The organism is Microcoleus vaginatus PCC 9802 (genome assembly GCA_022701275.1).
GTDB lineage: Bacteria > Cyanobacteriota > Cyanobacteriia > Cyanobacteriales > Microcoleaceae > Microcoleus > Microcoleus vaginatus_A.
The window spans coordinates 827056-942398 of the sequence record CP031740.1; the positions used below are offsets into that span (position 1 = coordinate 827056).

At 46.1% G+C, this 115343-nt stretch carries 103 protein-coding genes, 1 tRNA gene and 5 pseudogenes (2 of these 109 only partly in view); 52 read left to right on the top strand and 57 right to left on the bottom strand.

All coding sequences use genetic code 11. From position 1 onward, the window contains the following. Positions 1-579, bottom strand: partial view of a phosphoglycerate kinase gene (pgk, locus tag D0A34_03455; protein ID UNU18046.1) — the beginning only. It extends 621 nt beyond the left edge of the window; the window shows 579 of its 1200 coding nt (coding positions 1-579); it begins with the start codon at positions 577-579; its stop codon lies off the left edge, out of view. Between the two features lie 183 nt (positions 580-762). On the opposite strand from pgk, the gene D0A34_03460 reads away from it, so the two are divergent. Both D0A34_03460 and ylqF read left to right on the top strand, forming a co-directional pair. After that, positions 763-1176 carry a universal stress protein gene (locus D0A34_03460; protein ID UNU22150.1) on the top strand — a complete coding sequence of 138 codons (414 nt, stop codon included), beginning with the start codon at positions 763-765 and terminating at the stop codon, positions 1174-1176. 333 nt (positions 1177-1509) lie between these two features. Continuing rightward, positions 1510-2364: a ribosome biogenesis GTPase YlqF gene (ylqF, locus tag D0A34_03465; protein UNU18047.1), complete on the top strand. Its 855-nt coding sequence runs from the start codon at positions 1510-1512 to the stop codon at positions 2362-2364. A gap of 19 nt (positions 2365-2383) precedes the next feature. Here ylqF and D0A34_03470 read toward each other — a convergent pair whose 3' ends face one another. Beyond that, the gene (locus D0A34_03470; GenBank protein UNU18048.1) at positions 2384-3199 is read right to left on the bottom strand and encodes an MOSC domain-containing protein; all 816 of its coding nucleotides are present in this window, start codon (positions 3197-3199) and stop codon (positions 2384-2386) included. 234 nt (positions 3200-3433) lie between these two features. Between D0A34_03470 and D0A34_03475 the strand changes: the two genes are divergently transcribed. After that, a complete protein-coding gene (locus tag D0A34_03475) occupies positions 3434-4144 on the top strand; it encodes a carbonic anhydrase (GenBank protein UNU18049.1) in 711 nt (236 codons plus the stop codon). Positions 4145-4267: 123 nt separating this feature from the next. Here D0A34_03475 and D0A34_03480 read toward each other — a convergent pair whose 3' ends face one another. Continuing rightward, on the bottom strand, positions 4268-5455 hold the full coding sequence (locus tag D0A34_03480; GenBank protein ID UNU18050.1) for a tetratricopeptide repeat protein: 1188 nt from the start codon (positions 5453-5455) through the stop codon (positions 4268-4270). Positions 5456-5754: 299 nt separating this feature from the next. Here D0A34_03480 and D0A34_03485 point away from each other — a divergent pair, with 299 nt between their 5' ends. Then, positions 5755-6027, top strand: a complete 273-nt coding sequence (locus D0A34_03485) for a GlsB/YeaQ/YmgE family stress response membrane protein (protein UNU18051.1) — start codon at positions 5755-5757, stop codon at positions 6025-6027. A 230-nt stretch (positions 6028-6257) separates the two neighbouring features. Here the strand turns inward: D0A34_03485 and sppA are convergent, their stop codons facing one another. The 3 genes from sppA to D0A34_03500 form a co-directional block, all read right to left on the bottom strand. Beyond that, positions 6258-8078, bottom strand: coding sequence for a signal peptide peptidase SppA (sppA, locus tag D0A34_03490; protein UNU18052.1), 1821 nt, complete (start codon positions 8076-8078; stop codon positions 6258-6260). A 246-nt stretch (positions 8079-8324) separates the two neighbouring features. Then, positions 8325-9386 carry a type 2 isopentenyl-diphosphate Delta-isomerase gene (locus D0A34_03495; GenBank protein ID UNU18053.1) on the bottom strand — a complete coding sequence of 354 codons (1062 nt, stop codon included), beginning with the start codon at positions 9384-9386 and terminating at the stop codon, positions 8325-8327. 145 nt (positions 9387-9531) lie between these two features. Next, on the bottom strand, positions 9532-10215 hold the full coding sequence (locus tag D0A34_03500) for an SDR family oxidoreductase (protein ID UNU18054.1): 684 nt from the start codon (positions 10213-10215) through the stop codon (positions 9532-9534). A 79-nt stretch (positions 10216-10294) separates the two neighbouring features. On the opposite strand from D0A34_03500, the gene D0A34_03505 reads away from it, so the two are divergent. Together D0A34_03505 and fghA are read left to right on the top strand one after the other, a co-directional pair. Then, on the top strand, positions 10295-11404 hold the full coding sequence (locus D0A34_03505; protein UNU18055.1) for an S-(hydroxymethyl)glutathione dehydrogenase/class III alcohol dehydrogenase: 1110 nt from the start codon (positions 10295-10297) through the stop codon (positions 11402-11404). 193 nt (positions 11405-11597) lie between these two features. Then, a complete protein-coding gene (gene fghA / locus D0A34_03510; GenBank protein ID UNU22151.1) occupies positions 11598-12449 on the top strand; it encodes an S-formylglutathione hydrolase in 852 nt (283 codons plus the stop codon). A gap of 190 nt (positions 12450-12639) precedes the next feature. Here the strand turns inward: fghA and D0A34_03515 are convergent, their stop codons facing one another. Continuing rightward, positions 12640-13554, bottom strand: coding sequence for a branched-chain amino acid transaminase (locus D0A34_03515; protein ID UNU18056.1), 915 nt, complete (start codon positions 13552-13554; stop codon positions 12640-12642). A gap of 270 nt (positions 13555-13824) precedes the next feature. On the opposite strand from D0A34_03515, the gene D0A34_03520 reads away from it, so the two are divergent. After that, positions 13825-14193 (top strand): hypothetical protein, encoded by a 369-nt coding sequence (locus D0A34_03520; protein ID UNU18057.1) that lies wholly within the window; start codon positions 13825-13827, stop codon positions 14191-14193. A 480-nt stretch (positions 14194-14673) separates the two neighbouring features. Here D0A34_03520 and D0A34_03525 read toward each other — a convergent pair whose 3' ends face one another. Both D0A34_03525 and D0A34_03530 read right to left on the bottom strand, forming a co-directional pair. Then, positions 14674-15510, bottom strand: coding sequence for a DUF4142 domain-containing protein (locus tag D0A34_03525; GenBank protein UNU18058.1), 837 nt, complete (start codon positions 15508-15510; stop codon positions 14674-14676). A gap of 68 nt (positions 15511-15578) precedes the next feature. Continuing rightward, positions 15579-16508 carry a hypothetical protein gene (locus D0A34_03530; GenBank protein ID UNU22152.1) on the bottom strand — a complete coding sequence of 310 codons (930 nt, stop codon included), beginning with the start codon at positions 16506-16508 and terminating at the stop codon, positions 15579-15581. An 893-nt stretch (positions 16509-17401) separates the two neighbouring features. On the opposite strand from D0A34_03530, the gene D0A34_03535 reads away from it, so the two are divergent. Next, positions 17402-17692, top strand: a complete 291-nt coding sequence (locus D0A34_03535; protein UNU18059.1) for a hypothetical protein — start codon at positions 17402-17404, stop codon at positions 17690-17692. 354 nt (positions 17693-18046) lie between these two features. Further along, entirely contained in the window at positions 18047-18289 is a 243-nt protein-coding gene (locus D0A34_03540) for a cation transport regulator ChaB (GenBank protein UNU18060.1), read from the top strand. A gap of 505 nt (positions 18290-18794) precedes the next feature. Here D0A34_03540 and D0A34_03545 read toward each other — a convergent pair. After that, positions 18795-19388 carry a hypothetical protein gene (locus D0A34_03545; protein ID UNU22153.1) on the bottom strand — a complete coding sequence of 198 codons (594 nt, stop codon included), beginning with the start codon at positions 19386-19388 and terminating at the stop codon, positions 18795-18797. 302 nt (positions 19389-19690) lie between these two features. On the opposite strand from D0A34_03545, the gene D0A34_03550 reads away from it, so the two are divergent. After that, complete coding sequence (locus D0A34_03550; GenBank protein UNU22154.1) at positions 19691-20410, top strand: SAM-dependent methyltransferase; 720 nt, start codon at positions 19691-19693, stop codon at positions 20408-20410. A gap of 172 nt (positions 20411-20582) precedes the next feature. Here D0A34_03550 and D0A34_03555 read toward each other — a convergent pair whose 3' ends face one another. From D0A34_03555 to D0A34_03575, 5 genes are all read right to left on the bottom strand, one after another. Continuing rightward, positions 20583-21683: an iron-containing redox enzyme family protein gene (locus D0A34_03555; GenBank protein UNU18061.1), complete on the bottom strand. Its 1101-nt coding sequence runs from the start codon at positions 21681-21683 to the stop codon at positions 20583-20585. 172 nt (positions 21684-21855) lie between these two features. Beyond that, positions 21856-22470: a rhodanese-like domain-containing protein gene (locus tag D0A34_03560; protein UNU18062.1), complete on the bottom strand. Its 615-nt coding sequence runs from the start codon at positions 22468-22470 to the stop codon at positions 21856-21858. Then, positions 22460-23230: a sterol desaturase family protein gene (locus tag D0A34_03565; protein UNU18063.1), complete on the bottom strand. Its 771-nt coding sequence runs from the start codon at positions 23228-23230 to the stop codon at positions 22460-22462. The genes D0A34_03560 and D0A34_03565 overlap by 11 nt, the downstream gene beginning before the upstream one ends. Before the next feature lie 23 nt (positions 23231-23253). Beyond that, on the bottom strand, positions 23254-23892 hold the full coding sequence (locus tag D0A34_03570) for a general secretion pathway protein GspH (protein ID UNU18064.1): 639 nt from the start codon (positions 23890-23892) through the stop codon (positions 23254-23256). Positions 23893-24464: 572 nt separating this feature from the next. Beyond that, positions 24465-26267 (bottom strand): molecular chaperone Tir, encoded by a 1803-nt coding sequence (locus tag D0A34_03575; protein ID UNU18065.1) that lies wholly within the window; start codon positions 26265-26267, stop codon positions 24465-24467. Between the two features lie 175 nt (positions 26268-26442). Between D0A34_03575 and D0A34_03580 the strand changes: the two genes are divergently transcribed. The 6 genes and pseudogenes from D0A34_03580 (at position 26443) to D0A34_03605 (ending at position 32001) form a co-directional block, all read left to right on the top strand. Next, complete coding sequence (locus D0A34_03580; protein ID UNU18066.1) at positions 26443-26988, top strand: NfeD family protein; 546 nt, start codon at positions 26443-26445, stop codon at positions 26986-26988. A gap of 131 nt (positions 26989-27119) precedes the next feature. Beyond that, positions 27120-27680, top strand: coding sequence for a paraslipin (locus tag D0A34_03585; protein UNU18067.1), 561 nt, complete (start codon positions 27120-27122; stop codon positions 27678-27680). A gap of 115 nt (positions 27681-27795) precedes the next feature. After that, positions 27796-28203 (top strand): annotated as a pseudogene (locus D0A34_03590) (general secretion pathway protein GspH). Positions 28204-28400: 197 nt separating this feature from the next. Next, positions 28401-28526 (top strand): annotated as a pseudogene (locus D0A34_03595) (general secretion pathway protein GspH). Between the two features lie 102 nt (positions 28527-28628). Next, entirely contained in the window at positions 28629-29156 is a 528-nt protein-coding gene (locus tag D0A34_03600; protein UNU18068.1) for a general secretion pathway protein GspH, read from the top strand. A gap of 10 nt (positions 29157-29166) precedes the next feature. Then, the gene (locus D0A34_03605) at positions 29167-32001 is read left to right on the top strand and encodes a hypothetical protein (GenBank protein ID UNU18069.1); all 2835 of its coding nucleotides are present in this window, start codon (positions 29167-29169) and stop codon (positions 31999-32001) included. 3 nt (positions 32002-32004) lie between these two features. On the opposite strand, the gene D0A34_03610 is transcribed toward D0A34_03605, so the two are convergent. Continuing rightward, positions 32005-32208, bottom strand: coding sequence for a hypothetical protein (locus D0A34_03610; GenBank protein UNU18070.1), 204 nt, complete (start codon positions 32206-32208; stop codon positions 32005-32007). A 58-nt stretch (positions 32209-32266) separates the two neighbouring features. On the opposite strand from D0A34_03610, the gene D0A34_03615 reads away from it, so the two are divergent. Next, on the top strand, positions 32267-33325 hold the full coding sequence (locus tag D0A34_03615; GenBank protein ID UNU18071.1) for a potassium channel protein: 1059 nt from the start codon (positions 32267-32269) through the stop codon (positions 33323-33325). Between the two features lie 799 nt (positions 33326-34124). Further along, the gene (locus tag D0A34_03620; protein UNU18072.1) at positions 34125-34472 is read left to right on the top strand and encodes a hypothetical protein; all 348 of its coding nucleotides are present in this window, start codon (positions 34125-34127) and stop codon (positions 34470-34472) included. Positions 34473-34622: 150 nt separating this feature from the next. On the opposite strand, the gene D0A34_03625 is transcribed toward D0A34_03620, so the two are convergent. Both D0A34_03625 and D0A34_03630 read right to left on the bottom strand, forming a co-directional pair. Next, on the bottom strand, positions 34623-35180 hold the full coding sequence (locus D0A34_03625; protein ID UNU18073.1) for a single-stranded DNA-binding protein: 558 nt from the start codon (positions 35178-35180) through the stop codon (positions 34623-34625). A 207-nt stretch (positions 35181-35387) separates the two neighbouring features. Next, positions 35388-37931 carry a mannose-1-phosphate guanylyltransferase gene (locus D0A34_03630; GenBank protein ID UNU22155.1) on the bottom strand — a complete coding sequence of 848 codons (2544 nt, stop codon included), beginning with the start codon at positions 37929-37931 and terminating at the stop codon, positions 35388-35390. Between the two features lie 580 nt (positions 37932-38511). Here D0A34_03630 and D0A34_03635 point away from each other — a divergent pair. After that, positions 38512-38709 (top strand): hypothetical protein, encoded by a 198-nt coding sequence (locus D0A34_03635; GenBank protein ID UNU18074.1) that lies wholly within the window; start codon positions 38512-38514, stop codon positions 38707-38709. Positions 38710-38716: 7 nt separating this feature from the next. Further along, positions 38717-39454: a class I SAM-dependent methyltransferase gene (locus tag D0A34_03640; protein ID UNU18075.1), complete on the top strand. Its 738-nt coding sequence runs from the start codon at positions 38717-38719 to the stop codon at positions 39452-39454. Positions 39455-39715: 261 nt separating this feature from the next. Here the strand turns inward: D0A34_03640 and D0A34_03645 are convergent, their stop codons facing one another. Further along, a complete protein-coding gene (locus tag D0A34_03645) occupies positions 39716-41446 on the bottom strand; it encodes a hypothetical protein (protein ID UNU18076.1) in 1731 nt (576 codons plus the stop codon). A 346-nt stretch (positions 41447-41792) separates the two neighbouring features. Here D0A34_03645 and D0A34_03650 point away from each other — a divergent pair, with 346 nt between their 5' ends. Then, positions 41793-42038, top strand: a complete 246-nt coding sequence (locus D0A34_03650; GenBank protein UNU18077.1) for a hypothetical protein — start codon at positions 41793-41795, stop codon at positions 42036-42038. On the opposite strand, the gene D0A34_03655 is transcribed toward D0A34_03650, so the two are convergent. After that, positions 42026-42505 (bottom strand): NUDIX domain-containing protein, encoded by a 480-nt coding sequence (locus D0A34_03655; GenBank protein UNU18078.1) that lies wholly within the window; start codon positions 42503-42505, stop codon positions 42026-42028. The genes D0A34_03650 and D0A34_03655 overlap by 13 nt on opposite strands. 152 nt (positions 42506-42657) lie before the next feature. On the opposite strand from D0A34_03655, the gene D0A34_03660 reads away from it, so the two are divergent. From D0A34_03660 to D0A34_03675, 4 genes and pseudogenes are all read left to right on the top strand, one after another. Further along, a complete protein-coding gene (locus D0A34_03660; protein ID UNU18079.1) occupies positions 42658-43359 on the top strand; it encodes an alpha/beta hydrolase in 702 nt (233 codons plus the stop codon). A gap of 233 nt (positions 43360-43592) precedes the next feature. Continuing rightward, positions 43593-43715 (top strand): annotated as a pseudogene (locus D0A34_03665) (Uma2 family endonuclease). Between the two features lie 137 nt (positions 43716-43852). Then, a complete protein-coding gene (locus D0A34_03670) occupies positions 43853-44083 on the top strand; it encodes a type II toxin-antitoxin system Phd/YefM family antitoxin (GenBank protein UNU18080.1) in 231 nt (76 codons plus the stop codon). Beyond that, a complete protein-coding gene (locus tag D0A34_03675; GenBank protein UNU18081.1) occupies positions 44080-44469 on the top strand; it encodes a type II toxin-antitoxin system VapC family toxin in 390 nt (129 codons plus the stop codon). The genes D0A34_03670 and D0A34_03675 overlap by 4 nt, the downstream gene beginning before the upstream one ends. A 234-nt stretch (positions 44470-44703) precedes the next feature. On the opposite strand, the gene D0A34_03680 is transcribed toward D0A34_03675, so the two are convergent. Together D0A34_03680 and D0A34_03685 are read right to left on the bottom strand one after the other, a co-directional pair. Continuing rightward, complete coding sequence (locus tag D0A34_03680) at positions 44704-45084, bottom strand: hypothetical protein (protein ID UNU18082.1); 381 nt, start codon at positions 45082-45084, stop codon at positions 44704-44706. A gap of 365 nt (positions 45085-45449) precedes the next feature. Further along, positions 45450-46037 (bottom strand): RNA polymerase subunit sigma-24, encoded by a 588-nt coding sequence (locus D0A34_03685; GenBank protein UNU18083.1) that lies wholly within the window; start codon positions 46035-46037, stop codon positions 45450-45452. 220 nt (positions 46038-46257) lie between these two features. On the opposite strand from D0A34_03685, the gene D0A34_03690 reads away from it, so the two are divergent. Further along, positions 46258-47625: an AAA family ATPase gene (locus tag D0A34_03690; GenBank protein ID UNU22156.1), complete on the top strand. Its 1368-nt coding sequence runs from the start codon at positions 46258-46260 to the stop codon at positions 47623-47625. A 169-nt stretch (positions 47626-47794) separates the two neighbouring features. Here D0A34_03690 and fba read toward each other — a convergent pair whose 3' ends face one another. From fba to D0A34_03710, 4 genes are all read right to left on the bottom strand, one after another. Then, positions 47795-48874, bottom strand: a complete 1080-nt coding sequence (gene fba / locus D0A34_03695) for a fructose-bisphosphate aldolase class II (protein ID UNU18084.1) — start codon at positions 48872-48874, stop codon at positions 47795-47797. 193 nt (positions 48875-49067) lie between these two features. Beyond that, positions 49068-49139: transfer RNA gene (locus tag D0A34_03700), tRNA-Lys, on the bottom strand. A 67-nt stretch (positions 49140-49206) separates the two neighbouring features. Continuing rightward, positions 49207-50106, bottom strand: a complete 900-nt coding sequence (locus tag D0A34_03705; GenBank protein UNU18085.1) for an aldose epimerase — start codon at positions 50104-50106, stop codon at positions 49207-49209. A gap of 107 nt (positions 50107-50213) precedes the next feature. Continuing rightward, positions 50214-52289 (bottom strand): CapA family protein, encoded by a 2076-nt coding sequence (locus tag D0A34_03710; GenBank protein UNU18086.1) that lies wholly within the window; start codon positions 52287-52289, stop codon positions 50214-50216. A 768-nt stretch (positions 52290-53057) separates the two neighbouring features. Between D0A34_03710 and D0A34_03715 the strand changes: the two genes are divergently transcribed. After that, positions 53058-53369 (top strand): hypothetical protein, encoded by a 312-nt coding sequence (locus D0A34_03715; GenBank protein UNU18087.1) that lies wholly within the window; start codon positions 53058-53060, stop codon positions 53367-53369. Positions 53370-53690: 321 nt separating this feature from the next. On the opposite strand, the gene D0A34_03720 is transcribed toward D0A34_03715, so the two are convergent. Beyond that, complete coding sequence (locus tag D0A34_03720; GenBank protein ID UNU22157.1) at positions 53691-55328, bottom strand: MBL fold metallo-hydrolase; 1638 nt, start codon at positions 55326-55328, stop codon at positions 53691-53693. A gap of 21 nt (positions 55329-55349) precedes the next feature. Between D0A34_03720 and D0A34_03725 the strand changes: the two genes are divergently transcribed. The 8 genes from D0A34_03725 (at position 55350) to D0A34_03760 (ending at position 67016) form a co-directional block, all read left to right on the top strand. Continuing rightward, positions 55350-55586, top strand: coding sequence for a hypothetical protein (locus tag D0A34_03725; protein ID UNU18088.1), 237 nt, complete (start codon positions 55350-55352; stop codon positions 55584-55586). Positions 55587-57503: 1917 nt separating this feature from the next. Beyond that, positions 57504-58694 (top strand): glycosyltransferase, encoded by a 1191-nt coding sequence (locus D0A34_03730; GenBank protein ID UNU18089.1) that lies wholly within the window; start codon positions 57504-57506, stop codon positions 58692-58694. Positions 58695-58768: 74 nt separating this feature from the next. Beyond that, positions 58769-60079 (top strand): glycosyltransferase family 2 protein, encoded by a 1311-nt coding sequence (locus D0A34_03735; GenBank protein ID UNU18090.1) that lies wholly within the window; start codon positions 58769-58771, stop codon positions 60077-60079. Between the two features lie 25 nt (positions 60080-60104). After that, the gene (locus D0A34_03740; GenBank protein ID UNU18091.1) at positions 60105-60374 is read left to right on the top strand and encodes a hypothetical protein; all 270 of its coding nucleotides are present in this window, start codon (positions 60105-60107) and stop codon (positions 60372-60374) included. Continuing rightward, positions 60349-61599: a glycosyltransferase gene (locus tag D0A34_03745; protein UNU18092.1), complete on the top strand. Its 1251-nt coding sequence runs from the start codon at positions 60349-60351 to the stop codon at positions 61597-61599. Before D0A34_03740 ends, D0A34_03745 begins: the two co-directional genes overlap by 26 nt. Next, the gene (locus tag D0A34_03750) at positions 61596-62387 is read left to right on the top strand and encodes an ABC transporter permease (GenBank protein ID UNU18093.1); all 792 of its coding nucleotides are present in this window, start codon (positions 61596-61598) and stop codon (positions 62385-62387) included. The genes D0A34_03745 and D0A34_03750 overlap by 4 nt, the downstream gene beginning before the upstream one ends. Further along, a complete protein-coding gene (locus D0A34_03755; GenBank protein UNU18094.1) occupies positions 62388-64460 on the top strand; it encodes an ATP-binding cassette domain-containing protein in 2073 nt (690 codons plus the stop codon). It begins immediately after the preceding gene. Between the two features lie 78 nt (positions 64461-64538). Beyond that, a complete protein-coding gene (locus tag D0A34_03760; GenBank protein UNU18095.1) occupies positions 64539-67016 on the top strand; it encodes a polysaccharide deacetylase in 2478 nt (825 codons plus the stop codon). Positions 67017-67075: 59 nt separating this feature from the next. Here D0A34_03760 and D0A34_03765 read toward each other — a convergent pair whose 3' ends face one another. The 3 genes from D0A34_03765 to D0A34_03775 form a co-directional block, all read right to left on the bottom strand. Next, positions 67076-68296 carry an NAD(P)/FAD-dependent oxidoreductase gene (locus D0A34_03765; protein UNU18096.1) on the bottom strand — a complete coding sequence of 407 codons (1221 nt, stop codon included), beginning with the start codon at positions 68294-68296 and terminating at the stop codon, positions 67076-67078. A 217-nt stretch (positions 68297-68513) separates the two neighbouring features. Then, complete coding sequence (locus D0A34_03770) at positions 68514-70421, bottom strand: 1-deoxy-D-xylulose-5-phosphate synthase (GenBank protein UNU18097.1); 1908 nt, start codon at positions 70419-70421, stop codon at positions 68514-68516. A gap of 441 nt (positions 70422-70862) precedes the next feature. After that, positions 70863-71093 (bottom strand): hypothetical protein, encoded by a 231-nt coding sequence (locus D0A34_03775; protein ID UNU22158.1) that lies wholly within the window; start codon positions 71091-71093, stop codon positions 70863-70865. 138 nt (positions 71094-71231) lie between these two features. On the opposite strand from D0A34_03775, the gene D0A34_03780 reads away from it, so the two are divergent. Next, on the top strand, positions 71232-71444 hold the full coding sequence (locus tag D0A34_03780; GenBank protein UNU18098.1) for an XRE family transcriptional regulator: 213 nt from the start codon (positions 71232-71234) through the stop codon (positions 71442-71444). Positions 71445-71566: 122 nt separating this feature from the next. Here the strand turns inward: D0A34_03780 and D0A34_03785 are convergent, their stop codons facing one another. Further along, positions 71567-73654, bottom strand: a complete 2088-nt coding sequence (locus D0A34_03785; protein UNU18099.1) for a thioredoxin domain-containing protein — start codon at positions 73652-73654, stop codon at positions 71567-71569. Between the two features lie 127 nt (positions 73655-73781). On the opposite strand from D0A34_03785, the gene D0A34_03790 reads away from it, so the two are divergent. Beyond that, complete coding sequence (locus D0A34_03790; GenBank protein ID UNU18100.1) at positions 73782-75356, top strand: hypothetical protein; 1575 nt, start codon at positions 73782-73784, stop codon at positions 75354-75356. Continuing rightward, positions 75320-75754: a hypothetical protein gene (locus D0A34_03795; GenBank protein ID UNU18101.1), complete on the top strand. Its 435-nt coding sequence runs from the start codon at positions 75320-75322 to the stop codon at positions 75752-75754. The genes D0A34_03790 and D0A34_03795 overlap by 37 nt, the downstream gene beginning before the upstream one ends. A gap of 8 nt (positions 75755-75762) precedes the next feature. On the opposite strand, the pseudogene D0A34_03800 reads toward D0A34_03795, so the two are convergent. After that, positions 75763-75995, bottom strand: a pseudogene (locus D0A34_03800) (DUF255 domain-containing protein). A gap of 429 nt (positions 75996-76424) precedes the next feature. Next, the gene (locus D0A34_03805) at positions 76425-76637 is read right to left on the bottom strand and encodes a hypothetical protein (GenBank protein UNU18102.1); all 213 of its coding nucleotides are present in this window, start codon (positions 76635-76637) and stop codon (positions 76425-76427) included. A 276-nt stretch (positions 76638-76913) separates the two neighbouring features. Here D0A34_03805 and D0A34_03810 point away from each other — a divergent pair, with 276 nt between their 5' ends. The 4 genes from D0A34_03810 (at position 76914) to D0A34_03825 (ending at position 80794) form a co-directional block, all read left to right on the top strand. Further along, positions 76914-77114, top strand: coding sequence for a hypothetical protein (locus D0A34_03810; GenBank protein UNU18103.1), 201 nt, complete (start codon positions 76914-76916; stop codon positions 77112-77114). 367 nt (positions 77115-77481) lie between these two features. Beyond that, entirely contained in the window at positions 77482-78153 is a 672-nt protein-coding gene (locus D0A34_03815) for a PEP-CTERM sorting domain-containing protein (protein ID UNU18104.1), read from the top strand. 1137 nt (positions 78154-79290) lie between these two features. Further along, positions 79291-80127, top strand: coding sequence for a cyanoexosortase A (gene crtA / locus D0A34_03820; GenBank protein UNU18105.1), 837 nt, complete (start codon positions 79291-79293; stop codon positions 80125-80127). Positions 80128-80296: 169 nt separating this feature from the next. Next, the gene (locus D0A34_03825) at positions 80297-80794 is read left to right on the top strand and encodes a hypothetical protein (protein UNU18106.1); all 498 of its coding nucleotides are present in this window, start codon (positions 80297-80299) and stop codon (positions 80792-80794) included. 189 nt (positions 80795-80983) lie between these two features. On the opposite strand, the gene D0A34_03830 is transcribed toward D0A34_03825, so the two are convergent. From D0A34_03830 to D0A34_03875, 10 genes are all read right to left on the bottom strand, one after another. Then, positions 80984-82066 carry a hypothetical protein gene (locus D0A34_03830; GenBank protein ID UNU18107.1) on the bottom strand — a complete coding sequence of 361 codons (1083 nt, stop codon included), beginning with the start codon at positions 82064-82066 and terminating at the stop codon, positions 80984-80986. 221 nt (positions 82067-82287) lie between these two features. Beyond that, on the bottom strand, positions 82288-83289 hold the full coding sequence (locus D0A34_03835) for a CHAD domain-containing protein (protein ID UNU22159.1): 1002 nt from the start codon (positions 83287-83289) through the stop codon (positions 82288-82290). 388 nt (positions 83290-83677) lie between these two features. Further along, entirely contained in the window at positions 83678-84016 is a 339-nt protein-coding gene (locus D0A34_03840) for a cytochrome C6 (GenBank protein ID UNU18108.1), read from the bottom strand. Positions 84017-84141: 125 nt separating this feature from the next. After that, positions 84142-84642 carry a photosystem II cytochrome PsbV2 gene (locus D0A34_03845; protein ID UNU18109.1) on the bottom strand — a complete coding sequence of 167 codons (501 nt, stop codon included), beginning with the start codon at positions 84640-84642 and terminating at the stop codon, positions 84142-84144. Between the two features lie 147 nt (positions 84643-84789). Then, complete coding sequence (locus D0A34_03850; protein UNU18110.1) at positions 84790-85278, bottom strand: cytochrome c-550; 489 nt, start codon at positions 85276-85278, stop codon at positions 84790-84792. A gap of 145 nt (positions 85279-85423) precedes the next feature. Further along, on the bottom strand, positions 85424-85615 hold the full coding sequence (locus D0A34_03855; protein UNU18111.1) for a translation initiation factor IF-2: 192 nt from the start codon (positions 85613-85615) through the stop codon (positions 85424-85426). Positions 85616-85999: 384 nt separating this feature from the next. After that, entirely contained in the window at positions 86000-86950 is a 951-nt protein-coding gene (accD, locus tag D0A34_03860; GenBank protein UNU18112.1) for an acetyl-CoA carboxylase, carboxyltransferase subunit beta, read from the bottom strand. 115 nt (positions 86951-87065) lie between these two features. After that, positions 87066-87287 carry a hypothetical protein gene (locus D0A34_03865; protein UNU18113.1) on the bottom strand — a complete coding sequence of 74 codons (222 nt, stop codon included), beginning with the start codon at positions 87285-87287 and terminating at the stop codon, positions 87066-87068. Positions 87288-87348: 61 nt separating this feature from the next. Beyond that, a complete protein-coding gene (locus tag D0A34_03870; protein UNU18114.1) occupies positions 87349-88179 on the bottom strand; it encodes a prepilin peptidase in 831 nt (276 codons plus the stop codon). A 270-nt stretch (positions 88180-88449) separates the two neighbouring features. After that, positions 88450-88710 carry a hypothetical protein gene (locus D0A34_03875; protein UNU18115.1) on the bottom strand — a complete coding sequence of 87 codons (261 nt, stop codon included), beginning with the start codon at positions 88708-88710 and terminating at the stop codon, positions 88450-88452. Positions 88711-88798: 88 nt separating this feature from the next. On the opposite strand from D0A34_03875, the gene D0A34_03880 reads away from it, so the two are divergent. After that, entirely contained in the window at positions 88799-90376 is a 1578-nt protein-coding gene (locus D0A34_03880) for an adenylate/guanylate cyclase domain-containing protein (GenBank protein ID UNU18116.1), read from the top strand. Positions 90377-90610: 234 nt separating this feature from the next. Here the strand turns inward: D0A34_03880 and D0A34_03885 are convergent, their stop codons facing one another. The 4 genes from D0A34_03885 to D0A34_03900 all read right to left on the bottom strand — a co-directional run bounded on the left by D0A34_03885 (position 90611) and on the right by D0A34_03900 (position 93200). Next, a complete protein-coding gene (locus D0A34_03885; protein ID UNU18117.1) occupies positions 90611-91120 on the bottom strand; it encodes an N-acetyltransferase in 510 nt (169 codons plus the stop codon). A gap of 233 nt (positions 91121-91353) precedes the next feature. Further along, the gene (locus D0A34_03890) at positions 91354-92442 is read right to left on the bottom strand and encodes a tetratricopeptide repeat protein (GenBank protein ID UNU18118.1); all 1089 of its coding nucleotides are present in this window, start codon (positions 92440-92442) and stop codon (positions 91354-91356) included. A gap of 81 nt (positions 92443-92523) precedes the next feature. Further along, on the bottom strand, positions 92524-92787 hold the full coding sequence (locus D0A34_03895) for a hypothetical protein (protein ID UNU22160.1): 264 nt from the start codon (positions 92785-92787) through the stop codon (positions 92524-92526). Positions 92788-92906: 119 nt separating this feature from the next. Continuing rightward, on the bottom strand, positions 92907-93200 hold the full coding sequence (locus D0A34_03900) for a hypothetical protein (GenBank protein ID UNU18119.1): 294 nt from the start codon (positions 93198-93200) through the stop codon (positions 92907-92909). 260 nt (positions 93201-93460) lie between these two features. On the opposite strand from D0A34_03900, the gene D0A34_03905 reads away from it, so the two are divergent. Continuing rightward, positions 93461-94393, top strand: coding sequence for a LysR family transcriptional regulator (locus D0A34_03905; protein UNU18120.1), 933 nt, complete (start codon positions 93461-93463; stop codon positions 94391-94393). Between the two features lie 92 nt (positions 94394-94485). On the opposite strand, the gene D0A34_03910 is transcribed toward D0A34_03905, so the two are convergent. After that, positions 94486-94854, bottom strand: coding sequence for a hypothetical protein (locus D0A34_03910; protein ID UNU18121.1), 369 nt, complete (start codon positions 94852-94854; stop codon positions 94486-94488). A gap of 332 nt (positions 94855-95186) precedes the next feature. On the opposite strand from D0A34_03910, the gene D0A34_03915 reads away from it, so the two are divergent. Then, positions 95187-95987, top strand: coding sequence for an acyl esterase (locus D0A34_03915; protein UNU18122.1), 801 nt, complete (start codon positions 95187-95189; stop codon positions 95985-95987). A gap of 394 nt (positions 95988-96381) precedes the next feature. Here D0A34_03915 and D0A34_03920 read toward each other — a convergent pair whose 3' ends face one another. Both D0A34_03920 and D0A34_03925 read right to left on the bottom strand, forming a co-directional pair. Continuing rightward, positions 96382-96711: a hypothetical protein gene (locus tag D0A34_03920; protein ID UNU18123.1), complete on the bottom strand. Its 330-nt coding sequence runs from the start codon at positions 96709-96711 to the stop codon at positions 96382-96384. An 85-nt stretch (positions 96712-96796) separates the two neighbouring features. Then, positions 96797-97483: a 2-C-methyl-D-erythritol 4-phosphate cytidylyltransferase gene (locus D0A34_03925; GenBank protein ID UNU18124.1), complete on the bottom strand. Its 687-nt coding sequence runs from the start codon at positions 97481-97483 to the stop codon at positions 96797-96799. Positions 97484-97649: 166 nt separating this feature from the next. Between D0A34_03925 and D0A34_03930 the strand changes: the two genes are divergently transcribed. Next, a complete protein-coding gene (locus D0A34_03930; GenBank protein ID UNU18125.1) occupies positions 97650-98615 on the top strand; it encodes a lipopolysaccharide heptosyltransferase family protein in 966 nt (321 codons plus the stop codon). Between the two features lie 177 nt (positions 98616-98792). Here the strand turns inward: D0A34_03930 and D0A34_03935 are convergent. Further along, positions 98793-99080 (bottom strand): annotated as a pseudogene (locus D0A34_03935) (hypothetical protein). A gap of 489 nt (positions 99081-99569) precedes the next feature. On the opposite strand from D0A34_03935, the gene D0A34_03940 reads away from it, so the two are divergent. The 4 genes from D0A34_03940 (at position 99570) to D0A34_03955 (ending at position 104892) form a co-directional block, all read left to right on the top strand. Further along, entirely contained in the window at positions 99570-100943 is a 1374-nt protein-coding gene (locus tag D0A34_03940) for an XRE family transcriptional regulator (protein ID UNU18126.1), read from the top strand. Position 100944: 1 nt separating this feature from the next. Then, the gene (locus D0A34_03945) at positions 100945-103104 is read left to right on the top strand and encodes a WD40 repeat domain-containing protein (GenBank protein UNU18127.1); all 2160 of its coding nucleotides are present in this window, start codon (positions 100945-100947) and stop codon (positions 103102-103104) included. Then, positions 103101-104225 (top strand): ATP-binding protein, encoded by a 1125-nt coding sequence (locus D0A34_03950; protein UNU18128.1) that lies wholly within the window; start codon positions 103101-103103, stop codon positions 104223-104225. Before D0A34_03945 ends, D0A34_03950 begins: the two co-directional genes overlap by 4 nt. 85 nt (positions 104226-104310) lie before the next feature. Further along, positions 104311-104892, top strand: a complete 582-nt coding sequence (locus tag D0A34_03955) for an HAD family hydrolase (GenBank protein UNU18129.1) — start codon at positions 104311-104313, stop codon at positions 104890-104892. A gap of 15 nt (positions 104893-104907) precedes the next feature. On the opposite strand, the gene D0A34_03960 is transcribed toward D0A34_03955, so the two are convergent. From D0A34_03960 to hflB, 5 genes are all read right to left on the bottom strand, one after another. Next, on the bottom strand, positions 104908-106137 hold the full coding sequence (locus tag D0A34_03960) for a hybrid sensor histidine kinase/response regulator (GenBank protein ID UNU18130.1): 1230 nt from the start codon (positions 106135-106137) through the stop codon (positions 104908-104910). Positions 106138-106143: 6 nt separating this feature from the next. Then, positions 106144-109071, bottom strand: coding sequence for a PAS domain S-box protein (locus D0A34_03965; protein UNU18131.1), 2928 nt, complete (start codon positions 109069-109071; stop codon positions 106144-106146). A gap of 123 nt (positions 109072-109194) precedes the next feature. Next, on the bottom strand, positions 109195-110484 hold the full coding sequence (locus tag D0A34_03970; GenBank protein UNU18132.1) for a Xaa-Pro aminopeptidase: 1290 nt from the start codon (positions 110482-110484) through the stop codon (positions 109195-109197). A 138-nt stretch (positions 110485-110622) separates the two neighbouring features. Further along, positions 110623-111033 carry a hypothetical protein gene (locus D0A34_03975; protein UNU18133.1) on the bottom strand — a complete coding sequence of 137 codons (411 nt, stop codon included), beginning with the start codon at positions 111031-111033 and terminating at the stop codon, positions 110623-110625. 136 nt (positions 111034-111169) lie between these two features. Further along, positions 111170-113056 carry an ATP-dependent zinc metalloprotease FtsH gene (gene hflB, locus D0A34_03980; protein ID UNU18134.1) on the bottom strand — a complete coding sequence of 629 codons (1887 nt, stop codon included), beginning with the start codon at positions 113054-113056 and terminating at the stop codon, positions 111170-111172. Between the two features lie 322 nt (positions 113057-113378). On the opposite strand from hflB, the gene D0A34_03985 reads away from it, so the two are divergent. Both D0A34_03985 and D0A34_03990 read left to right on the top strand, forming a co-directional pair. Next, positions 113379-114464 carry a ParM/StbA family protein gene (locus D0A34_03985; GenBank protein UNU18135.1) on the top strand — a complete coding sequence of 362 codons (1086 nt, stop codon included), beginning with the start codon at positions 113379-113381 and terminating at the stop codon, positions 114462-114464. A gap of 20 nt (positions 114465-114484) precedes the next feature. Further along, complete coding sequence (locus D0A34_03990; GenBank protein UNU18136.1) at positions 114485-115003, top strand: hypothetical protein; 519 nt, start codon at positions 114485-114487, stop codon at positions 115001-115003. A 174-nt stretch (positions 115004-115177) separates the two neighbouring features. Here the strand turns inward: D0A34_03990 and D0A34_03995 are convergent, their stop codons facing one another. Beyond that, positions 115178-115343, bottom strand: partial view of a hypothetical protein gene (locus D0A34_03995; GenBank protein UNU18137.1) — the 3' end only. Its footprint extends 758 nt past the window's final position; only the last 166 of its 924 coding nucleotides appear in the window; its start codon lies beyond the right edge, outside the window; its stop codon occupies positions 115178-115180.

A 115343-nucleotide genomic window follows, 5' to 3' on the forward strand; every position in this document is an offset into this window, starting at 1 on the left:
AGCTAAAGGACGCTGAGGATTGTCGATCGCACTGCCGAGATATTGCAGTTCCTTCTCCATCAAAAACCCAGCAACCGAAGGACTCAGATACTTAGTAACGCCCTCAGTAGAAGCGTGAGCCCGGTGAGCCGTACCAAAAGCATCATTGACATACAAATCTGCCACAGAAGCTAACTTCTTAGCAAATTCTGGGTCGTTTGCCTCCTCCTCTGGGTAGAAGCGGACATTTTCTAGCAACAGCACATCGCCATCTTGCATCCCGGCGACTGTAGCAGCGACTTCATCACCGATGCAGTCGTCAGTCTTTTTAACCTCTTTGCCCAACAATTCCGACAGGCGTTTCGCAACCGGCGTCAAGCGCAACTTCTCCGTCACGCCCTTGGGACGGCCGAAGTGGCTGCACAAAATCACCTTAGCGCCCTTGGACGCTAAATCTTGAATTGTCGGCAGAGCCGCCCGGATGCGAGTATCATCGGTGATATTGCCGTTGTCGAGCGGCACGTTAAAGTCCGCCCGCACCAGTACCCGTTTGCCCGATAAGTCCGATGCCGATAAATTTGCTACAGTTTTTTTTGTCACAGGATTAACCTCCTAATATGTGTGTTTTGGTCGAATTCCGTTGAAATGACGGCACTGGTCACTTGCACTTGGGCCTCGGACGCATTCAACCGCGTCCGTACAAAAAACGGAAGATGAAACAAACGGCACTGATTGGCTCAACGTAAACATTTTATCGGAGTCCGCGTCCCGGAGATGCGCAGTATGTTCAAGACTGTCTTATTTCCTGTAGATCAAAGCCGAGAAGCCCGCGAAGCTGCCGAAAAGGTGGTCAATATCGTGAAAACCTACGCCTCTCGCTTAGTTATTCTCTCGGTAGTCGAGCCCCCAGCCGAGGAGGCCGACGCCCCCGCGCGAGAGGTGATGACTTCCCCCGAAGCAGTCGCCAAACTTCTTTCTGAGGCCCAATCGATGTTTTCCCAGCAGGGAATTGAAGCTGAAATCATCGAACGGGAAGGCAAACCTGCTTTCACGATTTGCGATGTGGCTGACGAAATTGGGGCCGATTTGATTGTGATGGGCTGTCGGGGGATGGGTTTAACCGATGAGGGGGCGTCTGACAGCGTTACCAATCGGGTGATCAATCTCTCTCCTTGTGCAGTTTTGATTGTGCCTTAAGGAAGGAAGAAGGAAGAAGGAAGACGGAAGAGGGAAGAAGGAAGAAGGAAGACGGAAGAGGGAAGAAGGAAGACGGAATAAGGAAGAAGCCAGAAAGAAAACTCTTTCTTTTTACTTAATTTCAGCAGTGTAAGTTAGATACCTAACAGCTTACTTTTTCATTTTCCCTTTTTCATTTTTTCTTTTCCCTCTTCCCTCTTGCCTCTTCCCTCTTCCCTCCTTACTTCTTGATTCCTTACTTCCTGATTGCCTCCCTAGTTCCTTCCTTTGTGATTCTCTCTTTCCTTACACTCATCCTTCTTCCTTCTTCCTTCTTCCTTCTTCCTTCATATTATGAAAATTCACTGGTATCCCGGTCACATTGCCAAAGCGGAACGGGCATTAAAAGAACAGCTAAAGCGAGTAGATGTGGTGCTCGAAGTCCGAGATGCCCGCATTCCCTTGGCTACTTTTCACCCCCAAATGCCGAGCTGGGTGGGCGGCAAGGCGCGAGTCTTGGTCATCAACCGCATGGATATGATTACGCCTCGATCGCGCGAGGCGTGGGAAACATGGTTTGAGGCCCAGGGGGAAACTGCGTATTTTACCAATGCCGAGCACGGTCACGGAGTAGACGCTGTGGCGGATGCGGTGCAGAATGCTGGGGTGCAGCTAAATCAAAGAAGGTTCGATCGAGGTATGCTGCCCCGTCCAGTCCGCGCAGTGGTAATGGGATTTCCCAATGTGGGAAAATCTGCTTTAATTAATCGGCTGTTAGGGCGGAGAGTGGTAGATAGTGCCCGCAGAGCTGGAGTAACTAAATCGCTCCGATGGATTCGCATTTCTGACGAAATTGAATTATTAGACGCCCCCGGAGTCATCCCAACCCGAATTAACAATCAAGAAAATGCCCTAAAATTAGCTATTTGCGAAGATATTGGTGAAGCAGCTTACGACAATCAGGTAGTAGCAGCAGCGATGGTAGATTTGCTCCGAGGGCTGGAAGCGGCTGATGAGACTTTGATATCAATATCTGGTTTCAAATCTAGGTATAAATTAGATCCAGCTTGTAGTAATGGTGAAGATTATTTGCACGAGGTAGCAAAAGACAGGTATAAAGGAGATGTCGAACGAACGGCGCGGCAGATGTTAAACGATTTTAGAACTGGTGTTTTGGGTCAACTTACTCTGGAGTTGCCGCCTGCTTGATCAGATTCGTACCCTACAACTAATCAGAAATGGTATTCAATAGAGAGTTGCTGACGCTGAGAATGTGAACTTCGTCTCCTATGTGTAATATTTTTTCTGCTGGGTGAGGTGCGACTCGTGTGTTAACTATCAGCCGACTAAAGTGATTTAAATGCCCTTTTTTTACCAAGTCAGGCATGATTTCCTTCTGCTTGGCTATTAGTATATTTTTAAAATTGGGATCGCCTGCTTTCGCCCCATAATTTCGCGTAGATAGGATATATGGCTGACCCGGGTTAATAGCTTCAAATATTACTGTCCCTATTTTAAACCTAACAATTTCATCGGCTTGTGAGAAAAGTTGGTCTTCCCAAAAAGCCGGGACATCTCCTATTTCAATATTAGCTCGCAAGCGATGGCGCATCTCGTTAACGCAAACTCTCGGAAACCAAGATGCAACTTCGGCAATTGTTTCGGTACTGATAATGCTTGGCCCTGGTGCAGCGGTATTGTCGGGAAAACCTGTCAGCAAGTTTTCAATTAACTGGACGGGGAAACCGAAGTAGTTGCTCAACCAAGATTCTATTCCCGGGCGTTCTCTATCTACATGAAAAAAAAATTCTTGTTCGGTGTCTTGTATTTTCAGGCCGGCAATTCTCTTTTTGATGTCAAAGGATAAGCGTAGAAAACAGACTCCGCTGTTGCGCTTAGTGTTAACAAATTCTCCTGCTGCATCGCAGATTGCAAAAGAGCGATCGCCTTCTAGAGCTCCGCTGGCTAGAATAGTTGCTTGACTGACTGCTATGCCGTCAAGGGACTTGACCGGATAGATATGAATGCTGGCGACGTAGGACATTTCGAGCCATTGATAAATAATTGTCGTTTTAGATACATTCTAGCATCCCCTGTCTGCAGAAGGATGACCGTAGTTGACTTTACTAAATAAAATATGAATGAAATAAAAATGGGTTACTTTTTTGAAGTTTACATTTTGCCGGAACACCTTGTATAGAAAAATCAAAGAAGTCTGACTGAGCTTGTGGTAGATATTATGGTATAAAATATAAAAAATTGAATCGAGTTATAAGCAATGAATGAAAGCGGAAAAAAAGGCATGATTTCGCGACGCAATTTAATGTTGAAGGCTGGTGCAGGGATGCTGGCGGCAAGCTTGGCACCTGCGTTTTTACAAGCCGAAGCAGCAAAGGCAGAGGCAATCTCTGAGCTTACTCCTAACAGTGCTCTTCAGAAATTGATGGAGGGGAATCAACGCTACATTGAGCAAAAACGGACATTTCCCGACCAAGCTCGATCGCGAATTGTAGAAGTAGCACAGGGTCAACATCCGTTTGCAACCATCCTCGCTTGTTCTGATTCGAGGGTTGCTCCCGAAATTATTTTCGACCAAGGATTGGGGGATTTATTTGATATCCGAGTAGCTGGCAATTTTCTCGACGATGTGGTTCTCGGAAATATAGAATATGCCGCCTTAGAATTAGGCGTGCCACTATTAGTAATTCTGGGTCACGAACGCTGCGGTGCTGTCAAAGCAGCTTTAGATGGCAAAGCTGTGCCGGGTCACATTAGCACTTTGGTGGCGGCGATTAAACCGGCAGTTGATTCGACCAATGGTCAAACAGGCGATGCGTGGGATAACGCAGTCAGAGCTAATGTGAAAATGAATGTAAATAACTTACAATCATCGTCGCCTATTTTAGCTGAAGCAGTCAAAGCGGGCAAACTTAAAGTTGTTGGGGGGCGCTACGATTTGGATAGCGGCAAAGTAGAGATAATTGCTTGATTTTGCTGCTTGCATCTCAGATCTTGGAATATTTTTAATAAACAGGCAAGATGACTGTTCCACAATCCGAGAATTTGATTGTGGGGTGGGCATCCTGCCCGCCCATAAAAGCCATAATTGCAGTTACATTAAACCCATTTCTTGTAGTCCCCGGCGTAGGCGTTCTGCTTCAAAAGGGCGGCGCTGTTCGTGAAGGGCGATCGCTCTTTTGAATTCTGCTAAACTCTCTGGCATTTTGCCAATTTTCAGCAAGGCTACTGCCAAGTTTTGATGAGCTTCGGCGTGTTCGGGATCGAGTTTTATCGCTTGTCGGTAATACGCGATCGCATGTGCTAAATTTCCGGCTGCCTTCAGCGTCAGCCCTAAATTGTAGTGACCTGCTGCAAAATTGGGGTCAATTTTTAAAGCTGCTTTGTAAGCTTTTTCAGCAGATTTCAAATCTCCTTCCTCTTTGAGCAAATTGCCCAAATTATTGTAAGCACCCAACTTGAGGGGCGGGAACACATTTGTATTAATTGCGGCTTGATAGTGTTCTTTTGCTTTGGCAAACTGCTGCTGCTGGCGATAAGCAATTCCCAAATGATAGTTGAGTTCGTAAACAATAGAATCATCAATGGCCGCGGCAGTCAAGCCGCTGGTTAATAAATTAATTCCGCGCGCAATTTGCCCGGTTTCTACATACAAAGCGCCTAATTTGCTACAAGCATAAGCATCGTTTGGATAATAAGCGATATAGCGTTCCATTGCTGCTTGAGCTTTTTGGAATTTACTTTTTGCGGCGATCGCATCTTTTTGATAACCAGAGTGCCACATCGCCACATCCGGGAGAGAAGCTATTCTCCATTTTGGTTCCCTCTGCAAAATCTCAGCCACGCTGTCGTCTACCATGGCGTGGTAAGGGCGAGAAAAGCGGATATCGAGGCGATTGCGAAACAAGCGCGACACTAGGGAATAGGGAGATTGAGAGGCACCGATTTCTTGGCGGATGAGATTGATTAGCAGCAGCCGATCGCTCGCAATTGCCTGCTTAATTTGAGGTACAATCTCCGGTACCAAAACCTCATCCGCATCTAATACCAAAATCCAGTTGCCCTGGGCGTGCTTCAGACACTCATTGCGCGCCACTGCAAAGTCGTCGCACCATTCAAAGTCATAAACCCTCGCCCCGAATTCTCGGGCAATTTCACGGGTGCGATCGCCCGATCCCGTATCCACCACCACTATTTCGTCCACAACACCTTTAACGCTGTCCAAAGTCCGCGACAGTGTTGCCTCTTCATTCTTCACAATCATGCACAGAGTCAGATTCATCGGGCGCAAACTTTCCTCGTTTCACAGAAATATTGTAATTTTTTTAACCACCAAAACACAAAAAGTCCCAGAATAGATTCTCCTATTTCCTTTTGGTTTGAGCATAAGTACCTTTCTTCCCTAGAAAAAGTGGGTTAACTCTTTTGAGATATTAAAAAGCCTCAAACTCGGACAATTGATTAGAAATCCTACCACTTTCGGTTCCTCCCTACGGTAGAGGTAAAGGCTCGATAGCGGTTGTTATTCTAAGAACATAAGACAAGGCACGAGAAAAGTTTAAGTATTCAGGAGAAAAAGACATGGGCGGTATTATTGCTTGGATCGTTTTAGGACTGATTGCCGGTGCGATCGCCAAAGCCATTTATCCGGGAACTCAAGGCGGCGGTTTTCTGGCAACAACAGGTTTAGGAATTTTGGGCGCCCTAGTGGGAGGTTATCTAGGTCAAATGTTCTTTGGGACTAGCGGGGGAGCTTCTTTCGGAGCATTGAGTGTACCCAGCATAGCTTTTGCAGTCATAGGTGCGATCGTTCTACTATTCATCTGGGGATTGTTAACTCAGCGTGCTGCATAACAAATATTGCCAATTCCCAGGTGATCGACTTTTAGGGTATTCAGAGACCCGGTTTCTTCAAGAAACCGGGTTTATCATTTGTTGGTAGGCTGCGTCAGCTTACTTTTACCAAATCCGCGTTAAAAACCGCCATCAGACTCGGCATTTGAAACCGCTGCATAGAGTCAAACTTCCTCCCAGCAAAGTGGGACTGAAGAATAAAGGGGTAAAAATCCCGGATTTGGTATTAATTAATCAATCCGCAAATTGAAAGGCAAGCGAACGTAAATCCCCTGCGGGTCGTTCATCGACTTGATCACAGCCAATTCATCTTGCATTTTCTTAAATTCGGCCGTTAGCGGGTCGAGTTTGGCGGCTGGTTTCAAAACGTGAACGCCTGAAATTCTTTCCAAAATTCGCTCCTCCAAACTGCGGCGTTTGGGATATTCTTCTAACTTCCAATCGTCGCCGAGTTTAGCTTGCTTCGCCGCCTCTCTGACAGCATCTTCAAGACCGCCAATTTCATCGACTAAACCCAACTGTTTCGCAGCCGTACCAGACCACACCCTGCCTTGAGCAATTTCTTGTACCTTGTTTTTCGGCAGTTTGCGGGAGGTGGCGACTTTAGTAATAAATCGATCGTAAATGCGATCGACTATCCTCTGAATATTCGCCAATTCTTGAGGATTTTTCGGACGGGAAACCGTGTTAGTATCCGCAAAGCGGGCGGTTTTCACAACGTCCCAAGTCAGGCCGTTGTTAGCAGCCAACTTTTCGGCGTTAAACAGCATTCCAAAAACGCCGATCGAACCAGTAATCGTATTGGGTTCGGCAAAAATGCGGCTGGAACCCATCGAAATCCAATAGCCGCCGGAAGCTGCTAAATTGCCCATCGAAACGATAACGGGTTTCTTTTTGCCCGTCAGCATAACTTCGCGTCCAATGACTTCGGCCGCCGTCGCACTGCCTCCGGGACTGTTGACGCGCAAAACCACTGCTTTTACGTCGTCATCTTCTCGGATTTTCCGCATTTCTTTAGCGATGCGATCGCCTCCTACTTGAGTCGGGCCCCCTTCGCCGTCTACAATCTCTCCCTCGGCGTAAAGTATAGCAATTTGGTTTTTCTTGTTACCGCGAGTTAAGTTTTTATCCTCAGCAACTCTGGCGTAATTTTTCAAACTAATTTGTTTGAAAGATTTGTTTTCGTCATCGGTTCCTGTGAGTTTTTTAAGTTCCGTCGATATTTCGTCAAAGTATACAACTTTATCAACTAACTTGCTTTTTAGAGCTTCGTCAGCCATCAAAGTTCCGCCCTTATCTGCAAGCGCTTGTAATTGCGGAACGGTCACTTTACGGCTCGGGGCGACAGTTTTCAAGTATTCTCCCCATATATCTCCGAGCAACTTTTGAGTTTGCTGGCGATTTTCGAGGCTCATTTTTGTGAGCAAAAACGGCTCAACGGCTGACTTGTATTTGCCGACGCGAGTCACTTGCACTCCCACGCCGTATTTCTCCAAAGCGCCGGTGAAAAACATTGCCTGACTGCTAAAACCGTTGAGTTCCAAAGCACCGTAAGGATTGACTGCTATTGTATTAGCAACGGAACCGAGGTAATAATCTCGCTCATTCCAGTCCATCTGGTAAGCAAAAATGGGTTTTTTGGCATCGCGGAAACGCTGCAAGGCCGATCGAACTTCTTTGAGATTGGCAAACCCGCTGCTGCTCGCATCCGAGCTACCTTGGAGATAAAGGCCAACTATTTTCGGGTCTTTTTTAGCATATTCGATCGTGTCTAAAACAGTCCGCAGCGTCACTGTATCGCCGGAATCTTCCGAAAGCACTTCTTCAATCGCCGCGCCAGTGCTACGGCTCGGTTTGCTGTCGGTGATATTTAAAGAAAGGTCTAATACCAATACCGACTTATCTTTAACTTGCGGGCCCGAATCTTTGGACGAGGATGCCGCCATAGCAATTAGCACTACCAGTCCTCCCAATCCGATGCTGCCCAGCAGCAGCAGTCCTAGGAAGGTTCCCAGTAAACTTGCACAGGTATATTTTAGGAAATCTTTCATTAGATAATTGGTAATTAGTGATTAGTTATTAGTCATTAGTGAGAGCAAATCCGGTTAAAGCGGAATGATACCGAGCGTGTGAGCGGGATGCTCGCACTGCACTCGGAAAAATATTATTCCGATGAAGCGCGAAAACGATTTTATTGGTAATTCCTGCAACTAGGATTTAGCAATTATCCGCTGTCGTTAGTTATTAGCTAATGACTTTTGACTGCTAACTAATGACTTTTGACTGCTGACTCACTTTTATCTTAACCTTTCCAAAACCCCAGAATGTTTTAGCTCCTCCAAGCTAGCGCAGCCCGTACAGAACATCACGGTGGCGATTTCTGCAATTAAAGCCTCAGCTAGGAGGGCTGCGGCTGATTCCGATTCCGCTGCAGCTTGCAGAAACGGCCGCGCCAGTCCCGCAATATCCGCGCCAAGAGCGAGAGCCTTCGCTACATCCAATCCATTCTGCAAGCCTCCAGAGGCAATCAGAGGAACATCCGGCGCTACGGCGCGGGTGCTGACAATGCACTCGGCTGTCGGTATTCCCCAGTCGGCAAAGGTTGCGCCCAACCTGCGCTGCTTGCCATCTTTAGCTCGCTCTCCTTCTATTTTCGCCCAAGAAGTGCCTCCGGCCCCGGCAATGTCGATCGCACCTACCCCAGCGGCGAGCAATTTCTTTGCCATCTTTCCTGAAATACCGTTGCCGACTTCTTTAGCAATAACTGGTACTGGTAATTTAGCGCACAATTTGGCAATTTTATCTAGCAGTCCTTTAAAGTTAGTATCACCTTCGGTTTGGACGCACTCTTGCAGCGGATTGAGGTGCAAAATTAGTGCGTCTGCTTCTAAAATATCAACTATTTTTTGGCACTCTTCCAAACCGTAATTGTAGTTTAATTGAACCGCTCCGATATTGGCGAACAATAGAATATCGGGAGCGCGGCGACGGACGGCAAATGTAGCCGCTAGTTGAGGATTTTCTACAACGATTCGTTGGGAACCGACTCCCATTGCTAGTTTGTATTCTTGAGCGACATCGGCGAGGCGATAATTGATTGTCTGGGCTAATTGTGTGCCGCCAGTCATCGAGGAAATTAGCAGGGGAACGGCTAGTTTTTTGCCGAGAAATGTGGAGGTTAAATCAATTTCAGTGCGATCGAGTTCTGGCAAACAGCAGTGTTCAAAACGGTAGCGTTCGAGGCCGCTGGTAGTTTCCCGAAATTGTACGTCTTCTTCGAGGCAAATCCGCAGGTGGTCTGCTTTGCGGGTTTCGGTTTGCGAGGGCGGGGTTAACGGTAAGTTGACAGGCGAGTTCACAGTGGCTATTTGGGGAAAGAGTTTTGAGTTGGGAATATAGCAATTTTATTTCATTTTTGATTTTTTTTTATGAACTGCAGAGAGCGCAGAGGGCGCAGAGAAGAATGAAAGAGAGATGTTCGCAAATCCTGTAAGGGTTGCTGTATTATTCAGGAACAGTAAGGGGCATTCCGTTATCTGAAGGTTTTAATTTTAGTAAAAAAGGAACTGCTTTTTGCACCCATGCTTTGACTGATGTGTAACTTGCCGCATCTTCTGCGAAACAAATTTCGAGCATATCCGTGTGAATTATCCCCGGATTCAAAGGAACTGCTGCCATACCTGCGGGCAATTCTTGAGCGAGCGATCGCGTAAGTCCTTCTATTGCCCACTTGGAAGCGCAATAGGGCGCGACTTCCGGCGAAGTTGACCTTCCCCAACCCGAACTAAAGTTGACAATTATGCCACTTTTTCGAGCTATCATTGCCGGGACAAAGTGACGAATTACATTAGCCGTACCTTTAATATTAACATCAATTACCTGGGAAAATTCTTCGTTACTGACATTCCAAAGAGGGGCGAGATGATTAACTACACCTGCATTATTAATTAGCAAATCTGGTGGCTCATTTTTTGCCAGAATTTCTGTTGCCCAAGCTTTTACTTGCTCGTCGTTCGTGACATCCAAACAAGTAAAATGATGGGGCGCACTATGTTTTTGGTTGAGTTTTTCCACCGATTCTGAAGAACGGGCGCATCCCACAACTGTATGTCCCAATTCAATAAACTTTTCGGTCATGGCAAGACCGAGACCGCGACTAGCTCCGGTAATTACAATTAATTTTGTCATAGAGTTGCTCCAAGTTTGACATTAAGTAATAGAATACATATTGACTGGTGAATTGACAAATCGATCGCAGGGGAAAAGCATGAAAGTTAAAGCAGCCGTTGCTCGCAGTGCCGGCAAACCTTTGAGCATTGAAACGGTTGATCTAGATGGGCCCAGGGCTGGAGAGGTGTTGGTGGAAATTAAAGCCACGGGTGTTTGTCACACTGACGCTTACACTCTTTCCGGTGCCGATCCTGAAGGCTTGTTTCCTGCTATCTTAGGCCACGAGGGAGCCGGGATTGTCGCAGAAGTTGGGGCGGGAGTCACGAGCGTCAAAGTGGGCGATCGGGTAATTCCTCTCTACATTCCTGAATGCCGCAACTGCGAATATTGTTTGAGCCGCAAAACAAATCTCTGTCAAGCAATTCGTGTAACTCAAGGTCAGGGAGTGATGCCCGACGGCACGAGCAGGTTTTCCATAGACGGGCAGAAACTTTACCATTACATGGGAACTTCTACGTTCGCTAATTATACAGTATTGCCGGAAATTGCAGTAGCAAAAATTCGCGAAGATGCTCCTTTTGATAAAGTTTGTTTGATCGGCTGCGGCGTAACAACTGGCATCGGCGCTGTCATAAATACTGCGAAAGTAGAGCCTGGTTCTAATGTGGTAGTTTTCGGTTTGGGCGGCGTGGGTTTGAATGTAATTCAAGCGGCTCGCATGGTGGGGGCTAACATGATTGTCGGCGTAGACTTGAATCCCGACAAGCGAGAGATGGCGGAGAAATTCGGCATGACTCACTTTGTCAATCCCCGCGAAGTGGAAGGTGATTTAGTCCCTTATTTGGTAGATTTAACCAAAGGTGGAGCTGATTACAGTTTTGAATGTATCGGCAACATTAATGTGATGCGCCAAGCTTTAGAATGCTGCCATAAAGGTTGGGGCGTGAGCGTAATTGTCGGGGTAGCGGGAGCCGGTCAAGAAATTAGTACCCGCCCGTTTCAGCTAGTAACTGGTAGGGTTTGGAAAGGGACGGCTTTTGGCGGCGCAAAAGGCAGAACTGATGTTCCTAAGATTGTTGATTGGTACATGGACGGTAAAATTGATATTGATAGTCTGGTAACTCAGGTAAGGCCGATCGACAAAATCAATGAAGCCTTTGATTTAATGCACAAAGGCGAAGTAATTCGCACAGTGTTGACCTTTTGAGTTTTTGAAGGAAGAAGGAAGAGGGAAGAAGGAAGACAGGACTTACGGAAAAAGTGGTTTTACGCGCTATCTCTAGCCGTAAGGTACATGGCTGCACCCTACATAGCTTCTCTTTTCTCTCTACCTCTGCGTCCTCTGCGCCCTTTGCGGTTAATAAAAAAATCTCATTCACAAATGAAATAGAATTAATATGATATCAGAATCCCTAAAACTGCACAAAGAACAGAAAAGTTTCGGTGGCCAACTCGGCTTTTATAGCCATCAATCCTCTGCTTGCAACAGCGAGATGAAATTCGCTGTTTACCAGCCCCCGCAAGCTTTATCTCAACCCGTACCAGTTTTGTATTTTCTATCAGGTTTAACCTCCACGGAAGAAAACTTTATGGCAAAAGCGGGGGCGCAACAATTTGCGGCAAAATACGGGTTAATGTTGGTTGCGCCCGACACTAGCCCGCGCAATACTGGAATTCCTGGTGAAGATGACGATTGGGATTTAGGAAGTGGTGCGGGTTTTTATGTTGATGCGACAGCCACACCTTGGAATTTTCACTATCGGATGTATAGTTATGTGGTTGATGAATTGCCCAATTTAATCGCCGAAAATTTTCCAGCGATACCCGAAAAACAGGGAATTTTCGGTCATTCGATGGGCGGACACGGGGCTTTAATTTGCGCTTTGAAAAATGGATCTCGCTATCTTTCAGTTTCCGCTTTTGCGCCTATTTCCGCGCCAATGCGCTGCCCTTGGGGACAAAAAGCTTTTGCAAACTACCTCGGCAGCGACCAACAGATTTGGAGGGCTTGGGATGCTAGCGAATTGGTGCTTGAGGCGCAATACAACCGCCCGATTCTGATTGACTGCGGCACGGCTGATTCGTATCTGGCTGACGGGCAGTTGTTGCCGGAAGTGTTCGCCGAGGCTTGTGCAAAAGCGGGACAGCCACTAACTTTAAGGATGCAGGAAGGTTACGATCACAGTTATTATTTTATTGCGAGTTTTATGGAGGAGCACATTCGGCATCACGCGGCTGTTTTGTGCGGGTAGTTCCTAGCAGGAAGCAGGCAAGATGCCTGCTCCACAACAACTGGTTCTTAGGCTCTGCCTGGGAACCGATATCCAGAGGCTCTGCCTCGCATGGCTGGCATCAAATGTGGAGGCAGAGCCTCCTGATCTGCGTTACCAGGCTCTGCCTGGTAACGAGTGAACTCGCTTCTAGGATCACAGGTATTTTCGGTTAATTAAGATTAATCGGAAATACCCAGTCTTTGTACTTGCTGTCGCGATTTTCGATAATCGCGGTTAGTTTGTCCAAAATCTTTTCGGTGATGGGTCTATTTTGGGGCAATTGATAGTTTTCTACTCGGTTAATTGGCGTAATTTTGGCGGCGGTTCCGCAGAGGAAAATCTCGTCTGCAATCAACAATTCTGATTTATCAACTGGTCTTTCTGTGACTTCAATTCCTAAGTCTCTAGCGATTGTAATTACGCTGTCTCTAGTAATTCCTTCGAGAATATCTTGCTCGAAACCGGGAGTAACTAATTTACCGTTTCTGGCGACAAATATGTTCATTCCTGAAGCTTCGCTGACTTTTCCTTGAGAATTCATCATGATCGCTTCGTCGAAGCCGGATTCTACTGCTTCTGTTTTAGCTAAAGCTGAGGTGATGTAAGCGCCACTAATTTTACCTCTTAAGGGCAAACTGCGGTCTTCTTGGCGGTACCAAGAGCTAATTCTACAGTTGACTCCTTCTTTGGGCAAATAGTCTGAAAGTTCTAATCCGTAGACAAAAAAGTCGGTTTCTACGTTGTGCAGTCGCGGGGCAATTCCTAAACTGGATGTGTAGATAAAAGGGCGGATATAAAATGATTTTGTTGGTTGGTTTTTCTGGACAAAATCAATAATTATTTGTTGGATTTTGCTGGCTGGTAAATCGCAGTGAAGGAAGCTGGCACTTTGACTTAATCTTTGACAGTGGCGGTCTAATCTAAATAGCAATATTTGATCGGCATTTTGGGGGTCGGGAATTCCCCGCAACCCGCCTAAGACTCCGGTTCCGTAGTGCAGTGCGTGGGTGGCTATGGAAATTTTGGCGTCGGTAAAGGGGAGAAATTGGTTTTGAAAGTAGGCAATTGGTAGAAAACTATCCATGATTCAAGCTGGCGATGAGTTTTGCAGTCCGCTAGGAAAGCTGAATTTGGTTATATTACCATAAGTTATACCATTTGACATTTGAGATTGAGAATGGCTGATTTGATAAGGGTTTGAAGCTTGCCTACAGTTGGATTGTTTTTAGACTGGTATTATTCTTTTGTTGTTAAATCGATTGATAAAATAATATCAAAAGCCGTCTATTAGGTTGATAATTGTTTGGGGAAAGAGTGCGATCGACTACAAATAAAAATCAACCAAGGGGCAACTATGGCACGTAAATGTTTCATCATTGAAATGGGGATGGGTATAGACCAGCACGGGCAGGAACCGACTGTAGCCTGTGCAAGGGCTGTACGGAATGCGATCGCCCATAATGCTCTCCTAGGCGTCTGGGAAGTGGCGGGTTTGACTGACCCCAATCAGATGATTGTGGAGGTTAAGGTGGCGGTTCCTTACCCGGAACAAGTGCGGGAACAGGAGGTGTTGGCGGTGCTGCCTTTTGGCAGCAAAACTCTGATTGTGGAGCAAGGAGGCATGATTGTGGCAGGAAGGGCGATCGCCTCTCTGAATGATAAAAATGATGAAATGCTAATCGCTGTGGCGGCTGTGAGTGTTTTTGTGGAAACTGACGACTAATTAATTTTGTGTTGTTTGAATAAATCTGCGGTGAAATACGATCGCCCGATCGCACTTGCTTGTTTCCGCGAGCGGGCGATCGTACTTGCTTGTCTGTTAAAAAATGATTAATTTAGGGTAAGTTGTAGGGTGCGTCAGAGATATGGCATGAAATATCGTAGAAAATCTCAGGCTCTGAGGCACGCTATAACTTAGTCTTTTCAACGGTAAGGTTTATTTGCGCCTACCTAGTTAATTGTGAAGTTTTAATGGATAATTTTTAATTTCTCAGGCGACCGGGTATGTAAGCAATCCAGCAAAACCCTACGATTAATAACAGCCACGTCGCTGTAATATTGCTGCCCAACAAGTTGCGGAGAAAATCTTCCATTGTTCTCAAAAAGAATAGGGTCTAAAAGAATCTATTGCTGTTCCCTGTCGGATCAGCAAAGGTAGAGTGCGATTGGCTTTTAGGCAATCGCACTCTACCTCCTCTACCTCCTATTTGGGCTGGCTGGTATCTGCCAACATTTGGTTAACCATTTGCAAGTGCGCCTGAAGGTTCGGCAACTTCTGGGTGGCCCACGCCTTCAAGTCGGGATCTTGTCCCTGTTGAGATTGAGCCTGAAACAGAGCAATAGCCTGAGTGTGGCTGTCGATCATAGCCTGCTTGTAAGCGCTGTCAAAACTTGTACCGGAGAGTCCCGAAAGTCGAGCCATCAAAGCTTTATTCTGGGTACTCATCTCGGTTGGCAATTCAACCTGCTTTTGCATTACTAACTGCATCAGCTCTTGATTGGCCCGAGTGTGTTCCTCTACCATTTCTTGGCCGTATTGTTTCACACCAGCACTAGAACCGCGCTGCACTGCCAATCTGCCGAGCTCCACTTCCAGCATACCAACTTGACCTGCTTGCATGACAAAGTTTTTGTCTTTGCTGCTGAGAGAATTAGGCGAAGTTTCGCCACCTGCTGGACTGTTGGGAGAACGGCCGGGAGTGTTGTTGCTGGGGGTATTTGGAGAACGGCCGGGAGTGTTGTTGGTGGGGGTATTTGGACTGTCGGGAGAACGGCCGGGAGTGTTGTTGCTGGGGGTATTTGGACTGTCGGGAGAACGGCCGGGAGTGTTGTTGGCGGGCGTATTTGGAGAGGCAGGAAGAGTCTTATCGTCGGCTTGGTTATCAGCAAGCTCGAGAACGCGATCGCCCGACTGGTTGAAGCCGTTAGTGTGGCGGTTTAATTCTGCGAATCCCGGCACAGCTATCAAGGAACTAACGCCGGCAATTCCGGCAACTGTTACCAATTTTTTGAACAAACTTTTGCGATTGAGTGAAGTCATGAATTTCTAAGCCTCTAAGTTTTCAAAATTACGTGAAGCGAAGCTATCCCGTAGGGAATCGCCCGAAACTACCGATGGGACGGTGTATTGCCTTTCCGAAACAAGTTGATCAAACCAAACGCGCCCAAGGCACCCAGCCACCCCAAATTGTTGGGGCTATCGCGCCGAGCACTCAAAACTCCAGAATTAGTATCAGTCGGCGTTGATGTGGTACCAGTTGTACCAGTTGTACCCGTTGTACCCGTTGTGCCCGTGCCAGTCGTACCGCTTGTACCGCTTGTGCCCGTGCCAGTCGTACCGCTTGTACCCGTTGTACCCGTTGTACCCGTTGTACCCGTGCCACTCGTACCGCTTGTACCCGTTGTACCGCTTGTACCCGTTGTACCCGTTGTACCCGTTGTACCGCTTGTGCCCGTGCCAGTCGTACCGCTTGTACCCGTTGTACCGCTTGTACCCGTTGTACCGCTTGTACCCGTTGTACCGCTTGTACCCGTTGTACCGGTGCCACTGGTACCGCTTGTACCCGTTGTATCGGTGCCACTGGTACCGCTTGTACCCGTTGTATCGGTGCCACTGGTACCGCTTGTACCCGTTGTATCGGTGCCACTGGTACCGGTTGTACCCGTTGTGCCCGTTGTACCGCTTGTACCGGTGCCAGTCGTACCGCTTGTACCGCTTGTACCCGTTGTGCCCGTGCCACTGGTACCGCTTGTACCCGTTGTATCCGTGCCTGTCGTACCGGTTGTACCCGTGCCAGTTGTACCCGTGCCAGTACCGCTTGTGCCTGTCGTACCGGTTGTACCCGTGCCAGTTGTACCCGTACCGCTTATACCGCTTGTACCGCTTGTGCCTGTGCCGGCGCTACCGCCAGCACCGCCGCCAGCACCGCCGGCTCCCGACTGGGCTGAAGCAGGCACTGCTAAGGAAACCGTTGCTAAACCTAAAGTACAAGCGCTTGCTAAAACAACTTTCAACAATTTAGAAGATTTCATGGTAATTCTTGATTTTACGTAGAGTCCTGCGATCGCTTGTGATGCCAAAACCGCAGGGTCAAATTGACAGCGTAACGTGCAACTTTTCTAACCTTTGCTGCGGGATAATGAAGGTAAGGGAGCCAATTTAGTCCCGTTCCCTCGATTATTCTCCCCTGATCAATTACACCGCAGCCTTAATAGTTTATAAGCTATTACGTATCGTTCAAGTTCGCCATTCGTCTTTAGGAATATTTGGCAAAATGGCGTTTTATTTCAGGTGGTGGATGATATTTGATCGGGCGGCCTACTAGCTACATCAAAACTTGCGCCCGGGGAAGAGAAACCGGGTTGAGCTGAAAAATTTTGGGTTGAGTAACGAGACAGATACGAATCAACCGGGTTTCTGAGACAAGCGCGCCGATCTTCCCATAAATCTTCCCCGGCTGCTGGTGCTTTGAGGCAGAAATCCTTGATTTTCTCACCGTCAATTTTGGGTTAGCGCTCCGCCAGATGAGTTGGTTTCAAATTTTTTTGATCGCTATTTTTCCTTAACTTGCTGCTGGCAATTTGGGCACTCGCAGAATACCGCTCAAACTTTCCCAGGAAACTAAATTATCTCAAAACGCGCGATCGACCATCATAGTCCCCGAGCGCCTACAACCCAGCAACAGCAAGGCTTTTTACTGGGCTTTGACTTGCGTTAAACAGGAAGGCGAACTGAGGGCTATCTGAGTCTGGCCCGCGCGACATTCAATTAACCAGCGGCGGCGCACTCGCCAGAATTGCTTGTGAGTGCGATCGGGCACACCCTGATATAGTAAAGCCAAAGGTATGCCACAGAGCACTTATTCCCTAACACATTTCCCAAGCCGACATAAACTATCCTGCCTCTAATTCTTGCCCGAAGTCGCTATCTAATGCTAATCGCTGCTGTATTCGGTTCTTTTGTATCCTCTGTGACGCTTTTGATCTACGGTGCCCTGGAAACCATCATTACCATCAGCCACACAGCTACAGTACCGGTTGCCCGCGAAAACTTGAAACAACTGATTCTGTCCTTTATCGAACTTGTAAATTTGTTTCTCTTAGCCACAGTATTTTACATTACTGCACTTGGATTTTACGAGCTGTTTATTGACGATCGCATTGTATCCATCTGGCCGGAAATTCACAACATCGAAACCTCTAAACAATATTCACCAGCGTGAACCTCCTCGTATTGAGCGTATTGTTTTTCGCCGAGGTACCGCCGGTGGAAGGGCGGGACGAACCTCCTTCCCTTTGGAGCCGGGATCGCTGTAGTAATCGCTGCGCTGACGTATTTTCTAAGTTCGCAGGTGAAAAAGCCGAAATCAGATTAATGGCTGTTTAAGCTGGGAAATTAGCCAAATCCGGCTGAACCAGCAACGGCAATCAACTTTCATTATCTCTTCACAATAAATTTAATATTACATCTGTCTTCGGACTGATAAGAATGCAATCTTAAACTTGCTTTTAGAGAGAGGAAGGTAGTGGCATCGAGTATATAAGATAGGACTGATGCTTGATAATAGGACACCATTATGCCAGAACAACAATTTGACACCTTACCTTCAGAAGCGCAAGAACTGCCCCAGGGAGCGCAGAACATTTTTAAGGCTGCTTTTAAGAGCGCTAGCGAAGATGGAATGAGCGCAGATGGTGCTACTAGCGTGGCTTGGAACAGCGTAAAGGCTGAATATACTAAAGACGAAAGCGGCACTTGGGTTCACAAGGGCGACGATACTAACCAAACTCGCAAATCAACACAAAATGCCGGCAATTAAGTAGGTGGTTACAAATAAACAGTACATGGGCAGAGCGGGCGAGAGCAGTCATATACTGGCTTCAATAAAAGTGATTTTTAGCTAAACCCGCTCGTACAAAATACTCTGTTTATTTTTTGGGCGCTTACCTACTTAGTCATCAGTCATATCATGTCCGCTAAAGAAACGGTTATCAGGTTATTAGTAAGGACTGAAATCCTCACTAATAACCAATTGGATAGAGGGTGTTCGAGCGGACATAATATCATCAGTCATTCGCCATGTAATGATTACCCAGCCCAAAAACAAATACTTGCAAATGGCAGGAGTCGCCAGCAGCCCAAAATTTTAAACTCTTGTTCGCGCTCCCAGATTCATCTGTGCAGCCAATCTAAAATCCTTCCACTGAGCGCTCACGCCGAAGTATAAAATCTAAAATCTAAAATCTAAAATCTAAAATCGACTGATGGGTAATGATTTAGGTTGATAGCTGTCGGATTCCGTGCTGTCCCTGATTTAAATGTGGCTATTCAGGAGTTAATGCAGCGTAGTTAATCGGGTGTCGCATATCCCATTGCAATTCGGCTAAAACGAGCAAGCTCAATACCATTACGGCTCCCGTAAATAGGAAAGACCAACCGCCGGTATAAGGTAAAATTAAAATCCCCGACAGGTGAAAGAAACTTGCCGCTAAAAGCGCGCGCGATCGCACTGCGAATCCAGTCCCAAAATACCCAATTACCCTCATTCCCAACCACAGGGGACAGAGATTCGCCAACACTTTTTCCCAACCTAAAAAAATGCCCAAGTCGGTCAGCAGCAATCCTAATAACATTAGTATTACCCCACCGTAAAGCACCCAAGTCAAGCGTTCTATTTTGACCCAAGAGTATGTCATGCTTACCATTGCTCCTGTACCTACGAGGCTGAGCACTGACCACAAACCTGCTTGCAATATCCAACTCACAGGAAAAAATTGTGCTGTGCCGAACATGGGTATTAACAGCAAGCTCCACAGCAGGCAAGCTCGATCGAGACAAGTATAAAATTTTGAATAAAATCGATCTTTGCCAAGGGGAAACTGAACCTGCCAAAGCCCTTCTAACTCCTGAACCTCCATGTTAAGCTGTTTGCGGCGCAGAGGCGGAACTGAATAATTAAAAAAGATCCTATCTGACACTATTAAAATTTACAATTAGTTGCTTAGGTACTATCTCAACAGCTATCGCTCTAATTGCAATCTGTCAATCGGATTAATCTAGTTAAATCTATTATTATAGGCCGGCAGTAATAGTTACTAGATCCTAGCAGGTCAGACAGGAAGAGATAGATTTCACAAGTGGATAAAATAGCTCTTGCGACAGATGGCTGCGATATTAGTTCTTGGGTACTTTTAAAATAGTCAACTTTGTTACCGAATTTATGCTCACTTCATCCCATCCTCTGAAACAGGTATTCCACTGCCCGGAAGAATCGGATTTTTACGCGCACTGCTTGGAAAGTTTAGTGTTAAATGCTAGTGACAATTCTCAACTTATCGTAGAGTTTGGTTCAGGAGAGGGAAGTCCAGTTATTAAGTCTTTGCTGAGAAGTGATTTTGACGGGACCATACAGGGATTTGAGCTAAATAATGTAGCTTGGAAAATTGCTCAGTCTCAAATTAAGGAATATGAACTGAGCGAAAAATACACCGTCAACAATTGCTCTTTTTTTGATTCGCCTTTATACGAGTCGGCGGATTGTGTCATCTCAAATCCGCCTTACTTGCCGGCGGTGGATGATAAGATTTACCAGCCGCTGTTGCACGGCGGGAGTGATGGTTGTACAATTGCTAAGAAACTTTTATCTTTGGGCTGCGATGAAGTTTTGTTGATGGTTTCTAGCTATTCTAATCCTGTGGGTTTGATCGATTATGCCTTGGATCGAGGCTACTCGGTTGCGAATTTTGAAATTGCACCTTTAAATTTTGGCTATTATAGTTCGGAACCCAAAGTGAAAAGCGCGATCGCCACTCTCAGAGAACAGGGAATGGCTTTTTATTCGGAAAACATCTATCTGCTGGCCGGAGTTTTGTTTAAGAAGCACCAAAAAGCGCAAAGAGATTTGTCGATCGAGCTAATTAAGTTAATGACAGCATTTTAAAATACAGCGGTGCCTCTGAGATGTTGCACCATTGTCAGCAACAGGCAAGATGCCTGTTCCACAAAGAAGGTATTTCTTGTGGAACAGGCATCTTGCCTGTTGCTCAAAGGCTTATTGAGAACGTACAAGATCTAGGGTGCATCAATCTCTGACGCACCCTACTATATAGCCGTTAATTCCGTTCTGCGGCTTGGATCGATCGCACTACAGCCGCGCCAGCCCGATCGCCGATCGACTTCTCCTGATCGTACCCCAACACCAGCTCCCAAGCCTCCTGCGGGTATCTATCAACCAGCGGGATCGCCACTTCATCCAACATCCAGCGGCCGTGACGCTCGTCTTCTTTGATGTGGAGTTCCCAATAACCCATCGCAGCCTGCGAGAGGCCCAAACGCTGGGCGGCGGCTAGATAATTGCGGTAAGCCACGGGCCCCGCCACCTCAAAATAAGTGAGTCCGCCGTTGTAGCGCAGAAAATGGCGCTTGCGTTCCGTCAGCAGAAAGTTGTGATTAATGCTTGCGAGCACTTCCCAAGGCACTAAATCGAAGTACGCTTCTGGTTCTGTACTCATATCGAATTCAGCCAGCATCTGAGCAAAAAAGGTCGAGTGCTTGCGGGGGAGGCGACCGCCGCCGTATTCTTCCATCAGCACTCGCGTAAGGGTACACTGAATTTCGTTGCCGGCACCGCCGAGGATGCGAGAAAGGCGGCTGGCTTCAACTAAACCGTCGAAAGAGGCGATCGCCAGCAGGTGTTTGTATCCCTCTTCAGTCATCTGTTCCCGCTGGTAGCGATCGAGCTCAGTTAACGGAGGATCGACATCGGCGGCGGCGCGATCGCGCAGGGCTTGCTTGACATCCGGCAATTTTTGCAGCGCTGCAACGTCGATTTGCGCCAGTTCCCACTGCTGCCAAGGTTCCTCAATGCGATCGCGCACAGAACGCAAATAGTGCGAGCGCTCGTTGTTGTAGCGGCGCAAATCGTCGTACCAAAACAAGTTGAGGCGGTTGATACGGTAAAGCACGCGCTGCAAGAAGCGGTGAGCGGCCTCATCGCCCGGTTCCTGTTGGTAAGCTGCTTGAATTGCATAGGCGATCGCGCTTTCAAAATCGCTGACAAGTAACGGTTTTGCCGCCACCGTCTTGTCTAAATCCTCGACTTCTAGCAAATTGACAAATTGCCGATCGGCTGCTTCGTAATTTGGGGGTGCGGGTTGCTTTTTGGGAAGACTCGGCGAGTCGGAAGAAGGAAGTATCTCTAGGGTGTTTTGCATGGAATAAAGTTATGCTAACTCTAATTATTGTGCTGCCTGCCCAAACAGCCAACCGTTGCAGATTGCTGAGGATAATGGCTACTTTTCTTGAAGATAGCTAATCTGTCCGCACGATACACCTTTCTATTGATAGAGATTTGACAGAAATCAATTTGGTCACAACTGCCCCGATTCATTCCGAAAGCAGGGTGACTGAGGGAGACTTTATCAAGCTGTGCAAAGTAATTGGGGCTAATATCTGGGCATCTTTTGCAGCCGGCACTGCTTGCCGCCACGCTTTGATACCGCCTGAAAGGACAACAACATTCACGCTAATATCCTTAATCTTATTAGTCTCATTTCCTCCAGATTCTTGGGAATACCGAGCGATTTTTTCCAACTGTTTGTATGCTTTAACCGATCGCCCTCCTCTGGCACAATAAAGTACAATTACGGGCTGATTTCGCTCGGATTTAACCCTAGCTTTTACAATGGATTGAATCTGCGTGACACCGAACCCCATCTCAATATCAATTATGGGAACAAGGGGACTTTCACCGATGCGATCTTCCGCGTATTCTTCGGGCGATCGCACATCAATCAAAATCACTGGTTTCAACTCACCCTGCTGCAATTGCTCAACCGTTACTTGTTTCGTATTTAAACTGGCGATAAAAGTTAGGATATCCATGTGATGAAATAGGGCAACTGCACCCACAGAAGCAACACTCATCAAGCCGAAACCCATAATTACTTGCAAAAGGCGAGAATAGCGATTAATACCTGGTTTTGCATTTTCATCTAGCATTTTTCATCATCCTTAAAAATGGAAAGAATATTTGTCCGACATATCCAGCAGGTAGAGAATCAGAGATTCCATATTTATGAGGCATTTTTTTCGCTGGCATATACATAGTGCCAAATAGCAAATCTAACAGTGGCAACTGAACAGCAAAGTTTTTGGTGTTGATTTGGGGAATTTTACTGTGATGCCAGTGATGAAATTGTGGGGTTGCTACGAACCATTTTAGGATGCCAAATTTTAATTTAATATTAGAATGAATCAAGAAAGCGAGCGCCGCCGAATAAAGAGCATAAACTACCAAACTCTCCTGAGTAAATCCCAACCAGTAAAGAGGCATAATTTTGCAAATCTGAGTAAAAATTTGCTCGCAGGGATGCACCCGCACTGCTGCTAACCAATCCATGTGTTCAATGCTGTGATGGACTGCATGAAATTGCCAAAGCCAGGGTACTTCATGCAGCAGCCGGTGAGCGAAATAATATGCCATATCGGAAACGATAACTGCTTCTGCCAACTGCAACCAGACAGGTTGAGAGGCTACTTTGCTTTGCAATTCCGGGTTGACTAAATTAGTTATCAGCGACAAAATTACAGTCACAACAATAGCGCCTGATCTGCCAATAAAGTGACCTGTAAAAAAATAAGTAGCATCGGTTGCCCATCCGAGACGGAATATCTTTTGCTTGTGCAAGGATAAGATTCTTTCGAGGGGAATGAAGATGCCCGCTAAGACGATGAAGCCTTTGACAATTTCAGGTAACATGAGATTCTGATTAATGTCGATATTTACTTAAGCACGTCCCTACTACCAGCACCGCAGACAGGATTACCATTCTTAAGGATAGGAGCAGACGGTTGGGTATTTCCAGGAGAATTTGCTTCACACAGAATGGATACAGTAGTCTTCTCTTTGTTAGCTGCTTTGGAAACAGGTACTAAAAATACAGCCCCGACATAGCTAGTAATATCCTTAGTTTCCCTGATGGATACTCCATAACTAAACGCAGCATTTTTTGTAGCGATGATTGAATATTTATAGTTTGTTGTCTGAGTTTTAATGCCGAGACCCAGGCCATCCATGGACTTAGAAAATGTACCATCCTCGGCGTATATTGCTTGTTGAGCTCTGTTCATTGCGTTAACATATTGTTTAGCTTCTGATCGCTTCGCCTTGCCACCACAACCGCTAGAAAGAAGGAGGGTGTTCGCAGCAAATATCAGGACCACAGGAACATAAATAAAAGTGATCCTCAGTAAAGTTCCTACACAAGATTTACTTTTTTTGTTAGGGGGAATGTTTTTTTCTGAAGATGGCGCTTGTTTGTTAAGTGCATCGAGTTGAGGGTTTGTCTTAAGCTGCTTGGTTGTTCTCGATACTGCTTGTTTGTTGAGTGCATCGAGTTGAGGATTTTTTTTAAGCTGCATGGTAGTTGTCCGAATGTGTTAGCAGAGTAGTTTTCAAGTGATTGACATACTCCCCGGCGTAAACACATGGGGATTCTAGAGTCAAACAGCGAGTGTACGCGTAGCTTGTCTAACATCGCCTAATCTAACAGTCGAGATTAAGAAAAACAAGCAAGTTATTGTTAGCGTCGTTTTCACCCAGTCCATTGAGTGCGGTGGGGTTTGCAAACCTCGCCTACTGCGCCTTGCTTCTACTCTATTTTTATTAAATCACGTGGCTATTTGAGAACTTGAGTGAGTTCTCATCGACTTCTCATCAACTTTTCATTACTCCCTTCCCCCCAGAACACGATCTACTTCTTCTCTCCCCCACTCCCTCCAAGGGGGCAGGGCGGTTTCATTTTTCGTAGGGGCGGTGCTTCCGTGTCCGTGCCCTATCGCTGCAATGCCAATGGATCGCGTCGCTGGGGAGGGGTAGGCACGGGGGTACTACCCCTACAAAATCCTGATTTTTCTGATAATGAAACTCCCCTGGGGGGGTGGGGGGTTCTTGCTTCGTGTCCTTAGCATCTTCGCGGTTCAATAATTCGATATTATTTGCCATTTAGCCGATCGCGAAAATATTCCTCGTATAATCGACATCTCGGAATGTAATTATTTCCCTCTAATTTAACCAATCCCATACTATTTAACTTAAACCCCCATTCTGACCTCAATCTAACTGGCTGGGAAACACTCACAACCTCTCTCATCGCCTCCATTAATTCGGAATATTTCTCTAAATTCCATAAATGTCGGCGCAAATGGTCGCTGTAAATTGCCGCTTCAGTTCCTGCCGATTTTACCAACTGATTTAAACTCACATCTTGACGCGAAATGTGATAAATTGCCAGCCGTACCAAATAGGGATGACCTTCCACTAAGCCCATCAATTCTACAACTTCGCCATCATTCCAATTCAATCCGTGTCGCGCTGCTAAGTCTTGCACTTGCTGGGAATTAAACTCAGGCAAATCAATGGGCAACCCCACATTAAACGGCGATTTATTCACGTCCAGCGGGATATAAACTTCCGTCGAATGCACCACAATCAAGCGAAATTTTTTCCAAATATCTCGCCGTTTTGCTTCTTCATGCAAAGCGCGCAATAACCCAAAGAAGTCGTCGGCAATTTCCGGCGATTCAAACAGGCGATCGCTCTCATCCAACCCTAACGTCAGAGGTCTTGAGGATTCTGAAAGCAAATACTGTTCAAAATAAGCCTTGCAGCACTGATTGCTGCCAATCAAATCGGCTAATTCCCAACACTTGGGCAACTGCTCCAGCATTCCTAACTCTTGACCGATGCTAGCACAAAACCACTGCAAAAATGTATCTGAATTAGCGAATATTTTCCTATTGGCTAGCTGAAAACTCAGCGCTACTGTGCGAGAACCTTGCTGTTCTGCATGATGCAAAATCCTCGCCATCAAGGAAGTTTTGCCCATTTGTCTGGGCGCTTTTATGCGGATCAGCGCTCCCGGTTGGGCGATCGTCTCGTAACAGCGGGATTCGATCGGAGGGCGATCGATATAAAAACGAGAAGCTATTTCAACTTGTCCTCCCGGCAATTCTGGCGGCGCTGCTGGCAGGGGTTGAACTATTGACTGTTTAGTGCTAGTAATTACTTTCCATTCTACAGCCAATTCATGGTCGGCAGTTAACGATGTGCGACCTTCTTTGATAAGCGTTAAAATTTTTGATAATAACTTAAATGAGTCGCCAACACCGCGCCACAGCCAGGGCTGAATTCCTGCTAAATAGCTCAGTAAATCAAAAGAAAGCGGTGTATTTAATTCAAGTAAAATCGGTAAGATTGCGGGTTTATGAACAGTTAAATTGTGCAATTCTTTGGCTAGCTGCACTTGTTCCAATATCATTTCGCTAGCGGCCGATTCTTGGGAAATCAGCAACAGCAAATAATCGCAACGCTTTAAATATGAGGCTGAGTCGCTGCTGTTGTTAATAAAAAAGACTTCGTGGCCTCCCGCACTCAAAGCTTGGTGTAACTGCTGAGAAAGGGTGGTGTTTGAGGTCGATCGGGCGTTGGCGTTAGCGAAGCGATCCGAAGGAAAGCCCTCGAAGACGATCGCCACTTTTGCCCTCACCAGCACTACCTCCTCTGGCTCTGAATTAGCCTCAAAATCGGCTATATCGCGCCATTCCTGCCCCAATCCGCGACAAATTTCGATGAAATTGGCATAATCCACAGGTTTGCCATTCAGAAAATGGCTGACAGTAGATTGCGCCATCCCTAAATCCTCAGCCAAGATTTTCTGACTGGGAAAGCCATTTCTCAAGAGACAGGATTTAACTGCGCGAATGCACTCTTCGCGCACCCTTAGCGATCGTGGCATTGCTTATCACAATCGAGACACTGAAACCATCATAAATGCCAACTGCCCCTAAAGTCGATGAAAAGTCGATGAAAAGTCGATGATTTTTCAAATAACTCAGTCGCCAACTCAAATAGCCGCCTGATTAGATTAGAAATAACAAGGTTGAATCCCATCAAAACGAGGTAAAAGCATTGTGTATTCTATCCTAATTTGGTCGCTGGCCTCAACCACTAATCAACCAGCTTTCGCCTTCACCCCGCCCCTATTCTGGCTGCTGCTCGGAGTTGTGCTTAGTGCGATGGAGCTATTAATCATCAAAACTCAGCCCCAAAAATACAGATTTTACCTGCTAATGATGGGAGCTTCGGCTTTAATTGAATCCTTTATTTTGTGGAGAGGATCTGTAGCATTTCAGTTTAGTTGGGCGAACATAATGTATGAAGATTTTGACTGGCAGATTTTCTACTGGATGGGGATAGCCCTCGCGCTGAGCATCTGGATTCGACCAATTTTTATTGTTCGCAAAAAGTTTGTCATTCCCGAAGCAACGGAAGCGACAACAATCTCCGAAATTTTCCCCGGAGAAACCGGAATGGTGATTTATGAAGGAGCTTCGTGGAAAGCTCGCAATGAAGATTCCCAAGGGGCGATCGCACCCAGACAAAAAGTTTACGTTTTGCGCCGCGAAGGAAACACGCTGATTGTTGTACCTCACAGATTAATTCACATCAACGGCTAAATCTGAGTTGGCTCTTTTATGACTCGGCGATTGAAATCGCTTCTTGCCAAACAAAGTCCCTCTCTAAGAGACTAAAAAATCACTATCAACTGTCAACTGTCAACTGTCAACTATTTACCAGGAGATTCATTATGTATCAGTATTTTTTGATGGTGTTGTTTGCAATCACCGGAGTATCCTTAGCCAGCAGCGTAAAAATTGTCCGTCAAGGAGATGAGGCTTTAGTTGAAATTTTCGGAAAGTACGATCGCAAGAAACTCGAACCTGGTTTGACATTTCTGATTCCCTTTGTCGAAACAGTCGCCTATAAACAAACTCTGCGCGAGCAAATTTTAAACTTGCCACCGCAACCCTGCATGACGCGCGATCGCCTTGCCATCACCGTTGAATTTATTGTGTACTGGCGAATAATTGACTTAGAAAAAGCTTCCTACAAGGTGCAGAATCTCAAGGAAGCGATGTTAAATATGCTGATTCTTTCAATTCGGACTCACATTGCGACATTATCTATGGAGGAACTTTACACGGCTCGCCATGAAATCAATAATGCTTTAGTAGAGGAGTTGGATACAGCGACAGATCCTTGGGGTGTGAAGTTTACAAGAGTGGAATTGCGCGATTTTGCGATCGGCAGTAAAGTGGTTCAGCCAACATCCATTGACCGGAAAGAAGTACAAAAGCTGCGAGCTTAGAGATTAGTATTCCCTCCTTTTCCTCGTTACCAGGCTCTTCCTGGTAACGCAGATCCAAAGGCTCGGCCTGACTGAATTTAATTCGCATTGTATATACCATTTAAGGAGACAAAACATGACTAAAGATCAAGAATCAAGTATTAGCAAGGCAGCTTATGGCGGTTGCGGATGCTTATTGCTTTTAATGGGCATTGGAGTCATTAGCGCGATCGCTCTGCCATCATTTCTTAATACTACCCATAGACCCAGGATTTCCGAAGCAAAACAGTATGTTAGCTCGATGAACAAAGCACAGCAAGCCCTATTTATAGAAAAAAGTGCTTTTGGTACTTCTGTTGATGCTTTAGGAATTGGAATTAAAACCGAGACAACAAATTAGAAGTATGCCATTCGTGCAACTAAGAAAGCAGCATTTAATTATGGAGTATCCAAGGAAAAAGACTTAAAAAGTTATGTCGGCGGTGTCTTTCTAGTTCCTGCTAAAAACTTTGATCCAAATGCTGCTAAAGAGGAAATAACGTAAGGATTCAGGTATCTGAAACGTAGTCACAGAAGGACTTCTAGAATTAAAGCCTTCGCTAAATCAACAGCTTGATTCTCAATAGGTACGAAAATAAAAGCTTTCAGGGTTTCTTAATAAGAATGGATATTTGATGATTATTCGTTCAAATGGTTACACCGTATAGGTTTTACTGCTTTTCACATGACCTGAATCCTTACGAAATAACTACAACGGACATATTGTGCGTAGCTGATTTTCCCGGTTCAATTAAACCAGCGGAACCTACCTATGAAAATGGTGAAAGTGCTTGTGGTAAAGGCACAACACAAGTGACCCGATTCTAACTCTACGCAATATAATGGCAGTCGATTACCCATATCAAATCGGCATTCAATTGAGATTTACCGGACTAAAGTCTTTACTACAAACAGGGAGGATAAAAAACTATGAGTCAACAAAATTCTAAATCAGCTAGCATTGAATATAATGGTTGTGGATGGTTAGTGCTTTTAATCGTGATTGGAGGATTTTTTTCGGTAGCTGTGCCATCCTTTCAGGTTAAGCTTAGGAACAACAAGCAATGGGAACCCAGAGATTATATTAGCTTAATCAACAAACGTCAGCAAGCCTATTTTGCCGAAAAAAGTGTTTTTAGCACTTCTGTTAAGGCTTTAGGAATTCGCATTATTAAAACCGAGACAGAAAATTACAAATATTCCCACCATACAACAAAAAAAGCAACATTTAATTATGGAGTCTCAAAGCATAAAAATCTTAAAAGCTGTGTCGGTGGAGTTTTTGTAATTCCTGCTACAAAAGGTGAGTCAAATGCTTCTAAAAACAAAAAAACGACCACATCTATATTGTGCGGAGCTGATTCTGCTGGTACAATTAAACCACCAGAACCAACTTATCAAAATGGTAAAATTGCTTGTGCTACAGGCACCAGAGAACTGAGACCAAGTTATGACTAGAGGCAATATAATGACAGTCGATTACCAATATCAAATCGGCGGCAGTCTCCCGCAAAATGCACCTACTTATGTAGTGCGACAAGCTGACTCAGAACTTTATAAAGCCCTCAAAGCCGGAGAGTTTTGTTACGTGCTCAATTCCCGACAAATGGGCAAATCCAGTTTGCTAGTGCGAACTGTACAAAAGCTCTCGGCTGATGGCATTGCCTGTGCTACGATCGACCTTTCGGACATTGGCAACCAGCAAGTCTCTCTAGATAAGTGGTATGGCGGCGTCGCTTACAAGCTATTGTGCAGTTTCAACCTGTTTAACCCAGTCGAGTTTATGACTTGGTGGCGGGAGAGAGAGTTGATGCCGCCGGTGCAGCGCTTAGGAGAGTTAATTGAAGAGTTGCTGCTGGTCAAAATTTCTCAAAACCTGGTCATTTTTATTGATGAAATTGATAGCGTTCTGAGTTTCCAAGAACCGCTAGACGATTTTTTTGCATTAATTAGATGTTGCTACAATAAACGCGCTCACAATTCAGAATACCAGCGCATTACATTTGCTTTGCTGGGAGTAGCTACGCCATCGGATTTAATTAGCGATGCAACTCGCACGCCCTTTAATATCGGTTTAGCTATTGAATTGCAGGGTTTTAAGTTACAGGAAGCTCTGCCTTTAGCAAAAGGGTTTGAGGGAAAAGTAGACAATCCTCAAGAGGTTTTAAAAGAGATTTTGGACTGGACTGGAGGGCAGCCCTTTCTGACTCAAAAGCTTTGCAAGCTGATTCTGCACCATGTAAAAAGCTTAGCTTCGGCGTCTATTATATCAGACTCAACGGATGAAACCACAACTAAAAATTTTACTACTAATCAATTATTAATTAGCGAGATAGTGCAATCTCATATTATTGATAATTGGGAATCGTCCGATGAACCAGTACACATCAAAACAATTCGCGATCGCCTTCTCAGAAGTCAGCACCACGCCAGTAGGTTATTAGGACTATATCAAAAAATATTGCCACCCTGCGATTCCCCCCAACCCCCCTTAATCTGGGGCGAGAAAATGTCAGAATTACCCTTGTTAAAGGGGGGTGGAGGAATCTGGGCGGATGATACTCCCGAACAAACAGAATTGCGGCTCAGCGGATTAGTAGTAAAACGAGCCGGAAAATTAACCGTATCCAACCGCATTTACGCAGCTATATTCAGCCATAGCTGGGTAGAAAAAGCACTCGGCGACTTGCGCCCCTATGCTGAATCCCTAACAGCATGGATAGCTACAAATTGTCAAGACGAATCTCGCTTGTTGCGCGGTCAAGCACTCGAAGATGCCCGACAGTGGGCGGCAAATAAAAGCTTGAGTACCCAAGATTATCAATTTTTAGGTGCGAGTCAAGAAGCGGAATTTGCAAAATTGCGCGATCGCGAAAAACAAACTCAAACTGAAATTGAACAACTGCGCCGCGAAAAAAAGTTACTAGAGGAACTAAGCGAAGCACAAAAGCAGAAAAAAGCGATTGCAGTTAAACTTTGGCGCGAGCAACAACTGAGAGTGCAAACAGTTACAGGAGCCGCAGCCATATTAATATCAATCCTGATAGTAGCTTTTTGGGTTAAACCGTCAATCGAAGAAAGAAACAACAAAATTCTCACTCTCAGTTTGCTATCAGAAACGCTATTTGCTGCCGATAAAAAAGAGGAAGCTCTGCTAGAAAGCATTAGAGCTGTTACAGAAATGAAACGATCGCTCGGAGTGAGTTCAGATATTCAGATGCGAGTGGCGATCGCCCTCGAACAGGCAGTTTACAACTTTCGGGAACGCCGCCGCTTGCAGACTCAAGCCAGTACCCTTGCTTTCGCGAGTTTCAGTCCCGACAGTCAAACAATTGTGACTGCTACCGATGATAATTATATCAAACTTTGGCAAAATAATGGAACTTTGCAAGCAACATTGACAGGCCATACTGATAAAATTAGGATGGCTATTTTCAGTCCTAGCGGTCAGATACTTGTCTCGGCAAGCGACGACCAAACTGTCAAAATTTGGCAAAGAGATGGCAAATTGATTCAGGATTTAAAAGGACACCGCAGTCAAATAACAAGCGTTTCTTTGAGTCCAAATGGTAAAATTATTGCTTCAGCCAGTGCCGAGGGAACAGTTAAAATATGGAAAATCAACGGTGAAGAATTGTCAAGCTTTAAAGTGGAGCGAGGTTGGATAACCAGCACGAGTTTTAGCCCAGACGGTCAGATAATTGCTGCGGCTGGCACTGATGGCACTGTTAAACTTTGGAGTTTGAGAAAGGTTGCGGAAAAAATGCAAAAACAGCAGTCAATCGAAGCCAGCACCGATATCAAATTGCTCCGAACTTTACAGATTGAAAGTGATAAAATTATGAGTGTAACTTTCAGTCCCGACGGAGCAAAGCTGGCCACTGCAAGTGCTGGGGGAACTGCGAGAATTTGGAGCAAAGACGGCACACCGCTAAGTATTTTAAAGCATACAAGTGGATTGACAAATATCAGCTTTAGTCCCGACAGTCAAATGTTGCTATCTGCAAGCACAGACAAAATGGTGAGGCTGTGGAATATTGACGGTACGTTGCTCCAAACTTTAAAAGGTAACAAGGATGCTGTTTGGAGTGCGAGTTTTAGTCCAGACGGCAAGGCGATCGCTAGTGCTAGTGCTGATGGTACGGTGATGCTGTGGAATTTTAATCTTGACGATTTGTTGCTGCAGGGTTGCGATGGAGCCCGCAATTATTTGCAGACAAATCCGATCGCAAATCACAACAATCGCCACCTCTGCGACGGGATTGGAACTAAGTCGGAACTCACGCAAAAAAAACCGGGTTAAGAGTCAAAATGTTGAGTTTGGCAGCAAACTATCTAGGCAGAAACTGGCTTTTTGACCAAGAATTTCTTGATGGTACAAGCCCCCGGATTTATCCGTGGAATCAATCCAAAATCGAAAATCGAAAATCCTCAAGCCCCCGCATTTATCCGTGGGGTCGCCTCTAAAATCGAAAATCGAAAATCTAAAATCGATTGACCGCCCCTGCATCTAGGGCTGATATGGTTAAAATTGGTAGCAGCTAATAGGTAATAGGTCAGCCCGATCGGTGTATTCAACTCTAGAACAAAAGTACCAGCGCCTGCAAAAAGACTTAAGAAACGGAGTCATCGCCCTTGGCGGCATTGTATGCACGGGTACTCTCTGGTATCGGCTGGTGGAAAAATGGTCTTTGCTCGATGCCGCTTACATGACAGTCTTTACCCTAGCAACTGTGGGCTACGGTGAACTTCACCCCCTCGGCAAACGCGGGCGAATGTTTACCATAGGCCTGATTTTGATGGGCGTGATTGTGATTGGTTTCATCGTCAACCGCTTTACAGAAGCGCTGATTGAAGGATATTTTCAAGAAGGAGCAAGAATTAGGCAGCAGCGACGATTGGTAGATTCTTTGATCGGGCATTACATTCTCTGCGGTTTTGGGCGCACAGGCCGCCAAATTGCCTTGGAATTTCAGGCCGAATGTATCTCTTTTGTGGTGATAGATTCGGCGGTACAGTCGGTTGAGGCAGCTTTGACGCTCGGATACACCGCTGTCCAAGGAGACGCGACTCTGGACGAAACTTTGGTGAATGTGGGGATCGATCGCGCAATTTGCATAGTAGCAGCTTTGCCTTCGGACGCCGAGAATTTATACACTGTCATGTCAGCGAAAACTCTGAATCCGAAGGTACGGGCGATCGCCCGCGCCACCACAGAAGAAGCTGTAAAGAAGTTGCAGCGGGGCGGCGCCGATGCCGTCGTATCCCCCTACATTACCGGGGGAAAACGCATGGCGGCGGCGGCTTTGCGGCCTCAAGTTATGGATTTTTTAGACGGTGTTTTGACCGGGACTGATAGTTCTTTTTACATGGAAGAATTTCTGGTCGATCCCAATAGTTGTGTCTACGTCGGGCAAACTTTGAGAAATGCCAAGTTGCGATCGCAATCGGGGGCCTTGGTTTTAGCGGTGCGGCGCGCTGGCGGGAATTTGATTGTGGGGCCTACTGGAGAAACTGCGATCGAAGGAGGAGATATGCTGATTTGTTTGGGTACTGCGGAACAACTGCGAACTCTCAATCAAATCCTCAGTCCCCTGAGTTTTCGCCTCCCCCGGCCCCCGAACTAATACGATGTCAAGTTTGTAGCCAGGAATGCAAGTCCTCTCTCGATCAATGGTTTCCATAACAATTGACACTCGATGGGGTAAACGCACGGGGATTCTTTAACCTGGACTTCCCCCCTACAAATGTACTAACAGTCCTCAAACTCTTACTCCACAAAAAATACAAGTGTTGATCTGAAAATTTGTACCCATTTATAAGCAATAGCTGACGCAGGCGATCGCGATCCTCTGTTGTAGATTCAATAGACATCTCCCAAATAGTGACATTATGTGGTCAAAGAACATAAGAGACATTTTTTTACACAGAAACATGAGCGACATCCTGAATCATATTGAAGAGAACCAGAAAGAAACACAGCGATTAATTGGTCGGGAATAGGAACAGTTACAACAATTGCTCCCAGAAGTAAGGCGGATTTTGACCCGTTACTGGAAAGAATAATTTTTAAGGGCGACCGCCCTTTATTGGCCCCAGTGCGATTGCTCTTAAATTATCAAAAATATTAGGCTTAATTCTCCACCCAATCACTTAAAAACTCCAGACTAAGGGTGCTAAATATCGAATCGAATTAACGCGGCGGTGTTTGCGAGACTTGGGGGTATTATAGAGAGAATTATAACGGTCTGTACTTACTTACTCAAGAATTGAGAGAATTGGTGGTATAATTCGCGCTCGCGGGCTTCTCTAACCTCAGACAGAAGCAAGACCGATGCAGAAATACGTCCTAAGAGTTTTGCGATCGCCCCTAGCGTCAGGTACGATTCTTGTTAATTATTGCGCTCAGTTCAGGAGAAAAAATTTATGCCAGATATGTCCGGTCAAGACCCCTCGGAAATTAAAATGGCGACGGTTCATGAAGAAGAAAAAGGCGCAACGTTTAGCGGTACGGTCATCCTTGCTATCGATGTTGAGGGTAGTGGGGAAGTCGTTTTCTTCAGAGACTTTTTGATTGAACATTATAAAGGCGAACTTACCGCTTATCTGGCAACAGATGGCAATATAACGAAAAGCATTGATTTAGGCGAACTTAAGCATAAGAGCGGCAGCTTTAAGCTGCCAATTCCGCTGGGGACGGATACATCACCCTACAATACCGTCGTGCTGCGCGACGAAAAAAGCAAGAAAAAAGTTGTGACGATCGAGCTGTAAAATTTGCAATTTAGCTCGTAGTTCAGCCAAATTCGTTAGCGCAGCCCTCGAAGAGGATCGCCCTTTTTTTCCTGAAGTGCGATCGCTCTTAAATTAAGGTGCGTCACTTTCGATCGAACAGTTCAGTTGTAAAGTGATGCACCCTAATTTTTAAAATGGAATCGGATCGTAATCGGGATTTTCCGGCTCGTTAGGCGAACTCGACTGGCGATCGGACTCAGAATTTGAAGACTGATGCGAGTTCCAATCCGAACTAGACGTGCGGTTAGCGCCACCTGGGGCGCTGTTAGAACTGCGGCCTCGCGAACTCATGGGAACCACATTGCTTGGCACATTAGCCGGCGCGCTGTCGCGAATTTGAGCCGGTTCCGGGGCGGTTCTAGTTGGGGGCTCCGAACTCATTGCATCAGCCCCGACACTGTAAATCCTTTGAGCTGTCAGTTCAGCGCGCTTTTCTTTAATACCATCTCTTTCGATCGTATTCATGCTCAGCCGTCCCTCAATAATCACGCGATCGCCCTCATGATATTTCTCGTGAATTTCTTGAGCAAAATTTCCCCATCCTATCACTTTCAAATGTTCGGGCGGATCTTCTGGTTTTGGGCCGGGAAACTGCACCAACATCTCAGCGATTTGAAGTTGATTGTCAGGAGTATAACGGAGTTGCGGTTGTTGAATTATTTCCGCCATCAAAATGCAGCTATTCATCTGTTATCTGTGCGTAATTGGGAATTGGATGTTGAAGGAAGAAGGAAGAAGGAAGAAGGAAGAAGGAAGAAGGAAGAAGGAAGAAATAGCTATCCGTGTACCGATGACTTGTTCGTCTTGCTTTGGGGAATTGGCAATTGCCAATTGGTAATTGGTAATTACTGATTTTTCTGCGCCCGATCCCTATTAGTTGTCGCCGATGACGGATTACACGTTACCAAATTTATCTTGGAGAACCGCCGCCTCGGCTTGACTGACAAAATCGTGAACGAGGGTGCGGTACTCCTTCAACGTTTCAGATACCCAATCTCGATCCTCACTGTTGGCGAAGATATGAACGGTCGGTTCACTAGCATCGGGTAAAACTAATACCCAAGTGTCGTCGCTGTAGTTAAAAATCTTCACTCCATCTAATAATTCTAAACGATCGGGCGAATGAGTTTCTACTAAATGTCGCATCAGCGAACCCTTGATAGTCCAAGGACAGCGGACGCTGTAACTGCGGTGGGTGATGCGGGGAAGTTCCGCCTTGATCTGTCCGAGCGATCGCTCCTGAATCGTCATCATTTCTATCACTTTAGCAATGCAGAACATTCCGTCAAATCCGGGATGCAACTGCGGGAAAATAAAACCCATAAGACCGCTGCCGCCCAAAACCACATTAGGGTTCCTGTTAGCCGCTTCCATCAAAGCAGTTGGGTTCGCCTTCGTGCGGATTACCTTGCTTTGATAGCGTCGGGCGATCGCCTCCACCGCAGAAGACGCATGCACCGGCACTACTACTGTACCTTTGGGATGAGAAGTCAGCATCAAATTTACCATCAACGCCGTCAGCATTTCCCCACGAATCGCTATCCCAGACTCATCTACCAAAATGAGCTGTTCGCCGTTAGCCGATACCTGCACTCCAAAATTAGCACTGAGTGCTTTCACCACTCGGCCGAGTTGGTCGAGCAAATATTCCCGTTCGCCATTGCTTAGAGAAGTCTGCTTGAGACTAGCATTGAGCACCACCGCATCGCAGCCGAACTTGGCAAGCATTTGGGGCAAAATTGCTCCAGAAACCGCGTAAACGTAATCGATTACCACCTTAGTATTGCTGTAGCGTATTGCCTCAACATTCATCTGCCGCTCAAAAATGCGGTTGTAAACGTCGAGAGCTTGGTTAAAGTACGACATCTCTCCAATTTCCGGAATTAGAGCCCGCCGCAAATCTTCCTTAAAATAAGCCCCCTCAATTTTTTTCTCAGCTCCTTTAGTAATATTGATGCCTTTGATATCGAAGAATTCAATTAAAATGTGGTCGGAGCGATCAGGCGAAATGCGAACATGAATGCCGCCGGCAATTGATATCGTAGACGAAACCGTGCGCGCGATCGGAATTGCCGTCGATTCCAAATTGATCACATTAATTCCCACCGACATCAAACCCGCAATCAAAGACCTCGAAACCATCCGCGAAATGCTCCGCTGATCACGAGAAACTGATACCGAAGTCCCAGGTTTCAAAGTCGAGCCGTAAGCCGCGCCCAATTTCACCGCAAATTCCGGGGTAATATCCACATTTGCCAGTCCTTGAACGCCACGTTGACCGAACAAATTCCGCCTAGCTTGTTCTCCCCAAATTAAATTTTGATTTAACAGAGCGCCGGATTCAATATTTTTGCTCGGCCAGACGCGCACGCTTGGCCCCACTTGCGCTTCTTCTCCCACGATGGACATCGAACCGACGATCGCACCTTCCAATACATGAGCGCGCCTGTCTACGCGGGTGCTCCGGCAAATCACGCAGGCCCTAAGGTGAGCGTCTTCGCCGACAATTGCTCCGTTCCAGACGATGGGACGTTTGAGGTTGGCATCGGCCCCGACTGTCACGTTATCTCCGATCACTGTACCGGCATCGATTTTAACTCGGGCTCCAATCCGGCAATTGTTGCCGACCATGGCCGGTACTTCGACGATCGCGCTATCGTCAATAAAAGTATTCTGACCTACCCAAAGTCCCGATCGAACTTCGTTGTAGTAGCTCAAATCTAGTTTGACCTTTCCCCGCAGCGCGTCGTACTGAGCTTCCCGGTAAACATCCAACTGGCCGACATCGCACCAGTAACCCTCGGCGATGTAACCGTACATCGGCTCGTTTTTTTCCAGCAGCAAGGGAAACAAGTCTTTCGAGAAGTCGCACTCTTTATTTGCAGGCAGGTAATCCAAGACCTCGGGTTCTAAAATGTAGGTGCCGGTATTGACGGTATCGGAGAAAATTTCGCTGCTAGAAGGCTTTTCCAGAAAGCGACTGATGCGGTAATTTTCCTCGGTAATCACCACCCCGAATTCCATCGGGTTGGGAACGCGAGTTAAAATTAACGTTGCTTTGGATTGCTTGCTGCGGTGAAATTTCATTGCCGCCGTTAAGTCGAAATCTGTGATGCTGTCGCCACTGATGACCAGAAAAGTTTGATCGAGCAGTTCAGCAATATTTTTGACGCAACCAGCCGTACCCAGCGGTTGGTCTTCCTCCACAGCGTAAGTCATTTGAACGCCAAACTCTGCCCCGTCAGTAAAATATTCGCGCATGACATCGGGAAGGTAGTGCAGCGTCGCAATAATTTCCGTGATCTGATGCCTTTTTAGCAAATTAATAATGTGTTCTGCGATCGGGCGATTGAGAATCGGCACCATCGGTTTGGGCAAATCGCACGTCAGGGGTCTGAGCCTCGTTCCCGACCCCCCAGCCATTAGCACTGCACGCATAAAATCCTCCTTGCTTAGAAAGCTCTCTACCGCCATTGTCCGCTAGAAAAAGTTTGCCTGCTGTAATTGGTTGGCCGCCAACTCTCAGTTCTTACTTAAATTTCTTCGAGTAGTGACACGTCTGGGCAATCCCGTTCGGCTAGGCTGTCCCCCAACAGCAACCGATTTCAACCGAATTAGAACTTGGGGCGCCGTACCAATCCCCCGGTCGAGCTCGGATTTGTAGGGGAGGTTGGGTCATACCTGTTGAAAAAAAAAGAATGCAACTGTAGGCCCGTACTCGAAACCCTTCTATCATCAGTCATTCCCAATTCTTTAATTCTTCAATTCTTCAATTCTTCAATGGTATAAGTCCTCAGAATCATCGACTTTTGGCATAAGTCCCTTCTTGCTTGCTCGGTGAAAGCTATTTCGGGGGTGTTATTTTTAAGTTTGTAGCCAACGGGGATTTTTAAGTCTCTTTCTGAAGGTGGAATTGCTACGGCTATCGGTGCGCCTTGGCGTCTGATAAATGATAGATTAAGGGTAGCGCTTTGACTAGCTGACCCAAAATCCTATCCATTGCTTAGGGGTTTTTTAAATGAGTACGTTAATTAGCTTGGCATTGCTGATCGCTTACGGCGGCGGTATTTGGAAATTTTGGAATGGTTTCGATCGCACTAACTTCGACAGAAGTTTTACAAATCGCCTGAAGCTCTCGCTGCTCTGGCCCGCGTTAATTTTTAATAAGCCTTACCGCCAAAACTTTACAAAAGCTCTCAAAGCCTCTAAAAGGTAATTCAAGAATGTCTAAAAAGTCCGATCGCCCAGTAGCTGGTCAGGAGCAGACTTGGTTTGCTAAAGGAAAATCAGATAGCTGGCAAGTTTTACTGTCGCAAGTCGCTTCTCGATTCGATCGCGAATACCGGGGAGAAGCTTTTGCTTTACCCGAAGAAGTCGAAGCAATGCCGATTTTCCTAGAATCAGTTGCAGGAACTCTCCAAGCAAAAACAGTTTCTCCCTTCTGGAAAATTGCCAAACCTCAAAAAAATCAGCGCTGTTTAGACATTGGCTGCGGAGTCAGCTTTCTCATCTACCCTTGGCGGGATTGGGAGGCATATTTTTACGGTCAAGAAATCAGCAGCGCAGCGCGAGACGCCTTAAACGCTCGCGGCCCTCAGCTCAATTCTAAGCTGTTCAAAGGCGTAGAATGGGCCCCTGCTCACCAGTTAAATTACGAGGAGGCTCAGTTCGATTTATGCCTCGCTACAGGCTTTAGCTGTTACTATCCCATAGACTATTGGAGTATTGTCATGGGAGAAGTAAAGCGGGTACTAAAACCGGGCGGTCATTTTGTTTTTGATGTCCTCAACCCCGATGCTCCTTTAGCAGAAGATTGGGCAATTTTGGAAACTTATCGGGCCGGCGAAGTATTTTTAGAGACAATAGAAGATTGGGAAAAAATGATTAAAGCTGCGGGCGCTAAGGTAGTAAAAAAGCAAAGCGGCGACTTATTTCAAATGTATAAAGTTCAATACAATTGAGAGGTTAAGGGGAATAGGTTCATTAGCTTTGTAGTCAAAACTTCAATCCTCCAAAGCCTGGTCGGGCGGACGAAAAACAACTTTATTCTTAGTGGATAAAGTAGGGTGCGTCAGCAAGTAGAAATTAGTTTGAGAAGCAACAAATATTCAAGCTGACGCACCCTACTAACTACTAACTCACCATAGTCAAGCAAGCAGATTGGATATTACCCATTCCCATACCGGATTGCCAATTATCGATGCCCAATTACGGATGCCCAATTAATTTTCGGTAGCTGCAGGAGATGGCCCAGCTTCAGGCGACGGCGACACTTCCGGGGCAGGAGATGGCGACACTTCCGGGGCAGGAGAGGGCGCTGCTTCCGGTGAGGGCGACACTTCCGGGGCAGGAGATGGTGCAGCTTCGGGCTGCGGGGACTCTTCGGCGGCAGGAGATGGCGCTGCTTCCGGCTGCGGAGACTCTTCGGCGGCAGGAGATGGCGCTGCTTCCGGCTGCGGGGATTCTTGGGCGGGTTGCGGTTGAGGAGAAGGCGACTGTTCCGCGGCTGGTTTCGGTTCAGGCGAGGGTGACGGTTGAGCCGCCGGCTTGGGTGCGGGCGACGACGGTTTGGCCCCTGGCTGCGGTTTGGTGGCAGGGGCCGGCGGCTTCTCAAACTGCGGCTTCACTTCTGTAGGCGCTGGGGAGGGCGGCTGGCCTGTTGGTCTGGGCACTGTCGGGGTGGGCGCTGGCTGCTGGCCTGGTGGGTTGGGCCTGGTTGGGGTGAGAGGAATGCCACTACAAACTTTTTCGTCGTACTTAAACTCGACCGCCAGTTGGTAAAGCTTGTGCGTGCTGGCTGCTTCAAATGTTAGAGAAGGGCTAATAATCGCAATTTTAGCCGCATTATCGAGAATACCGTAACCCGTGGGGACGATCGGCTGAGGCTCGGCCTTGAGCAAGCCTTGAGGGCTGACAACTGCTCCAAAAACAGCTCTTCCTTGGAGTTTTTGCGAGCAAGCTGTTACGGGATAAGGGACAGGCACAGGAGTCGGGCCCGTCATTTCCAAGTCAGGATAAGCCTTTTTGAATTTCTCAAACAAAGCAACATAGGTATTTGCAGCCGCAAGCAGTGTCTCTCGGTCGGTGGGTAAGTTTGCACCGGGAACTCCCTGCTGTTCTAGCTGTTGCTGTCCCTGGTCAAATTGTGCCCTCCTGATTCTTTCTTCGGGAGTTTCTGCGATGAGATTCCTTTTATTGGGATCTTTTTGAGTCAATTTTGGTACTCCATCGGGTCCCACATTCCTGCTAATGGGGAATTCCGGGGTAAAGACTGGAGCTCCGTCTGGAAATAGTGGGAGTCCGCCTCTACTGGCTATGATCTTTTTGAGCGCCTCTGCTTCATCTTCGGAGCCGCCGCCGGGAAGCTGGGGTGCTTCTGGCAGCGATGGCGGCGGCGGGATATTGCGATCGAAATTACCCGGTAAGGGCGGGAAAAGAAAACCGCTGGGAGGTACGGGTGGGACGAAAGTGGGTGTTGGCTGGGAGGGGGCTCTGACTGTTGGGGATGGAGTTTTGGGAGGTGGCGGGGCTGTTGGGGCCGTTAAGGGCGGGAGAGGGGAATAAGGCTGAGGGGAAAAGAATCCAGGAGGGGGCATTCCCGGCGGCATGGCGGGCAAGTTGATGGTATCAGGTGGGGGGGGCAAGGGCGGGGCTAACTTTGGCGCGGGTCGAAGGGGAACTGGTGCGATCGAAAACGGCGTAAATCGCGTATTATTAGACGCGCGCGGTGGTATGGTTTGTGGCAGGCGACCGGCTTCTGCGGGAGTTAGTTCTACCAAGCCGACAGAACCGGGAATATTTTTTGAGGAATTTCCACCATAAAGTATGCTTGAGAGCGTCGGGGCACTTACTCCGAGCACTCCGTGAAGGCTGACAGAAGCTAGGGCTGCCCACCAATAAGGCTGGCGCAGCGGTTCGGAAAGGGTGTTGGCTAGGGAGGAAGAGTCAGTCATGACTATGGGGAATGGGGAATTGGTAATTGAGAATTGATAATTGGGAATTGGAAGTTAATAGTTATTAATTGATATTTTTTTTGAGTGATTTTAAAAGAGGCTGTTGGAGAATTCAAAGGTATAATTTTAGCACGGTCGGTATCGAAATTGCCCGATCAACTTTTATTGAGATTTCGCGACCCTCACATCAAGCACTCAAGCGTAGAAACCCGGTTTTTTGCCTGCTTCCAAGCTTGTATAGCAACCGCCAATAGGGTGAGGACGTGGTTAATTGCTCAAACCATTGTTTTTCTTGCCTAATGCCTTTGGCCGAATCCTATACGCGGTTTATCAGATATTGTTGAGAATGGTGAGCAGGGCCTCAGACGGGCCGGACTGGGGCGAGCAAAAAACAGACTGTGCCACTGCTATACCGTCTTTTTTCGGGTTCTGGGGCCGAATTTATTCATTACACACGATCGAGCGCACGGATCGATCGGCGTTTCCAATTCTGGTACGAGATCAAAAAAACTCAAAACTCCTCGAGTTGCTGCGCGTTGTACGCGGAGGCTGTGGCGGCAATCTCAAAACCCCCTTGATTCACCAGCGATAGCGGTAATTTTTAAAAGGAGCTCCCTCGATGGTGAGCAAGTCGATGGGATAAATTGGAGCGCCGCTTGCCATATATTGAAACATTTCTCGAACTTCCTCTCCCCGCAACGACAACTGGTCTAATTCCTTGAGAGAATACCAGCCCGCGCACAAAGTATGCTCATCCGGCTTACTCTTGGGCGGCGTCTTATCTTGTGGACGAGCCACAAAAATGACTCGGAGGCGCACATTGCCCCTAGGCATCACTGTGTGCTCTACCCGGAGAATTCCCTCAACGATGATGGAAATGCCCGCTTCCTCAAGGGTATTACGCATAGCAGCTTCGAGCAAAGTCTCCCCTTTTTCCACTCGCCCTGCTGGGAGATACCACTGCTGCTCGTACTTGCGCTCTTGTACCAGTAGAAAACGGTCTTCTAAGTGAACGACAACTAGGGTAAAATACCATGTTTGAATCGGCTCGCGAGCCATAGAAGTAGATATTCCCTAAGCAAAAGGTTTAACGAGCGGCAGATGTTAGCAATCCAAAGGATGCTTCGGCAAGCGTCTTTGAACTTGAAAAACAGATCGTAGCACTCCGGCCGCAAAATCTAAAATCTAAAATCTAAAATCTAAAATTGACAATGCCATTACCAACCGTGATTTTACCAGGATATTTTGCTGCTGCTTCCGACTACCGCGAATTAGAAAAATCTCTGGTCGATCGAGGTTTCCCAACAGTAACAGTTCCTCTGGGCAAGGGAGATTGGTTGCCGACTTTTGGTGGGCGGTCGATGGTGCCAATTTTGCGACAGCTCGATCGCACTGTCAAACAAATGTTACAGCAATACGGCGTTCCCCAGATCAATCTCGTCGGTCATTCCGCCGGCGGCTGGATTTCTCGCATCTATTTGGGCGAAAAGCCTTACACGATTCACGGCGACGTGCTTGAGGACGCCGGTTTATGGGAAGCTCACCCTTATGTGAATACTTTAATCACTTTAGGCACGCCACACGTCTCTCAAGAGCGCTGGACTCGCAAAAATCTAGATTTTGTCAAAATTCACTATCCGGGGGCTTTTCACCCGCAGGTGCGCTACGTGTGCGCTGCTGGGAAGGCTGTTTTTGGCAAGCGCGGTTTAGGGACTTGGCTGGCTTATAAAAGTTACGAGTTGACTGTGGGGAAGGGCGAAACTTGGGGAGATGGAATTACGCCGGTGGAAGCTGCTATTTTGGACGGGGCCGAAAATTTGGTATTGGAGGGGGTTTGGCATTCGCCTCGTTCTCCGGGGAAGTGGTACGGTTCGCCGGAGGTTTTGCCGGCTTGGATTGGGTATTTGTGTTAGAAATGAACCGCGAAGACGCGAAGGATGTGAAGGAAGAAGCAGAAGGTTTAAGGGAAGGATTTAGTTAGATATTTATATTAGGAGCGAGTTTAGTGCCGCAAAACTCGCCCCCGCGATTCTATGTTTACTTGAATTTTTATCGCTAACTGAATAGAGTGAAAAATATTTTATGTGGCATTATCGGTAAGATTTAGAAGTCGCGGCGAACAACACAATCAAATTAGAGGTTGGCTGGGGTGGAATTGGGCGACAATGCTACTGTGGGCTTGGACGCAGATAACGAATCTCAGCCGGATGCTTTGTTGACAATTGATGCGGGAGGTCGATCGCAAATTAGGGATGATGATGATGTGCGATCGCACTCTGTACAATCATCGCAGTGTTTGGTATTTGGTGGGAGGGACGAGCGCTTTTTTTTCACTCAAGCATCGCTTTCCGTTTAATCCTCGCATTATCATAGTAGAAATAGAATAAGATTGTGAAAGGTCAACAAATGGCACAAATTACCACGACTGAATTACCCCAAACCCTCCAGACTCTACTTATAGAGGTCGAACGTACCAAAACCCCTCTAACCGTCATCCATGAAGGAAAAGCATTAGTCATTATTTATCCTGCGACAACCCAAGCTCAACGCCCCAGCTTTGGTGCAATGAAAGGAAGCGGTGAAATATTAGGAGATTTAATTGCTCCTGTTGCCGAACAGTGGGAAGTTTTGGAATGAAACTTTTACTTGATACCCACATTTGGCTTTGGTATTTACTCGGCGATCAACGCCTATCGCTTCAACTTCAAACCGCGATCGCCGATCCTAATACTGAACTTTGGCTGAGTCCAATTAGCATTTGGGAGACGCTCATTCTTGCAGAAAAAGGAAGGATATCTTTACAGCCTGATCCGGTTACATGGGTTAACTTAGCTTTAAAAACTCTGGAAACTCGTGAAGCCCAAATGAATCACGCCATTGCCATTTTAAGTCGCGAGATTGCACTACCCCATCAAGACCCCGGAGACCGATTTATTGCCGCCACAGCCATTTACTATGGGTTAAAATTAGCTACAGTTGATGCCAACCTTACAAATAATTCGGTGCTACAAACACTCAGTTAAGCAATATTCTATATTTCTGTAGGCGATCGCCCTTTTTTTGCTGGGACGATTCCCTATTGGATAGCTACGCTTCAGGCCTGGAGTGCAACCATAGCCCTTTGAAATGGTGGAAATGGATCAGATTGTAAGTGGAAAAAGAAGTTGGGTAACACGAGTGTCAACGGAATAGGCAAGATGGGCGATCGCACTAAGGTATACTGCGACTACTTCGACAGACCTGAATATTATATCCATTCAACCTTTGATGCCAAATCTCTCATAAAGCATCTCTCTTAACCTATTGCTACCGCGTTTCACGAAGTCATCTTCAGATTCCTGCTCCAAAGGTTCACCAATTTGATTGCTGAAGTCAGATAAAAAAGATTGATTCTGGATTAAGCTCGACACCTCTTCTGAGAATTTTTGCTTTTCATTATTTGAAAATGAGAAGGGCGTCAACATAAGGAAAGTTCCTGCTGTTAAAGCCATTTGAAGGGATGGAAGAGTTAAATCAGATTCTGGCAGTGATTGAGTAGGTGATTGCTTAATCTCATCCATAAATTCCTTAAAATTACTCATCACTGATTGAGTAGGTGATTGCTCAATCTCATCCATAAGTTCCTTAAAATTACTCATCACTTAGTCTCACTTGGTAGGCCGATTTTTCCACGAACCATAAAAAGCACGAAGCAGCTTTTCAAATGACTTGACAACTTCCTCTATAATTTTACCTTTCGTTTTATCATCCAACCGATTCCATAGTCTGAAAAACCAATTAAATAGTTCAGATAGCCAACCAAACATCCGTATACTCCAAAGCTACGAAACAGAACCTCTAACCCAACCCTGTAATATTTGCTGCATATAAATAGCCAAGCTTACCTTTTCAATCGCTCGCAGTTTTCTGATATTGGCTGCGAGGAAATACTAAAGCCAGACTAAACGCTGATGAAGGTTGGGTTGCAACAGGAAACCCAACCTACAAATTCAAACTGAACTAACTATTTTTTTCCTTTACCTCCAAAAAGTTTATATATTCCGTATCCAACAGCAGCCGCCGCAGCAACAGGTGCAGCAGCAACTATGGCAGTACCAGCGATCGCACCTCCCCCGACAACGCCACCAATACCAGCAAGGGTGCCCATAATTGCAGCACCAGAAGCACCGCCAGCTACCGTTACAGCACCAGCACCAACTAGACCAGCAGCAGCCCCAATGTTTGTAGCTGTTCTTGCCGCTGCACGAGCATCATTCTCTTCCTCAGACAAGTTCGATTGCTCTTTGAACAAAGTTTCATTCATTATTTTTGCCCCAAGATAAGCTGGGCCTGCTGCTAATACCGCAGGAGCCGCCGCCATGCCACCACCAACCACACCACCTGCCGCAGCTAGACCAGAAGTAATTCCTGCTCCTGAAGTTGCTGCAACAGTCAACCCTGTCGCAGCACTGGCAGCCGCACCTACCGCAGCACCAGTTTCTGCAACCGCTTTGACTGTTTTGACTGTATTTCCATTAATTCCAATAGTTTTTTCTACAACATTTTCTACAACTTCGTCACCTGCTTTCCTGGCAAAATCTTCCCAATTCATAAATCAATTTATCCTTTTAATACTTGTTCCATTATCCTTAATAAATTAAAGGTTTGTCTAGCCAAAAAATGTTCTATTTTGCGGCCAATTTTCCCTCGCTTTTACTTTAATTTTAATCTAAGTTTGTACAACAATGTACGAAAATGTACGAAAATGTTGGCAGTTGTGAGCTACAATACACAAAACTCTCGCATCTCCCTGCCAGATGAATCTTAAAGAAATGTTAAATGTCGCCGATCGCATAGTTTTGGAGAAAACAGGTCACCACCTTGACGATTTACAGGAAGCGGTACTGCGGGGAACTCTACAACGCGAGACATACAAAGAAATAGCTAAAGATTTTAACTGTTCTGAAAGTCGCATCAGGGAAATTGGATCGGAATTATGGCAGATACTTTCAGAGAAGTTAGGAGAAGATGTCAGTAAATCGAATTTTCGCTCCACAATGGAGAGGTTGCAAAACTCTAATATTTTAAACTTTGCACAAGACATTGTAGTGAAAGGTAGTTTTAACACCTGTGGAGAAGGTAGACACCCGCCAAATATACCAAACTCACACCCACCAAATGAGGAAACATCTAACTCAAAACAAACTAAAACTTCGCATCAAGATTTAAGCGAAATGCCGGAGTTGGGCGATTTCTTCGATCGCCCCCTCGAACTCCACACCCTCACCACCTGGATTTTACAACAACGCTGTCGCCTCATCACCCTCACCGGCATCAGTGGAATCGGCAAAACCACCTTAGCAGTGCAACTCGTAAAACAAATTAAAGACGAGTTTGAGTACGCAGTTTGGTACACACTAGACGAATTCCCCAGTATAGATAAATTTCAATCTAACCTAATACAGCTTTTTTCAAATTCAGAAAAACAAGATTCATCCCCAACCAACCAGAAACGCTTACCGCTGATTAAGTATTTACAAAACCATCGCTGTTTAATAGTCTTAGATGACGTTCACAACCTTTTCTGTAGCGGCGAATTGGCAGGAAAGTATAAACCAGAATCCGAAGAATATCGCTCTTTATTTAAACAAATAGAAAAATTATCCCATCAAAGCTGCTTTCTGTTGATCGGTTGGGAACAACCGAGAGAAGTGACTCAAGCTAAAAGCCAAAATACTGCCCTTCGTACCTTACAACTCAAAGGTTTAGACATCGCAGCCGGACGGGGAATACTCAGAGATTATGGGTTAGAAGAAAGCGACAACAGTGAAACACTCATTCATCGCTACCAAGGCAACCCCCTATGGTTAAAAAGCGTGGCGAATCTGATTCAAGACTTGGGAGGAGGCGTGACAGAGCTATTACCAAATGATACTATATTGTTGCCAGAAGATTTGAAAGATGTTTTACAGCAGCAGTTCGATCGCCTATCCGAGCTGGAAAAACAAGTAATCTCATTGTTAGCGAAAGAAAGCCAGCCAATCAACCGGGCCAAATTGCTAGAAAATGACCAAATTCCGGCTTCAGATTTGCTAAATGCGCTGCAATCTCTATCGCGACGCTGCTTGATTGAACAACAAGCAAATTTTTACACGATTTCACCTGTACTGAGGCAATATGCGATCGCCTATGCGGTGTAATTGATATCTTTTAGTCTGCAGAGGCCGACTTAGTTTGTATAGTAGCCATTTCAATCGCCTAGTAACTAAATACATAAACTCGCACAAACAAAAACCGGGCAACTCCACAGTTACCCGGCAATCCTAACTTTAGACTTCAGACACATCTAAAATCTAAAACCTAAAATTCTTAAACAGCGACAGTCTTCTTAGCAGAAGAGCTCAATTCGCCCTTAGCATACTTAGCTGCAAAATCGTCCAAAGACACTTGCTTAATCTTTGTACCGTGACCAGCGCAACCGAAAGAGTTATAACGATCGCTACAAACCTTCTGCATATACTTGATCGACGGCTTCAAGAAGTGGCGGGGGTCAAACTCATCCGGCTTGGCAAACAAAGCTTCGCGCACTGCAGCAGTAATCGCCAAACGGTTGTCAGTATCGATATTGATCTTACGAACGCCGCACTTGATGCCCTTTTGGATTTCTTCCACAGGTACGCCGTAGGTTTCGCGGATTTTGCCGCCGTTGCTGTTGATAATTTCCAGCAATTCTTGGGGTACAGAAGAAGAACCGTGCATCACCAAGTGAGTATTCGGCAAGCGGCGGTGAATTTCTTCAATGCGGCTGATTGCCAAAATTTCGCCAGTCGGCTTGCGAGTGAACTTGTAAGCGCCGTGAGAAGTGCCGATCGCAACTGCTAGAGCATCAACGCCGGTTTGCTCGACGAAATCCACAGCTTGTTCAGGATCTGTCAGCAACTGATCGTGAGAAAGCGCACCTTCAAAGCCGTGGCCGTCTTCTGCTTCGCCCATTCCTGTTTCCAGAGAACCCAAGCAACCGAGTTCGCCTTCAACGCTAACGCCGATCGAATGAGCAACATTCACCACATCGCGAGTAACTTGAACGTTGTACTCGTAGCTGGCGGGAGTCTTAGCATCTGCTTCCAGAGAACCGTCCATCATCACGCTGGTGAAACCTTGGCGCATGGCAGAATAGCAAGTGCCGGGGGCATTGCCGTGGTCTTGGTGCATGGAAATGGGAATGTGAGGATAGGTTTCAACTGCTGCCAAAATCAAGTGGCGCAGGAAATTTTCGCCAGCGTAGGAGCGAGCGCCGCGAGAAGCTTGCAGAATCACGGGGCTGTTGGTTTCGTCAGCAGCGCGCATGATCGCTTGGATTTGCTCCATGTTGTTGACGTTGTAAGCCGGTAGGCCGTAACCATTTTCAGCCGCGTGGTCGAGCAGCAATCGCATAGGTACAAGCGCCATAGATATTCCTCCTAATTATTTGTGATTTTTGGGCAGTGAATTTTGGACAAGCTCAATTCTTACGATAATATTAAGACAATTTGCCACCGATCGCGCACTATCTTTCCAGATTTACTTAAAAGTTCAAAAAACAAAATTTTGAGTTCCGAGCATTCAACTCAAAACTCAAAATTCTCAACTTACAAATTTTTTATGGGTCGCCCGGGATTTGAACCCGAGACCAATCGGTTAAAAGCCGAATGCTCTACCGCTGAGCTAGCGACCCGCGAAAACATTGTTACCGCACACAATTTCTAATAGTAGCACCCCTCATTTGAAATAGCAAGTCTTTTTTAAATAAAATTTGCACTCATGCGAACCAGCATCTGGCAAGTCGCTCCCGGCTGCAAATAAATCATGTGTTCGCCAGTGTTGAGAGCATTTCGAGGAGCAGTCCAAGGTTCCAAACAGTAAAAATCCTTCCCCTTCAACATCCAGAAAACCAACTTCCCATAGCTGGAGTTGTAACTGAGGGTGAGCCGCAAGCCTTGGGCCGCGTCAGTGACAGTAGCAGCAAGACCAGTGAGTTCGTCAAAGGAAACATCAATTTCATCCAACGTCGGGTCAAAAACCCCAGTGAAGTAACCCTTTTGATTGGTGTTCTGATCTCTGTACTGCATCCCCGGAATCTCAAAGCGCAGCTTTGATTTGTCCGTCGCCAAAAAGTAGGGGTGCAAACCACTAGAAAACGGCATGGGTTCGGCAGACAGATTGGTGTATCGCTGAAAAATTTCCAAAGAATTGCCTTTAATCTGATAAGTAAAGGCTAGTTGGAAATCAAAGGGATAAACAGCCAGCGTCTTGTCACAGCTATTGAGAATTAGCGTAAGAGCGGCGCAACCCTCCGTAACTTGTTCGCCTACTGTCCAAGGCAAGTCTCGAGCAAAGCCGTGCTGTTTGAGCTGACGCTCCACTCCCTTGTGCGTGTAAGTACTGTCGGGGAGATTGCTGCAGATGGGAAACAGGATGGGAATCCCGCCACGTACAGTCAGATCGGGATTGGCGAACCGTTCCGCGTCCAAGTACAAGATTTCTTTGCCTTCAACCAGCCAGCTAGTGGCAATACCGCCCCGTTCCGGCACAACTTCTAGAGTAGAGTTAGCGGTTTCGTCGGAGAGGATATAGGTTTTGTACTGCTTTTGCTTGAGCGCGATCGCAAACACATTTGTCATCGGTAGTAGGTCATTGATCATTGGTTGTCAGTAAATCGGTCGTTAATAATTGGTCGCTAGTATCTTGATGTTCACCCATTACCGCCCCTATCCTCCCCCGGGTTCCTCGTTGTTCCGACCCCCATCGACTAACCAATGCTCCCAGCTATAGGAGGCAGGGCGATCCGGTGCTTGGAGCGTTTGCTGCTGCTACCTGGAACGATCGCTGAGGTGGGCTGCTGTTTGAGTGCGACTTCAAAAGATACACCCCTGGGAGGAAGATAGCTTTGGGGACTCGGCACTGCTCCTTGACTAGGAGATGGGGGCGCAATAAACGGTTCTTTGATGAATGGCTCTTTGGTAAATGGCTCTGGTTCCCGGCTAGGATTTTGAGGTTGAGTGGGGTAGATGCGCGGCGGCAAATTTTGATTCGCAGGCGGGTTTGACTCAATTGCAGGCCCTGTCCCGTTCGGGAAAAATGAGGAGTTGTCCGGCTGTTGGGGCGCAGCCGGCAAAGTCGGCAAAATCAAAGTAGGTTTGGGTTGTCCGGGGCTTTGCAGATTGCTTTCACCCGAGGTTCCCCCGGAACTTCGCCCTGGCTGGTATGTACCGCTCTTTGCCGATCCTGGCAATGGAGAATTTGGAGTTTTTGGTGTGGCTCCTGGCGGGACTAGGGCATCGAGAACTACAGAAGAGGGCATCGGTCGATCGAAAATACTAGAAATTTGCTCGACGCGTTTGAGGATGCGATCGGCAGCAGCTCCCTTCACCACCTTCGGCTGAAACTTTTTCACCTCCACAGGCAGAAACTCTACCTTCATATTCCTGTCTTTGAGCGATACTTTCAGGACTGCGGTATCGTAATCCCTGCGAGCATTCCCGCCGAATATAAAATTACCCAGCGAGTAAACTATCGGGCGGCCCTTGTAAATTTCTGCACCTTGCAATACCTGGGGATGGTGTCCCACTACCAAATCAGCTCCTTGGTCGATCGTGAACCGAGCCAAATCAATCTGCCAGTCCCCCGGATAATCGGCCAATTCGACTCCCCAGTGGTAATTAACAATAATCCAGTCTACCTGACCCCTAAGAGCTCGAATATCCTCGGCCACGCGATTGTTGCGGCGGGGGTTAGTGCCCGCTTTCCCTTGGTCGGCGACGTGAAGCTCGGCATCGTAATAGCCAAGGTAGGCAATCCGCTGACCCTTAACTTCAATAATATCTGGACGCCTCGCTTCTTTAATATCTCTGCCGACTCCCAGGTGTTGAATCCCACTATTATCTAGAGTATTCATAGTCTCCACCAGGCCCGGTTCCTCGTAATCCATAGCGTGGCTATTTGCCAGATTGACAATATCCACTCCTCCGGCTGTTAATACTTTCACCGATTCTGGATCGGCTTTAAAATTTAATTGTTTTTTCCCAGAGTCTAAGGTAGAGCGAGTCAGGGAGTTTTCTAGGTTAACCATCGCCACATCTGCTTGCCGGTACTCGTCCATATTGGCGAAAGCCCATTGGTGATCGTTGGCAGCAGATGCTCCGAGCGCATCCGATACATTTACATTTCCTCCGAACATCAGCGTTACTGTTGGGTCGTAAGGATTAGCAACTTGCTTTTGCTGTACTACTGGTACCACTTCTAAGGCGGCTTGCACGGTATCCGCACGTTTTGGAGGCGGCCCCGACATTACCGCAGTTTGCTGGTACCCGGATACTGGGGATACTGACCGTAGGGTCAGAGCTTCGTGGTAGCTGACCCAACACCCTAAAATAAATGAGGCAAGTGCCGAGCCCACTAGCAGCAGAGAACGATACGTTTTAAATTTAACCCAATCGACGACCGGTAGGGAACGGTAACGCCGCCGCTGGCGGTTTGCCGGAGTCACAATTCGCACTGACTGTTTCCACAGAATGTCTGCATCCCCAGCCAAGCGCGCGTGAATTCGCACTCCTTCTACTGCTGGCGAGTTGAGTCTCCAGAGTTGGTGGCAAATAAATTTGACTAAGCCTTCCCGGAGTGTGCTCCCGAGTAATGTAGTATCTGGCGCAAATTCGCGCTGGAATTCTACGAGGATTTGGACGCAGCCGGCATGAGCCTGTTCGACGCGGGCATAAATCCCTTCGGGGCGCAGCAAGCTGTCAATCCAATAATTTAGGGCTTGAAAGTTGCCCGATCGCGCTAGCTCCAAGATAGACGGCTGCGACCAATTTTCTGCGTACACCATCAATTAGCCTCCTTAATACGCACGAGCGATGACTCCAATTTGTTTTGAACGGAACCGCAATTCTTTTAGCTTAACCGCCACAGGTTCCGCTGCCCGTTTTGAAGCTAGTTGTTGGCCGCCACCATTTTCTACATTTAGGGGCTGCCTGCTGTCAGTGATTTTTATCACACTCCGGTCAATCGATTTTAGATTTTAGATTTTAGATTTTATATTGAGTTCACAGAGGGTACTCGGGGCCAGAACAAAAGTCGAAACAAAAGGTTTCTGGGGGAGTTGAGGTAGAAAAGAGCGAGATTTATGAGGCAGAGCCTGTTTTTATTGTCGCTGTTTGAGTGTCGCTTTAAAGCTTTCGCTTTGAGATTTGAGATTTGAGATTGAGCCAAGAGGCGTTAGTGGACGATCGAACAAACGTCCAAACAAGAGGTTTCTGGGGGACTTGAGGCAAAAGAAAGCGAGATTTTTGAGGCAGAGTCTGTTGTTGTCGCTGTTAATCGCGATCGCCCGAGTCAAGTCCTAATGCTCCGATCTATGCTGGCAAATGCCTCTCACGAGGGATGCCACTGGCTGCACAACCTGTATTTGGATAAATGGCGTACTAGATAGATTTGGTGGTAAAATCAAATTTGGTAACTCCCATCGGTACCAAAGTTGCGGAAAACGTGAAACTGGCCAGTCCACACGGCTGTGCCTTCCGATGTAAAACCCAAAGTACGTTACGGTAAACAGACCATATTTTAAGCAAGTTACACTGCGCAGGAGAACTGACAAATGCTACAGCGCAAAATCTATCAACTCTGTTGTGATGGTCGTGAGGTTTCTATTTTTCTTCGAGATCAGCAACGTTGGATAGAGCGCGCTCGTATCCTAGATATTGAAGGGGATCTAGTCACGCTGCGCTACGAAACCGACGAAGAAGACGAAATCAGCTCCTGGGAAGAAATGGTGCGTCTCGAAAGTATTGGAGCTGTGTCCCAGAAGTTGGCTTCGGTATCCCGAACTAACTGCGAACCCCTAGTTTCTGACGATTGTCCCGAAGCCGAACAAATTCGCAATCACTACCCCGACTCGAATTTGGAATAGTTTTGAGCTCGCGCTTGAGGCACAAGGAAAACTTGGGGGAAAAGAAAACGACTTTTCTCCCTTTTTTGTGGAGAAATTATGCAAAAAACCCGGTTTAGGCCAAACATATTCTGGGTTGTGACCACATAAGCTATTTTGCCTTTAAATTTAAGCTTGATGGCGGAATCTCCTGCCCACCCCACAAGAGCGTAAGTACACAGTAGTTTAAAAATTCAATACGCGACAGCTTACGCTGCTGAAACCGGGTTTTTTGTCTGGGTGCGTCCAGGACTGTTCTTTTGTTTTCTTTGCCTGCGGGCTGGTTTCGAGGTGCGCGACAGCTTATTCGCCGTCTGTTTCGCCATCTTCTAGGAAAAATTCGGACTCCGGTATCGCTTTAAACACCGGACAGAAACCGTCGGGGGTAACTTTAAAGCCAAACAAAGCACTGGACTGGTTCCAACAGCGCTGGCTGCGGTAGTGCTGGCAATTGCCACAGCATTCGAGGTTGGCCTGAACGGCGCTGCCTTGAAAAAGGAGTTCCCGCTGGGAGATGCCGCGCAGTACCAGTTCTTCGCCTTGCCAGCGCGCTTCTACCAAACCGGTATCGGCAAAATTGGCCCACCGAGGATCGCCTGTAATCGGACTCGGCAAGCTAATTGCTACCTCTGTCCCCAATTCGCTGAGTTCTCCCTCATAGTTAGTTTCTGGGATAGCGGGCTGCAAAAACATTTCCCCGATCGGCAATTCGACCAGTGTTCCGGCCGCCGGAGTGTGCAACTGGTAGCGGTTTCGCAGCTCGTCCAAGTTAGCCAAGTCAGCCAAATATGCAGGGGAACCGTGGAGTAAAATTACGTGCTGGGGACGCAAATTGTGGATGAGTTGGGTCGTCCCCGGCCCGTCGCAGTGTTCGGCTAGCAGATAAGTTTCGACACTTCTGACTGCTGATTCGGGCCTGTTGCCCAGCCAGTCGCTGACGGGATATCCTGGTTTTTGAGGCGCGAGCAAAATCCAAGGATTTGTGCCATCGGCAACATACAATGCCAAATCAGCTATTTGGTCAGTAATCACAATACAGGGCGTGGCTCCCAATTCGGGGCGTTGTTCGGCAGATAGTCGGCGGACACGGGGTTTCACCCTTTCGTCCCAAAACAAAGGTTGGTGCAGAGCAAAATTTTGGACGGCGGTGGGAAATTGGGGTAACAGCTCCAGATAAGCGTCGCACCCGTCGGCGACAGTGCCGTCCACCCAAATATCCAAGTCGCGGCCAGTAAAGTAGTGGTGACTGCGGAGCAGCATCAGCATTTCTTGGCCCAAACCCAGGGCCGGCGCGGGCAGCAGTACCGAGTACCCGTCGGCGATGGCGCGGTGGATGCGATCGGCTAACTGATTTTCCAGTTGTCGGCGGTGAGGGTGGCGCGCCGTGCCGTAACTGCCTTCCAAAATTAACACATCCGGCTTCATGCCCCTGAGTTCTCCGAGGGGCAAACCTTCCACCAAACGAGAATTGGACAGGAAAAAGTCGCCGGTGTAAACCACGGTGTAGGTGCGGTGCGGGGCGGCATAAGTCAGCAGCACAGTCGCCGCTCCGGGCAAATGGCCCGACGGGAACAACTGCACGCTCAGTCCTGGGCGCACTTCGAGCGGCGACTGCCAGGGGAGTCCCTGACAGAACCTGGACTCTGGCTGCTGAGCCAGTTCTGGCCAGTTGAGCGGTAGCAGTCGCGCTGTCACTTCGCTGGCGTAAATTGGCAAGTGGGGGAAAGATTGATGGAGTGCTAGCAAACCTCTGGCATGGTCAGAGTGGGCGTGGGTACACACCACAAAATCTGCTGGCAGCGATCGATTTAGTGTCGCTGACAGCGGTGCAATATCCTCTACACCGCAGTCGAGTAAAATGCGGTGCGGCCCCATTCGCACTAGGAGACAGACACCTTCTTGGGCGTGGCCTGCGCCGTAAGGTAAACAATCGAGATCCATCACTGCGGTTAGCTCCCTGCTTTGCACGCAACTTGCAGTATCGCCACATTTAAAGATTGGTTGCGACTGCATTCATTCGATGAAGTTCAGTCTCGGACGCTGAAACCGGGTTTGATGAACGAAAACACTTTGTTGCCGCCCTCGCTCCCGGTAAAAAAACCCGGTTTATCAAAGTTCTGGTGCGTAAGCCCTGGAGCTAAATGTTTGCTCGAAGGCTCCGGCTCCCGTCAAAGGGAAGTAATTGCACTTAAGATTTGATGCAGCGCCAAGAAGGCGATTTTCCGAAGGCATTTGCCTGACGGGCATTCGGTCTTCCACAAAGTTCATGCTACTGGTTCTGGCATCAAAAGTTACATTTTATTGCACCATGTAAGAGTAGCGAACTCGATCTCATATTCTGAGTTTTAAACTTTTTTCCACAATTTGCGCCTGCTAAAAGCTAGTCTTTTTTATGAGAAGATTTTAATTCAGATGTGCAAAGATCTTGATAAAACTTTACAATTCTTCATTTTTTGGGTGTTGAGGGCCGTGTATTGTCCAATCTGAAAAACGGAGAACCAGCATGGGGCTAGCTAACTGCTTTTGTCCGGCCAGACAGAGACTTTATGAGTTTGCTCGGTTTCTTTGTAAAAGTTTGATACATTCTTCTAAGCAAACCTTCTGGCTATCCCGGAGAGAGTTTAAATGGCTTTTTGACCCCGCCCAAAAACGGATATAAGTTTCCGCCAGGAATCGCCAGCAGCGCAAAGTTTTAGGCTCGTGTTCAAGCTCCAGATTCATCTGTGAAGTAAATCTCAAATCGTTTGACTGAGCCAGACTCGACAGCTCGCCCAACGTCTGAGCGCGGCTCGACTGAGCTGGACTCGATGGCTCGCCCAACGTCTCGCCGAAGTCTCAAAACTCAAATCTCAAATCGGCTGACTGGCCGATAATAGGTTTGTTTACTCCCCTCCTTGACTAGGGCACAAAACGATGTCTTTTTTTGTTTTACCCCAAACATAGCCAGATAAATCCCCCGACAATGGAGGATATTTATCCTGTACAAATCCCACTAACTTGCCAGAAATAATGTCAGGTCTATGAGTCTCCAACCCGTCTATAATCTTCGGTTTTTTATCATTTGGGTATTCTTTCGGGTGGGGTTTTTGAGTTGTTTGTCAGCTAACCTGTGGCGGCTTAAACAGAGTGTAATAGCTTGGTTTTAAGTCAAACATCACATCGTAGTTCTCGAATAGTATCGTTGGAGTTGTGCTAGATTCCTGTTTTTTGACTGCCCTCAGCAAATGACTCCTGCGCTTTGCACAGATTCTAGATAACTGACTGAGCCTCGTCGTTCTGCCAATTTTAACCTAGAGATACGAGTAGTTTATAGAGTTGAGATTATTAACAAATGAAGCCGGAACTGACTTATTTAACCGGCTGGATATCGGTATTTATAGCCTTTATTAAATATTTTAAGGGAATAATAGTGCTTTAATTCATGTGGTATGGATTGGACTCCATTCACTCATTTATATCGGTCAAATAAGTAGGTAAAAATATAGCTAATGTGGGTCGAGTGTTGAACTCATAAAGTGTTTTGTATAAGATGGAGTCTTAGGTTCCACCACCAATACAAGACATAGAAGGTATTTGTTTTAGCGCAAGTCTACCTACTATTTTAGTTTTTTTAAAATAGTTTTTAAGGGGCTGCCTCTATATTCTAAAAACGGGTTTGGGATTGTTATAGAATAATTACTACTTGCGAAAGTTTTAATTGCGAGAGTGTTTAATTGTTTGGTATGTTTTAGAGAATAGTACCCGCTCGCAATTCAAGCTGGAATGAGGGGCGATCGCACAAACCGGGTTTTATCAAAAAACCTGGTTTTTAGAGATGGCATTAATGGCAAGACTTGGGAGAGTGCCGACGGCCCATAACACCTGCAATTGACACCCGCCTCAACGAGCTAAGGTGTTCGACGACAAATATTCTGTTGGAAAAAAACTTGACATCAGCGGGTAATAGAAAGTAAAAATAAATAAAAGCAATAATAAAAATAAGGCTTTATGTTGGATTCGCGATCGAGGCTAGGCAAGTATGGCATTGAGAAGTTGCTAGCCCTAAAACAATTTTCGCTAAAATACATCCGGTAATATACGGAGTTTATATGATTTTTTCACAATTTAACATCTCAAATGGCAACAGCTATTCTTGACCTGGAAATGTCCAAACTTCCGCCAGAAATTAGGGTTGAGGAGCGTTACAGCAAAGCCTTGGTTTTAATTCGACTGCACGGAAAACCGATCGGCCAAGCTCTATTGTCGCTCGTCGGAGGTCACGCCGACGGCTCCCAATTGCGGGAAACACTGATGAACGCTGCGGGGGAGAACCTTTGGAAAAATTGGCTCTACGATACCCTCGCATGGGACGAACGCGGGCCTGTGCAGGCAATGCCGCTCGCCACAGTAGCGGTTTGCACGCGCGATCGCCCGGAAGATTTGCGGCGCTGTCTAGACGCGCTGATGCAGAACCCAGACGAGGGTCAGGAATACTTAGTAATTGACAATTGTCCCAGCACGGACGCTACCAAGGAAGTGGTCAAAAATTACCCACAAGTCCGCTATGTGCGCGAAGACGTACCAGGCTCCAGCGCTGCCCGTAACCGAGCTTTACGCGAAGCTAAACATGAATTCGTAGCCTTTACAGATGACGATGCTGCCCCCGATCCGAACTGGCTGCGATCGCTCTTGTTGAATTTTAGCGATCCGCGAGTTATGTGCGTCACGGGGCTGGTGATGCCCTTGGAACTGGAAACCGAAGCGCAAGAATGGTTTGAGTGGTACAGCCCGCACGGGCGGGGATTTGAGCGCCGAGTTTTTGATGGGGCACAGTGCAATCCTCTGATTGTGCATCTTGTGGGAGTTTCGGCGAGTATGGCTGTGCGGAAAAGTTTGATCGACTACATTGGCCTGTTTGACGAAGCTTTGGGGGCGGGAACACCCACGGTGGGTGGCGAAGACTGTGAACTCTTTGCCCGCATTTTGCGCGCGGGTTATTGCATTGTCTACGAGCCGAGAGCATTGAGCTGGCACCGCCATCGCCGCACTTGGGAAGAATTGCGAAAAACGCTCCAAGGCTACGGCATCGGAGTCTATGCTTTCTGGACGCGGCTGTTTGTAATCAACAGAGAATTTAGTGTGCCTCTATTAGCTTGGGGATGGCTGCGGTATAAGCAAATTCCCGAATTAATTGCTTCTTTGCGAAAGCAACCGGATGCGGTTCCGAGGGATTTGCTATGGGCTCAATTTCGCGGCTGCTTTAGCGGGCCGATGGCTTATTTTGCTTCTCGGAAGTTGTTACAAAAAATTAAGGGGAGCAATGAATAGGGATTTTTAGATTATTTTTAACGCCAGATGAAGGGAGATGAAATGCAGATGAAGTTAATTGTTGTAATGTAAATATGGAAAATCTAACAGTTAGCATAATTATTCCTAGCCACAACCGAAGTTCTTCGCTGCGGCGGGCTTTGGATGCTTTGCACTTGCAGACTTATCCGCTCGACCTGATCGAGGTTATTGTAGTGGCAGATAGCTGCATTGACGATACTTTGGCAATGCTACAAGACTACAAAGCTCCCTTTAAACTGCAGGCGATCGAGGTAAATTGCCGAAGTGCTTCCATCGCCCGCAATACTGGAGCGGCTTCGGCTACCGGGAAATTGCTGCTGTTTCTCGACGACGATATCGAAGCGCTGCCACCTTTGGTGGAAAGCCATGCGCGGGTTCACCGAGAGCGTCCGGGAGCGGCTGTCATGGGCCCCTATCCGCCTAAGTTGCACGGAGGAACTAGGTTTTTTGACGTGGAAGTGCGCTCGTGGTGGGAAGAGAAGTTTTATCAGATGAGCCAACCTGGTCACCGATTTACTTATCAAGATTTGCTCAGCGGCAACCTTTCTTTGGATGCAGAACTGTTTGGTCGTCTCGATGGGTTTGATTCGGCTTTTGGGAACTGCGGCGGAGAAGATTACGAGTTTGGGGTGCGTTTGCTGAAAGCTGGTGTACCTTTTGCTGTAGCGGGGGATGCTGTGGGCTATCATTACGAACACGAAACTAATAATCTCGATCGCTCTTTTCGCCGCTCTCGTCAGGAAGGGCGCTCGGATGTTTTGATAGGCCGCCGACACCCGGAACTTAGACCGATACTGCAGGTAGCAGCCTACGAAACTGCTTACTCGCTGGTAGATAAAATTGTGGTGGCGGTCACGTTTTTCTGGCCGGCTGCGGTAGATTGGCTAGCCCAGGGACTGAGGGAATCTCTTGATTTACTCGAAAGCTTGCGGATGCGGGGAACTTGGCGGTGGTTGCGGTCAAAATTGCGCGGTTATTGGTATTTGCGGGGTGTCATTGATGAGTTGAAAAGTCGCTCTGCTATTTCTAGTTTTATGCAAGGAGGCCCGGCCCGTGCTCATTTGGGCGGATATGAAATTAACATTGATTTGCAGCAAGGTTGGGAAGCTGCAGAAAGTCTGCTGGATGCGGAACGACCGGCTGGGGTTTACCTGTATTATGACCAACTGACAGTCGGTCATATTATTCCGCAAGCGGGCGCGGAACCGCTGCGGGGCGCTCACTTGCGATCTATTCTGGCGCTTCACTTTGCTCAACCGCTGGCTGGGGCGATCGCGGTTAACGGTTTGCCCCGCACTGCTGAAACGCTTGAAGACAAACCTTTAGTTGCTTTTGAAACTTACGAGTTAGCAATTAAGAGCTAAGTAAATAGGTACAAATAAAGATTACATGATTCGGGCAGGTGAGTGCCTTCATCTTCTCGCTTATATCTGGTTATGCTTAGCTAAACTAGCCCCTAGAAGATTTTTTTTTTCGTTCTTTTTTTCGTTCATATCTACTGAATTCGGGGAAGTTAAACCAAAAACTCAAACCTCCAACGTTGGGAAATTGGAAAGTTGCAACCCCAAAGTTAAAAGTCCCAAGTCAAAACTTTTCTATCTAGTGCCCGCTGCAAAATTTTCAGGAGCAAGTTATGGCAATAAAAGTGATGGAGATTGAGTTTACCGAACAGATTAATCCGATTAGGCAACTCGAACAATACGAAGGAGTTCGCATTTTAGTTCGCTACCGGGGACGCCTTCTGGGCTGGGCTTATGTTAGCAACAATCCCTGGGAACAAACAATTTCCGCTGAGCGAGTGCGACAAACAATTGTGGATCAGTTAGGAAAAGAGTTGGTGCGATCGACTTTAGGAGAGCAGTTCGGCGCTGTTTCTGAAGCAGTGGCGGATCGCCACCTGCCGTCAATTAGCGTTGTCATCTGCACGCGCGATCGCACAGATTTGCTCAAAGGCGCTCTGGAAGCTCTGCTCGCACTAGACTATCCCCACCGCGAAATTATCGTTATAGACAACGCTCCTGCAAACAGCAGCACCGCTGAATTAGTTGCGCGATTGCCGGTACGCTACGTCAAGGAAGAACGGCCAGGATTGGACTGGGCGCGCAATCGCGGGATCGCCGAAGCGCGGCATGAGATTATTGCTTTTACTGACGACGACGTGCGGCCCGATCGCGGTTGGCTGCGGGCGATCGCTTCGGCTTTTGCTGACCCGGACATTATGGCAGTTAGCGGTTTAGTGGCGGCAGCCGAACTGGAAACCTTGTCACAACAGCAATTTGAACTGATATATGGCGGAATGCTGCAACACCTCGACCGCCACAAAACCGACGGTAGCAAGCTTTCTGTGTGGGAGTTGCTGTGGGCGAGCAAATACGGCGTGGGGGCGAATATGGCTTTCCGGCGGCAAGTTTTCGAGGCTGTGGGCAATTTTGACGTTGCTCTCGATGTGGGGACTGCGACTCGCGGTGGTGGGGATATTGAGATGTTTCATCGGATTTTGGCTAAGGGATACTCGACTTTTTATGAGCCGAGAGCTTTTGTGTGGCACTTGCACCGGCGCAGCGCCGATGCTTTGAGCCGGCAGTTGCAGGATAACGGGCGCAGTTTTGGGGCTTATTTACTGACGTGCGCTCGCAACCGCACTGTGCCGCGCTGGGAAATTTTGAAATTTGCTATGTTTAATTGGTTCGGTTGGTGGCTGGTGCGCCGCTTGGGGGCTCCGGGTTTGCTGCCGCGCAAGTTGGTAGTCAGCGAGTTGCTAGGAGCTCTCGACAGTCCTTTTGCTTACAGAAAAGCGCAGTTGCAGGCGCAGCAGTTAGGTGAGATTGAGCCGGAAGAGCAGCTACAGTCTGAACCGCAGGAAGTTGCTGGAGGTGTGCGATGAGAAGTGTTCCAAAACTGATTGACAGGCGCAAAATCGCTCATTTCTTCGATTTGCTGCAGGTGTTGGTCGATCGCGATATGAAATTACTTTACAAGCGATCGGCTTTGGGAATTGCTTGGACTTTAATCAATCCGCTGTTGCAGTTAGCTGTATTTTCCTTTGTGTTTCGGTCTGTTGTACCGATTAACGTTCCGAAATTTTCTTCCTTTGCTTTCAGCGGTTTGTTAATCTGGAGTTGGTCTCAAACCGCATTATTTCAAGCAACTGGATTAATTACCAACAATAAAGCGCTAATCAGACAGCCTAATTTTCCCACGGCAATTTTGCCGGTAGTTACGACTATGACGGGACTAATTCACTTTCTGTTAGCTTTGCCGGTGTTAATTATCTTTCTGGCAATTGATGGCGTTCAGCCGAGTGCAGTGCTGTTTGTGTTGCCGCTGCTGATGGCTATTCAGTTTATTTTGACAGTCAGTTTGGCTTATCCCCTCGCCGCTTTGAATGTCACTTTTCGCGATACTCAGCACACTTTGGGCGTAGTTTTGCAGATGCTGTTTTACCTGACTCCGATTTTCTACGACCTCAACAGCGTCCCCAAAGAATTTCAGCCTCTTTATCAATTAAATCCAATGGTGCCACTGCTTGGAGCCTACCGCGCCATACTGCTCAAGGGTACGCAGCCGGATTGGGTGGCACTGTTAATTGTTAGCTTGGTTGTGGCTGCTCTTTTGCCGATCGGACTGGGAATTTTTAGACGGCAAAGCAATACTTTTGTGGAGGAATTGTAAATGCGTCAAGCTATTGTTGTCAAGGGTTTGGGGAAACGTTTCAACCGCTACTCTGCCGATCGACCTTATACGATTATGCAGGCCGCTTTGGCGGGTTTTCGGCAGATGAAACCGCAGGCGCGTTTTTGGGCACTGCGGGATATCAATTTCAGTGTTGCTCCCGGGGAAATGCTGGGAATTCTCGGCAAGAATGGCGCGGGAAAATCGACGCTGCTGCAACTTGTTGGCGGTATCGGCCACGCTCAAGAAGGAACTATTGAAGTTAATGGCAGAATTGGCGGTTTGTTGGATTTGGGTGCGGGTTTTCACTCGGATTTAACGGGCAGAGAAAATGTGTTTGTGGGTGCGGTGGTGGCCGGTTTGACTCGTCGGGAAGCGGCGCGCCGGTTTGATGATATTGTTGAATTTGCAGAATTGCAACAGTTTATTGATAGTCCGATGCGGACTTACAGTACGGGGATGCAAATGCGGCTGGCTTTTTCGGTGGCGGTGCACACTGATCCAGAAGTCCTGTTAGTTGATGAACATTTGTCAGTTGGTGATGTGGCTTTTCAAACTAAATGTTTGAACAGAATATCGGAGTTTAAGGCTCAAGGATGTGCGATTGTTTTGATTTCTCACAACGCGACGCAAATTCATAAACTGTGCGATCGGGCTTTGTGGCTGAAATCAGGTGAAATCGTGGCTTACGGGGAACCAGAAGTGGTAGTCGGTCAGTATTTGTCGGAAATGCGCCCACCAACCGAAAAACGCACTCCCATGCTTCCCCCTGAAGTGACGAGTACGGGTTCGCAACTGCGAATCAATGACAATCGTTTCGGTTCTTTGGAAGTAGAAATTACAGATGTTAAAGTGTTGCCGGATGATGAGATAAACAGTGGTGAGCCTATTACTGTGGAAATTCATTATTCTGTACCGAAGCCAATTTCGGCTGCTATTTTTGGCGTGACAATCAGCCGGGAAGACGGTCAAATTTGTTTTGAGACTAATACTAATCAAATGGGCAGATTGCTGCCGCTGGCGGAAGGTAAAGGCACAATCCGCCTGCACGTAGACAGGCTGGATTTAGGCAACGGTCAGTATTACGTGAATGCTGGGGTTTACGAGAAGAGTTTGGCTTACGCCTACGATTATCATTGGCACACTTATCCGCTGTACGTGCGATCGACTGTAAACCAAAAAACGATTCTTTGTCCGCCCTACCGCTGGGAATTTGATGGCAAAATGCAGGTTGCGGATTTACCAGAACCAGCCTATAAAGTTCACGCCTTGAATAAGGATAATCCTGCCTATGCCCAGATTTCGACTCAGTTAAAAAATAAGCAGGAACCTGACTTTTTAATTATTGGCGCTCAAAAGTGCGGCACGGAACCTCTATCCGCCTATCTGGCAAATCACTTGCAAATTATCAAAGATGGTTCCCGCAACATTCACTTTTTTGATTTGAATTTTGAGCGGGGCGTTGATTGGTACAGCAAGCAGTTGACGCGCAGTGTGGCGGATGAGAAGGTGTTGCTGTGGGAAATGACTCCTTACTATATTTATCATCCGTTGGTGGCAGAGCGGGTTTACAAGTGTTTTCCGGATGTTAAGCTAATTGTAATGCTGCGAAACCCGGTCAAACGAGCTTGGCTGCACTATCATTTAGAAGTGGCGAGCGGCTGCGAAAAGCTGGATTTTGAAAAGGCGATCGCTTCCGAACCAGATCGCCTAAAAGGTGAAATTGAAAAGATCAAAGCTGATCAAAGTTATTACAGTTTCAACCACCAACATTATTCTTATTTGTCACGAGGAATTTATGTTGAACAAATCAGGAATTGGCTCGATTATTTTCCGAGGGAACAGTTGCTAATTCTCAAAAGCGAAGATTCTGAGGCAAATGCCGACAAAGTTTTTTCTGAAGTGTTAGATTTCTTGGGTATTAGTGCGATCGCAAGTAAAGAATATGAGATGAATACGGTCGAGGAGTATAGCAAAATACCAGCAGCAATTGAACAACAATTGACAGAGTATTTTCAACCTTATAATCAGGAACTTTCTAATTTGTTAAAACAGGATTTTACTTGGAGTTAGAATGGGCAGGTTGGGTTAAGAAAACGAAACCCAACCCCCCCCCTCAAAATATACCGTTAATTATAAGGGCAAAATGTTATGAAACGCATATTTCTCGTAGGAGCGCCTCGCAGTGGCACAACAATTCTTCAAAGCTTGTTAGCGGCTCATCCAGAAGTTATTTCTTTTCCGGAATCTAAGTTTTTTCACTATTTGCTGTACGATCAGTTTGCGGGAAAGTTGCCAGGTAGAATGGAAGCTTTTTTTAAGGATGAGATTAAACGTCCTGAACTTTTGAAAGATTTTGATGACACCCAAACTGTGGAAGCTAAAGCTAGTTGGTTTGTGAGAGTTTTGGATGGTTTGGCGGCTGAACAAAAAAAAAGCATTTGGTTGGAAAAAACGCCGGAACACATATATTTTATTGATGACATACAGCGCTTTTTGCCCGATGCGAAATTCATACATATTTTACGAAACGGTATGGATACAATAGCTTCTATGTATGAGGCTACTAGGAATTTTAACGAATTGTGGGGCGCTGGTTGGGATTTAAACCACTGTATCGATCGGTGGGAACACGCGATGTTAACTAGCCACAAATATATTAATAAATTAAATCATATATTAGTTAAATATGAGGATCTTTTAGATAACAAAACACAAGTTCTAGGAAAAATTTGTAATTTTATGGGCATTGAATATGACGATAGAATGCTCGTTAACTATCAAGAAAAAGCAGCGAACCTCAGTTTAAATTTACCTTGGCACAAAGGAATTGAGAGAGATGTCAAAAGTAGTAACGTTCACAAATATCATAAAATTTTCACTCGCAAAGAAATCAGATATATTTTAGATAAAATTCAGCGAGTCAACGAGGAAATGGCCTGGAAAGTGACGGTGGAAGTGACGGAACGAATTTCGGATATTTACGCTTGGCAAATATGCGATCGCCTGTGCTGTACGATCACACTAGAAGGAATTAAACTCGGTATTATTGAATTGCCTATTTGCGATTGCATGGTTGCGGCTGGGATTTTGGCGGATGCGATCGCAGCCCAGTTTGCTTGGCCCATTCTCGATCGCTTCTTTCAACGAAATCGCTGCGAAAAAGGCAATAAATTGTGGGAAACTTTGCTGGAACCATTGCACCCTAAACATGACTGGACGCTATTTATGCAAGAATTATGGGGGCGTCCGCATTGGCATTTGGAGGATTTCTACAAGCCTGAAATAGCTGAGGAAGTCTCAACAATTACCATCGAAAAAAAATTGATTGTCTTAGAAATTAGCGAAAAATTTGCTAATATAAAAGTTGAGCTTTCTGAAATAGACGTGCTGGTGAAAGTAGGCGGCGTGGCTGTCGGTGTTGTCACTGTTGCGGTGGAAAATAATTTTGTTTCGGCTCAAAAATTGCGATCGACAATTACTCGAAATATGGGTTTTGAGTTGTGCATCGCCGCCGTGCGAGAAGCTTTGCTGGGAAAACCACTCAACGGCAAGCAATGGCTACGATCGCGCTTAGCCTCTTGTGCTCAACAAAGGTCTAATTTGCCCGACTGCTGGAATGCACCGGGTGCTGGGGGCATTTATCCCCCAAATGCGGTGATGTTCGGCAGGCGATCGGGTGCGATCGGGACGAGTGTCAGCCGTCGCGCCTCACTCCCGGCGGCGGCGCTGCAGGAAATCGAGTCAGCGGCGGCAATCGCTGGGGAACCGACAAGGCAAATTCCCCCAGAAAACGAGTTTCCAAAGCAAGTATTTTACGTTGGGGAACCGACAAGGCAAATTCCCCCAGAAAACGAGTTTCCAAAGCAAGTATTTTACGCACCGGAAATCATTTGCTCAAAATCTTCTTATCGGGAAGTTTCTCACTCGGTGAAACCTCAAGTTTTTGACAATCATAGCGTTACACAAAAACTCCCGATTCTCTCCTACCGCCGCATTTCTGCTGACGGTTTAGACGCAGTTACTCCCCAGATTTTTGAACAACAGTTACACAATCTCAAAAATCTGGGTTATTACAGTGCGAGTTTGGAAAATTGGCGAAGCGCGAAACAGGCTAAAACTCCTTTACCCGGTAAAGCTGTATTGATGACATTTGACGGCGGCTATCTCGACTTTTTCCAATATGCTTGGCCTCTGCTAAAACGCTTTGATTTTACAGCAACTGTTTTTTTGGTAGCGGAGTCAATAGGAAAGACAAATAGTTGGGAAAAAGCCGAATTTGAAGAAGTGCCGTTAATGGGATGGCCGGAAATTTTGCAACTGCGGGATGCAGGGATTGAATTCGGTTCTATGTCTGCTACTCATCAACCTTTGACTGCATTGTCGCCCACAGAAATTGTGCGGGAGGCGGCCAAATCCCGTGCTATCTTGGAACGGGGATTAGAGAAACCTGTTAAATGTTTTGCCTATCCTTACGGGGATGTCGATCCAATTGTAGCGCATTTAATTGGAGCGACTGGATATACTTTTGGTGTATCATATACATTAAATTTTAGCAGTTTTGACGATGCTTTATTGTCGCTGCCGCGCATTCAAGTCACCGCCGAAAATGCCTTAAAATTAGCTTAGTAAGGTGCGTCAATCAGCGAAATTTTTCCCTCAATTAACAGTCTCTCAACGGACGCACCTTACAAGTGAAACTTATTAATCAATTCCTTGATTTTTCGCTGCAAATAACCGCCTAATCCTCGGGAAATTTTCTCGAATTTATAATGAAATAAAATCTCCATAACATCTTCAGTTTTCATATACTTTAAATAAGAAATCATTTTATCTGTCAGTTTATCATTAACATCATCGATATACTTTCTCACCGCCAACCTTTCCGAAATATTCCATTTCTGATCAAACTTGCGGTGCATTTCCCTCTCATAATCTCGAAAATCTGAGATTTTCCCCTCCAAATACCTTTGAATATATTTCCCCGCGATTTGGGCACCATCCATCCCGTGTCTAATCCCTTCGCCACCCAAAAAATTTACTGTCGAGACACTATCGCCGATCGCAATTATATTATCCTTGCAATAAATATCCTTCAAACCACGACTGTACTTCAGCATGGAACCGTGTTTGTCAATAATTTTATAATTTTTAGACTTCAGATATTCATCAATCAATAAATCAATATATTTTTTCAGCGGTGACAAATGCCTCAGCGTTTTCTGCTCTAAAAAAATTCGGGCAGCACCAACTTTTAGCCTGTTTGGTTCCATTGGAAATATCCAAGAATAACCTTTAGGCATCCATTTATCACCCACAAATAAGATTAAATCGCCGCTGTGTTTATTGTAAATTTCTGGCTCTACTTCAATTAAATATTCGATTCCGGTTCCCGACAAAAAATCTGGCTTATCCTTCTCTTTTTCGTACATAATCGCCCTAGCAAAGCCAGTAGCATCAACCAATACTTTAGTGCTGACTTGGATAAGTTGACCGTCGGATAACTGTTTAAATTCGACTGTTGTTTCGCCCTTGCTTTGTAAATGTCCGGTGTAGCGATAACCAAGCCAAACTTCACCGCCAAATCGCTCAACTTCGCTGGCCAAAAATGCTCTAAATTTAGCAAAGTTGAGAACAACTCCCAAGCTTTCGGGAGACTCCCAAGTTTGACTGACTTTGCTAGTTTCAATAGTAAGTTTGTGCCAAAAACTGCCGATAACGGATTCTGGTAAATCGAATTGATAGAGGGTTTCTAGAGGTGTAGCGGCGCTAGAAAAGTCATTTTTATTAAAAGTGTCGTTTTGCTCGGCCAGCAAGACTTTGTGGCCGGATTTGGCTAGGATTCTCGCGCAGTGTCCGCCTGCGGGGCCGGCTCCTACTATTACTATGTCAAAACTTTTTAAATTCATTTTGCTTTTAACTCGCTGGCAATGTCAAAACACCCGCAGACATATCAACTACTAAGCGCCGATTTTTGAGCTACTGGCCGCTGATTAAAATTTAAGGTAGGATTTGGTTTCACGTTAGTCATGGTTTTTTCTCCCTTATCCTCAAGTCCTCCTTCAATCATGCTGCTCGGAGATCGAAGGGTAAGGTGCGCGAGGCGCACCCTACAATTCTAGCTATTTACACGCTAACGGGTGACTGTTTGCGGCTGAATGTTGCTAAGATGCGATCGGCCATTTGCGGTGGAGTTAACCCTAAACTTGCAAATGATTGCTCTGGCGTTGCATGATCTACTAATGTATCCGGTACGCCCAGCCGCATCAGCGGCACGAGGACATTATTGTCCAGCAACGATTCGGCTACTGCTGAACCGAAGCCGCCCATCAAAGAGCCTTCTTCTAAAGTGACAACTCGCCCGATTCGCTGTGCTAAAGGCAAGATTAATTCGGTGTCCAAAGGCTTGACAAAACGCGCATTGATGACAGTTGCTTCAATACCGTGTTCGCTCAGAATCTCGGCGGTTTGCATTGCCGGATAAACCATTGAACCGTAACCCAAGATCAGCAAATCGTCGCCGTTGCGGAGAATTTCGCCTTTGCCGATCGGCAACTCTTCCCAACCTTCTTCCATCAGAGGCACCCCGTAACCGTTGCCGCGCGGGTAACGCATGGTGATCGGGCCGCTGGTGTGGTTGATTCCTGTGACTATCATCCGCTGCAATTCTGCTTCATCTTTTGGCGCCATAATTGTCATATTTGGCAGGCACCGCAAGAAGGAAATGTCGTACATTCCTTGGTGAGTTGGGCCGTCAGCACCGACAATTCCAGCCCGATCCAAACAGAAGAAAACTGGCAAGTTTTGGATGCAAACATCGTGAATTATTTGGTCATATCCTCGCTGCACAAATGTCGAGTAAATTGCCACAACCGGGCGCATTCCTTCGCAGGCTAAACCAGCGGATAACGTCACGGCGTGCTGTTCGGCAATCCCGACATCAATGTACTGTTTCGGCAGTTTTTCATGAAGTTTATCCAGACCTGTTCCGGTTGCCATTGCAGCGGTAATGCCGACAATTTTGGGATTATCTTCTGCTAGCTTGACTAGGGCGTGGGCAAATACTTTCGAGTAAGCTGGAGGCTTGGGTTTAGTGGAGGGAAGGCCTTTGCCCGTGGCTAAGTTAAAGGGATTTTGGGCGTGATATCCTACTTGGTCTTTTTCGGCGATCGCATATCCTTTGCCCTTCACCGTCACCACGTGAACCAACACCGGCCCTTGAATGGTATGAGCTTGTTTGAAAGTGGCAATTAACTCTTCCAAATTGTGCCCATCTACCGGGCCCATGTAAGTAAAGCCTAATTCTTCAATTACTGCTCCAACTTTCGAGACTGCCAAGCGTTTCATCCCTTCTTTGAGGCGTTCCATTTCAGGAGTAAAAGTTTCGCCGACAAAGGGAATGTGTTTGAATTGTTCCTCTAAGTTATCTTTGAGAAACTGCACCGGTGGCGACAATCGCATCTTGTTCAAATAGCGGGTAATTGCGCCGACGTTTGGCGAGATTGACATCTCGTTGTCGTTGAGCACAACTAATAAATTGGTTTTCGGCATATGGCCCGCGTGGTTGATCGCTTCGAGTGCCATGCCGCCCGTCAATGCGCCGTCGCCGATGACTGCTACAGTTTTAAAGTTTTCCCCTTTGAGGTCGCGCGCCATTGCCATTCCTAGTGCTGCGGAAATGCTTGTGGAAGCGTGACCTGCGCCGAAGTGGTCAAATTTGCTCTCGCAGCGCTTGAGATAGCCTGCAACGCCGTCTTTTTGGCGTAGGGTGTGGAATTGGTTGTAGCGGCCGGTGATTAATTTGTGAGGATAAGCTTGGTGGCCCACATCCCAGGTAACTTTGTCGCGATCGAGGTCGAGTGTTTGGTAGAGTGCTAAGGTCAGTTCGACTACACCCAATCCTGGGCCGAGGTGGCCGCCGCTAGCGGCTACAGTTTCTAAATGCTTTTCTCGAATTTGTCGGGCAATTTGTTCGAGTTGATGAATCGAGAGGCCGTGTAATTGGTTTGGGTGAGTCAGTTCGCTGAGATGCATATTTTAAAATCTTGCTCCTGTGAATCAGGACGAATCCTTAACAGATATAGGTTGTGCCTGCGACGTTGGGTACGCGCAAACGTTAGAATAGTTTAACGGTTATTTGAGAAAAACTGTTAGCCGTAAGATTTTTGTTATTTTTGGCATTGTAATTATAGTTAATAAATTGCGCCCAGTCAATATAAAAGAAGCTTATGTTCTTAGTTGCTAATCGCTAATTGTTAGCTGCATGGAGATTCTTAAGCATTTAAAGCTAAATAAGCCCACCTAAAAAAATAGAATACTCACATACCCGACTCCTTTAAGAAGTCGGGTATCTAACAGAAGAACGTTTTACGTTTAATTAGAGCGACCTACTTACTTTTTGTCAGAAAAGGACGAGTTCCCTTTTCTATTTATCGGTTTTTCAGTTAAAACAAAAAAGGATCTCGCCCCCATCGATTACAACATTTGCTCTAATTCAGCCGATCGAACTTCTGGCAATTTCTCAGCCCCAGTCGTATCAAATACGATCGCCTGTTTAGCCACCAGCAACAACCGCCGTAAAATTTGCATATATCCCTCAGCATCGCCTCGGCGGTGGAACCGAGCCACAACCAATCGCTGCATATTTGGCAATTGCCGCACGATACACCAGGGATGAGTGTTTAATTTGGGCTTTGATGTTGGTATCCTAGGGTAATACTTCCCCACGTTCGTGGGGTGTGGTAGAAAAAGCGATCGCCCTTAAGTTTTCGAGGCTAGGAGGGCGATCGTTTTCAGTGTACAGAGCTATTGTATGTTGCATACGCATCAATGTCAATCTAAAGCATGGGATACGTTAGACTGCGGATTCGAGAACTAGCTGAGCAAAAGGGTTGGACTCTAAAGCAAGTTGCCGATCAATCAGGAGTGAATTACAACACTGTTAGAAGCTACGTTCAGCGCGATGCTTTGAACACGGCCGATATTTCTGCTGTCTACAAAATCGCCCGCGCCTTCGATGTGACGATGGAAGATTTGGTTGAGATTTTGGAAGATTAAGGGGCAGACTGAAGATGCGATTCCTTCCCGGTAAAAGATAATCTACTTCTTCCTTCTGCTTCCTCCTTCTTCCTTCGCGTCCTTGGTGTCTTCGCGGTTCAATAATATAGACAGTATTGGTGCTAGACTCGCGTTTGACTCTGCAAAATTTCTGCCAACAACCGCTCTTGAGTTTTCGCCGGTTCTTTGCAAGTCAAACACTCGCAAACTAACCCGATAACACCTTCAGGCAAATCAGCCTCAATCTGACAGACCGCAGTCGGATAATACTGCGAAATCAACCCAGAAATTTGATCGGGAGTCGTGCGAATCAGGGTAGAATGCTGATACCAGTCGATCGCCGAAAGTAGACTCGGACAAGCTTGCGGAGCGTCTTGTACAATACTGCTGAAAGCTTGCAAACCTTGTTGGGCGCGATCGAGATATTCTAAATTCGGGCCCAACAGCGCGAGGCGAACCAAAGAGGCGATCGCAATTCCATTCGCCGCCGGAGTTGCATTGTCTATATAGCTGCGTTCCCGCACCAACAAATCTCCGCTAGCATCCTTAGCAGTATTGTAATATCCTCCCAATTCCACGCTCCACAAAAACTCATCAAATTCTTCTTGCACCTGCACAGCTTTATTCAACCAAAACTGAGAATTCGGCAACTGTTTTGCCTCTTCCCCGTTTCCTAGAGTCAAACTCGCTTGGTGCAAATCCAACAAAGCTTTCACAAACAAAGCATAATCTTCCGACTGCGCGGTCACAGCAGAGTGTCCGTCATAATTTAACCGCTGAAACCGCCCATCCGTCCACTGATTATCTAAAATAAAATTAGCAGCTTTCACCGCTAATTCCAGATATTCCCAATTCCCAAAAACCGCTGCCGCGCGGGCTAAACCAGAAATCACTAAGCTATTCCAAGCAGCAATCATTTTCGTGTCAGTAACGGCGGGAATTCTACCCGGCCAACTTTCGTTTTTAGCTTCTTGATTGTTGCGGGCTGGCGGAAAGGTTTTTACACTATCGGGATTGCCACCGTAGCGAACTTGAAAGAGTTTAGCTAAAGCCGTTTTTACCGTGTCGCTCAGTTTTCCTGGATGGCGGCGCTGTAATACATTCTTGCCTTCAAAATTGCCGCTGCGACTAACAGTAAAGTGTGCTTTAATTTCCGCCAATTCCTCAGGAGTTAATAGTTGTTCCAGTTCGGCATAAGTCCAGACATAAAATGCTCCTTCTTCCGGTTCAACTTCCTCTGAAGTGTTAAAACTATCAGCATCCTGTGCAGCATAAAAATAGCCTGTTGGCGCGGTCATTTCTCGCTTCAACCATTCTACTGTCCCCGCGATCGCAGTTTCAAAAGCGGGTTCTTGTATTCCCGCGCCCCACAAGTTTGCTAAATACTCAACAATTTGACCGTTGTCGTAGAGCATTTTTTCAAAGTGTGGCACAGTCCAAGTCGGATCAACCGTATAGCGGTGAAATCCGCCTCCTACCTGGTCATAAATGCCGCCCAATGCTAAGTCTAATCCGCGCTGAGTGCAGACTTGTTTGCTGTCGTATTTTGATTCAAAATTAAATCGCGTTCCCCGCAGGGCTAGCTCAGCATAAGGTATCATCGGAAAACTGGGCCCGGGGTTGTGGCCGGCAACAATTCCGGTGTTGAGTTCTAAGCCTTTTTGAAAGATTTCGCGATTTAATTCGGCGGTTACTCCTGACAGCGCTGCCGTCTGTTGGAGGTTGCCTAAAATCTCTGCTTTGAAGGCTTCTACTTTGCCTTTTTCTGTGTCGTAAAAGCGGCGAATTGCTTGCAAAACTTCTAAAAATCCCGGCCGTCCGTAGCGCGGTTCTACGGGGAAATAAGTGCCTCCGTAGAAGGGTACTCGCTCGTCGGGAGTGAGAAAAACGTTGAGCGGCCAACCGCCTTGACCGGTCATCATTTGCAAGGTTTGCATATAAATGCTGTCGATATCCGGTCGTTCTTCGCGATCGACTTTTACGGGTATAAAGTGCGAATTCATGTATTCGGCGATCGCGCGATCGGAAAATGCTTCCCCTTCCATCACCGTACACCAGTGGCAGCTAGAGTAGCCAATTGACAGGAAAATCGGTTTATTTTCGCTCCGGGCCGCTTCCAAAGCTTCGTCGCACCAAGGCCACCAGTCGATCGGATTTTCGGCGTGTTTCCGCAGGTAAAGGCTTTGGGATTGAGCAAGACGGTTGACCATAATCAAATATACTTTAACTCGTACTCAGTAAGCTTGTTATTTCTCTCGTAGTGTAGCGTGAGATGTTTTAGTTGAGTTGTTGCCGATAATCATGTTTTAATATTATGGCTGAGTATCTCGATCTAACATGAGTTTATCATCTCGGAGAACCTTCAATCAACGGCTCGGACAATTTTTGCTGAGCGCGGCAGTTCCTCCTACTGTTTCCCAACTGTACCAAACTGAATATTCGGACCAAGCTTTATTAGAAACGAATCTTAACAATTTTCTGGCGAAAGCAGACCCAGAAATAGAATTATTAGTCCCGACCTTTTTAGGTAACGACAAGCGCCGCTTCTACGGTCGAGGTGTTCCGAAAAGCTTGAAGTTAATCGACAAATTTCAACTCGGCAGTGGCAGGACTTTTTTGGGAAGGCGGTCTGTAGTTTGGAGCGGTGCCGGCTGGACTGGACAGCCGACAATTACCAGAGACGGGGGAAAAACTTATTTAATTATAGGTGCTTATGACCACAATTTGCGAAAAATAGATATTGCTACCAATAAAGAAGTTTGGCGCTATAAATTTGATGATATGATCAAAGGATCATCAACGATTTATATCGATGAAAAAGCGAGTGCTGAAAACAGAATTGTGGTTTTGCAAGGCAGCCGCAGTGGCGGGGCTGGCAAAAAAGTAGTGCCGAGTTTTAGGGCAATATCTTTTAGAACTGGCAAGGAACTTTGGAAATTGGACATCAGGAGAACGCCCAGCTACAGCCGCGATAATGACAGCAGCGCTTTGGATCTCGGCGGTGGCGTTTTGTTCAATGCGGGGGAAAATGGGATCGGCTATTTTCTCGATAGTTCCACAAGCCAAGCCAAAATTAAACAAGGAATCAAGCAGCCAAATATCTTGTCGGAAGTACAGCTTTATGCAGCAGGAGATATCAGCAAGCACAGGGGAAACCTGGTCGCGGAATCATCGCCGTCCCGGCTCAAAGATAGAATATTTATAGCTGCTGGTTCCGGTCATATTTACGGTATTAGCATTGAAACTAAAAAGATAGTTTGGGATTTCTATACGGGCTCAGATTTGGATGGAAGTGCTGTAATTTCTAAATCAGGAAAACTGTTTTGTGCCCTTGAAAAACAATACATTCAGGGCAACGGCGGAGTGCTGAAGCTGAATCCCAACAAGGAACCGAATGCCAGCGTCGAATGGTTTTTGCCTACCGGAAATCGCCGACTTTCTAGCTGGGAAGGCGGGATAATTGGCTCGGTGGCGTTGAATGATGAGTACAATTCAGGGGAGTTTCCGGCGCTGTTTGCCACAAATGCGATCGACGGCAATTTGTACATCGGTTCCCAAGATATGATTACAGGTAAAAAAATTGCTGTCCCTTGGCGAAATCAGTCTTACGATACTCCTGTAATAGTGTTTAAAAAAGCGATTGGTTCTTCAATTTCGACTCCGATTTTTACCGATGGTAATAAACTGATCAGTGCCGGATACAACGGTGTCTATTTGTTCAATTTGAATTGGGAACGAGCGAAGTCTGGGGATGAGAATGCTTTGAGAAATGCTAAAGGCGAGTTTTACCGTTTGAAAGTAATAGAATCGGGGAGATTTAAGCCGGGTTTGTCCTTTGAGGCGACGCCTGTAGTTTGGGACGGAATTGTGAGGATTTGCGCGAGGGATGGCTGGATGTATACTTTGGGGTGAACTACCTACAGTCTTGGCGACTGTCGGAAGTGCGATCGCATCCTCATTTTCTAGATGTTGAAATCCGCCAATGCCACTACCTGCCGTTTAACTGCGCTTATATCTTTCATATAAAGGATGTCACGAATTATCGGAAACCTGTTATAACAATCCTCGCATCATTTGTGAATTTCTTACTTTCTCAGAGCGAGTTCGGGGAGGGTTGGGGTGAGGTAAAAATTTACGACTTATTTACGATTGCTATAGCAGCAGTGCACGAGCTTGATTGGTCGCTGTTGATTTTACTAATCTGGGGATTGGGATTGTCGCTGAATGCTTGGAATGTTTATCAAAGTGAAGGGGAAGAGTACGAACAAGCGTGTGGGCGGGGGCGGTTGAAGAAATCGGTGGGACAGTGAAAAGCGCTTTTTATGGGTATAAAGTGCGAATTCATGTATTGGACGATCGCGCGATGATCGCAAAATGCTTCACCTTCCATCACCCTACACCAGTGGCAGCTAGAGTAATTGACAGAAAAATCGGTTTATTTTCCCTCCAGGCCCTTGATCAGGCTTCGTCGCACCAGGCCCACCAGCCGATCGGAGTTTCAGGGTGTTTTCGCAGAAAAAGGCTTTGGGATTGAGCAAGACGGTTGACCATAATCAAATCCACTTGAACTTTTGCTGGGTAAGCCTGTCAGTTCTCTAGCAGTTTAGCGCGAGATGTTTTAGCTGAGTTGCTGCTGATCATCCTGTTTTCATACGATCGCTGATAATTTAGATGTCAAATGAGTCGATCGTCTCGGAGAATCTTCAATCAACGGCTGGGAAAATTTTTGCTGACTGCGACGGTTCCTCCTGCTGTCCTCAAACAGTGCCAAACTGCATCTGGGAATTGACGGAGTGAGAAAGCCGCTGAAACCTTGACATTTAGAGAGTTTAGGCTCTTGAACCTCCCTCAAGAGAGTAGTAATTATCACAAGTTTATTGACCATTTTGATGGTAGCGAACCCGAACAATCGTGATTAGACCCTGCAGAAAGTCTAAAAATTAGCGATCGCACGCACACATTTTTTTGAAGACAAGCAGCTCAAACCCTTACTGCGTCAAGTCTTTCAACTTGCTTGTCACCGTCAAATATAGGAATTGACTTTTTTCCAAAAAATAATATTAACAAATTTTTAGCGCAAGCAGACCCAGAAATAGAATTGTTAGTCCCGACATTTTGGCGTTGCCTAATTGCCGAATGATTTTGGTTTTTTTGTGGGATGGGCTCTCCTAGCCCGAAGGCGTGTATTTTCACCGCAGGCGGGACACCCCACAAGAATCATCCTCAAATTGTGCAACGCCGACATTTTTAGGTAACTACCAGCGCCGCTTCTACCGCAGAGGCGTTCCGAAAACAATGTCCCAGAAAGTCGAGTCGTCCTTTTAGTCGGTCAAAGTTCCGGTGTCACAGATAATAACGACCACCGAAACCATCGGTCTCTAAACTGAGATGTTGCACCATGACCGATAAGCCTGTTTTGGGCGGGCTCTCCTGCCCACCCCCTACTGCCCACAAGAAAACTCATTCTTTGTGGAACGGGCCCCAGAGCCGGTTCTTGGTAATGGTGCAACATATAAGTCTAAATGGCGCTGGTTGCTGAATCGGAAAGCGAGAATCGACGCACCCAATATGAGCCCAGATTTTGTCCTGAGTTATAGCCCACATTCGGCAGCTTCAACTGTCACCATCGGTTTTTACCTATTTTTAGCCAGCAATCAAGCTCTCACTTAAACTTTGATACCGTACATTAACGGATAACAAAATTTTTAAAAGCATAATTTAGAGCTTTAAAATAGTTTTATCAGTAATTATGCTGTGTCGCACCCCAGTTTAGGAATCTGAGTTATAGCTTTTTGAAAGATAGAAAAGTCAGGACTAAAATCCGGATGGCAGCACCCCTATTTTGTTATGTAAGCCATAGCAAATAGCTAGCTAGAAGTCATGAATTTAGGCACTTTGGCTAAATTCAATAAGCGTATTCTGAATCTTCATCGAATCTTTATCAAAACCACTTGCATTAACCTGTGCTTGGGTTTAGATTGAATATGTGAAGGAAAAAAACCTGCTTCCAGCAAACTTAAAAATAACGGTGTCAACCATGAAATTCCAATTAAACTTAGTCAAATCTATTTTAGCTGTTGCCGGTGTCGCCGCTGTTAGTGCAGTATCCGCAGCACCTGCCTCTGCCTTCAGCTTTGGTAATATCGTTGGTGGCGATACGCCTGGAGATGCTTATCAAAACAGCTTTACATTTGACGTAATTGACCAGGGTGCATCAGTTCTTTTTAACATCTCCAACTCGGGAAATAATGCCGCCTCTGAGATGTTTATCAGTCAAGTTCTCTTTGATGATAATGGCTATCTGTCTAATGCCGTGGCTAACGTTGGTAATATTGGTACGGTAGCCTTTAGTGGTGGTGCTAGCGACGCTCAGCTACCTCAAGGTGGTAATGGTTTCACCACAGACTATTCCTTCTGGAGTGACAATGCTGGTGGTAATAAATGGGGTATCCAAGGTGGCGAAACTTTGGGATTGAGCTTTACTGGAAATTATGCTAACGTAGTTTCCGCTTTGAATACCGGTGCCTTAAAATTAGGTTTGCACGTTCAAGCCTTACCCAAGGGTGCAAGCGATTCTTACATCAGCACCATCAGTGCTGCCAACACTGAAGCTACTCCTGAACCTTTAACAATGCTTGCTGCTGGAGCCGCTGTTGGGTTTGGTACTATGTTCAAAAAGCAACGCGCTCGGGCTCAAAAAGCTGAATAGGCTATCATTTGAACTGGTTTTCGATCCTGGCTTGATGCCACACTGATTATTTGATGATAGAAATAAAAACCTGGTTTCACCAAGAAACCAGGTTTCTTATTATCTAATAGCGCGCCCCCGTGAAAACCCCGGATTTGAAAGCCGATCTCAAACACATTTGCAGCGCTACGGCTGTTATTAAGATCTCTAATTGAGTCCAGGGAATCAAGTGTATCAACTAGGCATTGAAACATCTTAGAGGGCTAGCAATCTCCGCAACGGACTAATCCGAATTGATGCGGCCCAGTTAAAGGGCCAATCATCGCTCGATGGATGGCGTAATTACAGCACCGCAGAGTAGTTGTACTGAATGTCAAGTCGGAAGCATCTCATATTTGTAAAAACACTTTTTCTGGCTCCTTCCTTCTTCCTCTTTCCTCTTAGCTCCTGGCTCCCTACTCCAATTTCTAGCTTGGCTACTTTCATTGAGATGCTCCCGTCAAATCGCCCCTACACAGGGCATTTAAGAACTACCGTAAGGCTGCTTCTTAATAATTTCTCTAAAGACACTGAGATTCTTTAAAAGGAGATAATCACCATTCATTGCTCGAACTCTAACTCGCTCAGCCGTATTTACTCGAACCTCAGTGTCACACCGTGCGCGGTGCCAATTGCGTCTACTCTCAAGAAATCCAAGCCTCATTAAGGCTACTTATTTTTAATTATTGTTGATTCACTCCATTTTTAGTCTTTGCTTACAGCGGCTGAGTAAGCAAGTGCTAGGCACCCAACCAATCATTTCGAGTAGTAGTCTTTTTACTAGGTGTCCTAATGCTGAGCTATGCGTTGCATCTGAGTTTCACCACCCATCAAATTCCAGAGTGTTTACTAACCTCCTCTCAAAGATTTACGACCATTAAAATCCTCCGAGTCCTTTGCGTAGCAGGGTTTCAAGCTAATGAGTTGTCCACATCCCCTACTATTTTTATGATATGATCTAACAATAGTCTGGACTGTTTTTAGTTCGTAGTCTGAAACCCTGGATTTTTCGTTGGTACTGTGATTGCCGCATCGACTGGAAACCCTTATTCTACGGTTGACAATCAAAAACTGTCCGAAGTATGGCTCTCATCAATCAACTCATAACTAATATCTAAAATGTTCAAGAGAAAACTTTTTTGGCTCATCATTATCGCCACAGCTTTAGTAACTCTGAATATGACACTCCTTTGGAAACTGGACGATATTGCTCATTTTTGGATGAGTATAGTTTTTTGGTTCGCTGTGGGTTCCCTGCTTTGGGACAACCAGGATATTCTCAAACAGAGTGAGATAAAAAGTGACCTATTATCGAGAGTAGCAGGGACGCTATTAATAGCTTTTATTTTATTTAAAAGTGCTGTGGTTTCGAGTAAATTCGATCCTTTTTTAAGACTTGCACCTTTTTTGTCTGGTTTAGGTTTGAGCCTACTTGCGGTAGGTTTTCAGAACTTAAAACTCTATTGGCGTGAATTGGTAATACTATTTTTTCATGGCACCCCCAGTGTCATTACGTTACCTTTAGTGGATTTTATTACCTCGCTTACTGCTAAATTTGCTTATTATTCTTTGTGGTATGTCGGTTTTGATGTAACACGTGACGGTAATTATGTTGCTTTGCCGACAGGAAGGGTGTTGGTAAATGGGGGTTGTTCGGGTATAGAGGCAATGAATTACTTATTAGGTTTAGCTGTAGTTTGTTTGGTAATGTTTCCTACTAAACAAAATAAGGCTTTGGTAATAGGTGTCGCTGTCATTTGTGGTTTTATTATTAATGTTTTTCGAGTGGCGGGAATGGCATTGTTAGTTGCATCTAATCGCCTAGATTTGTTTAAATATTGGCATGAGGGTGAAGGTTCTTTAGTCGTGGGAATGATTGCGGTGATTTTGTTTGGGATATTTTATCAATTTATGTTGAAACGAGATAGCAAACTTAGTCACAGTTCGGGAAATTAATTAATGGAAATTTGAGGAAATATATCGGTTCTTCGATTTCCCCTCCCATAGTCAGGAGTCTCGCTCACTCAAATGTCCGGGTGTTGAAATCCGCCAATGTCACTACCTGTCGTTTAACTGCGTCTATATCTATCATAGAAAGGATGTCAGGAATTATAGGAAACCTGTTATGGCCACAAATGAAAGTCAAATAAATCACATTTACGGTTCAGAGGATGCTCAGGGTATTTTACAGCTTGCGATCGCGCGGCGACAGGATGAAGGGGAATTATCCAGAGTCCAGCTTTTCGAGATTGCAGCGGAATTGGGCATTTCCGAACAGGATATTGTAGCGGCGGAACAGCAATGGTTAGCAACTAGAGGAGAATTTCAAGAAAAGCTGGTTTTTAACTCTTACCGTCGCCGCACACTCCATAAAAATGTGACCAAGTACGGCATTATCAATACTTTTTTAGTTTTGTTTAATCTAGCAGCATCGCACGAGCTTTCTTGGTCGCTTTTCATTTTACTAACTTGGGGATTGGGATTGTCGCTGAATGCTTGGAATGTTTATCAAACTGAAGGGGAAGATTACGAAAAAGCGTTTCAGCGGTGGCGGTTGAAGAAACAAGTCGGAGAGTCTATTGGTAGTGCGACGAATAAGTTTATGAAGTGGTTGCAGTCGTGATTTTCTATTAAGAAAAAAGCGAGCGCTTTTTCTTCTAATCAACTACCGCTAATACAAATAACTAGCAAACTCTAACAATTAGGGCGGAGAGAAATCGGACAAATGATTAATAACTGCTGTATTTTTCTCCGATATTTAAATTAACTCCTATATTCTTAGCCACCATTCTCTCGCCATTTTTCTATCTCATTAGTTGGTACTTTTGGCAATTATTTCCAAAATCCTGACAACAAAATTGTGAGGGAGTAGCTGATCAAAAGCAGCGCGAGATTTCCGGCAGACCTCAGCAAAATCGTCATCCGAAAGTTGATCGTGAAAAGCTTGGACATAATCTCCAATCCGATGCACTTCCGAAAAAGGAACGATAACGCAAAAATCTTCCCATTTCATCCCTCTCAACTCCGGTAACGATTTATTGGTATCAATGAAAACCGGAATTCTCCCTGCTGACATCACCTCCCCGAGATGGTAACAGCCATTATCGTCTCCCCTCATCGCCAAGATATAAGCATTCTTCTCGATATTTTCGATATACTCGGCTCTTTGGCGGTTTCTTTCTGCCAATGGAAGACTAAAAAAATCTCCCTTTCTCTCAATCAAAGATGTTTGTAGATTTTCCGCTTTTCGCACTTCATTAATTATTTTTTTTCTGACTAATCGTGCAATCAACCTTCGCAATCCCAAATTCAAATTACGATTAAGAAAAAGGTTGCATGCCATCCAGTTAACCATAGAATCAGAAAATTTAATATAACGTAATATCAGCGAATTTAGTCGGGATGGATATTCAACATTTCCCACAAAACCGACAGTAGGAATTGATGGTTTTGGTATATTTACCTTCTCTCCCAGGTCATAAATCCATGGGGGAGCGGGTATTGATTTTTCTTTTTTATCACGGTAAGTTGCCGATGCAAACAATATTTCTCCTTGATAAGGCTGGCACTCCAAACAGTTTAAAAAGGTGACGAGGGTCCGTTTTGAGCCTAATACTTGGCGCCGAAATTTATGTAATTGACGTTCCTTCTTAAGGCCATAATAACTTGAAATATAATTTGGAGTTACCACAATCTTGCCTGCGTCTGCCAAGTTGGTAAATCGGTGAATTTTGACTAGATCCGGCAATTTATCCCTGAGCAAATTCCAAAACTGTAACTCTGGATGAGTGTCCGGCGGGCTGAGGTGCATTAGCAGTGGGGCTGGGCGTACACCAGGAAGTAGTAAATATTCATTGATCCATATTTCCAGAGGTTTGTTAACTTGGCTACTCATTTTATTTTTTGTGAATAAAGTTTTTGTTTACTTTCAACTAAAATCTTGACAGGCGGGGGACTCTCCCTGTCGCAAATAATTTTAACCTAGGCAATCAAAATTTTAAGGGCAGGAGGTAGCGAGACGCTAATTTAGAGCGTCTTAACGTTTTAATTAGAACGAGCTACTTCTCTGTTGCTTGCAGTTGCGCCCAAGTTTAACTGCAAACCCACTAAAATTAATTACTGCGAGGAATCTTCCCTGGCAGCATCTTCAACCACAGGATGAATTAAAGCAGATCGAAAACCTTGCCGAATTTCCGAACTCAAATACCTGCGCTGCAAAATCTGCCATTTTTGCCAAGCTGCATAGCGATTTTCTGCCAACAAACCAGCCAACTTCGGCAACTCTTTTTTCCGATCGCGAGCGACAAAATCTGTCAGAAACTCGCCTAAAACTTCACTGTCTTGAATATCGCCCAAACATTCCTGAATAGCTTTCACATCTTCGACATAAACTTCGTAAGTCTCGCTGTAAAAATCCCCAAACAGATTCATCAAATAGCGAACTCGCTTAGCTTGCTTCCGCAAATCGTGCAGAATAGTTCCCTCGGCTGCTAACTTCTCTTCGACAGCCTCAGCATTCAAATCATCAGCAACTTTAACTTGGCCATCCTCATATTCTGTGCCCAACAGCCAAGCCGGATGCAGGAAAAACTCACTGACTTGAGGTAACAGTAAATCTGGCAAAACCTCAGTAATTGGCAAATGTTCGATCGCCTGAAACTTCGGTTTTTCCAGCCAATCCTCGATCGACTGCTTCAGCGATTCGTAGCTTTTGTGCTCTAAAATCGCCCTCACCCCTTTCAAAGCTCGGTGGCGCTGTTTGAGCAAATTCAACAAAGCCTTATCCAAAACTTCCTGTTCGTCAGCCGGCAAATTCGGGTAATAGCGGTTTTGGAGACTTTCGAGCATCACATCCAAATCCCTGAGCGTTCCCAGAACCCGCCCCACCTTACCAATTTTGCCTTCAGAAGCCTCTTTTGGCAAGTCTAAAACCGGAGCAAAACCAGTCACAGCTGATCGCAAACGTCTCAATCCCACGCGCATTTGATGAAGTTCTTCCGCGTCTTTGTCTTTGATAACTTCAGCCTCGTGCGCTACACTTTTGCGGAAATATTTCTCAATCGCCCCAGATGCAGCGTCTCCGAGAGTCTTAACTTTTGCTGATGTTTTTACGTTCATGGCAGGTGTAGATTCCCGATCCCCGATCGACTTTAATTTGGATTTCAAGGCTTTGCTAGTAAAGGGTTTATATCCTAGCACACCACCCCTATTTATGACCCGCTTCCATACATAAATCTTCATATAAGGTGCTTAACAATTTATACGAAGTCAGCATTTAGCAATCTAAAATCTTCAATCTAAAATCTTCAATCTTCAATCTAAAATAAAATTACCCTCCCTCGCCCTTGAGCTAATAAAAATCGGATTTCTGGCGCGCTTTCCCAAATAGGTTAAGATCGCTGCAAACCGATATTTATTCGCCAAAGGGTGAGAGAGGGTGCGATCGGGAGGACAAGTTTTAAATTAAATCAAACCCGCCCAGGTTGCCCGACTTCAAAGAGGCAGTTTAGCCTTTCCAGTCTTTCTCAGATTGCGAGAGCACGTAGGTTGCTACATCCTCAATTTGTTGGGGCTTCAACTTGGCGCCGAAAGCAGGCATAGCATTTTTGCCCTTAGCTACCTGAGTGGTAATAGCTTCGAGAGAATTCATACCGTACTTCTCAAGAGCTTCCTTTTTCAAGGTTTTCATGGCCATAACCACGTTGCCGCCACCGATGTGACAAGCAGCACAGTTCGAGCTAAAGATTTTAGCTCCGTTAGCGGCATCTCCTGCCAAAGCAGGGCGGCCAAAGCCGACGGTAAAAATTGCGAACGCTAATAGGGCGATCGATAAGAGTCTTTTCAACGCAGTTCTCCTCTAATGGACACGCAAAGGGTGATTCTTTAGATATTTTACCTGTTAAAACAGGCGCGATCGCGCATTCGTATCGCCTTCTTCCGAGTAATTTACCACTTTTTGGCAGTGGCAGTTCAACTCTCAAAATTCTCCACGCCCCAGCCCGGAGCTTTCTGAGCAGCCCGGATCACAAAAGCCGCTAAATTTTCAATCTCAGCCTGTGGCATCCAGCTTTCCGGCACTTGGCGGCACCAAAAAGTCTCCTCAGTACCGTCATAAGTCATCGGTTCTCTCAGATACGCCACCAGACTATTGATGTTGTTGCGGGGAGGCGTTGCCCCTTTGAGGTCAGCCAAAGACAGAGATATCATCGGATCGGGCAAATTAGCTCCTCCGACGTGACAATTAAGGCAACTTTGCTCGAACAATACCTTGCCTGCAGACAAATCCTGAGCCGAAAACAAGCGAGTATGTCCCTCAGAGTCCAACTCCAGAGCCACAGGTTCGCTGGCTTGTAAATACCTATTCACGTAAGAATCGGCAGCAGCCAAAACAGGTTGAGGAGCCAACAGCACGAGCGGCAAAATAATTAACATCCCCAACAGAAAGCAGACAAAAGCACCACGACGCAGCATGAGGGACTACAACCTTTTGCGATAATCAATGAGCAGGAGGTAAATTTTAGATTTCAGATTTTAGAGCGAAAAACGACCAGCCAGCAATTTTTGCGGAACCTTAGCCCTCTCCCAATCCAAAATCCAAAATCTAAAATCTAAAATCGATTAGCGAGCGCCTTTGCCACCAGCCCACTGCTTGGAGACAATTTTCGGCTGCAACAGAATATGACCGGCAATGGCGTACAAATCGTCATCCGAGAGATTTCTCATCTCAGCGAAAATATCCGCGCTCTTCATACTCGGATGCACTTCGGAAATTTCCTCAAACCCGTCATAAGTGGTGGGATTTTTCATAAAGTCCACCAGCGACTCAATATTATTCCGGGGCGGGTTGGCCAAAGCCAGAGTTTCCGGGCTCAAATTCACGTTCGGGTCAGTTTTTGTCATGCCTGCAGCGTGACATTGAGCGCAAGCCGAATTGAACAGGCGTTTGCCTTGCTGAACTTGTTTGAGGCTCAGCACTACCGGAGCACCCTTGTCATTCAAAGTCACAGTGCGAAGTTCAGGACTCAGTTCGACAGCCATCGCACTGCTGACAAATAACTGAAAGCTCAAGAATACAGCGGTCAGAGCAATGAAATATCTTTTAAGCATGGTTCTCCTTAAAAAAATCCGGCAAATTATTGAACGCTAAGAGATCGTACCTGGCAAACAGATGTGTGTTCAAAATTCCCTGATTCTGCAAAAACTAGCGAAAGTTTGTGCAGTTATACCTTTAAAGGTAGAGGAATTTGGCGAGCTAATCTGCAAGAAGTTTTGAGTCGCGCCTTTTTTCGAGAGTGGACATAATTGCCTTAACATCCTCCAAAGCCAAACGGGTTTGAGGGTGCTTGTAGGCAATTTCCAACTCATCGCACAAGCGGATCACGTCTTCAACAGGGACGTTGAAGTCCTCTGCTATTTCTGCAATGGACAGGTCTGCAAAACCCATAATTTTTAGGTCGCTGACAGGTCAAAATTGAGTTGACGGCTATTAACTGAAAGCCGGACAATTTTAGAAAGCGCTGTTAGCTTGTTCTGTTAGTTTGTTCTGAGATTTTGTTTGATCTATCGCAAGCTAACTAACCGCTAACTGCTACTAGGCATTTTTGCCCAGCCAAACTCCAGGGCCAATCAACTTCCGATCAATATCATCCCACTGCTGCGTCGTTATTACCAATAGGACTTGCGCGGGCGGGGCTCAAAACCCGGTGTCTGCGTGAACGTCTCGTTACCAAACTCAATATTGTTGGTAGAAGCCGGGTTTTTCGCAATTCCTCAGCAATTTCCCTCTGTGCCCCGCACTCACCAACAGACCATCATCCGGCGCAGCAGCTTAGGGAGAAAGTTTGAAAGCGTGAGTCTGCGTGGGCAAAGCCTGGTTATCGCTGGCTTCTAGGGCGGGGAATTCCGAGCCGGCCAAGAAAGGCTGGGGCTGGTGGAGGCTGATGAGCTGACCAAGAGTTTTCTTTAATTGAGTCCGGGGTACAATCAAGTCTACAAAACCGTGCGCGAAGGAGTATTCGGAAGTTTGATAATTTTCCGGGAGCTTTTCGCGCAGAGTTTGCTCGATTACCCGGCCGCCCGTAAAGGCCACAGTAGCTTTTGGCTCTGCAATTATAATGTCTCCCAGCATGGCAAAACTGGCGGTGACGCCGCCGGTGGTCGGGTGGGTCAAAATCGGGATGTAAAGCAGTCTCGCTTCCCGGTGGCGTTCCAGAGCCCCGGAAATTTTAGCCATTTGCATCAAGCTGAGCATTCCTTCTTGCATTCTTGCACCACCGGAAGCGCAAACAATGATCACGGACAAGCGTTCCCGCGTGGCGTGTTCGATGAGGCGAGTTAGCTTTTCTCCGACAACTGAGCCCATGCTGCCGCCGATGAACTGAAATTCCATGACTCCGAGGGCGACTGGCAAATTTTCTAGTTTGCCGATGCCTGTTTCTACGGCGTCTAGGTGGCCTGTTTTTTCTTGAAATTCTCGGAGTCGATCGCTATATTTTTTTCGATCGCGAAATTTCAGGGGATCGGTGGCGTGCAGTCCTTCGTTAATGGGTACCCAGGTATTGGGATCGATCAACTGCTCGATGCGATCGTCACTGTAAACTCTGATATGATGCCCGCATTCCAAGCAAACCATTTGATTTGCTCGCAGGTCTTTGGTATAACTGAGGGCACCGCAAGCTTCGCATTTATTCCAAAGTCCGTCCGCAATTTCTCGTTCCGGCCGTTCTTGGGAGTTCGGTACTGATTTTCGTCGATTTGCAAACCAATCAAATAGAGACATTAAAAGTTGGTAATTGGTAATTGGTAATTGGTAATTGGTAATTAGTAATTGTTAGTTGTTAGTTGCTAGTTGTCAATTGTTAGTTGTTCAGTGACTAATGACTAATGACTAATGACTAATCACCAGATTCGGGCTCATCTTCAACTGGACTGATGAGGAGCGATGCTGTTCGCTGGTGTTCTGGAAGAACTTGCAGGGCTGTAGCACTTCCAGCCCCCAAATAAGATGCTATGCCCAAGTCTACAATCCGGGCCGGGATTTCATGAGCAGCTAGGAGCTGCTGCATTAATTCCGCTTCCCAACGAAAGCTAGTAGTTGTAAGTGTAATCCAAGACACGGAACAATTTTACCAATTTTTGAGACAATATTATGTTCGATCGCGCCTGACTACCTGCCGATCAGAAACTAAAATTCGGGAAAAACAACTGCAAGTAAGTAGATAAGATCGCTTCCCCCCACAGAGCAGTAATTGCTGCACCGAGAGCCAGAAACGGGCCGAAAGGCATCGGTTGACGCCGATCGAGCAAGCCGATCGCGATCGCCCCGCCACCGGCAAAAGCCCCGGCTAAACAGGCGATGAATCCCGCTAGCAGCAAGTATTTCCAGCCCAGCCAAGCTCCCATCAAGGCGGCCAATTTGGTATCTCCGGCCCCCATAGCATTCTGCCCCAGTCCGATCGTCCCGGCGAGTCCAATCGCGTCAAACAGCCACAACCCGACAACTGCTCCCGCGATCCCATCGAGTACCAGATAGTGTACCGAGTCGATCAAACTAAAAGTCGGCCACCAACCTTTTGCCACCTGGAAAACCAATCCGAGCACCAAACCCGATCGAGTTAAAGAATTAGGCAAAGTCATTGTATCGCAATCAATCAAAGACAAAGCCAACAGCCAGCTAAACAAAGCCCAAAAACCAAGAGTTTGCACTGTTACGCCAAACCGCCAGAAGATTAACAAAAACAGCAAACCCGTAGCTGCTTCCACCAGCGGATAGCGGGCCGAAATCCGACTGCGGCAGTGATTGCAGCGTCCCCGCAGCCACAGCCAACCGAAAACGGGTATATTTTCGTAAGTTCTGAGCTGATTTAAACATTTGGGACAGCGAGAAGGAGGGTGGATCACCGACAAACCCGCAGGCAACCGATAGACTACCACATTTAGAAAACTGCCAATAGCAGATCCGACAATAAAGACGATCGCCGTGACAAGGCAATTAAAGATAATTTCCATTAATTTGTCTGTTGTCTGTTGAAAGTTGACTGTTGTCTGTTGACTGGGGTTATTTATTAATTGTTAGATTGTGTTCGGTCAATTACCCATAAGGTTTGTAGTAGGGAATTTAGTAAAGAGTCAAATTCTGAGGACTTTATTCCTCACTACAAACCTATTTTTTGACAATCCTTCGAGCCAACATAAATATTAGTTGTCAATTTCCCACTCGCAATTCGCAATGCCCAATGCCCAATGCCCAATGCCCAATGCCCAATGCCCAATTACCAATTAATACATTTGAGATTCAATTTCATCAAAAGTAACAAAACGTTCACCGGGCAACAAAACGGGCTGCGAAGCAAAAATTACCTGGCCTCGATCGCTTCCTTGACTGACAACTACACCCGCCGGACGCTGCATCTGCTCGGAATGCACTTTTAGATACATACCATAGGCCGAGCGAGCAGCTCGGATCAAATCGGGAGCTAGCAAACTGTGACTTTCGGAAGTTTCTATCGTGGGTTCTGGGTTTGGTTGGTATGGGTTCACTGGAAACTTATCATAATGGTATTAAGTCGAGCTATTGGTGTTGCCTCTAGAGCGATCAAACTTACCTTATTTTTTAAGAATAGACTAGGTGGAAATTATTAATAGATTAACCTACAATCCTCCCTTAGCTGCGCTCGAACTGCGGCTGCGATCGCTCCTTTCCGCCCAACTCTACGCTGCTGCGTGGGTAGATCCGTCCCCCGCAACGCTAATGGGGGTTTTTGATCACCTGCGAACTCTGCGCTACATCCTCCACGACTACGTGCCCCGGCCGGTGTCCGAATCTCCGCCCAACCCGGGCGAGGTGCGCTACCAGTGGCAAACAGGCACCTTGCTGTTCACGGATTTGGCAGGGTTTACGTCGCTGTTGGAAGCGAATGCAGCCGAGGGGCGCAAGGGAGCTGAAACGCTGCTGGGGGTGATTAACGACTATTTTGCCTCGATGATTGAAATTGTCAGCAAATCGGGCGGGGATTTGCTGGAGTTTACCGGAGATGCGATGCTGGTGCAGTTTCTGGCAGGGGTTCATCAAGAGGATACAGCTAGGGCTGTGCGGGCGGGTTTGCGGATGCAGCGGGCGATGGCTGAATTTGCGAGTATTGAAACGGCGCGGGGTGTTTTGTCTTTGAGGATGCGGGTGGGCATCCACTGCGGCCGCTATATTAGTGCTGACATCGGTACGCCGCTGCGGATGGCCCACGTACTGCTGGGGCATTCAGTCCAGCAAGCCAAGCAAGCTGAGGGTTCTGGAACTGTGGGGCGGGTGTGTGTGACTGAAGCTGCTAGAGAGTGTTTGGGAGAGCAATTTCGTTTTGAACCCGGGAAACAGGGTTATTTTTTGGTGGCGGACGATTTCACGGACGATCAACTCGGAGAGTATGATATCACTTTGACTGGCCGACGGATGCCGAGTTCGGTATTGCTCGATCGCAGCGTTTCGGGCTTGGTAAGCGAAATCGGGGAATCTGTGAAGCGGCTTGAACCCCTTGCTAGTTATATTCCCAAAGCTATCCTGAGACTGCTGGTTGAAAATGCTGATCAACGCAAAATCCCGCCGGATTTTCCTGAACCGACGGTGATGTTTGTCAACTTGATTGGTTTACCGGAGTCTGTGGAGAAAGCTTCGCCCCAGGAAGAAGTTAATCTGGTAGTGGGTTATTCTCGGGTGTTTGCGTCGATCGATGCTGTAGTGTCAGCTAAAGGGGGCGTGTTGCAAAAAGTAACGGCGCACTTAGACGGTTCGGATATGCTGATTTATTTTGGCGTGCCCGACGCTCACACGGATGACGCCAGCCGCGCGGCTAGTGCGGCGATTGCGATCCGAGATATCATTGCAGGTTTGCCTCTGGTAATTATCGCGGGTGAAGAAGTAAAAGTAAGCTGTCAAATTGGGCTGTCCCGGGGGCCGGTGTTTGCTGCTGAGGTTGGGGAACCGCGAGGGCGCAGGGAGTTTAATATCCTCGGCGATACGGTGAATACGGCGGCTCGGTTGATGAGCAAGGCGGGGGAAAACCAAATTTTGATTGGTGAAAGGGTGTGTGAGTCGATCGAGCTAAACTTCATTTGCGAGGCTTTGGGATCTGTTGCTCTGAAGGGGAAATCTGCTCAAACTCCGATTTTTGCTTTGCACAGTGCAAAAGGGGAGAAGGGAAAAGGGGGCGTTTAAATAACTTTGCTGGGCAATAGTTGTACAGGTTTTATGGTTCACAAAGGCAAGTACAGCACAACCGCTTTCCAGTGTGACTACTAAATGTTAGTTTTATTATTTTTTACGATACATCACAATAAAAACCGCCACTTCGTCAGATCAGTTCCGGTTGCATCGGAATGATTTAACCGCAGAGAACGCAGAGGGAGATCACAGAGAGATGAATAATTCCCATGAAGGGCGGAATTAATATCACTCGCATAGACTAAACTCCGATCGATACTTCACCGTTCCGCTGCAATCCTGCAAGGCTCCACTTTCTAACTCCAACACCATAAAAGCCTCATCGGGCACATCATATTCACATTTTAAGCTCTTTCTACTAGCAGGAATGAACCCAAAACGCGAATAGAAATCTGGATGACCAAGCACAACCACTGCCTGAAATCCCGATCGCGCGCACTCTTTTAAACCTTCCCGAATCAGCAGCGTTCCTATACCTTGCCGCTGATAGTTGGGTAGAACGGCGACTGGGGCCAACCCCTGAATCGACAAATTCCTAGAACATTTTCCTTCAACCGCAACCAAACTGAAGAAAATGTGTCCGACAACGCGATCGGATTGTACCGCAACGAAGGAAAATGTAGATGCAATTCCCCGCAATTTCTCGACTAAGTTAGCCTCATTTTCTCGCCCGAATGCCGCAATATTAATGTTGCGAACAGCTTCTACATCTTCTGGATTTTCGGTACGGATATCCATAGCTTACATTAATGGTTGTGCGGCCGCTATGGCAGACGAATTACTACAGAAAGTGTTTCTATCTTTCGACCCCGATATTAATCAAATTCTAGCGCCCCTGAAGCCTTTTTCCTCTTTTTGAGTTATATATTTTTGGCAACCAATTATACAACGACTTGCAGATGAATGCCCAATCGTCGCCCAAGTCGATCGCTTCCAATCTTCACGCCCGATGCGGAACCGCTTAACTGTCATTATTGCGGTACAAGCTGACCGGAAGACAATCGCTTAATGCCCTCCATTGCTGTAGTTTCTCCGGCTTTGTCACCGCCCTCACGAGCAATTTTTAAAGCTCCCTCGTAGGATTCGAGAGCTTTAGCAGATTGACCGAGACTTTCATGAATTGCGCCCATGTTGTTGAGCAAGCGTCCGATACTTGTCTTGTCGCCGATTGCTTCTAACATCGGTATTGCTTGCTGAAAATAGATCAGCGCTTGAGTATCTTTGCCGAGTTTGCGAGAGGTAAGTGCCATGTTGTTGAGGAGGCGACCGACGCCAGCCCTGTCTCCGATTTCCCGACGAATTGCTAAAGCTTGGTGGTAAAATTCCATCGCTCTATTAAAGTCGCCGATGTTGTAGTAGACGCCGCCCATGTTATTGAGGGTACGGCCCAAATCGCGGCGATCACCCTCAACAGTGCGAATCGTGCGCGCTTGCTGGTAAAATTCGATCGCCTTGGCGTAATTGACCTGTTCTGCGTACACGGCCGCAATGTTGTGAAAAGACTCTGCTATTTCAATTTTGTCGTTGGCTGTTTTGGCAAGTTCCAAAGCTTCTTGGTGCAGTTTCATCGCTTCGGAAAAATTGTCCGCAACCCTGTTGACGAAACCGATGAGATTGAGAGTGCGCGCGATACGAGACCCTTCGCCGATTTCTCGGTGAATGGCTAAAGCTTGCCGCAAAACTTCCAAAGCTTTGGGCTGCGAACCCATTTCGCCATAGACTTCCCCCATATTGTTGAGGGTTTCTCCGATTCCGGCTTGGTCGCCGAGTTGCTTGCGAATTGCCAAAACTTGCTCAAATGTCTCGATTGCTTCTCGAAACAAACCCTCGCGGTGCTGTTTTACTCCTGTTTCAAAGAGTTCGTCTGCTTGCGTTTTGGGGTCTGTTGCCTGAGTGAGTGAAGCGAAGCTATCCCGTAGGGAATCGCTCGCTTGGGTGCGCCTCGCATTGATCATTGGGGCATAAGCTAGAGCGTCTGAAATTGCCAGCAAGCTGAGTGCGGGCGATAAGACAATACTTATAGCTGCGAGATAGCTGAAGTGATAAGAGCGGCTGTGCACCGATCGAGTCCTCCAATAGCTAAGTGATAACTATTAAGATAGAGCTTTTTGGGGTGTTCCTGCCGAGTTTTTTCTCAATCCCTAGGTTCTGGCTGGGTTTTTGTCTTCCCAGACGGCCATAATCAGTGGCATATTATTGAGAGGGGAGATGAGAGCAAAGTTTTTGCTGGGTGGAAGCGATGCTTTTTCAGGGCTTTCCAAGATGATGTCCTGTTGGTCAAGCGTGATCCAAGCAATTCCTGACACAACTTTAATTTCTCGATGAGTTTGAGGCAATCTATATACCTCGTTTTCCATCAGAATAATGCGATCTGGCGCTGCACATTCGGAAGATATTTGAAGCATAGCATCTCCTACTGGGTAATTGGTAATTGCTAAGGGGTAATTGCTAATTGGTAATGGGTAATTGCTAATTGCTAATCGAGAACTGTATTTCACCTCATTTCCACGCAACCCACACACTACTATTGGCAATAACGCCGATCGCTCCAAGCGCGCATTTCATCATCCGTCGCCACGCAGGTAGAACGACCAGTCGCCCGATCGCAACTGTGCCACCAAGTGTTACCATAGCGATCGCACGCCTGCCAAATTCTCAGTTCGTCCTCACCAGAAATGAGGTAGAGCAAAAACTGCCTAATTTGATTTATAGCTGAAAAGAGAGATTGCCCTTTCGGTTTTTCGGATGGTTTAGCTCTCTGGCTACTCGAAAAAAACCTCCTTATTTGGGGATATATCCGATTTTTGTAAGTAGACATAGCCAACACCTTAAAGTGAGTTATCCTACAAAAATTGCACCAATAAATTTACAAAAACTAGCTTTTGATTGCAATAATTTTATCGCAATTACAGCACAATATTGTTGTCGTGCAAGTCCTGTAAAAGTCTATCTTTACCTGATAAATTAACCTTAACTCTGCGGCAAGTGACAATCAAAGCATTGCTTGCATAGGTTATATGAATAAAATCGATATATCGAAGCCCTTGTGACAATTTGGGTACTACTGGCACAAACGCTATGAACGAAATCAATACGCGGCGGATGAAACTCTCTCAGATTCAAGCTTTGATAGCTGTAGCAGACTGTGAAAACTTTAGCGAGGCGGCTTTGCAATTGGAACTGTCCCAATCCGCCGTCAGCCACGCCATCGCCTCTTTAGAAACAGAATTGGGAGTGCAATTGTTCCACCGGGGGCGACACGGTGCTCAACTGACGCCAGTGGGGGAAAGGGTAGTGAGTTACGGGCGTCAAATAGCCTGCGCCTTAGAAATGATGGTCAAAGAAGCGGATTTAGAAAAAGGTTTGCAGGGAGGCCAGGTACGGATAGTTACTTTTCGGAGTGTCGCAACTCATATCCTACCGGGTATTATTGCTAAATTTCGCAGTTGCTTTCCCAAAATTACAGTTAGCATTACCGAAGTTTATTATACCCAAGCTGTGGAAGAGGCTTTGCGATCGGGCAAAGCAGACATCGGCTTTGTGTCTCTTCCCATCTCCGATGAATTTGAAACTAGAGAAATTTTGCGGGATAAATATGTTGTGTTGCTGCCGCCAACTGCCAAATTGTCAAGCGCTAAGATTACCTGGAAAGAATTAGCGGCTTATCCGTTGATTTTGCAGCCGGCCGAAAATTCTTGTTCTGTACCGTTGCGAAAATATTTGACAACTTCGGGGTTTCCCTTAAATATCGCTTACGAACTCAGCGAAGATTCAACTATTGTCAGTATGGTGATGCAAGGTTTGGGTACAGCAATTCTTCCCCGTTTGGCTGCGGAACCGATACCTACTTCGGTGAAAGTTTGCAGTTTGCCTGCCGATTTTGAAAGGGTAATTGGGGTGGCTGTTTTGAGGGATGGGTTGTTGATTCCGGCCGTGTTTGCCTTCTTGGATTTAGTTAAAAGTGCCGCAGAGGTTGATAGTGAGGGCGATTTTCCGATTAATCCTTCTTAAGTGGTTAATTGGTTATTGGTTATTGTTATTTGTTCTTTAACTGGTTCCCAGGCAGAGCCCACTGGTGACAACTTCCTAATTTGTCACCAATGTCAAGTGGGATAGGCAGACCGATTTAACTGCTGTCTGATCCTGGATTTATGCTCATATTTGACACTCCTCAAATCCTGGTTCTCCCTGGCAGTAAGATAGGCAATATGATCGGACGCCTTGCCACAAGAATAGGCATGGTTAAAGTGATAGAATCCGCGAAACAACATTTTTAAAGAAATCTGCTCAGTAGAGAGTTCTAATTCATCAGCAACCGCATCAGCTACATCCCGTAATATCACTTCAGTTGAGGCGAGCTGGTAAATTCCGATCGGGAATATGATCTGGATTGATTGTACGTCGTTTTCCCATGTTGCTTCTCTTTCACACCTTCCAGACCAGATTACCTTACACCATCGAGCTGGAGGCAAGCCTGAAGTTCTCCGCTTCGGGGAACTTCAGCTTAAGTTGTCACCAATGGGCAGAGCCTGGGAACGAGTAAAAATTGCTGACTTGAGCTTGATGACTTGCTTTTGGACTCAGCTATTTGGGTAGCTGAGCAATTTCATTTGTCCAAAGTCCAATCTAATACCGATTTTTTATGATATAATATAAGCTAGGCTTCCCTAAAATCTCCTGCTTAAAGGGAGCTAGTCTGGGATCTTCTCTCAACAAGGTGAGGGAGCATCTACTCTTTGGCAAATAGTCTCTTGCGGTGCATATCTGAATTTTGCTGTTTTCAACTACAAGGTGTCTTGTAAAAATGCATCATCATATTAAGGCAACGGATCTTAGAACCGTGGTAAAGGAAACGGTTTTGCCAAGGTATTCAATTTGCACCTTATTAACTGATAAAGATCTATATCAGCAAATGTTAGAGTCCTTTGCCAAAGGGGGTTTTGATCCCGATATTACTGAGTATTTGTATATCGATAATAGCATCACAAATGCAGCCGATGCCTATTCTGGAATTAACGAGTTTCTGAGCATGGCAAAAGGTCGGTATATCATCATTTGCCATCAGGATATTGTATTGGTCAATCACAACCTTGCCCACTTGGAAAAGTGTATTGCTGAATTGAATAAACTTGATCCGAAGTGGGCACTGTTAGGAAATGCAGGGGGAAAATCCCTCGGATGTCTCTCACTCAGGCTTAAAGACCCCCATGGCGATAATAACACTGGGGGGTTTCCCGTAAAGGTTCAATCACTGGATGAGAACTTTATCCTAGTACGCAAAGATGCTAATTTGGGGGCATCTAGGGATCTGGATGGATTTCATTTATATGGGTTTGATTTATGTTTTATGGCTGCAATGCGTGGATATTCTGCATATGTGGTGGATTTCCATATTCATCACTTGTCACCAGGAAAAATAAGTCAAGATTTTATCAACTCTAGAAGTCGCATTATTGGGAAATATCAACAGTTGTTTTCGGGAAGGTTTTTCCGAACAACCTGCACATCGTTCTATCTTTCGGGTAATGCCATGCTCAATAGTATTTTCAATCATCCACGTATCCTCAAATGGTTTGAGGATGTCTACGAGAGGTTTGGATGGTGACAAGTTTCTCCTGTTCACTACACCGCTGAAGCATTTGGAGTTTGGACAAAACCTAAAATCACGCTATAGGTAGTGGCTAAATCCTCATCTTTGATGGAAAAAGGTCTACCTATAACATTTGTCCACACTCGAATAAGCATGGTTCAGCTCGGTTTCTAGTAGGATTCAGACTTGATCAGCAACACCTTGCCAGAGGGTCTGAGGATATAAGGAGATTTCTAACAAAGAAATTTTAACTGGTTCCCAGGAATAGCCTGAGAACCCATGTCTAGAGCCTCTGCCTCGCGAGAGGAAAATTGGAGGCAGAGCCTTCGGATCTGCGTTACCAGGATCTTCCTGGGAACAAGTAAGTAAATCGCTCAAAAAGTCACTTTTAAAGCATTAAGTGCGTCGCTTATTTACTACTAATGCGCTTAGCCACAAGACTAGAACTATCGCCTTGGTGGAATTTGACTCGACCATCTACCGAATTTTTATCCCTTAATTTGAGCCAACCGCTACCAGATGCAGGATCGTTCTCATCATTACCGTCCCCTGTAAACTCAAATCGCTGATCCTTTCCCTCTTTTACGACTTCGCCGTCAATTTGACCTGATACTAAACCGAATTGAAATTCTCCTGAACCCGTAGGCTCAATCTCGATATACGCTTCAACCTCCATGTCCAAGTAATCACTATCCCACAGTTCCATCTCTGTCATCCGCCATTTACCCATATATTGCATTCCTTTCCTGCTCCACTTGTATTACAGACTTTATCCTAATGACGACAACATAGCTGAGTCGCATTCCCCTTTACACAATTCAAAATTATTCCCCGTATCTTTGCCGCAAAATAAATTCCGCTAGCGCTAAATCTACGGGCGTTGTGACTTTCAAATTCGTCTCTTCTCCCTCCACAATTTGCACTGGTAAACCGCATTTTTCAAACAAAGCCGCATCGTCTGTAACTTCCCAACCTTTTTGTCGCCCTTCTTCGTGACACTGCTTTAACAATTTCACTTCAAATCCTTGGGGAGTCTGGGCCGCCCACAAATTGCTTCTGTCTGGGGTGTCTCGCACGATCCGACGCTCATCTACGACCTTAATCGTATCCTTGACCGGAACGGCGACAATCAAGCCCGGACAGCTCAAGAGAGCCTCGGCAGATCGATCGAACAATTCAGCAGTTGCCAAACACCTCGCGCCGTCGTGAATCAACACTCGATCGGCATTCGGCGGCAAAGCCTGCAAACCGTTGTAAACTGACTCTTGCCTGGTGGCGCCACCTTGAATCAGTTCCACGGGTTTAACCAAAGATAAATCGCTCAGAATTGCTTTAAAATCAGGAAAATCGTCTGGCTGGCCCATGATGCCAATCCAGCTAATGTGCTGCGAAGCTTCAGCCGCAGCCAAAGTCCAACTCAGCAAAGGTTTTCCCAGCAAAGTCAGCAGCAGTTTGTTCCGCTGACTCCCCATCCGTCGCCCCGAACCCGCCGCAGGAATTAATAAGTGCATTAACTAACCCTTCTTCACCCAACTAGGTATATATTAAGAGCGTCCTGTACTTTTGGGTCAGTTGTTTAGCTGTCAGCCAGTAGCTTTTAAACTCTAAAAATACTATAAGCTGATATCTGAAAACCGATCGCTGAGAGCTACCTCGATAGATAATAGCCGATCGTTTATGATGCGAATACTAGCACTTGTCCCAGGCGGGATTGGCGACCAAATTTTATTTTTCCCCACCCTCGATGACCTCAAGCAGTCTTATCCAGAGGCGCAAATTGATGTCATCGTGGAACCGAGGGCAAAGGGCGCTTACCGAGTCTGCAAATCCGTCAAAGAAGTCTTGACGTACAATTTCAAAGACCGCAACGCTATGGCAGATTTGGGCAATTTACTGGGCGTAATTCGCGATCGCGAATACGAAGCAGTTATTTCCCTCGGCCAGCGGTGGACTGTGGGGCTGCTGCTGTGGCTGACCGGCATTCCGCAGAGAGTTGGCTATTCGGGAACCAACGGCGCTCGATTTCTCACCGCTGCGATACCCCTGAAAACTGAACAGTACGCGGCTTCAATGTACCACGATTTGCTGCAAGGATTCAACATTACAAATCCTTGTCCGCCACTGGCAATTAATGTACCTAAACAGGACATTCAGTGGGCGGAAGCCGAACAGCAGCGGTTGGGCGTAAAAGAAAGCGGTTACATTCTAATTCACGGCGGTTCGAGTCAATTAGCTGTGTCTAAAGGTATTGACAAAATTTACCCTACAGACAACTGGAAGCAAATAATTGAAGATTGTCAGCAGCGGCAGCCGAATTTGCCCGTTGTTGTTGTGAAAGGCCCAGAAGATGCAGAATTCGTAACAAAGTTAGTCGAGTTATGTCCAAATGTAAAAGTTATCTCGCCGGATGATGTCGGTAAGTTGGCTGCCACTATTGCTGCTGCTAATTTGATGATATGTACTGACAGTGCGCCGATGCACTTAGCTGTGGCGGTTCAAACTTATACAATAGCTTTGTTTGGCCCGACTGAACCGGCGAAATTGTTGCCAAAGAGCGATCGATTTTTGGGCATTAAATCTCCTACTGGCAAAATGGCAGACATCTCTCCTCAAGAGGTTTTAAAGAAGGTTTGGGGCGGCTAAGAGCTAGGATATCTAAGTCAGGACACGGCACTGCCGTGTCCCTACAATTTAGCTGGTTCCCAGGCTCTGCCTGGGAACCCATATCTAGAGGCTCTGCCTCGCTTATCGGGGCTTCACAGGAGGCATAGCCTGGGGACGAGGAATCATTTTCCGTAATTCCTCTTTCGCTCTTCGTTTTTCAACAAGCTCCATCATCTGCTGTAATTCCTTCTTCTTTTGGTTGGCAAACCGAGTGGCCGCAACAGTTGTTACTCCTCCGGCGGCAGTAGTGACAGCACCTTCCTGAACTTTATTAGCATAAACAAGTCCCACACCTACGAAAGCAAGAATTGCCGATGTACCGATGACGGTAAGGGCGACATTGTAGCTTTGGCGAACTTGTCGCAGCAATTCTTCCAGTATTTCTTCTGCAATGTCGCTATAATCTTCATCAGGTTGCGAGTTTCCGAATAAGTTAAAATTCATAACTGTTTCCTTTCCTAAATACTGATAAGTTTTTGTTTCTACAATTACTCTACCGAAGCAAACAGCGAGAGTCTAGGGCAGATAGGGCGAGTTTTAATTTGCGATATGCCCTAATTTTTGGGGCAGATAGGGCAGGAGATTAAAACCTATCTGCCCTAGACAGACAGAAGTAATTAAATATAGAATGTGAGTGCGATCGGAGTTACGGATGAATAATCATGAAATCTCGCTCCCGCTAGCCCCAATGCTGTTTCATTCCCCTGAAACCCGCCAGGGAATGAATTCCCTGGCTAATAGCAAAAGTCGGTTAAAACCGACTAAAATACTAATTTTTAGTCCTCTTAAGAGGACTTTCGCTATGAGACAGGGAATTCATTCCCTGTCGGACTGTCGGACTGTCGGACTGTCGGACTGTGAGACTGTCGGACTGTCGGATTATCGAATTATCGAATTAACTGAAAAACTAACAACCATACCTAAAAACCTACTATGCGCGAATGCGATAAAGTTCAATCGAGTGCAACTGGAAAAAGTAAGCTCAGAGAATCATACCAAGAAGCTGGATTGACGATAAAAAAACTAGCTGATAAAACTAATATTTCCGAGGACACAATTAAGCGCTTACTCGGTACAAAACCATGTCCTAATGGTGTAGAAAGATGGCAAGTTACCAACATAGCTAAAGCATTAGGAATAGAAGCCACAGATATTGTTGACCCAAAAGATTGGAATGCCGACAATTCGCTGCCGCCAGAGTTTGAATCACTTATAGCAGAAAAAATTAAAACCTTTTGCGGCCGCCAATTTGTTTTTAAGGCTTTTCAGGACTTTATCAAGGAAAATCTTTGCGGTTATTTTACAATTATCGGGGATGCGGGAATGGGCAAAAGTTCCATTGTTGCCAAATACGTCTCCGAACATAAATATCCCTGCTATTTCAATATTCTCGTCGAAGGCCGCAACAGACCAGAATTGTTTTTGAAGAGCATTCGCCAGCAATTAATTCACCGCTATGAATTGCAAAATTCAGCAGATGCGGATTTACCGACGTTACTGGCAAAGGTGGCGGGAAAACTCCCTGCTGGCGAACGTTTGGTAATTGCAGTTGATGCACTGGATGAAGTCGAACAAGAACCGGGAGAAAATCTTTTACATTTACCGACAACTCTGCCAGATAACGTTTATTTCCTGCTGACTAGGCGACCTTATCACCTCGGTAAAAAGCGACTGTCTGTATCTCCGGGAGTTGCGGTCAAAGAATTAGATTTGAGAGATGACCAGTATGTCAATTTTAATCAAGATGATATCAAAGAGTATATTCTATTTGTTCTAAATGCCGAGTCTGACTATAAGGATGGACTGAGAAAGTGGATTCAAGAGCGGGGCATTTTCGATGCAAGTTTTGTAGAACAATTGGCAAATAAAAGCGAAAATAATTTTATGTATTTGCGCTATGTTTTGCCAGCAATTGCTAAGGGCGATTACAATGACTTAAGTTTAAAGCAATTGCCAGACGGCCTGCAAGAGTATTATCAAAACCACTGGGTGCGGATGGGGCTGGAAGATAAGCCTGGGCAATTGATGGAGATTGTCTTGTATATTTTGTTAGAGATTGGCACGCCGATTGACTGCGAGATGATTGCTGGAATTGCTAAGGAAGATAAATGCGACGTAGAAGCGGTTTTAGATGAGTGGGTGGAGTATTTGAAACAGCCGAATGTAGATGGAGAAATCTGCTACAGCATCTATCATGCTAGTTTCCTTGACTTTCTGAAAGCTAAACGGAAGATGGATTCAAAACGGAAGCTATTTCAAGACGTGAATCAGCGGATTTTTGAATACTTTGAAAGGGAGATGGCGTGACATGGAGGAATCTGCCGACAAATTAGTCTCGAAAACTCCTGCATTTCAAACTGCTTATCTGGGCTACTCACTGCAAAATTTGGTAAAGCTAGGAAAGTTAGAAAAGTATTATCAAAGGCTGACTGATTTTAACTTTCTGATGGCAAAGATTCAGCATCCTGAGTTTGGGGTGCAGGCACTTATTGATGATTTCGATTTGGTTGACGATTCAGAAGCATTAACTCACCCAGAGTACGATCCACAAAAAGCGAAAGCCCTGAACTTGATTCAAGCTTTACTGTGGATGTCAGCCGATATTTTGGAGCGAGATAAAACCCAACTGGCGGAGCAATTGTGGGGGCGCTTGGTACACTCGACAACACCACAAATTCAGGCAATGTTGGAGGTAGCAAAGCAGTGCAAAGCAACACCTTGGTTTCGTCCTTTGACACCCTGTTTCACTCCCCCTGGCAGGGGACTGATTCGCACACTTAAAGGTCACACCAACTCGGTAAATGCAGTAGCCGTCACTGCTGATGGCAAGCGGGCGATTTCTTGTTCAGATGACAACACCCTCAAAGTTTGGGATTTAACAACTGGAGAGGAACAGTTTACTCTTACTGGTCACAGCAACTCGGTAAATGCAGTAGCCGTCACTGCTGATGGCAAAATCGTAATTTCCGGTTCAGATGACAACACCCTCAAAGTTTGGGATTTAACAACTGGAGAGGAACAGTTTACTCTTACTGGTCACAGCAACTCGGTAAATGCAGTAGCCGTCACTGCTGATGGCAAAATCGTAATTTCCGGTTCAGATGACGAAACCCTCAAAGTTTGGGATTTAACAACTCGAAAGGAAAAGTTTACTCTTACTGGTCACAGGCGATCGGTAAATGTAGTAGCCGTCACTGCTGATGGAAAGCAGGCGATTTCTCGTTCATCTGACGAAATAGTTTTGGTCAAACTCAAAAATGACATCTACCTCAATGGTGACTTTGAAGTGGTAACTTCTGATGTGGTAACTTATGATCAGGATTATAACCCCCCTAAATTCTGGGATTTAACAACTGGAAAAGAACTGTTTTCTCTCAAAGGTCACGGCGGTTTGGTAAGAAATAGAGTAGCTGTCACTGCTGATGGCAAGCGGGCGATTTTTGTTGCGGATGATAATACCCTTAAAATCTGGGATTTCACAACTGAACAAGAACTGTTTTCTCTCGAAGGTCACAGCCGTTATGTAAAAGCAGTAGTCGTCACTGCTGATGGCAAGCGAGCAATTTCTGCTTCGGATGACAACACCCTTAAAGTCTGGGATTTAACCACTAGAGAAGAAGTGTTTCTTCACAAAGATCACAGCAAATCGGTAAACGCAGTAGCCGTCACTGCTGATGGCAAGCGAGCAATTTCTGCTGCGGATGATAATACCCTTAAAATCTGGGATTTAACAACTGGAAAAGAACTGTTTTCTCTCGAAGGTCACAGCCGTTGTGTAAAAGCAGTAGCCATCACTTCTGAGGGCAACCGGGCCATTTCTGCTTCGGATGACAACACCATCAAAGTTTGGAATTTAACAACTCAAAAGGAACTATTTACTATTCAATATCTTCACTTTTACAGAAATTGGGTAGAGGGATTATGCCATAGATTTAAATTTTATGTATCCTCCTTCATAGTTTCAGAGTCCTTGGCCTTATGGTCGGGATATAATACAGTATTCGGCACTGCTAATGGTAAGCAGGCGATTTTTTACTCACGAGACAAGACCATCAAAGTCTTGGATTTAACAACTCGAAAGGAACAGTTTACTTTCACAGGTCACAGCAGCTTGCCATCAGCAGTAGTCGCCACTGCGGATGGCAAGCGGGTGATTTTTAGTTCATTGGACAACACAATCAAAGTCTGGGATTTAACAATTGGAGAGGAACAGTTTACTTTCAAAGAGCACAGCGACTCGGTACGTAGAGTAGCCGTCACTGCTGATGGCAAGAGGGTAATTTATGGTTCAGATGACAATACTCTCAAAGTCTGGGATTTGTCGAGTGGAAATGTCATTGCTAGTTTCACGGGTGAAAGCCCGATAGCCTGTTGCGATGTGGCAGCCGATGGAGTGACAATTGTGGCCGGCGACAAATCCGGGCGCGTATATTTCCTGCAGCTAGAAGGGATGGAGGAACTAACATGAATTCATCACCTCTCTCAACTCCCATCTCTACCGATTCTTACCCAAAAGAATTTCAGCAACTCCTGCGAGAAAAAACCGAGAATTTTGCAGGGCGCAAGTTTGTTTTTTCTGCCATGTCCAACTTTCTGGACTCCCACAGCCGCGGTTATTTCACAATAGTCGGCACACCCGGCTGCGGCAAAAGTTCCATCCTCGCCCAATATGTCAGGGCCCATCCTCGCAGTATCTATTACAACGCTGCAGTTGAGGGCAAAAATCGAGCTGAAGATTTTCTCGCTTCTGTCTGCACTCAACTGATTGACAAATACCTTGCCGCCAATGGGGAAACATCCGAAATCCTCAAGCTAAAATCTCAACTTCAAAATCTCGAATCCGATGATGGGAGTTGGTTTCTGTCTTTGTTGCTTCAGCAAATTAGCGATAAATTAAACGATCGCCAAAAGTTGATAATAGTCATTGATTCTGTAGACGCGATCGCCCGCACGAGTCAGCCTCCCAGCTCAAATCTGTTTTATCTGCCGAGATATTTGGGCGATCGTACTTATTTTATCCTCGCCCGCCGCCCGTTTTTGAGAGAGAAATCCGGTTTGTTAATTGAAACGCCCTCTCAAACCCTCGATTTAAGAGATTATCCCGCCCAAAATCGGGAGGATGCCCTGAACTACATTCAGCAATACCTATCAACCGCACCAGATTTAACTGCACCCGAATTCGCCCAACAACTCGCAACTCTCAGCGAAAACAATTTTATGTATCTGAGTCAGATGTTACCTGCCATTAACGAGAATTCACACCCCGATGCTAATCTGGGGGAGTCCTCACTTGTCTCTGAACTTCCTCCCGGTTTAGCAGCGTATTATCAAAACCACTGGCTGCGGATGAGAGGTGATGCTTTATTAGCGATCGAGTTGTCTGTGCTGAATGTTTTGGTACAATCAACAGCAAGTTTATCTGTAAGTGCGATATCCAATATAATTGATGAGGATGAATACGATGTTGAAAAAGTGTTAGACAATTGGATCGAGTTCTTAAATAAACAAGAAATTGGAGGAGAAATTTGCTATAGTTTGTATCATAATAGTTTCCGCGAATGGCTGGGAAAACAATCTATTTTAGAATAAGGATGAGGACACGCAAGTGCCGTGTCCCTACCCCCAAATAATCGTATGCCACCGAGTTTTATATTATATAAAAAACAATACAACAATGAAACGAGCAGTATTTCTTGACAGAGATGGCGTTCTCAATATCGAAGCGGGCTACATCCACAAAGTAGAAGATTTGCATTTAATCCCCGGCGTAGCCCAAGCTGTACGCCGTTTAAATGACAAACAAATATTTTGCTGTTTGGTTTCCAATCAATCCGGCCCGGCGAGGGGTTATTATCCGGTTAGCCACGTAGAAGCTTTGCACAAACGCCTGTGTCAGTTATTAGAAAAGGAAGCAGGAGCCAAGTTAGATGCTCTTTATTACTGTCCTTATTTAAGCGCAGCCGAAGGCGGAACCAACCCAGAATTCACGCGATATACAACGTGGCGAAAACCAAATACAGGGATGTTGGTAGCGGCGGCTTGGGAACAGGATTTAGATTTGCGAAATAGTTTTATGGTCGGGGATAAAGCGACTGATGTTGATATGGCTCACAATGCAGGCTGTACTGGTATTTTGGTGCAGACTGGTTACGGAGAAAGTGTGTTGAGTGGGGAGTATCAGCACCATACTAAACCGGATTTTATTGCAGCAAATTTAGCCGCAGCGGTGGAGTGGATTTTGCAACACTTTGATTAGTGTTTGTAGTGGTATTTAAGTTGTTTGCCGTTGAGTCTTACAGGAAAGTGCTACGTAAGGAAGCGCGACTGTGAAGGTTGTACCGATGCCCATTTTGCTTTCGCAGGCGATCGCCCCTCCTTGCAATTCCACAGCTTTTTTAACAATTGTTAATCCCAAACCGTTACCTTTAATCTTTACCGTATTTTTGCAGCGGTAAAACATTTCAAATATTTTCCCTACTTCAGTTTCTGGGATACCCATACCTTCGTCTCGGATACGCAGAATTAGTAAAGGGGAGTTAATATTTGTAAATTGGGAATTGGGAAACAAACACTGAGGACACAAGCCGAAAATAGCTTCTTTGTCTCCTTCGCTTGCTCGACGGCATTCCAATTCCAAGGTGACTTGCCCGCCGTTGGGAGAATATTTGATGGCGTTGACGATTAAGTTAGAAATGATGCCGTGCAGCAATTGTTGATCTAACATCGCGCTGGTAACATCTGACGGGATTAATGTTAGTTTGTGCTTGGCTTCATTTCCTAACTGCAATTGAGCGAGCAAGTCTTGACAAAATTCGACTAAATTTATCGGTAATGGATTGCATTTGAGTTGGCCTGATTCTGCTCGACCCATGAACAGCATATCGTCGATTAGCTGGTTCATCTTCTGGGTAGCTGAGTGCACCAGCCGCAGGGTTCTAACTTGGGATTCGTCACTGCTGCGAGTTCGATCGAGATCCAGAAGTTCCGCAGAAATTAAAATCGCGTTGAGCGGGTTCCGCAATTCGTGAGCGGCCATTGAAATATACTGGTTTTGGCGGTGCGATTTTTCTTCCACCGACTCTCTGGCTGCTTCCGCGGCTTTGAGAGATTCTCGCATCTTGGTTTCGATTTCGTGTCTGTGCATGGCAATCTCGATCGCCACCCGCAAATCATTTTGTTGAAAGGGTTTGATAATATAACCGAATGGATCTGTAAGTTTCGCTCTTTGCAGCGTTTTATCATCGGCATAAGCTGTTAGAAATACAGTCGGCACATTCCTATGGGTTCTGATTTTTTCTGCCGCTGTTACGCCGTCCATGTCACCTTTAAGCACGATGTCCATCAATACTAAATCTGGCGGCTTTTCTATAGCTTTTTGAATTGCTTCTTCTCCTGAAGAAACTGTAGCTGTTACTACATATCCCAGTTTTTTTAATCGACCTGCTATGTCTTGGGCTACAATAACTTCGTCTTCTACAACTAAAATTTGTATAGGGTTCATTTTTCGTTAAATACGCTGCCGATAATTTAACTCTTGGAAAATCAGATTGTAGCAGGTTCCACGCTGACTGTCAATGGCAATACTCGCCTCTAATTGGTAAGCCAACATTCTCACTAATCGCAATCCTAATGTTTCAGTATTTTCCACGTCAAAATCCGCCGGAAATCCGCGACCGTTATCTTGAATAGTTAAATGAAATTGGTGGAAATTTATTTCATGGAAATTAATTGCTATTTCACCCTCTAAACTTGAGACAAAGGCATATTTTAAAGAGTTAGAAACCAGTTCGTTAATAATTAAGCCACACGGAATTGCTGTTTCTATGTTTAAATAAATGGGGTCAACTTTGAGGTTAAATTGGATGGAAGTGTTGCCACAACCAAAAGATTGATACAGATTAGCCACCAAATTTTCGACGTAGGGGGACAGGGCGATCTGATCGAGATTTTCGGATTGATAAAGTTGCTCGTGAATCAGAGCCATTGAATGGATGCGGGTCTGGCTTTCTTCAAATAAAGCTAGCGTCGGTTCGTCTTCAATGTATTGAGCTTGAAGTTGCAGCAGGCTAGAAATTATCTGCATATTATTTTTGACTCGGTGGTGAATTTCTTTGAGCAATACTTCTTTTTCGCGGAGTGCTGCTTGGATGCGGGCCTCGGTAAATTTGCGATCGCTGATATTTTCGCAAATACCCGCGATGCGGTAAATTTGGCCCGATTCGTCGTAAATGGGAAAAGCTCGATCGCACACCCAGCGAATTGTGCCGTCTGGCAGAAAAATCCGATATTCGGTATTGGTAAACTCGCCCTGCAACACTCGCCCCATTCCCTCTTCCAACAGGAGTTTATCTTCTGGATGCACCCACTCCATCATTTTTAAGGGATCAGCATAGAGTTCTTCGCGACTGCGCCCCCAGATTTGTTCGTAAGCGGGACTCAGATACAATAAATCGGTGAGATCCGCAGACATTAGCCAGACGGAATCTTGGATATTTTCTGCTAGTTGGCGGAAGCGTTCTTCACTTTCGCGGATGTTTTTTTCTGCCTGTTTGCGTGCGGTAATATCTACTGCAAGGCCCACGATCCGGTAAACTTTACCAGATTGATTTTTAATCGGAAAAGCCCGATCACGAATCCAGCAGGTTTTGCCGTCTGGCCTGACAATTCGATATTCTATCTCACCTTCATACTCAATTTTTCTAGTTAAATTAGCAATAACCCGCTCGCGATCTTCTGGATGGAGGGAATCTGCAAAAAAGCGCCCGTTAGCATACAAATCAGCGCAGCTTCTGCCCCAAATTTTTTCGTAACCCGGACTGATATAAATAATTTCCTGGGGTTGAACGTTTACCATCCAAAACACGCTTTCAATGTTTTCTGCTAGCTGTCGGAACCTTTCTTCGCTTTCTTTCAGCGCTGCTTCGGTTTTTTTGCGATCGCTAATATCTTCTGTCACTACTACATTATAAATTGCCCCACTCAGCGGTTCTTTGATTAGCGATACTGTAATATTTACCCAAACTACATGGCCGTCTTTGTGCAGCAAGCGTTTTTCCATTTTAAAACTGTCAATTTCCCCGGCAAATAATTTCTTGTTTTGTTTTAAATCTGCATCTATATCTTCTGGGTAAGTAACGTCCATCCAAGTTCGCAACAGCAGTTCGCTCGCAGTATATCCCACTATCTCGCAGAATTTTTGATTGACTCGCAAATAGCGGCCTGTTTCGTCAGGGTGGGTAATGCCGACTGCCGCTTGTTCAACGGTTGCCCGAAAGCGTTCTTCGCTATCTCTGAGGGTTGCTTCTGCTTTTTTGCGATCGCTAATATCGCGCTGCACGCCAAAATACCCGAGGATTCTGCCGTGGGAATCGTAAATGCAAATATAGTCGCCTTCCACCCAAACTGGAACCCCGTCAAACTTGCGATTCTCATTTTCGATGTGAATTCTGCCAGCCTCAAAAAATTGCCTGATTATCTCTCTGCTACCAGTCAAGTCGTGCGACAAGAAAGAGTAAAGCGTCCGACCAATAAACTCTTCCCTAGTACCTGCATATTGAGCTATCAAAGCATCATTTGCTTTCGTTACCCGCCCGTTAGCAAATATGTAATCCAAGACTTTTTCTTTGTCAACTGTATCGTCCCAGTGCACTGGTTCGTCCAGCATCATAAAGAAAAAACCATCTAAAGATTGAGAGAAAAACAATTCTAGCTGTTCCTGGCTTTCCCGCAGAGCTTTTTCGGCGCGCCAGCGAGAGAGAATTTCTTTCTGCAATTGATCGTTTGCTGTTTTCAAGTCTTCAGTGCGCTTTTGATATTTAATTTCTAGCTGATTTTTGATTTCTTCCAGCGCTATTTCTGCCTGTTTTTTTTCGGTAATATCTTGAGTAACGAGCATTCCTGCAAAAATTTCTTCCCGGTCATTTTCGACGGGAGCAACTGTTATTGAATAAACGCGATTTCCGTATTTATATTCAAAAGTATTCTCTTTTCCCGCCAAAGCGGCACGATATTTAGTCTCAAAAAGTTGCCAATCTTCAGGTGGGGATACTTCCCACAAGGTTTTGCCTTCCAACAGTTCTTTAGACAAACCAACTGCTGCCAAACCTTGACCGTCAACCAGAGTATAGCGCAAATCGCGATCGAACAACAACACCGAGCCATTTGGATAATGTTTGATGAGAATTCGGTACATTTCCTGGCTTTTTTCCAGAGATGCGATTAACCGAAGGCGATCGTCCTCGGTGCTATCCAATTCAGTTACGGAACCCGAAAAACCAGCATTCTCGACTGCTTTGAGTTGTGCTTCTAATTTCTGGCACAATTCTCTCTGCTGCTGCAAATCCTCTTCAAGTTGCCGAATTTTTGTTTTTTGCTCTGCTACTAATGCTTCGCAGGTTTCGAGAGGTCGATCGATCCCTGTAAGATCAATACACATAATTGCTCTAGGTTTTGCAGTTGCGGACTTGAGCTGTTTCAACTCAATACTAACAAAGCTCAAGCCTACACTGCCAACTTAATTAGTCCATCTTTCTAGACTTGGGCCGAAAGCCTCCTTCCTTCATTTAGGAACTCCCGCCGTCAAGACTTCATGGCTGTCAAATGTCACCAAAACATCATCTTCAATTCTCACGCCAATACCGCGCCATTTTTCAGGAACCTCCGGCTGTCCTTCAACCGGTTTAATATAAGGAGAAATATAAATCCCCGGTTCCACCGTCAGCACTTGTCCGGCCTGCAAAACTTGCGGATTTTCGCCGTACTGATAAACGCCGACATCGTGCACATCCAGTCCCAGCCAATGACCAGTGCGGTGCATATAAAATGGCTTGTATTTCTCTTCTTTAATTATCTCTTCAATGTCCCCCACCAAAAGTTTTAAATCCATTAAACCTTCCACCAAAACGCACACTGCCGTTTCGTGAATTTTGCTGTAAGGATTTCCTGGATATATTTGACTAATTGCCTGCAATTGTGCTTGCAACACTAAGTCATAAATTATCTGTTGTTCGGCTGTAAATTTGCCGCTAACAGGAAAGGTGCGAGTAATATCGGCGTTGTAGTACCCGCAAGCACAACCGGCATCTATTAGCAATAAATCGTTTTCCTGCATTTGCCGGTTGTTTTCGATGTAGTGGAGGACGCAGGAATTGTAACCGGATGCAACAATTGAAGGGTAAGCCGGAGTGCAGCCATTTAAGCCAAAAGTATGTTCTATTTCAGCTTGAATTTCATATTCGTACCTGCCCGGTTTGGCGAATTCTTGGGCGCGGTTGTGCGCTGCAACTGAAATATTAGCCGCTTTTCGCATTAATGCTAATTCAGTTTCGCTTTTCACCAGCCGCATCGGGTGTAAAATGATGTTGGAATCTTCGATTGCTGTGGGGCCTGTACCGCGTTTCGGGTAGGTTGCCATCAAGCGCTGCCAGTGATTGAGGACTGTTTGGTCGAAACTACGATCGCGCCCGAAGTGATAGTATATGCGATCGGCTTTTTCTAAATATTTCGGCAGTTTTTCCGCAAGTTCCGCAATGGGGAAAGCTTCATCGGCACCGTAAAGTTCTTTAGCCCCTTCTACTCCGGCGCGATAACCATGCCAAGTTTCTTTTTCTAAGTCTTTTGGCTGCACAAACAAAACAAATTTGTGTTCTTCGTGGTGTGGCGCGAGCACTGCTACCGCCGCAGCTTCGTTGAAACCGGTCAAGTAGAAAAAATCGCTATCTTGTCTGTATGCGTATTCTACATCGTTGTGCATGACGGCAGCGGGGGCGCTGCGAAATATCGCCGTCCCGCTGCCAATTTTTGCCATTAACTGTTCGCGTCTTTGCCGATATTCGGTGGGGTTTGTCATCCGATTTTAGATTTTAGATTTTAGATTTTAGATTGAATTTAATATTAACATTCGGCGGTTTCAAGCGCTGCTTGTCAGACTTGCACCCGCAAGCCCAGGGTTGAAGATATAGGTGATCTGTTTTTTTTCTTGGTCTACTTATTTATTCTCTTGTTCTGCGATCGCCAATTTACAAGTATAGTCAACCAGCCGAGACAAAGATGAGTTGTGATCGACTAAAGTCCATCTCGGATCGAAATTCGACCAATTTTCGCCATCTTCGCTAACTCTGACAGTTCTAAACTGTCGCTGCTGGCAGTTAACTTCCATTTGCGCCAACAATTTCTCGTTACTAAACTGTTGAGTTCCTAGAATAATTCTGACGGGATAAGAGGGAGCACCGGGAATATCGGATTTACTTAATTCAACGCTGCTGGGGTCGATGCAAATATCTACAAAACATCTTAATTTTTCAGCGCGGGCGCTCAAAGTATTGATGGAAACAAAAATCAAAGTTGCTATAAAAAAAAATGACGAATTCTTAGTATCTAGGGCCAATGTAGTATTCATCTGCGTTAATTGGCGTTTAGGGGCGGTTTAATATTATTGACAGTTTAATAATAAAAAAGTAGGGACGTGGAAATAGTGTTGCGTCCCTACTTTTTAAAGACACAGCAAGGCCGTGTCCCTAATTTTTAAACAAGTCTTAAAGCTGAGGAACGTATTGTTCTTTTTCAGGAACAAAAGTGTATTCAGAGACGATGAGGCGCAACTCTTCGCCGTCGATGGTTTCTTTTTCGATCAACAAATCGACTAAGCGATCAATCACGGTGCGATTTTCGCGAATAATTCGGCGGGCGTCGTCGTAGCAATGATCGACAATCGATCGAACTTGTCCGTCAATCCGAGAGGCTATTTCTTCGGAATATTCCGATCGCGCTGTGTAGTCGCGGCCGAGGAAAATTTCGCTTTGTTGAGCTTCCAGGGCGATCGGGCCCAAGGTAGACATCCCATAGCGAGTCACCATTTGCCGCGCCATGCCGCTGACTTGCTGCAAGTCGTTGCCGGCACCGGTGGTTACTTCGGCATCGCCGAAAACTACTTCTTCGGCTGCGCGGCCACCTAAAGCACCGCTAATCCGGGCTAAAATTTGCGATCGAGAAATCAAACCTTGGTCTTCGCTGGGCATGAACCAAGTCAAGCCGCGGGCCTGTCCGCGAGGAACTAAGGTAACTTTTTGAACTGGATCGTGGGCTTGAATGATTGTACCGACGATCGCGTGGCCGATTTCGTGGTAAGCAATCAAGCGCTTGCTCTTGCTGTCCACCAAAGGAGTGCCTTCCATACCTGCTACCACGCGATCGACTGCATCGTCAACTTCGAGCATCGTAATCGCTTCTTTGCGGCGGCGGGCGGTTAAAATAGCCGCTTCGTTGAGCAAGTTAGCCAAATCAGCGCCGGTAAAACCAGGAGTGCGGCGGGCGATGGCGTCCAAAGAAATCTCCGCAGACAGCTTCTTGTTGCGCGCGTGAACTTCCAAAATTTCCAAGCGGCCTTTGATATCCGGCGTATCTACGCTAACTTGGCGGTCAAAACGTCCTGGACGCAGCAGCGCTGAATCGAGCACGTCGGGGCGGTTGGTGGCAGCAATGATGATAATGCCAGTATTGCCCTCAAAACCGTCCATTTCGGTCAGCAACTGGTTCAGGGTTTGTTCCCGTTCGTCGTTACCGCCGCCGATACCGGCGCCGCGCTGGCGACCGACTGCATCGATTTCATCGATGAAGATGATGCAAGGAGCATTTTCTTTAGCTTTCTTGAACAAGTCCCGAACGCGGGAAGCGCCGACACCGACGAACATTTCGACAAATTCCGAACCGGAGATGCTGAAGAAAGGCACGCCGGCTTCGCCTGCGATCGCTTTTGCCAGCAAGGTTTTACCGGTTCCGGGAGGGCCAACTAGCAGCACGCCTTTGGGAATCTTCGCCCCGACTGCGGTGAAGCGTTCGGGTTTTTTGAGGAATGTCACTACTTCTTGTAGTTCTTCTTTGGCTTCCTCAACGCCTGCTACGTCGTCGAACAGTACGCCTGTTTTAGCTTCCATTTGAAAGCGAGCTTTGGATTTGCCAAAATTCATGGCTTGGCCCGGGCCGCCGGGAACGTTGCCACCGCGGCGGAAGAGGAAAAACAGGCCTCCTACTAACAAGAGGGGAAATACTAGATTGCCTAAAAGTCCCCAGACAGCACCGTCATTGCGTAGTGGGTGAGTGTCGAAGCTGATTTTGGAGTCTCTGAGCCTAGAAACCAGTTCCGGGGCATTTGAGGGCAAGTCAACCCGCCACCGCTGCTCGTGATTGTCCAGTTCGGGATCGACTGCTAGGACAATAGCCGTCCGACCTCCGTCGTAAAGGTCAACGCTGGTCACTCGACCGGCGTTTAAGTAATCTAAGAATCGACCGTAGCTCAGGCGGGTGCTGGCGGTGTTCTTGCTCATTTCTGCGGGGGATGGGGCAAAGGCCCCCTGCCACAAGAAAAAGCCGATGACTAAGGCGGGTAAAGTCCAAAGTAGTATAGTTCGCCAAGAAATTTTCATAAATGCGGATGCCTTGAATTGGGGACAGATCGGGTAAGATCGCGATGTCGGAGAAGTGCGACAAATGTTTACACTCAGAATCTTAACTAAATTTAACTTAACAATGCACTCTCAGGCAACAGAGCTTCGATCACGATCGCTCCAGAAAAAGTTAGGTTAGTTAGGGTAAGGGCGATCGTCCCGAATATAATGTTTGGTGCTGATTTCGATACCGATCTAGGTAGAGTTAGAAGAATCGCCGCAAAACCCACTGTCTTTAAGCGTGGCAGTGTCAAGGGATAAGGCATGATAATGGTGAGGCTCAGTGAGGTAACACATTTCAATGACAACTAGACAGCTTGTTCCTAATTCGGCTATGCTGACCCAGCAGACTAAAGTCGCTTCTAACAACAAATCGATTATTAGTGCTGATTTGGGTCGGACGGCAACTAAAGCTTGCGTGAGTCGCAACCCGAGTAGCGTTGTTTTCATCCCTGCCAACGTGGCTACTATGCCCGTGGAAAAGGTGCGGGGTGGCAGCTTTGAGTCGAAAGCAACAGACCCTCTGTTGGATATGTGGCTGGAGTACCAGGGCAAGGGGTACGCGATCGGTCAACTGGCGGCAGATTTTGGCGCTAATCTCGGTGGCGCCGACCAGTCGAAAGTAGTAGATGCTTTGGTTAAGGTCTTTTCCTGTGCTGGATATTTCCAGATGAAGGGCGAAGTAGCAGTTGTGCTGGGTTTGCCGTTTTATTCGCAGGATCAGTTTGAGAAGGAAAAGGAAGAGATTATCAGCCAACTGCGCTCTCCCCACGTTGTGGTGTACCGGGGCGAGCGTGTGGATATTAACATCAGTCACGTTTGGGTGATGCCGGAAGGGTTCGGCAGCCTAATTTGGTGTGAGGCTCAAGATAACAAGGAGTTTACGCCGGAGTTGCCCGAACTGTCGGTGGCTGTTGTTGATATCGGACACCAAACTACCGATTTGTTAATGGTCGATCGTTTCCGGTTCGCCCGGGCGGCTTCTAAGAGCGATTCCTTCGCAATGAACAAGTTCTACGAACAAGTTGCCTCAAAGATTCCGGGAGCAGACCCTCAATCGCTGTCTTTACTGGAAGCGGTGAATAAACCCGAGGGCCAGCGTTTTTACCGTCCCAGAGGAGCGACTAAGCCGACTAATTTAGATCCGATTATTAAGGATTTGCGGGAGGCTTTCGCTAACGAACTGTCCGAACGTTTGGTGCAGTGGCTGCCGGAACGTGTGACGGATGTGGTTCTGACTGGCGGGGGCGGCGAGTTTTTCTGGGAGGTTTTGCAACCTTTGCTTAAAGACGCCAATCTTAAGGCTCACTTGGCTCAGCCTTCCCGGAAAGCTAATGCTTTGGGACAGTTTATTTATGCTGAGGCTCAGCTAGCCACGATAAAGTAACGCATTAAGGCTTGAACCCTATGGCACTGTGGGCAAAAAATAAGGCGAATTTCTCGGTGGCGTTTACGGAAGATGCTGCGGATCAAACTTTGCTGGCCGCTATTGAAAAAGAGTTGGCTTTCACGAAGTATCAGACTTTCAGCAATCTCTGCAAGCAGGCTTTGTGGCAGTTTTTGTCTGTATCTGAGTCTGCTAGCTCTACACAGAGCTTTCAGCGGTTGGAACAGCGTATTGCTGAACTTGCGGTCAAATTTGCTGAGTTTGAGCACAATGTTTCGGCAGAGGAATTAAGCCGTTTGGAGGGACTGGAACATCACCTGAGTCAACTCAGCGCGCAGTTGGATCAGTTGCAGGGGAGTGTTAACAGTAAGTTTGCTCAAGTTTCTTTTGCCCAAGTTTCAAAAGTAGTAGAGCCTGGCCCGATTGAGTCTGAATCTGTGGCGGATGATAATGTGGTATCTGATGCTGAAGTTGCTCCTCCTCGGAATTCCGATCCTTTGCTGGAGCGTTTAAGTTCTTTGTTACCCCAAGATTTCTAAAATGAGGTAGACCCAGGCTTAAAAGCCTTGAGATGTAATGTTAGTGGCCCGCTGTTGGCAGCCGGTACTGAATACAGAAACAAAGCGATCGCTCTTTTGAAAAAAAAGGGCGATCGCTTTGTTATTGCCGATTTTAGATTTTAGATTTACTCATTTTTGTCTATACCATTCCCATTATTCGATTAATCCTAATTTTTGTAATCGCGAACGAATGGCACTAGGCTGTCGCTGAAATCTCTGAGCTAATTCGTCAATTTGTTGACCGCTAGCATATTCCTTCTTCAAATTTTCGTCTTCATCCTGACTCCACTTGACATAAGCTCTGGGATATTTCTGGCGA

Coding starts and splice junctions, on each gene's coding strand:
- D0A34_03460 (UNU22150.1), top strand. CDS start 763: ATGTTCAAGACTGTCTTATTTCCTGTAGATCAAAGCCGAGAAGCCCGC.
- ylqF (UNU18047.1), top strand. CDS start 1,510: ATGAAAATTCACTGGTATCCCGGTCACATTGCCAAAGCGGAACGGGCA.
- D0A34_03470 (UNU18048.1), bottom strand. CDS start 3,199: ATGTCCTACGTCGCCAGCATTCATATCTATCCGGTCAAGTCCCTTGAC.
- D0A34_03475 (UNU18049.1), top strand. CDS start 3,434: ATGAATGAAAGCGGAAAAAAAGGCATGATTTCGCGACGCAATTTAATG.
- D0A34_03480 (UNU18050.1), bottom strand. CDS start 5,455: ATGAATCTGACTCTGTGCATGATTGTGAAGAATGAAGAGGCAACACTG.
- D0A34_03485 (UNU18051.1), top strand. CDS start 5,755: ATGGGCGGTATTATTGCTTGGATCGTTTTAGGACTGATTGCCGGTGCG.
- sppA (UNU18052.1), bottom strand. CDS start 8,078: ATGAAAGATTTCCTAAAATATACCTGTGCAAGTTTACTGGGAACCTTC.
- D0A34_03500 (UNU18054.1), bottom strand. CDS start 10,215: ATGACAAAATTAATTGTAATTACCGGAGCTAGTCGCGGTCTCGGTCTT.
- D0A34_03505 (UNU18055.1), top strand. CDS start 10,295: ATGAAAGTTAAAGCAGCCGTTGCTCGCAGTGCCGGCAAACCTTTGAGC.
- D0A34_03515 (UNU18056.1), bottom strand. CDS start 13,554: ATGGATAGTTTTCTACCAATTGCCTACTTTCAAAACCAATTTCTCCCC.
- D0A34_03520 (UNU18057.1), top strand. CDS start 13,825: ATGGCACGTAAATGTTTCATCATTGAAATGGGGATGGGTATAGACCAG.
- D0A34_03525 (UNU18058.1), bottom strand. CDS start 15,510: ATGACTTCACTCAATCGCAAAAGTTTGTTCAAAAAATTGGTAACAGTT.
- D0A34_03535 (UNU18059.1), top strand. CDS start 17,402: ATGCTAATCGCTGCTGTATTCGGTTCTTTTGTATCCTCTGTGACGCTT.
- D0A34_03540 (UNU18060.1), top strand. CDS start 18,047: ATGCCAGAACAACAATTTGACACCTTACCTTCAGAAGCGCAAGAACTG.
- D0A34_03545 (UNU22153.1), bottom strand. CDS start 19,388: ATGGAGGTTCAGGAGTTAGAAGGGCTTTGGCAGGTTCAGTTTCCCCTT.
- D0A34_03550 (UNU22154.1), top strand. CDS start 19,691: ATGCTCACTTCATCCCATCCTCTGAAACAGGTATTCCACTGCCCGGAA.
- D0A34_03555 (UNU18061.1), bottom strand. CDS start 21,683: ATGCAAAACACCCTAGAGATACTTCCTTCTTCCGACTCGCCGAGTCTT.
- D0A34_03560 (UNU18062.1), bottom strand. CDS start 22,470: ATGCTAGATGAAAATGCAAAACCAGGTATTAATCGCTATTCTCGCCTT.
- D0A34_03565 (UNU18063.1), bottom strand. CDS start 23,230: ATGTTACCTGAAATTGTCAAAGGCTTCATCGTCTTAGCGGGCATCTTC.
- D0A34_03570 (UNU18064.1), bottom strand. CDS start 23,892: ATGCAGCTTAAAAAAAATCCTCAACTCGATGCACTCAACAAACAAGCA.
- D0A34_03575 (UNU18065.1), bottom strand. CDS start 26,267: ATGCCACGATCGCTAAGGGTGCGCGAAGAGTGCATTCGCGCAGTTAAA.
- D0A34_03585 (UNU18067.1), top strand. CDS start 27,120: ATGTATCAGTATTTTTTGATGGTGTTGTTTGCAATCACCGGAGTATCC.
- D0A34_03600 (UNU18068.1), top strand. CDS start 28,629: ATGAGTCAACAAAATTCTAAATCAGCTAGCATTGAATATAATGGTTGT.
- D0A34_03605 (UNU18069.1), top strand. CDS start 29,167: ATGACAGTCGATTACCAATATCAAATCGGCGGCAGTCTCCCGCAAAAT.
- D0A34_03610 (UNU18070.1), bottom strand. CDS start 32,208: ATGCAGGGGCGGTCAATCGATTTTAGATTTTCGATTTTCGATTTTAGA.
- D0A34_03620 (UNU18072.1), top strand. CDS start 34,125: ATGCCAGATATGTCCGGTCAAGACCCCTCGGAAATTAAAATGGCGACG.
- D0A34_03625 (UNU18073.1), bottom strand. CDS start 35,180: ATGAATAGCTGCATTTTGATGGCGGAAATAATTCAACAACCGCAACTC.
- D0A34_03630 (UNU22155.1), bottom strand. CDS start 37,931: ATGCGTGCAGTGCTAATGGCTGGGGGGTCGGGAACGAGGCTCAGACCC.
- D0A34_03635 (UNU18074.1), top strand. CDS start 38,512: ATGAGTACGTTAATTAGCTTGGCATTGCTGATCGCTTACGGCGGCGGT.
- D0A34_03640 (UNU18075.1), top strand. CDS start 38,717: ATGTCTAAAAAGTCCGATCGCCCAGTAGCTGGTCAGGAGCAGACTTGG.
- D0A34_03645 (UNU18076.1), bottom strand. CDS start 41,446: ATGACTGACTCTTCCTCCCTAGCCAACACCCTTTCCGAACCGCTGCGC.
- D0A34_03650 (UNU18077.1), top strand. CDS start 41,793: ATGGTGAGCAGGGCCTCAGACGGGCCGGACTGGGGCGAGCAAAAAACA.
- D0A34_03655 (UNU18078.1), bottom strand. CDS start 42,505: ATGGCTCGCGAGCCGATTCAAACATGGTATTTTACCCTAGTTGTCGTT.
- D0A34_03660 (UNU18079.1), top strand. CDS start 42,658: ATGCCATTACCAACCGTGATTTTACCAGGATATTTTGCTGCTGCTTCC.
- D0A34_03670 (UNU18080.1), top strand. CDS start 43,853: ATGGCACAAATTACCACGACTGAATTACCCCAAACCCTCCAGACTCTA.
- D0A34_03675 (UNU18081.1), top strand. CDS start 44,080: ATGAAACTTTTACTTGATACCCACATTTGGCTTTGGTATTTACTCGGC.
- D0A34_03680 (UNU18082.1), bottom strand. CDS start 45,084: ATGAGTAATTTTAAGGAACTTATGGATGAGATTGAGCAATCACCTACT.
- D0A34_03685 (UNU18083.1), bottom strand. CDS start 46,037: ATGAATTGGGAAGATTTTGCCAGGAAAGCAGGTGACGAAGTTGTAGAA.
- D0A34_03690 (UNU22156.1), top strand. CDS start 46,258: ATGTTAAATGTCGCCGATCGCATAGTTTTGGAGAAAACAGGTCACCAC.
- fba (UNU18084.1), bottom strand. CDS start 48,874: ATGGCGCTTGTACCTATGCGATTGCTGCTCGACCACGCGGCTGAAAAT.
- D0A34_03705 (UNU18085.1), bottom strand. CDS start 50,106: ATGATCAATGACCTACTACCGATGACAAATGTGTTTGCGATCGCGCTC.
- D0A34_03710 (UNU18086.1), bottom strand. CDS start 52,289: ATGGTGTACGCAGAAAATTGGTCGCAGCCGTCTATCTTGGAGCTAGCG.
- D0A34_03715 (UNU18087.1), top strand. CDS start 53,058: ATGCTACAGCGCAAAATCTATCAACTCTGTTGTGATGGTCGTGAGGTT.
- D0A34_03720 (UNU22157.1), bottom strand. CDS start 55,328: ATGGATCTCGATTGTTTACCTTACGGCGCAGGCCACGCCCAAGAAGGT.
- D0A34_03730 (UNU18089.1), top strand. CDS start 57,504: ATGGCAACAGCTATTCTTGACCTGGAAATGTCCAAACTTCCGCCAGAA.
- D0A34_03735 (UNU18090.1), top strand. CDS start 58,769: ATGGAAAATCTAACAGTTAGCATAATTATTCCTAGCCACAACCGAAGT.
- D0A34_03740 (UNU18091.1), top strand. CDS start 60,105: ATGATTCGGGCAGGTGAGTGCCTTCATCTTCTCGCTTATATCTGGTTA.
- D0A34_03745 (UNU18092.1), top strand. CDS start 60,349: ATGGCAATAAAAGTGATGGAGATTGAGTTTACCGAACAGATTAATCCG.
- D0A34_03750 (UNU18093.1), top strand. CDS start 61,596: ATGAGAAGTGTTCCAAAACTGATTGACAGGCGCAAAATCGCTCATTTC.
- D0A34_03755 (UNU18094.1), top strand. CDS start 62,388: ATGCGTCAAGCTATTGTTGTCAAGGGTTTGGGGAAACGTTTCAACCGC.
- D0A34_03760 (UNU18095.1), top strand. CDS start 64,539: ATGAAACGCATATTTCTCGTAGGAGCGCCTCGCAGTGGCACAACAATT.
- D0A34_03765 (UNU18096.1), bottom strand. CDS start 68,296: ATGAATTTAAAAAGTTTTGACATAGTAATAGTAGGAGCCGGCCCCGCA.
- D0A34_03770 (UNU18097.1), bottom strand. CDS start 70,421: ATGCATCTCAGCGAACTGACTCACCCAAACCAATTACACGGCCTCTCG.
- D0A34_03780 (UNU18098.1), top strand. CDS start 71,232: ATGGGATACGTTAGACTGCGGATTCGAGAACTAGCTGAGCAAAAGGGT.
- D0A34_03785 (UNU18099.1), bottom strand. CDS start 73,654: ATGGTCAACCGTCTTGCTCAATCCCAAAGCCTTTACCTGCGGAAACAC.
- D0A34_03790 (UNU18100.1), top strand. CDS start 73,782: ATGAGTTTATCATCTCGGAGAACCTTCAATCAACGGCTCGGACAATTT.
- D0A34_03815 (UNU18104.1), top strand. CDS start 77,482: ATGAAATTCCAATTAAACTTAGTCAAATCTATTTTAGCTGTTGCCGGT.
- crtA (UNU18105.1), top strand. CDS start 79,291: ATGTTCAAGAGAAAACTTTTTTGGCTCATCATTATCGCCACAGCTTTA.
- D0A34_03825 (UNU18106.1), top strand. CDS start 80,297: ATGGCCACAAATGAAAGTCAAATAAATCACATTTACGGTTCAGAGGAT.
- D0A34_03830 (UNU18107.1), bottom strand. CDS start 82,066: ATGAGTAGCCAAGTTAACAAACCTCTGGAAATATGGATCAATGAATAT.
- D0A34_03835 (UNU22159.1), bottom strand. CDS start 83,289: ATGAACGTAAAAACATCAGCAAAAGTTAAGACTCTCGGAGACGCTGCA.
- D0A34_03845 (UNU18109.1), bottom strand. CDS start 84,642: ATGCTGCGTCGTGGTGCTTTTGTCTGCTTTCTGTTGGGGATGTTAATT.
- D0A34_03850 (UNU18110.1), bottom strand. CDS start 85,278: ATGCTTAAAAGATATTTCATTGCTCTGACCGCTGTATTCTTGAGCTTT.
- D0A34_03855 (UNU18111.1), bottom strand. CDS start 85,615: ATGGGTTTTGCAGACCTGTCCATTGCAGAAATAGCAGAGGACTTCAAC.
- accD (UNU18112.1), bottom strand. CDS start 86,950: ATGTCTCTATTTGATTGGTTTGCAAATCGACGAAAATCAGTACCGAAC.
- D0A34_03870 (UNU18114.1), bottom strand. CDS start 88,179: ATGGAAATTATCTTTAATTGCCTTGTCACGGCGATCGTCTTTATTGTC.
- D0A34_03885 (UNU18117.1), bottom strand. CDS start 91,120: ATGGATATCCGTACCGAAAATCCAGAAGATGTAGAAGCTGTTCGCAAC.
- D0A34_03895 (UNU22160.1), bottom strand. CDS start 92,787: ATGCTTCAAATATCTTCCGAATGTGCAGCGCCAGATCGCATTATTCTG.
- D0A34_03900 (UNU18119.1), bottom strand. CDS start 93,200: ATGTCTACTTACAAAAATCGGATATATCCCCAAATAAGGAGGTTTTTT.
- D0A34_03905 (UNU18120.1), top strand. CDS start 93,461: ATGAACGAAATCAATACGCGGCGGATGAAACTCTCTCAGATTCAAGCT.
- D0A34_03915 (UNU18122.1), top strand. CDS start 95,187: ATGCATCATCATATTAAGGCAACGGATCTTAGAACCGTGGTAAAGGAA.
- D0A34_03920 (UNU18123.1), bottom strand. CDS start 96,711: ATGCAATATATGGGTAAATGGCGGATGACAGAGATGGAACTGTGGGAT.
- D0A34_03925 (UNU18124.1), bottom strand. CDS start 97,483: ATGCACTTATTAATTCCTGCGGCGGGTTCGGGGCGACGGATGGGGAGT.
- D0A34_03930 (UNU18125.1), top strand. CDS start 97,650: ATGATGCGAATACTAGCACTTGTCCCAGGCGGGATTGGCGACCAAATT.
- D0A34_03940 (UNU18126.1), top strand. CDS start 99,570: ATGCGCGAATGCGATAAAGTTCAATCGAGTGCAACTGGAAAAAGTAAG.
- D0A34_03945 (UNU18127.1), top strand. CDS start 100,945: ATGGAGGAATCTGCCGACAAATTAGTCTCGAAAACTCCTGCATTTCAA.
- D0A34_03950 (UNU18128.1), top strand. CDS start 103,101: ATGAATTCATCACCTCTCTCAACTCCCATCTCTACCGATTCTTACCCA.
- D0A34_03955 (UNU18129.1), top strand. CDS start 104,311: ATGAAACGAGCAGTATTTCTTGACAGAGATGGCGTTCTCAATATCGAA.
- D0A34_03960 (UNU18130.1), bottom strand. CDS start 106,137: ATGAACCCTATACAAATTTTAGTTGTAGAAGACGAAGTTATTGTAGCC.
- D0A34_03965 (UNU18131.1), bottom strand. CDS start 109,071: ATGTGTATTGATCTTACAGGGATCGATCGACCTCTCGAAACCTGCGAA.
- D0A34_03970 (UNU18132.1), bottom strand. CDS start 110,484: ATGACAAACCCCACCGAATATCGGCAAAGACGCGAACAGTTAATGGCA.
- D0A34_03975 (UNU18133.1), bottom strand. CDS start 111,033: ATGAATACTACATTGGCCCTAGATACTAAGAATTCGTCATTTTTTTTT.
- hflB (UNU18134.1), bottom strand. CDS start 113,056: ATGAAAATTTCTTGGCGAACTATACTACTTTGGACTTTACCCGCCTTA.
- D0A34_03985 (UNU18135.1), top strand. CDS start 113,379: ATGACAACTAGACAGCTTGTTCCTAATTCGGCTATGCTGACCCAGCAG.
- D0A34_03990 (UNU18136.1), top strand. CDS start 114,485: ATGGCACTGTGGGCAAAAAATAAGGCGAATTTCTCGGTGGCGTTTACG.